Annotated in this window: 98 protein-coding genes, 1 pseudogene and 1 riboswitch (2 of these 100 only partly in view); of the genes and pseudogenes, 41 read left to right on the top strand and 58 right to left on the bottom strand. The window is 71.8% G+C overall.

Going from position 1 to position 114,056, the window contains the following annotated elements:
• The 4 genes from C1N80_RS00950 to C1N80_RS15920 all read left to right on the top strand — a co-directional run.
• Window positions 1-1,248: the 3' portion of a DHA2 family efflux MFS transporter permease subunit gene (locus tag C1N80_RS00950; protein WP_137769048.1), read on the top strand. It extends 327 nt beyond the left edge of the window; 1,248 of the gene's 1,575 nt are visible here — the last part of the coding sequence; the start codon falls outside the window, past its left edge; the stop codon is at window positions 1,246-1,248.
• A 113-nt stretch (window positions 1,249-1,361) separates the two neighbouring features.
• Window positions 1,362-2,930: a CotH kinase family protein gene (locus C1N80_RS00945; RefSeq protein ID WP_137769047.1), complete on the top strand. Its 1,569-nt coding sequence runs from the start codon at window positions 1,362-1,364 to the stop codon at window positions 2,928-2,930.
• A gap of 152 nt (window positions 2,931-3,082) precedes the next feature.
• Window positions 3,083-3,424 carry a hypothetical protein gene (locus tag C1N80_RS00940; protein WP_137769046.1) on the top strand — a complete coding sequence of 114 codons (342 nt, stop codon included), beginning with the start codon at window positions 3,083-3,085 and terminating at the stop codon, window positions 3,422-3,424.
• 13 nt (window positions 3,425-3,437) lie between these two features.
• Window positions 3,438-4,148 (top strand): response regulator transcription factor, encoded by a 711-nt coding sequence (locus tag C1N80_RS15920; protein WP_305038364.1) that lies wholly within the window; start codon window positions 3,438-3,440, stop codon window positions 4,146-4,148.
• 6 nt (window positions 4,149-4,154) lie between these two features.
• On the opposite strand, the gene C1N80_RS00930 is transcribed toward C1N80_RS15920, so the two are convergent.
• Window positions 4,155-4,850, bottom strand: a complete 696-nt coding sequence (locus C1N80_RS00930; RefSeq protein WP_137769045.1) for a DUF1275 family protein — start codon at window positions 4,848-4,850, stop codon at window positions 4,155-4,157.
• A gap of 100 nt (window positions 4,851-4,950) precedes the next feature.
• Here C1N80_RS00930 and C1N80_RS00925 point away from each other — a divergent pair, with 100 nt between their 5' ends.
• The 6 genes from C1N80_RS00925 to C1N80_RS00900 all read left to right on the top strand — a co-directional run bounded on the left by C1N80_RS00925 (window position 4,951) and on the right by C1N80_RS00900 (window position 11,728).
• Window positions 4,951-6,045 (top strand): acetamidase/formamidase family protein, encoded by a 1,095-nt coding sequence (locus C1N80_RS00925; RefSeq protein WP_137769044.1) that lies wholly within the window; start codon window positions 4,951-4,953, stop codon window positions 6,043-6,045.
• Window positions 6,042-7,661, top strand: a complete 1,620-nt coding sequence (locus tag C1N80_RS00920) for an AtzH-like domain-containing protein (protein WP_137769043.1) — start codon at window positions 6,042-6,044, stop codon at window positions 7,659-7,661. The genes C1N80_RS00925 and C1N80_RS00920 overlap by 4 nt, the downstream gene beginning before the upstream one ends.
• Window positions 7,658-8,158, top strand: a complete 501-nt coding sequence (locus tag C1N80_RS00915) for a 2-oxo-4-hydroxy-4-carboxy-5-ureidoimidazoline decarboxylase (RefSeq protein ID WP_137769042.1) — start codon at window positions 7,658-7,660, stop codon at window positions 8,156-8,158. The genes C1N80_RS00920 and C1N80_RS00915 overlap by 4 nt, the downstream gene beginning before the upstream one ends.
• Window positions 8,159-8,325: 167 nt before the next feature.
• A complete protein-coding gene (locus tag C1N80_RS00910; protein WP_240811185.1) occupies window positions 8,326-9,570 on the top strand; it encodes an alanine--glyoxylate aminotransferase family protein in 1,245 nt (414 codons plus the stop codon).
• Window positions 9,567-10,853, top strand: a complete 1,287-nt coding sequence (locus C1N80_RS00905; RefSeq protein ID WP_137769041.1) for an allantoate amidohydrolase — start codon at window positions 9,567-9,569, stop codon at window positions 10,851-10,853. The genes C1N80_RS00910 and C1N80_RS00905 overlap by 4 nt, the downstream gene beginning before the upstream one ends.
• Complete coding sequence (locus C1N80_RS00900; RefSeq protein WP_137769040.1) at window positions 10,850-11,728, top strand: MurR/RpiR family transcriptional regulator; 879 nt, start codon at window positions 10,850-10,852, stop codon at window positions 11,726-11,728. Before C1N80_RS00905 ends, C1N80_RS00900 begins: the two co-directional genes overlap by 4 nt.
• Window positions 11,729-11,815: 87 nt before the next feature.
• On the opposite strand, the gene C1N80_RS00895 is transcribed toward C1N80_RS00900, so the two are convergent.
• Window positions 11,816-12,898 (bottom strand): ABC transporter substrate-binding protein, encoded by a 1,083-nt coding sequence (locus C1N80_RS00895; protein ID WP_137769039.1) that lies wholly within the window; start codon window positions 12,896-12,898, stop codon window positions 11,816-11,818.
• Between the two features lie 276 nt (window positions 12,899-13,174).
• On the opposite strand from C1N80_RS00895, the gene uraH reads away from it, so the two are divergent.
• The 5 genes from uraH to C1N80_RS00870 are packed head-to-tail and all read left to right on the top strand — an operon-like array spanning window position 13,175 to window position 19,922.
• Complete coding sequence (gene uraH, locus C1N80_RS00890) at window positions 13,175-13,480, top strand: hydroxyisourate hydrolase (RefSeq protein ID WP_240811184.1); 306 nt, start codon at window positions 13,175-13,177, stop codon at window positions 13,478-13,480.
• Between the two features lies 1 nt (window position 13,481).
• Window positions 13,482-14,420, top strand: a complete 939-nt coding sequence (pucL, locus tag C1N80_RS00885) for a factor-independent urate hydroxylase (protein WP_137769037.1) — start codon at window positions 13,482-13,484, stop codon at window positions 14,418-14,420.
• Between the two features lie 11 nt (window positions 14,421-14,431).
• Complete coding sequence (allB, locus tag C1N80_RS00880) at window positions 14,432-15,871, top strand: allantoinase AllB (protein WP_137769036.1); 1,440 nt, start codon at window positions 14,432-14,434, stop codon at window positions 15,869-15,871.
• A complete protein-coding gene (locus C1N80_RS00875; protein WP_137769035.1) occupies window positions 15,868-17,043 on the top strand; it encodes an XdhC family protein in 1,176 nt (391 codons plus the stop codon). Before allB ends, C1N80_RS00875 begins: the two co-directional genes overlap by 4 nt.
• A complete protein-coding gene (locus tag C1N80_RS00870; protein WP_137769034.1) occupies window positions 17,040-19,922 on the top strand; it encodes a molybdopterin cofactor-binding domain-containing protein in 2,883 nt (960 codons plus the stop codon). The genes C1N80_RS00875 and C1N80_RS00870 overlap by 4 nt, the downstream gene beginning before the upstream one ends.
• Here C1N80_RS00870 and C1N80_RS00865 read toward each other — a convergent pair.
• Window positions 19,909-20,574: a nucleoside deaminase gene (locus C1N80_RS00865; RefSeq protein ID WP_137769033.1), complete on the bottom strand. Its 666-nt coding sequence runs from the start codon at window positions 20,572-20,574 to the stop codon at window positions 19,909-19,911. The two genes, C1N80_RS00870 and C1N80_RS00865, sit on opposite strands and share 14 nt — an antisense overlap.
• A gap of 248 nt (window positions 20,575-20,822) precedes the next feature.
• Here C1N80_RS00865 and C1N80_RS00860 point away from each other — a divergent pair, with 248 nt between their 5' ends.
• From C1N80_RS00860 to C1N80_RS00835, 6 genes are all read left to right on the top strand, one after another.
• On the top strand, window positions 20,823-21,917 hold the full coding sequence (locus C1N80_RS00860) for an ABC transporter substrate-binding protein (protein WP_137769032.1): 1,095 nt from the start codon (window positions 20,823-20,825) through the stop codon (window positions 21,915-21,917).
• Window positions 21,918-21,942: 25 nt separating this feature from the next.
• On the top strand, window positions 21,943-22,767 hold the full coding sequence (locus C1N80_RS00855; protein ID WP_137769031.1) for an ABC transporter ATP-binding protein: 825 nt from the start codon (window positions 21,943-21,945) through the stop codon (window positions 22,765-22,767).
• Window positions 22,768-22,811: 44 nt separating this feature from the next.
• Complete coding sequence (locus C1N80_RS00850; RefSeq protein WP_137769030.1) at window positions 22,812-23,711, top strand: ABC transporter permease; 900 nt, start codon at window positions 22,812-22,814, stop codon at window positions 23,709-23,711.
• On the top strand, window positions 23,708-24,499 hold the full coding sequence (locus C1N80_RS00845; protein ID WP_137769029.1) for an ABC transporter permease: 792 nt from the start codon (window positions 23,708-23,710) through the stop codon (window positions 24,497-24,499). Before C1N80_RS00850 ends, C1N80_RS00845 begins: the two co-directional genes overlap by 4 nt.
• Before the next feature lie 5 nt (window positions 24,500-24,504).
• The gene (locus C1N80_RS00840) at window positions 24,505-25,440 is read left to right on the top strand and encodes an FAD binding domain-containing protein (protein ID WP_137769028.1); all 936 of its coding nucleotides are present in this window, start codon (window positions 24,505-24,507) and stop codon (window positions 25,438-25,440) included.
• A gap of 75 nt (window positions 25,441-25,515) precedes the next feature.
• Window positions 25,516-26,895: an 8-oxoguanine deaminase gene (locus tag C1N80_RS00835; protein WP_137769027.1), complete on the top strand. Its 1,380-nt coding sequence runs from the start codon at window positions 25,516-25,518 to the stop codon at window positions 26,893-26,895.
• On the opposite strand, the gene C1N80_RS00830 is transcribed toward C1N80_RS00835, so the two are convergent.
• The 3 genes from C1N80_RS00830 to thiC all read right to left on the bottom strand — a co-directional run bounded on the left by C1N80_RS00830 (window position 26,843) and on the right by thiC (window position 30,980).
• Window positions 26,843-27,826 (bottom strand): hypothetical protein, encoded by a 984-nt coding sequence (locus C1N80_RS00830; protein WP_137769026.1) that lies wholly within the window; start codon window positions 27,824-27,826, stop codon window positions 26,843-26,845. The genes C1N80_RS00835 and C1N80_RS00830 overlap by 53 nt on opposite strands.
• 79 nt (window positions 27,827-27,905) lie before the next feature.
• Window positions 27,906-29,159: an MFS transporter gene (locus C1N80_RS00825; RefSeq protein ID WP_240811183.1), complete on the bottom strand. Its 1,254-nt coding sequence runs from the start codon at window positions 29,157-29,159 to the stop codon at window positions 27,906-27,908.
• 69 nt (window positions 29,160-29,228) lie between these two features.
• Window positions 29,229-30,980 (bottom strand): phosphomethylpyrimidine synthase ThiC, encoded by a 1,752-nt coding sequence (gene thiC / locus C1N80_RS00820; protein ID WP_137769025.1) that lies wholly within the window; start codon window positions 30,978-30,980, stop codon window positions 29,229-29,231.
• Window positions 30,978-31,091, bottom strand: a riboswitch (TPP riboswitch). It overlaps the preceding gene by 3 nt.
• 198 nt (window positions 31,092-31,289) lie before the next feature.
• On the opposite strand from thiC, the gene C1N80_RS00815 reads away from it, so the two are divergent.
• Window positions 31,290-31,961 carry a hypothetical protein gene (locus C1N80_RS00815; RefSeq protein WP_137769024.1) on the top strand — a complete coding sequence of 224 codons (672 nt, stop codon included), beginning with the start codon at window positions 31,290-31,292 and terminating at the stop codon, window positions 31,959-31,961.
• Window positions 31,962-31,973: 12 nt separating this feature from the next.
• Here the strand turns inward: C1N80_RS00815 and C1N80_RS00810 are convergent, their stop codons facing one another.
• From C1N80_RS00810 to C1N80_RS00770, 9 genes are all read right to left on the bottom strand, one after another.
• A complete protein-coding gene (locus C1N80_RS00810) occupies window positions 31,974-33,137 on the bottom strand; it encodes an MFS transporter (protein ID WP_137769023.1) in 1,164 nt (387 codons plus the stop codon).
• Between the two features lie 19 nt (window positions 33,138-33,156).
• The gene (locus tag C1N80_RS00805) at window positions 33,157-34,461 is read right to left on the bottom strand and encodes a hypothetical protein (protein WP_137769022.1); all 1,305 of its coding nucleotides are present in this window, start codon (window positions 34,459-34,461) and stop codon (window positions 33,157-33,159) included.
• Complete coding sequence (locus tag C1N80_RS00800) at window positions 34,454-35,491, bottom strand: ABC transporter substrate-binding protein (protein ID WP_137769021.1); 1,038 nt, start codon at window positions 35,489-35,491, stop codon at window positions 34,454-34,456. The genes C1N80_RS00805 and C1N80_RS00800 overlap by 8 nt, the downstream gene beginning before the upstream one ends.
• A gap of 24 nt (window positions 35,492-35,515) precedes the next feature.
• On the bottom strand, window positions 35,516-36,742 hold the full coding sequence (locus C1N80_RS00795; RefSeq protein WP_137769020.1) for a glycoside hydrolase family 1 protein: 1,227 nt from the start codon (window positions 36,740-36,742) through the stop codon (window positions 35,516-35,518).
• Window positions 36,739-38,478, bottom strand: coding sequence for an ABC transporter ATP-binding protein (locus tag C1N80_RS00790; RefSeq protein WP_137769019.1), 1,740 nt, complete (start codon window positions 38,476-38,478; stop codon window positions 36,739-36,741). The genes C1N80_RS00795 and C1N80_RS00790 overlap by 4 nt, the downstream gene beginning before the upstream one ends.
• Window positions 38,475-39,350, bottom strand: a complete 876-nt coding sequence (locus tag C1N80_RS00785) for an ABC transporter permease (protein ID WP_240811182.1) — start codon at window positions 39,348-39,350, stop codon at window positions 38,475-38,477. The genes C1N80_RS00790 and C1N80_RS00785 overlap by 4 nt, the downstream gene beginning before the upstream one ends.
• A 5-nt stretch (window positions 39,351-39,355) precedes the next feature.
• Complete coding sequence (locus tag C1N80_RS00780) at window positions 39,356-40,336, bottom strand: ABC transporter permease (protein ID WP_137769017.1); 981 nt, start codon at window positions 40,334-40,336, stop codon at window positions 39,356-39,358.
• Entirely contained in the window at window positions 40,333-42,039 is a 1,707-nt protein-coding gene (locus tag C1N80_RS00775; RefSeq protein ID WP_240811181.1) for an ABC transporter substrate-binding protein, read from the bottom strand. The genes C1N80_RS00780 and C1N80_RS00775 overlap by 4 nt, the downstream gene beginning before the upstream one ends.
• 265 nt (window positions 42,040-42,304) lie before the next feature.
• Window positions 42,305-43,534 carry a LacI family DNA-binding transcriptional regulator gene (locus tag C1N80_RS00770; protein ID WP_168197983.1) on the bottom strand — a complete coding sequence of 410 codons (1,230 nt, stop codon included), beginning with the start codon at window positions 43,532-43,534 and terminating at the stop codon, window positions 42,305-42,307.
• Window positions 43,535-43,802: 268 nt separating this feature from the next.
• Between C1N80_RS00770 and C1N80_RS00765 the strand changes: the two genes are divergently transcribed.
• Both C1N80_RS00765 and C1N80_RS00760 read left to right on the top strand, forming a co-directional pair.
• On the top strand, window positions 43,803-45,584 hold the full coding sequence (locus C1N80_RS00765) for a glycoside hydrolase family 2 protein (protein WP_137769015.1): 1,782 nt from the start codon (window positions 43,803-43,805) through the stop codon (window positions 45,582-45,584).
• Window positions 45,585-45,712: 128 nt separating this feature from the next.
• On the top strand, window positions 45,713-46,618 hold the full coding sequence (locus C1N80_RS00760; RefSeq protein WP_137769014.1) for a hypothetical protein: 906 nt from the start codon (window positions 45,713-45,715) through the stop codon (window positions 46,616-46,618).
• Between the two features lie 14 nt (window positions 46,619-46,632).
• On the opposite strand, the gene C1N80_RS00755 is transcribed toward C1N80_RS00760, so the two are convergent.
• The 7 genes from C1N80_RS00755 to C1N80_RS00725 form a co-directional block, all read right to left on the bottom strand.
• Complete coding sequence (locus tag C1N80_RS00755; protein WP_137769013.1) at window positions 46,633-47,628, bottom strand: glycoside hydrolase family 130 protein; 996 nt, start codon at window positions 47,626-47,628, stop codon at window positions 46,633-46,635.
• Window positions 47,629-47,685: 57 nt separating this feature from the next.
• Window positions 47,686-48,609 carry a carbohydrate ABC transporter permease gene (locus C1N80_RS00750; protein WP_137769012.1) on the bottom strand — a complete coding sequence of 308 codons (924 nt, stop codon included), beginning with the start codon at window positions 48,607-48,609 and terminating at the stop codon, window positions 47,686-47,688.
• A 1-nt stretch (window position 48,610) separates the two neighbouring features.
• Complete coding sequence (locus C1N80_RS00745) at window positions 48,611-49,546, bottom strand: carbohydrate ABC transporter permease (protein ID WP_137769011.1); 936 nt, start codon at window positions 49,544-49,546, stop codon at window positions 48,611-48,613.
• Window positions 49,543-50,844, bottom strand: a complete 1,302-nt coding sequence (locus tag C1N80_RS00740) for an extracellular solute-binding protein (protein WP_137769010.1) — start codon at window positions 50,842-50,844, stop codon at window positions 49,543-49,545. Before C1N80_RS00740 ends, C1N80_RS00745 begins: the two co-directional genes overlap by 4 nt.
• Before the next feature lie 135 nt (window positions 50,845-50,979).
• Window positions 50,980-52,014, bottom strand: coding sequence for a LacI family DNA-binding transcriptional regulator (locus C1N80_RS00735; protein ID WP_137769009.1), 1,035 nt, complete (start codon window positions 52,012-52,014; stop codon window positions 50,980-50,982).
• Window positions 52,015-52,204: 190 nt separating this feature from the next.
• Complete coding sequence (locus C1N80_RS00730) at window positions 52,205-52,675, bottom strand: hypothetical protein (protein ID WP_137769008.1); 471 nt, start codon at window positions 52,673-52,675, stop codon at window positions 52,205-52,207.
• 124 nt (window positions 52,676-52,799) lie between these two features.
• Window positions 52,800-53,702 carry an ArgP/LysG family DNA-binding transcriptional regulator gene (locus C1N80_RS00725; protein ID WP_137769007.1) on the bottom strand — a complete coding sequence of 301 codons (903 nt, stop codon included), beginning with the start codon at window positions 53,700-53,702 and terminating at the stop codon, window positions 52,800-52,802.
• 85 nt (window positions 53,703-53,787) lie between these two features.
• On the opposite strand from C1N80_RS00725, the gene C1N80_RS00720 reads away from it, so the two are divergent.
• A complete protein-coding gene (locus tag C1N80_RS00720; RefSeq protein WP_137769006.1) occupies window positions 53,788-54,393 on the top strand; it encodes a LysE/ArgO family amino acid transporter in 606 nt (201 codons plus the stop codon).
• 100 nt (window positions 54,394-54,493) lie between these two features.
• Window positions 54,494-55,150 carry a TetR/AcrR family transcriptional regulator gene (locus C1N80_RS00715; RefSeq protein WP_240811180.1) on the top strand — a complete coding sequence of 219 codons (657 nt, stop codon included), beginning with the start codon at window positions 54,494-54,496 and terminating at the stop codon, window positions 55,148-55,150.
• Between the two features lie 29 nt (window positions 55,151-55,179).
• Here C1N80_RS00715 and C1N80_RS00710 read toward each other — a convergent pair whose 3' ends face one another.
• Together C1N80_RS00710 and C1N80_RS15365 are read right to left on the bottom strand one after the other, a co-directional pair.
• Window positions 55,180-55,644 (bottom strand): flavodoxin domain-containing protein, encoded by a 465-nt coding sequence (locus C1N80_RS00710; protein WP_137769005.1) that lies wholly within the window; start codon window positions 55,642-55,644, stop codon window positions 55,180-55,182.
• 24 nt (window positions 55,645-55,668) lie between these two features.
• Window positions 55,669-56,880 carry an FAD-dependent oxidoreductase gene (locus C1N80_RS15365; protein ID WP_168197982.1) on the bottom strand — a complete coding sequence of 404 codons (1,212 nt, stop codon included), beginning with the start codon at window positions 56,878-56,880 and terminating at the stop codon, window positions 55,669-55,671.
• A 269-nt stretch (window positions 56,881-57,149) separates the two neighbouring features.
• Between C1N80_RS15365 and C1N80_RS00705 the strand changes: the two genes are divergently transcribed.
• From C1N80_RS00705 to C1N80_RS00690, 4 genes are all read left to right on the top strand, one after another.
• Window positions 57,150-58,463, top strand: a complete 1,314-nt coding sequence (locus C1N80_RS00705) for an MFS transporter (protein ID WP_205750657.1) — start codon at window positions 57,150-57,152, stop codon at window positions 58,461-58,463.
• An 82-nt stretch (window positions 58,464-58,545) separates the two neighbouring features.
• On the top strand, window positions 58,546-59,904 hold the full coding sequence (locus tag C1N80_RS00700; RefSeq protein WP_137769004.1) for a cytochrome P450: 1,359 nt from the start codon (window positions 58,546-58,548) through the stop codon (window positions 59,902-59,904).
• Between the two features lie 95 nt (window positions 59,905-59,999).
• Window positions 60,000-61,319, top strand: a complete 1,320-nt coding sequence (locus tag C1N80_RS00695; RefSeq protein ID WP_137769003.1) for an MFS transporter — start codon at window positions 60,000-60,002, stop codon at window positions 61,317-61,319.
• Between the two features lie 162 nt (window positions 61,320-61,481).
• Window positions 61,482-61,799 carry a hypothetical protein gene (locus tag C1N80_RS00690; protein WP_137769002.1) on the top strand — a complete coding sequence of 106 codons (318 nt, stop codon included), beginning with the start codon at window positions 61,482-61,484 and terminating at the stop codon, window positions 61,797-61,799.
• A gap of 445 nt (window positions 61,800-62,244) precedes the next feature.
• On the opposite strand, the gene C1N80_RS00685 is transcribed toward C1N80_RS00690, so the two are convergent.
• From C1N80_RS00685 to C1N80_RS00660, 6 genes are all read right to left on the bottom strand, one after another.
• Window positions 62,245-62,760 (bottom strand): hypothetical protein, encoded by a 516-nt coding sequence (locus C1N80_RS00685; protein WP_137769001.1) that lies wholly within the window; start codon window positions 62,758-62,760, stop codon window positions 62,245-62,247.
• Between the two features lie 121 nt (window positions 62,761-62,881).
• On the bottom strand, window positions 62,882-64,612 hold the full coding sequence (locus C1N80_RS00680; protein ID WP_137769000.1) for a helicase: 1,731 nt from the start codon (window positions 64,610-64,612) through the stop codon (window positions 62,882-62,884).
• 199 nt (window positions 64,613-64,811) lie between these two features.
• On the bottom strand, window positions 64,812-65,018 hold the full coding sequence (locus tag C1N80_RS00675) for a hypothetical protein (protein ID WP_137768999.1): 207 nt from the start codon (window positions 65,016-65,018) through the stop codon (window positions 64,812-64,814).
• Window positions 65,019-65,141: 123 nt separating this feature from the next.
• Complete coding sequence (locus tag C1N80_RS00670) at window positions 65,142-66,038, bottom strand: SDR family oxidoreductase (protein WP_137771588.1); 897 nt, start codon at window positions 66,036-66,038, stop codon at window positions 65,142-65,144.
• A 45-nt stretch (window positions 66,039-66,083) separates the two neighbouring features.
• Complete coding sequence (locus tag C1N80_RS00665) at window positions 66,084-67,268, bottom strand: zinc-dependent alcohol dehydrogenase (RefSeq protein ID WP_137768998.1); 1,185 nt, start codon at window positions 67,266-67,268, stop codon at window positions 66,084-66,086.
• 113 nt (window positions 67,269-67,381) lie between these two features.
• On the bottom strand, window positions 67,382-68,302 hold the full coding sequence (locus C1N80_RS00660; protein ID WP_137768997.1) for a Ku protein: 921 nt from the start codon (window positions 68,300-68,302) through the stop codon (window positions 67,382-67,384).
• A gap of 97 nt (window positions 68,303-68,399) precedes the next feature.
• On the opposite strand from C1N80_RS00660, the gene C1N80_RS00655 reads away from it, so the two are divergent.
• A complete protein-coding gene (locus tag C1N80_RS00655; RefSeq protein WP_137768996.1) occupies window positions 68,400-70,913 on the top strand; it encodes an ATP-dependent DNA ligase in 2,514 nt (837 codons plus the stop codon).
• Between the two features lie 22 nt (window positions 70,914-70,935).
• On the opposite strand, the gene C1N80_RS00650 is transcribed toward C1N80_RS00655, so the two are convergent.
• The 14 genes from C1N80_RS00650 to C1N80_RS00585 all read right to left on the bottom strand — a co-directional run bounded on the left by C1N80_RS00650 (window position 70,936) and on the right by C1N80_RS00585 (window position 86,515).
• Window positions 70,936-71,352, bottom strand: coding sequence for a hypothetical protein (locus C1N80_RS00650; protein WP_137768995.1), 417 nt, complete (start codon window positions 71,350-71,352; stop codon window positions 70,936-70,938).
• A gap of 24 nt (window positions 71,353-71,376) precedes the next feature.
• On the bottom strand, window positions 71,377-72,510 hold the full coding sequence (locus C1N80_RS00645; protein ID WP_137768994.1) for an amidohydrolase: 1,134 nt from the start codon (window positions 72,508-72,510) through the stop codon (window positions 71,377-71,379).
• Complete coding sequence (locus tag C1N80_RS00640) at window positions 72,510-73,184, bottom strand: DUF1028 domain-containing protein (protein ID WP_137768993.1); 675 nt, start codon at window positions 73,182-73,184, stop codon at window positions 72,510-72,512. Before C1N80_RS00640 ends, C1N80_RS00645 begins: the two co-directional genes overlap by 1 nt.
• Window positions 73,181-73,624: a RidA family protein gene (locus C1N80_RS00635; RefSeq protein ID WP_137768992.1), complete on the bottom strand. Its 444-nt coding sequence runs from the start codon at window positions 73,622-73,624 to the stop codon at window positions 73,181-73,183. Before C1N80_RS00635 ends, C1N80_RS00640 begins: the two co-directional genes overlap by 4 nt.
• Window positions 73,621-74,949 carry an NAD(P)/FAD-dependent oxidoreductase gene (locus tag C1N80_RS00630; protein ID WP_137768991.1) on the bottom strand — a complete coding sequence of 443 codons (1,329 nt, stop codon included), beginning with the start codon at window positions 74,947-74,949 and terminating at the stop codon, window positions 73,621-73,623. Before C1N80_RS00630 ends, C1N80_RS00635 begins: the two co-directional genes overlap by 4 nt.
• 53 nt (window positions 74,950-75,002) lie before the next feature.
• On the bottom strand, window positions 75,003-76,397 hold the full coding sequence (locus C1N80_RS00625) for an MFS transporter (protein WP_137768990.1): 1,395 nt from the start codon (window positions 76,395-76,397) through the stop codon (window positions 75,003-75,005).
• Between the two features lie 214 nt (window positions 76,398-76,611).
• Window positions 76,612-77,562 carry a LysR family transcriptional regulator gene (locus C1N80_RS00620; RefSeq protein ID WP_205750656.1) on the bottom strand — a complete coding sequence of 317 codons (951 nt, stop codon included), beginning with the start codon at window positions 77,560-77,562 and terminating at the stop codon, window positions 76,612-76,614.
• A 124-nt stretch (window positions 77,563-77,686) separates the two neighbouring features.
• Window positions 77,687-78,421, bottom strand: a complete 735-nt coding sequence (locus C1N80_RS00615) for a DUF429 domain-containing protein (protein ID WP_168197981.1) — start codon at window positions 78,419-78,421, stop codon at window positions 77,687-77,689.
• A gap of 5 nt (window positions 78,422-78,426) precedes the next feature.
• Window positions 78,427-79,920 carry a C69 family dipeptidase gene (locus C1N80_RS00610; RefSeq protein WP_137768989.1) on the bottom strand — a complete coding sequence of 498 codons (1,494 nt, stop codon included), beginning with the start codon at window positions 79,918-79,920 and terminating at the stop codon, window positions 78,427-78,429.
• A 71-nt stretch (window positions 79,921-79,991) separates the two neighbouring features.
• The gene (locus C1N80_RS00605; RefSeq protein WP_137768988.1) at window positions 79,992-80,540 is read right to left on the bottom strand and encodes a VOC family protein; all 549 of its coding nucleotides are present in this window, start codon (window positions 80,538-80,540) and stop codon (window positions 79,992-79,994) included.
• A 281-nt stretch (window positions 80,541-80,821) separates the two neighbouring features.
• The gene (locus C1N80_RS00600; protein ID WP_137768987.1) at window positions 80,822-83,965 is read right to left on the bottom strand and encodes a DUF3427 domain-containing protein; all 3,144 of its coding nucleotides are present in this window, start codon (window positions 83,963-83,965) and stop codon (window positions 80,822-80,824) included.
• Window positions 83,962-84,396 carry a (deoxy)nucleoside triphosphate pyrophosphohydrolase gene (locus C1N80_RS00595; protein ID WP_240811179.1) on the bottom strand — a complete coding sequence of 145 codons (435 nt, stop codon included), beginning with the start codon at window positions 84,394-84,396 and terminating at the stop codon, window positions 83,962-83,964. Before C1N80_RS00595 ends, C1N80_RS00600 begins: the two co-directional genes overlap by 4 nt.
• A 90-nt stretch (window positions 84,397-84,486) precedes the next feature.
• Entirely contained in the window at window positions 84,487-86,208 is a 1,722-nt protein-coding gene (locus C1N80_RS00590) for a DUF2075 domain-containing protein (RefSeq protein WP_137768986.1), read from the bottom strand.
• The gene (locus tag C1N80_RS00585) at window positions 86,195-86,515 is read right to left on the bottom strand and encodes a nucleotide pyrophosphohydrolase (RefSeq protein ID WP_137768985.1); all 321 of its coding nucleotides are present in this window, start codon (window positions 86,513-86,515) and stop codon (window positions 86,195-86,197) included. The genes C1N80_RS00590 and C1N80_RS00585 overlap by 14 nt, the downstream gene beginning before the upstream one ends.
• 125 nt (window positions 86,516-86,640) lie before the next feature.
• On the opposite strand from C1N80_RS00585, the gene C1N80_RS00580 reads away from it, so the two are divergent.
• Window positions 86,641-87,918 carry an exonuclease domain-containing protein gene (locus C1N80_RS00580; RefSeq protein ID WP_137768984.1) on the top strand — a complete coding sequence of 426 codons (1,278 nt, stop codon included), beginning with the start codon at window positions 86,641-86,643 and terminating at the stop codon, window positions 87,916-87,918.
• Window positions 87,919-87,975: 57 nt separating this feature from the next.
• Here C1N80_RS00580 and C1N80_RS00575 read toward each other — a convergent pair whose 3' ends face one another.
• Genes C1N80_RS00575 through C1N80_RS00540 form a run of 8 tightly spaced genes read right to left on the bottom strand, consistent with a single transcriptional unit; the run spans window position 87,976 to window position 97,258 of the window.
• Complete coding sequence (locus C1N80_RS00575; RefSeq protein WP_137768983.1) at window positions 87,976-89,457, bottom strand: FGGY-family carbohydrate kinase; 1,482 nt, start codon at window positions 89,455-89,457, stop codon at window positions 87,976-87,978.
• A gap of 3 nt (window positions 89,458-89,460) precedes the next feature.
• A complete protein-coding gene (locus C1N80_RS00570) occupies window positions 89,461-90,264 on the bottom strand; it encodes a BtpA/SgcQ family protein (RefSeq protein WP_137768982.1) in 804 nt (267 codons plus the stop codon).
• 44 nt (window positions 90,265-90,308) lie between these two features.
• Window positions 90,309-91,091, bottom strand: coding sequence for a DeoR/GlpR family DNA-binding transcription regulator (locus C1N80_RS00565; RefSeq protein WP_137768981.1), 783 nt, complete (start codon window positions 91,089-91,091; stop codon window positions 90,309-90,311).
• Entirely contained in the window at window positions 91,078-92,433 is a 1,356-nt protein-coding gene (locus C1N80_RS00560) for an amidohydrolase family protein (RefSeq protein ID WP_137768980.1), read from the bottom strand. Before C1N80_RS00560 ends, C1N80_RS00565 begins: the two co-directional genes overlap by 14 nt.
• The gene (locus tag C1N80_RS00555) at window positions 92,430-93,980 is read right to left on the bottom strand and encodes an ABC transporter ATP-binding protein (protein ID WP_137768979.1); all 1,551 of its coding nucleotides are present in this window, start codon (window positions 93,978-93,980) and stop codon (window positions 92,430-92,432) included. Before C1N80_RS00555 ends, C1N80_RS00560 begins: the two co-directional genes overlap by 4 nt.
• A gap of 2 nt (window positions 93,981-93,982) precedes the next feature.
• Window positions 93,983-95,068: a BMP family ABC transporter substrate-binding protein gene (locus tag C1N80_RS00550; protein ID WP_137768978.1), complete on the bottom strand. Its 1,086-nt coding sequence runs from the start codon at window positions 95,066-95,068 to the stop codon at window positions 93,983-93,985.
• Window positions 95,069-95,123: 55 nt separating this feature from the next.
• Window positions 95,124-96,140 carry an ABC transporter permease gene (locus C1N80_RS00545; RefSeq protein WP_137768977.1) on the bottom strand — a complete coding sequence of 339 codons (1,017 nt, stop codon included), beginning with the start codon at window positions 96,138-96,140 and terminating at the stop codon, window positions 95,124-95,126.
• Complete coding sequence (locus C1N80_RS00540; RefSeq protein WP_137768976.1) at window positions 96,140-97,258, bottom strand: ABC transporter permease; 1,119 nt, start codon at window positions 97,256-97,258, stop codon at window positions 96,140-96,142. Before C1N80_RS00540 ends, C1N80_RS00545 begins: the two co-directional genes overlap by 1 nt.
• A 231-nt stretch (window positions 97,259-97,489) precedes the next feature.
• Here C1N80_RS00540 and C1N80_RS00535 point away from each other — a divergent pair, with 231 nt between their 5' ends.
• The 6 genes from C1N80_RS00535 to C1N80_RS00510 all read left to right on the top strand — a co-directional run bounded on the left by C1N80_RS00535 (window position 97,490) and on the right by C1N80_RS00510 (window position 105,344).
• Complete coding sequence (locus C1N80_RS00535) at window positions 97,490-98,122, top strand: hypothetical protein (protein WP_137768975.1); 633 nt, start codon at window positions 97,490-97,492, stop codon at window positions 98,120-98,122.
• 197 nt (window positions 98,123-98,319) lie between these two features.
• The gene (locus tag C1N80_RS00530; protein ID WP_137768974.1) at window positions 98,320-99,387 is read left to right on the top strand and encodes a VCBS repeat-containing protein; all 1,068 of its coding nucleotides are present in this window, start codon (window positions 98,320-98,322) and stop codon (window positions 99,385-99,387) included.
• A 297-nt stretch (window positions 99,388-99,684) separates the two neighbouring features.
• Window positions 99,685-100,956: an Ltp family lipoprotein gene (locus C1N80_RS00525; RefSeq protein ID WP_137768973.1), complete on the top strand. Its 1,272-nt coding sequence runs from the start codon at window positions 99,685-99,687 to the stop codon at window positions 100,954-100,956.
• A gap of 150 nt (window positions 100,957-101,106) precedes the next feature.
• Window positions 101,107-101,484, top strand: a complete 378-nt coding sequence (locus C1N80_RS00520) for a PH domain-containing protein (protein ID WP_137768972.1) — start codon at window positions 101,107-101,109, stop codon at window positions 101,482-101,484.
• A gap of 139 nt (window positions 101,485-101,623) precedes the next feature.
• Window positions 101,624-104,200, top strand: coding sequence for an AAA family ATPase (locus C1N80_RS00515; RefSeq protein WP_137768971.1), 2,577 nt, complete (start codon window positions 101,624-101,626; stop codon window positions 104,198-104,200).
• Entirely contained in the window at window positions 104,178-105,344 is a 1,167-nt protein-coding gene (locus tag C1N80_RS00510; RefSeq protein ID WP_137768970.1) for an McrC family protein, read from the top strand. Before C1N80_RS00515 ends, C1N80_RS00510 begins: the two co-directional genes overlap by 23 nt.
• 55 nt (window positions 105,345-105,399) lie before the next feature.
• Here the strand turns inward: C1N80_RS00510 and C1N80_RS00505 are convergent, their stop codons facing one another.
• Complete coding sequence (locus C1N80_RS00505; RefSeq protein ID WP_137768969.1) at window positions 105,400-106,590, bottom strand: PD-(D/E)XK nuclease family protein; 1,191 nt, start codon at window positions 106,588-106,590, stop codon at window positions 105,400-105,402.
• Between the two features lie 254 nt (window positions 106,591-106,844).
• On the opposite strand from C1N80_RS00505, the gene C1N80_RS00500 reads away from it, so the two are divergent.
• On the top strand, window positions 106,845-107,852 hold the full coding sequence (locus tag C1N80_RS00500) for a hypothetical protein (protein WP_137768968.1): 1,008 nt from the start codon (window positions 106,845-106,847) through the stop codon (window positions 107,850-107,852).
• A gap of 39 nt (window positions 107,853-107,891) precedes the next feature.
• Here the strand turns inward: C1N80_RS00500 and C1N80_RS00495 are convergent, their stop codons facing one another.
• Complete coding sequence (locus C1N80_RS00495) at window positions 107,892-108,560, bottom strand: YitT family protein (protein WP_137768967.1); 669 nt, start codon at window positions 108,558-108,560, stop codon at window positions 107,892-107,894.
• 373 nt (window positions 108,561-108,933) lie between these two features.
• Window positions 108,934-109,155, bottom strand: a complete 222-nt coding sequence (locus C1N80_RS00490) for a hypothetical protein (protein WP_137768966.1) — start codon at window positions 109,153-109,155, stop codon at window positions 108,934-108,936.
• Window positions 109,156-109,584: 429 nt separating this feature from the next.
• On the opposite strand from C1N80_RS00490, the pseudogene C1N80_RS15970 reads away from it, so the two are divergent.
• Window positions 109,585-109,674, top strand: a pseudogene (locus C1N80_RS15970) (hypothetical protein); the annotation flags it as partial.
• A gap of 101 nt (window positions 109,675-109,775) precedes the next feature.
• Here C1N80_RS15970 and C1N80_RS00485 read toward each other — a convergent pair.
• The 3 genes from C1N80_RS00485 to C1N80_RS00475 form a co-directional block, all read right to left on the bottom strand.
• On the bottom strand, window positions 109,776-111,950 hold the full coding sequence (locus C1N80_RS00485) for a family 78 glycoside hydrolase catalytic domain (RefSeq protein ID WP_168197980.1): 2,175 nt from the start codon (window positions 111,948-111,950) through the stop codon (window positions 109,776-109,778).
• 122 nt (window positions 111,951-112,072) lie between these two features.
• A complete protein-coding gene (locus C1N80_RS00480) occupies window positions 112,073-112,594 on the bottom strand; it encodes a PKD domain-containing protein (protein ID WP_240811178.1) in 522 nt (173 codons plus the stop codon).
• Window positions 112,595-113,141: 547 nt separating this feature from the next.
• A complete protein-coding gene (locus C1N80_RS00475) occupies window positions 113,142-113,795 on the bottom strand; it encodes a DUF6318 family protein (protein ID WP_137768964.1) in 654 nt (217 codons plus the stop codon).
• Window positions 113,796-113,970: 175 nt separating this feature from the next.
• Between C1N80_RS00475 and C1N80_RS00470 the strand changes: the two genes are divergently transcribed.
• Window positions 113,971-114,056, top strand: partial view of an FGGY family carbohydrate kinase gene (locus tag C1N80_RS00470; protein ID WP_137768963.1) — the 5' end (the start) only. It continues 1,408 nt past the right edge of the window; the window shows 86 of its 1,494 coding nt (coding positions 1-86); the start codon lies at window positions 113,971-113,973; its stop codon lies beyond the right edge, outside the window.

Here is a 114,056-nt window from a genome sequence, read left to right as displayed (position 1 = left end):
GCCGGCAGCGTCGAGATGCTCATCCTCGCCCGCGTGGTGCAGGGCCTCGGCGCCGGCATGATGACCCCGCAGACGATGTCCATGATCACCCGCATGTTCGCCCCCAAGGACCGCCCCCAGGCGATGGCGCTGTGGGGCGCCACCGCGGGCGTCGCGACCCTCGTCGGCCCGCTCGCGGGAGGCCTGCTCGTCGACGGCCCCGGCTGGGAGTGGATCTTCTTCGTCAACGTGCCCGTCGGGATCATCGGCCTGCTGCTCGCCGCCCGCAACGTGCCCCGCTTCTCCCGCCGCGCCCACTCCTTCGACTGGCTCGGCGTGGTGCTCTCCGCCGCGGGCCTGTTCATGCTGGTCTTCGGGATCCAGGAGGGGGACACCTACGACTGGGGCACCATCACCGACTCGCTCGTCATCGCGGGCGTCGACACCCACCTGCCGATCTCCGTGCCCGGGCTGATCATCGCGGGCGCCGTCGTCATGGTCGCCTTCGTCGTGTGGCAGGCCGTGAACCGCCGCGAGCCGCTCGTGCCGCTGCGCCTGTTCCGCGACCGCAACTTCTCCGTCGCCAACATCGCGATCGCGATGATGGGCGCGACCGTGCTCACCCTGTCCATCCCGATCACCCTGTACTTCCAGCAGGTGCTCGGCATGGACCCGACGCAGGCCGCGCTCATGACCGTGCCGATGGCGCTCGTCTCCGGCGCGCTCGCCCCGTTCGTGGGCCGCTGGATGAACCGCGTGAACCCGCGCTGGCTCGCCGTGGGCGGCTTCGCCTCGCTCGCCGCGGGCCTCGGCTGGCTCGCCCTGATCATGGAGCCGGACACCGCGATCTGGCTGCTCCTGCTGCCCTTCGTGCTCGTGGGCCTCGGCAACGCCCTCATCTGGGGCCCGCTGTCGATGACCGCGACCCGCAACCTGCCGCCGTCGCTCGCGGGCGCCGGCTCCGGCGTCTACAACGAGACCCGGCAGATCGGCTCCGTGCTGGGCTCCGCCGCGATCGCGACCCTCATGAGCACCCGTATCGCGGACCGCATCGGCGAGGTCACCGGCGGCGCCGGCGGCCAGGGCGGCGCGGGGGCCACGGCCGAGGGCGCGCAGACGGGCTCCCTGCCCGAGTTCCTCCATGCCCCCTTCGCGCAGGCGATGGCGGACTCCCTGCTGCTGCCCGTGCTGCTCTCCCTCGTGGGCGTCGTCGCCGCGCTGTGCATCGGCAGGCCCGTCGAGACCGGGGCCTGGGAGCAGGATGAGTAGGGCCGCTCCCTGAGCCCCGCCCCCCGCCGGCCGCTCCCCTGAGGCGGCGCCGCACAGGGGATGCACAGGTGGGGCAGGCGGGACCCCTACCCGGCGTCCCTACCGTCGTCACCATGACGACATCGCTCCGACGCACCACGCCCGCCTTCCTGTCCACACCGTCCCGGCGAGGATTCCTCGCGCTCGGCGGGGCGGCCGGAGTGGTGCTCACGGCCGTGGCCTGCACCCGGTCCTCGGCCGACGACACGGCACTGGACGGCGACGTCGTCACCGGCGCCGTCGACGGAGATTTCTGGGACATGTCGACCGTCCACACGATGAGCGTCGCCCTGGACGAGGACGCCTACGACGAGATGATCGCTGCCTACCAGGACGACCAGACGAAGAACTGGATCGAGGCGGACGTCGAGATCGACGGCAGCGTGTTCGAGAAGGCGGGCATCAAGCTCAAGGGCAACTCCAGCCTCCGCAGCCTCGCGGGTGGCGGCGCGGGAGGGGGCGGGATGGGCGGCGGTGCCCCGGGCGGGGGCGGCGACCAGGCGTCCGACGGGGGCGGTGACCAGGCCTCCGACGGGGGAGGCGACGGCATGGGCGCGGCCGGGGGCGACACCGAGGGTGACGGCACGATCTCCGCCGACGATCCGACCGGTCTGCCGTGGGTGATCCGACTGGACAAGTACACCGATGGCCAGAGCTTCTCGGGCCGCACCGAGTTCGTGGTGCGCGGCAGCAACACGGAGACCTCGTTGAACGAGGCCGTCGCCCTGGACGTGCTCTCCGAGGCCGGCGTCCCCGCGGAGAAGTACGCCTTCACCCGGTTCAGCGTGAACGGCGCCGACGCGAAGCTCCGCCTGGTGCTCGACCTCCCGGACGACGACCTCTGGAACGCCGACGCCTTCGACTCCACCGGGGCGACCTTCAAGGCGGACTCGGGCGGCGACTACACCTACCGCGGGGACACGGAGGAGGACTACACCGACGTCTTCGATGCGAAGTTCGTGGGCGACGATTTGACCGACGAGGAGTCCTTCGCCGCGCTGGGCAGCTTCCTGCAGTTCATCAACGAGTCCGAGGACGACGAGTTCGCCTCGGACCTGGGCAGCCGCCTGGACGTGGACGGCTTCGCGACGTACCTCGCGGTCCAGGAGCTCGTGCAGAACTCCGACGACATCGACGGCCCCGGCAACAACTCCTACCTGCACTACGACCCCTCCGCCGAGAGGTGGGAGGTCGTGGCCTGGGACCAGAACCTGTCCTTCGGCGGGATGGGCGGCGGTGGAGGCCGGGGCGGTGGAGGCCAGGGCGGCGGGGGCCAGGGCGGCGGGGGCGACATGGCGAGCGATGCCGGCGGCGACGAGGCGACCGGCGGCATGCCGGGCGGGGTCCCGGACGGCGCGCAGGCCCCCGGCCGGGACGGCGACACGGACGCACAGGGCGGCGGCGGTGGCGGTGGCATGGGCGGGAGCAACATCCTCTCCGAGCGGTTCCTCGCGGAATCCACGTTCGCCGATCTCTACGAGGAGACCCTCGCCTCGGTCGAGGAGGCCGTCTACACCTCGGGAACCGCGAGCGACCGACTGGAGACGCTGATCGCTCTGCTGAAGGCCGAGGCGAGCGACCTCGTGGACTCCGCCGACGTCGACTCCGACGGCGAGGCCATCAGCGCCGTGATCGAGAGCTGACCCGTCCCGCCCGGCGCGTGCGGGGCTCCTCCTCGCCGCCGGGTCCCGGCGACGGGCGAGGAGTCGAGGGCGAGGGCGCTCAGCCACGCCGGGTGCTGGCGCACGGGCTTCTGGGCGCTCTGCACCAGCTGTTGCAGACGGGGAGGGCGCTGGTGCCCAACGCGGTCGCCGCCCTGCTGCACACGCCGCTCCGCGCGGTGTTCGCGGCGGTCCTCGCCTCGCTCGGTCGCACGGCGCTCACGGACGACGTCTCCGCGACCCTCGTGATCATGGGGGGCGGCATGGCCTTCTCCGTGCCGCCGCAGCTCGTGGGGGGAGAGGACTCGCTCGTGCTGGACGACGCCGGGATGACCACTCCCGTCCTCCTCTCGCGCCGCGAGAACGACGGTCACGAAAAGGTCTCGACGCCTCCTGGACCTGTCCTTGGCACGATCGTTGCAGTGAAGTGGAGGCCATCTCGGGGACCGACGGCGCGCCCCTCCCTCCCACAGTGAAAGGGGTCTCCCGGTGAGCCGTTCCATGTCCTCCGCACTGCGCGTCCTGCACATCTCGCCCGCCCGCCCGGCGCTGCGGCGACCGGCTCTCGGCGCCCTCGCGATGCTCCCGCACACGGTGCATTACTGCGGAATGGACCTCCCGGACCTCCGCCGCGCCCCGGAGTGCGACGTCGCCGTCTTCGACGCGACCGCGGACCTCACCTGGGCGCCGCACATGGCGATGCGGCTCGAGTCGTCGGGGCTCGCGCTGCCGATGGTGCTCGTGATGGCGGAATCCGGGCTTGCGGCCGCGAACCGGGACTGGGGCGCCGCGGACTACCTGCTGCCCTCCGCCGGGGCCGCGGAGGTCGACGCCCGGCTGCGGCTCGCGCTCCGCAACGTCCCCGCGGAGGAGCCGACACCTGCGCTTCTCTCCGCGGGTGGCCTGCTGATCGACGAGTCGAGCTTCACCGCCTCCGTGCACGGCATGCCCCTCGAGCTGACGTTCAAGGAGTTCGAGCTGCTGAAGTACCTCGTCGCGCACCCGGGCCGGGTGTTCACCCGTGCCCAGCTGCTGCAGGAGGTGTGGGGCTACGACTACTTCGGCGGCACCCGCACCGTGGACGTGCACGTGCGCCGGCTGCGGGCGAAGCTCGGTGAGAGCCTCGACTCCGCGATCCACACGGTGCGCAACGTCGGCTACCGCTTCGACGTCGTGGAGCCCGCGCTGCAGACCGCCTGAGGCGGCTCAGCCCCGGCAGCGGGCGTGGCCGATCGCGGCGACCGCCGCGCAGATCAGCCCGGCCACGAGCAGCCCCGCCCCGGCGTGCACGCGCAGCAGGGCGGCGCCCACGGCCGCTCCCGCGAGCATGAGCAGCACGGCGAGCAGGCGCCGCGGCCACAGCGCGCCGCTGCCGCCGGCGAGCGGGGAGTCCATGGCGAGGCCCGTGATCGTCGAGGTGATGACCACGGTCGTCACGTCCTTGACCCCGATCGCGCGGGCCGTCGCGGCCTGCGCACCCATCGCGAGGCCCAGCGCGCCGGTGATCACCAGCAGCGCCGGCTCCGGCGCCCCGTCCCACAGCAGCAGCACCGCGCCGATGGCGACGACGAGCCCGGCGACCCCGCCGAGCAGGGCGGTCGTCACCGCGCTCCAGGCGCCCGTGCGGCCGCCGAGCGCGCGCCCCGCGAGCACCGCCCCGAGCACGAAGCCGCCGAGCGCGATCAGCGGCCCCGCCACGGGGAGGTCGTCCGCCCCGGTGAGGGCCATCCCGAGGATCACCACGTTGCCGGTCATGTTCGCGGTGAACACCCGGTCCAGGCCCAGGTAGCCGATCGCGTCGACGATCCCGGTGGTGAAGGTGAGCGCGAGCATGAGGCGCAGGAGGGCGGGCCCCGTGTCCCGGGCGGGGGAGACGGCGGCGGCGGTGGAGGTCTCGGTCATGCCCCGGACGCTATCGACCTCGCGAAACCCGGGCGGCACGGGCGTGTAACAAGCACGTAAAAGCACGTCCCTAGGGTGAGCGTCGACCCGAGGAGGACCCATGCGGACACCCATCCTGCGCCCCGGCGAGGACCTGCCGGACGGCATCGCCTATCTCCCCGCGGAGGAGACCACGAGCCTGTGGGGCCGGTTGCCCTGCGCCGCGGACTCCCCGGTGCTGCGCCTGCGCAGCGGGGACGAGGCGGTCCTGGACACGGTGAGCCACGAGGGCATCCTCGAGGACCAGGGCCGGGACCCGCGCCGCTTCTTCGCCGCGCACGGCGTCGACGTCGAGCAGGTGCTCCCGGATGCGGTCGCGATCGCCGCCGGGCACCCGGACCGCGACCCCGGCCGCGACGGCCCGCACGTGGTCACCGGGCCGATCCACGTGGACGGCGCCCTCCCCGGCGACCTGCTGCGGATCACCGTGGTGGACCATGCGCTGCGCGTCCCCTACGGCGTGGTCTCCAACCGCCACGGACGCGGCGCGCTGCCGGGGGAGTACCCGCGAGGCGCGGGTGCGGTGAGCGTCTTCGCCGGGGTCGAGGAGGGGGCCGACGGCGCCCTGCTCGGCACCATGGCCCCGCGCGAGGGGGCCGAGCGCACGATCCGCTTCCCGCTGCGCCCCTTCCTCGGGATCATGGGCGTCGCCGTCGCAGAGGTGGAGCGGCCGCACTCGGTGCCGCCCGGACGCCACGGCGGCAACATCGACATCAACCTGCTCACCGCCGGCTCCTCCCTCTACCTGCCGGTGCAGGTCGAGGGTGCCCTCGCCTACGTGGGCGACCCGCACTTCGCGCAGGGGGACGGGGAGGTCGCGCTGACGGCGATGGAGGCGAGCCTGCGCAGCCGCCTGCGCTTCGAGGTCATCGCCCGGGAGGACGCGCTCGAGCGGTTCGGGGAGCTCGCCGGGCCGCTCGCCGAGACCTCCCGGTACCTGGTGCCCACCGGCATGGACGAGGACCTCGACGTGGCCGTCCAGGAGTGCGTGCGGGCGGCGATCGCCCTGCTCGGGGCCCGCTGGGGGCTCGATCCCGAGCACGCCTACGCCTACCTCAGCGCCGCCACGGACTTCGACATCTCGCAGGTGGTGGACGTGGTCAAGGGCGTCCACGCCCGCATCCGGGTCGAGGACCTCGCGGGGGTGGGCCGATGAGCGCCGACGGCGGCTCGGGACCGGTCGCCGCGGAGGCCCGGCCGGTGCCCCACGGCCCGGATGTCCCCGGGCTCATGGACGCCTTCTGGGCCTACGAGACGGCCCTCATGGCCGACGACCTCCCGACCCTCGACGCGCTCTTCGCCCCCGGCCCGGACACCCTCCGCGGCGACGCGGCGGGTCTGCTCGTGGGGCACGAGGCGATCAGCTCCTTCCGCGGCGGGCGCGGCGGCGCCCCGGCCCGGCGCATCGTCCGCGTCGAGGTGCGCGCGCTCGGCGAGCGGCACGCCGTCGTCGTCGCGATCACGGAGCTGCTGCGCGGGGGCCGCGGCCAGCAGACCCAGGTGTGGGAGCGCGGCGAGGGCGGCTGGAAGGTCGCCGTCGCGCACGTGGCGGTCGCGGCGCCGGCGCTGGACCGTCGGATCTGGCGGGTGGTGGGCACCCCGCTCGTTCCGGCCACCACGGAGGGCGGCCCGCTCACGGGGGAGACCGTCGCGGTCAAGGACCTGTTCGCCGTCGCCGGCCAGCGGATCGGCGCCGGGAACCCCGCCCGGCTCGCGGAGGCCTCCCCGGAGCCCCGCCACGCCGCCGCGGTCGAGGCGCTGCTGGGCGCGGGCGCCGCCGTCACCGGGATCGCCGCGACCGACGAGCTCGCCTACAGCCTCGCCGGCACCAGCACGCACTACGGCACCCCGCCGAACCCCCGCGCCCCGCACCGCATCAGCGGCGGCTCGTCCTCCGGCTCCGCGAGCGCCGTCTCCCTCGGGCACGCGAGCCTGGGCCTCGGTACGGACACGGGCGGCTCGATCCGCGTCCCCGCCGCCTACCAGGGGCTGTGGGGGATCCGCACCACCCACGGCGCCGTCCCCCGCGACGGGCTGCTGCCGCTCGCGCCGAGCTTCGACACCGTGGGCCTGCTCGCGCGCACCCCCGGGCCGCTCGCCCGTGCCGCCGACGTGCTGCTGCACGACGTCGACGGCGCCGCGGCCGGGACGGGGAGGGCCGGAATGCTCGCCGGCGCCGCCCTGCGCACCGTGCCCGGTCTCGTGGAGCTCGCCGACGGCGACGTCGCCGAGGCGATCGACGCGGCACTGCGCCGCTGGGCCGGGAGCCGGCGCATGGAGCGCGCCGCCGCGATCGACGAGGCGGCCCACACCGCATGGCTGGGCGCCTTCCGGACGATCCAGGCGCGCGAGGCGTGGCAGGCGCACGGCGACTGGGTCCGCGTCCATGAGGGCGACCTCGGCCCGGACGTCGCCGCCCGCTTCCGCACCGCCCGCACCGTCACCGCGGAGCAGGAGCGCCGTGCCCGCGAGGTGCGCGCCGTCGCCGCGGAGGAGGTGCGCGGGCGGCTCGGCGGCGGCGTGCTCGTGGTGCCGGCGGCCTCCTCGGTGGCGCCGCTGCTGCGGGACTCCGCGGCCGGCGGCCCCCTCATCGAGGCCCAGCGCGAGCGGACCCTGCGCCTGACCTGCCTCGCGGGCCTCGCCGGCCTGCCCGCCGTCACCGTCCCGCTGCGCACCGCCGCGGGCCTGCCCACCGGTGTCACCCTGGTGGGGCCCGCCGGCTCCGACGTGGAGCTGATCCACCTCGCCGCCGCCCTCGAGGAGACCCCATGAGCCCGAGCAGCCTCACCCTCGCGCAGTTCAACACGGCGCCCGCCGCGGACCTCGAGGATCCGCTGCGCGCCTGCGCCCCGATCGACCGCTGGACCGGGGCGATCCTCGCCGGGCGCCCCTACGCGGACGTCGAGCAGCTGCGGGGCACGGCCTCCGCGCTCGCCGGGGAGTGGACCGCCGCGGAGGTCCGCGGCGCGCTCGCGCACCATCCGCGGATCGGGGAGCGGGCGCAGGGGCTCGCGGCGGTGGAGGCCGCGCACTCGCGCGCCGAGCAGGCCGGGGTCGAGGACCCCGGCGCCTGGGTCGCCGCGAACGCCCGCTACGAGGGGCGCTTCGGCACCGTGTTCCTCATCCGCGCCGCGGGCCGCTCGCAGGCGGAGATGCTCGCGGAGCTCGAGCGGCGCCTGGCGCTCGACGAGGAGCAGGAGCGGAGCGAGCGCGCGGAGCAGCTGCGGCAGATCGCCCTGCTGCGCCTCGAGGCCCTCGTCCCCGCCTGAGCGGCGGGGCTGGAACGGTCATTCCGCCCGCGTCCCGCGGCCGGGACCGGCGCATCACGCCTGCGCAGGGCAATCTTCGCGGGACGGAACCGTGGACGAAACACGCGTGAAACGTCTGTTTCGTTGACTGGGGCGGAACACCGGCACCACCGCAGAACGGAACCCCGATGAGCATCCCTGCGATCACCCCGCCCCAGCGGCTCCTGATGGGGCCCGGCCCGATCAGCGCGGACCCCCGCGTCCTGCGGGCGATGTCCGCCGGCCTCGTGGGCCAGTTCGATCCCGCGATGACCACCTGGATGACGCAGACCATGGAGCTGTACCGCGAGGTGCTGCGCACCCGCAACGAGGCGACCCTCCTCGTCGACGGCACCTCCCGGGCCGGTATCGAGGCCGCCCTGGTCTCCCTGCTCGAGCCCGGCGACCGGGTGCTCGTGCCGATCATGGGCCGCTTCGGGCACCTCCTCGTGGAGATCGCCGAGCGCTGCGGGGCCGAGGTCCACACGATCACCACCGACTGGGGCACCGTGTTCACCCCCGAGCAGATCGAGGAGGCCGTCGGCCGCGTCGGTCCCCGCCTCGTGGCCCTCGTGCAGGGCGACACCTCCACCACCATGAACCAGCCGCTCGAGGGCCTCGGCGAGATCTGCGCCCGCCACGACGCGCTGCTGTACGTCGACGTCACCGCGTCCCTGGGCGGCAACACCTTCGCGATGGACGAGTGGGGCGTGGACGCCGCCACCGCGGGCCTGCAGAAGTGCCTCGCGGGCCCGTCGGGCAGCGCCCCCCTCTCGCTCTCCCCGCGCGCCCGCGAGGTCGTGCTCTCGCGCCGCCACGTCGAGGCCGGCATCGCGGACGGCACCGCCGGCCGCGGCACGCGCATCCGCTCGAACTACTTCGACCTCGCGATGGTCCTCGACTACTGGGGCGAGGCGCGGCTGAACCACCACACCGAGGCCACGAGCATGCTCTACGCGGCCCACGAGTGCGCCCGGCTGCTCGTCGAGGAGGGCATGGACGCCGCCGTCGCCCGGCACCGCCTGCACGGGCGGGCCATGGCCGCGGGCGCGCAGGGGCTGGGGCTGCGGCTGTTCGGCGACCAGGAGCACCGGATGAACAACGTCCTCGCCGTGCACATCCCCGAGGGGGTCGACGGTGACGCCGCCCGCACCGCCCTGCTCGAGGACTACGGCATCGAGATCGGCACGAGCTTCGGCCCCCTGCACGGGAAGGTCTGGCGCATCGGGACCATGGGCTACAACGCCCGGAAGGACGCGGTGCTGCTCACCCTCGCCGCGCTCGAGCAGGTGCTGCGCGCCGGCGGCGTGCCGGTCATCGGCGGCGGGGGCGTGGGCGCCGCGCAGGAGGTCTACGCGGACGCGGCCGGCGCCGCGACGGAGGCCGCCCGATGACCCGCCTCGCCCCCTCCGCCGAGGCGCTCGAGGCGGCCCGCCGGATCATGGCGGACTGCGACCGGATCGCCGCGATCTCCGCCCGCGAGGACGGCATCGAGCGCACGTACCTCACCCCCGAGCACGCCCGCCACGACGCGCTCGCCGCCGAGCTCGTCACCACGGCGGGCATGCGCACCTGGCAGGACGCCGCCGGCAACCGGCGGGGCCGGCTCGAGGGGAGCCGCCCCGGGCTGCCCGCCCTGCTGCTCGCCTCCCACCTCGACACGGTGCCCGACGCCGGCCGCTACGACGGCATCCTCGGCGTGCTGCTCGCCGTGGAGGCCGTCTCCCGGCTCCGCGACCGCGCCCACGAGCTGCCCTTCGCCCTCGAGGTCGCCGCCTTCGCGGACGAGGAGGGCACCCGCTTCGGGGCGACGCTCCTGGGGTCCCGCGCGCTCGCCGGGACCTGGGAACCGGGATGGCTCGCCCTGGCCGACGCCGAGGGCACCACGATGGAGCAGGCCTTCCAGGACTTCGGCCTCGACCCCGGGCGGGTGGGCGAGGCGGCCCTGCGCCCCGAGGATCTCGCCGGGTATCTCGAGGTGCACATCGAGCAGGGCCCGTACCTCGAGCAGGCGGATCGGGCGCTCGGCGTGGTCACGTCGATCGCGGGCGCCCGCCGCTTCGCCCTCACCGTCACCGGCGAGGCCCGCCACGCGGGCGGCACCCCCTACGAGCGCCGCCGCGACGCGCTGATCGGGGCGAGCCGGGCGGTGCTCGACATCGAGCAGATCGCCCGTGAGCACGGGGCGATCGCGACGGTGGGCCGCCTGGAGACCTTCCCCGGCGGCGTCAACGTCGTCCCCGGACGCGTGGAGATGTCCCTGGACCTGAGGGCGGAGACCGATGCGCTGCGCGACGAGGTCCTCGACCTCGTCCTCGAGCGGATCCGCGGCTTCTGCGCGGGGCGCCGCCTCGAGCTCACGGTCGAGCAGATCCATGCGGCGCCCGCCGTGCGCTGCGCCCCGCGGCTCATGGACGCGGTGCGCACGGGGATCCGGGCGACCGGGGACCCGGAGCCGCCGGAGCTGTTCTCGCGCGCCGGGCACGACGCGATGGCCCTCGCCGCGATCACCGACGTGGGCATGCTGTTCGTGCGCTGCGCCGACGGCATCAGCCACCACCCCGACGAGTCCGTCACGACGGAGGACGTCGCCCTCGCGCTCGAGGCGCTCGAGGCGGCGGTGCTCGAGGTCGCGCGGTCCGGGACCGGGGCGCCCGAGGGAGGGGACCGGCGATGAGCGCCGGGACCGGGACCTCCGTCCTCACCGGGCCCCGGATCGACGCCCGCATCGACGCGCGCTACGGCGAGCTCACGCCGCAGGAGAGGCGGATCTCCGACTTCCTCCTCGAGCACCTGGGCGACCTCGCCGTGTTCAGCGCGGCGGACATCAGCCGCGAGACCGGCGTCTCCAAGGCCACCGTGAGCCGCCTGTTCCGCAAGCTCGACTTCGCGGACTTCCGCGAGGTCAAGGAGCACACACGGGCCATGCGGCAGTCGGGCACCCCGCTCGCCGCGCCGTCCCGCACGGGCGCGGGGGGACTGCGCCCGGGCATCGAGGGCCACGTCCGCACGGAGCGGCTGAACCACGACCGGCTGCTCACCGTGCTCGGCGGGGGAGCGCTCGGGACGGGCACGGAGCTGCTCGCCGGCGCCCGCCGGGTGCTCGTCGTGGGCCTGCGCAACAGCTACCCCGTCGCCCTGCACCTGCACCAGCAGCTGATCCAGGCGCGGGACGGGGTGCGCCTCGCGCCGCAGCCCGGGCAGGCGGTGGGGGAGGAGATCGCCGGGATCGGGGAGGAGGACGTCGTCGTGCTCATCGGGTTCCGCCGTCGGCCGGCCGTGTTCCCGGCCCTCGCCGCGGCGATCGAGCGCTCGCCGGCGCGCTGCCTGCTCATCGGCGACGGCACCGCCCGGCCCTACGCTGTCGGAGCGGACTGCTGGATCGAGTGCCCGATCGACTCCGACGGCGCCTTCGACAGCTACTCGACGGCCATGTCCCTCGTCGCGCTGCTCGCCGACGGCATGCTCAACCTCCTGGGGAGCGACGGCGCGCGCCGCATCCGCGGGATCACCGCCGCCTACGACGAGCTCGGGGAGCTCGAGCAGCGCTGAGGGGCCCGCCGAGGACGGGTGGGGGAACCGCGACGGGCGGGGAGGGCGTCGACCCTCCCCGCCCGTCGTCCCTCGGGCGCCGACCGCTCAGCGCAGGTCGGGGTTCTCCTCGTAGACCTCCTCGAGCAGCGAGGTGTCGAAGTAGTCCTCGAGGGTGAGGTCGAATCCGGCGGTGACGAGCGCGTCGACGTTCTTCTGCATGAGGTCCTGGGACATGGTCAGCAGCCCGTTCGCATCGGTCTCGTCGGTGCTGACGAGGTCCACCTGGGCCTTCGCCTGGCGCGTCTCCTTCTCCATGTCCAGGCCCAGGTCCTTGCCGAAGTCCTCGACGGCGAGCCGCGCCCCCTCCTCGGGGTCCTCGACGGCGTCGGACCAGCCGCGGATCAGGGCGACCAGCACGGCCTTGAGCTCCTCCCGCTTCGTCTCGATGCTCTCCTGGGTCACGACGAGGCTCTCGGCCATGAACGGCAGCCCGTTGTCCGCGAGCGGCAGGTTCACGACGTCCTTCCCGTCCAGCTCGAGGGTGATCGCCTCATTGGTGAGGTAGCCGAAGAAGCCGTCGACCTCGCCGTTGACGAGGGGCTGCGGGTCGTACTGCACAGGCACGATCTCGAGGGCGGAGGCCTCGATGCCGTTCGCGGCGAGGAAGCCGTCGAAGAGCGTCTCGTTGACGCCGGCCTGCACGCCGATCCGCTTCCCGGCGAGGTCCGCGAGGGTCGTGATCGGGGTCGCGTCGCCGAGCGAGATGATCGTGAAGGGGTTCTTCTGGTAGGTGGTGCCGATGATCTTCAGCGGCGCCTCGTCGTCCTTGATCAGCGGGGCGACGCCGAGCGGGGAGGACGTGCCGATGAGGGCGGAGCCGGAGAGCACCATAGTCTCGGTGGAGGTGCCGCTGGGGCCGCCGGCGATGAGGTTCACCGAGGAGAACCCGGCCTTCTCGAAGTACCCGCGGTCCACCGCGAGGTACTCGCCGGCGAACTCGGCGTTCTTGATCCACGAGAGATTCAGGTCCAGGGAGCCGTAGTCCCCGGAGCCGCCGTCGGAGGCGCCGGAGGCGGCGTCCGAGGAGCCGCCGCAGGCGGCGAGGGCGAGCGCTCCGATCGACGCGGCGGCGGCGCCGAGGGCGGTGCGCCGGGAGGGGCGAGGGACAGGGGCGGGAGTGGTCTCCATGAGGATCGCCTTCTTCGCGTGGGTGGGCCGCGGGGCCGCGGGCGGGTGTGGGGCCCGAGGTTAGGGATCGTGTGTTTCAAGAGGGGCCGCGGCCTGTTTCGCCGCGGTTACATCTGCAGGGGGAGCCCCTGAAACACACGTTTTACACGGGGGAAACCGTGGTGCCGCACCCGCTTCCTAGCGTGGGAGGACCGGACGCGGACCGGGCCCGCAGGGCCCGCGCCGCGTCGTCGCCGTCGGATCCAGGAGGTCGTCATCAGCCACGTCACCACCCACGTGCTGGACTCCGGCACCGGACGGCCCGCCGCCGGCGTGGCCGTCTCCCTGCGGGGCCCGGACGGCGGCGAGATCGCCTCCGCCGCGACCGACGCCGACGGCCGGATCGGGGACCTGGGCCCCGACCGCCTCCCCGCGGGCACCGCCTCCCTCCGCTTCGACACCGGCGCCTACTTCGCCGCCCGCGGCCAGGAGACCTTCTACCCGGAGGTCGTGGTCGCCTTCCGCATCGACGAGGAGCAGGGGCACCTGCACGTGCCGCTGCTCCTGAGCCCCTTCGCCTACTCCACCTACCGAGGCAGCTGAGATGACCGAGACCACCGCCCCCGCCACGACCACCGCCCCCGCCGCGACCGGCATCTCCCTGGGCGCCAACCAGTACGGGAAGGCCGGTGTGCGCCTGGTCCACGTGGACCGCTCCACGCCGCGCCACGTCCTCACCGATCTCACCGTGACCTCGATGCTCCGCGGCGACTTCGAGGACTGCTACCGCACCGGGGACAACGCCCGCGTGATCGCGACGGACACCCAGAAGAACACCGTCTACGCCTTCGCCAAGAAGCACGGCGTGGCCGGGCCCGAGCAGTTCCTGGGCCTGCTCGCGGACCACTTCATGGGCCAGGGCAGCTGGCTCACCGGCGGCCGCTGGGAGGCGGAGGCGCACGGCTGGGAGCGCATCGAGGTGGACGGCGCCGGCCACGACCACGCCTTCGTCCGCACGGGCCCCGAGGTGCGCACCGCGGCGGTGACCGTCCAGGACGGCGAGCGGCACGTGGTGGGCGGGATCAAGGACCTCGTGGTGCTGAAGTCCACCGGCAGCGAGTTCCACGGCTTCCCGCGCGACGCCTACACGACCCTCCCGGAGACCACGGACCGCATCCTCGCCACCGAGGTCACGGCCCGCTGGCGCTTCCGGGACCCGGAGGCGGACCCCGACGCGACCTTCGCGGCGGTGCGCGCCCTGCTGCTCGAGACCTTCGCGACCACCCACTCGCTGTCCCTCCAGCAGAGCCTCTTCGCGATCGGCGAGGCCGTGCTCGGCGCCCGCCCGGAGCTCGCCGAGATCCGCATGGTCATGCCCAACAAGCACCACTACCTCGTGGACCTCTCCCCGTTCGAGCTCGGCAACGACAACGAGGTGTTCGTCGCCGGCGACCGCCCCTACGGCCTCATGCAGGCGGCGGTGGTCCGTGACGGGGAGCCCGAGGCGCCTGCCGCCTGGGAGTGGCTCGGCGGGTTCTGCTGAGGGCCCCGGCGATGCCCGACCGCGCGCTCCCGGGCCCCGCGGCGCCCCCGGCCCTCCCGCGCACGATCCGCACGGTCCGCGCGGCGGAGGTGCTGCTCGAGGGGGAGCTCGTCCCCGCCGTGCTGCACCTCGACGGCGGGCGGATCCGCCGCATCGAGCGTCTCGACGGCGCCGACGCGACCGTCGCGACCGGCGGGGCCGTCGGCCCGTCGGCCCCGCCCGGCGAGGAGCTGCGCGTCCCCGACGGGGTCCGGGTGCTCCCCGGGAACGTCGACACCCACGTGCACATCAACGAGCCCGGCCGCACCGAGTGGGAGGGCTTCGCGACCGCCACGACCGCCGCGGCCCTCGGCGGTGTGACCACCCTCGTGGACATGCCGCTGAACAGCGTCCCGCCCACGGTGGACCTGCCCGCGCTGCGCGTGAAGCAGGCCGCTGCCCGGGACGCGCTGCGCGTGGACCTGGGCTTCTGGGGAGGCATCGTCCCCGGGAACACCGGCGCTCTCGAGGGCCTGTGGGACGCCGGGGTGCGGGGCTTCAAGTGCTTCCTGCTGCCCTCAGGCGTGGACGAGTTCCCGCCCGTGGACGCGCGGCAGCTGCGGGAGGCCATGCGTGAGGTCGCCCGCTTCGACGGGCTGGTCATCGTGCACGCGGAGGACGCCCGCACGATCGCGCAGGCCCCCGCCGTCCCCTCCGCCTCCTACGCCGACTTCGTGGCCTCCCGTCCCGACGCCGCGGAGGTCACCGCGATCGCCGGTCTGATCGAGGCGATCCGGGAGACGGGCGCCCGCACGCACCTGCTGCACCTCTCGAGCGCCCGCGCGCTGGACCTCATCGCCTCCGCCCGCACGGAGGGCCTGCCGCTCACGGTGGAGACCTGCCCGCACTACCTGTGCTTCGACGCGGCGACCATCCCGGACGCCGCCCCGGAGTACAAGTGCTGCCCGCCGATCCGCGACAGCGGCAACCGCGACGCCCTCTGGCAGGGTCTGCAGGAGGGCCTCATCGACACGGTCGTCACCGACCACTCGCCCTCCACCGCGGAGGAGAAGCGCCGCGGCGCCCCGGACCTCCAACAGGCCTGGGGAGGGATCTCCGGCCTGCAGGCCGGCTTCACCGCGGTCGCCGCGCACGCGCAGGAGCGGGGGGTGGGCATCGCGCAGGTGAGCCGCTGGATGGCGACCGCCACCGCGGACCTCGTGGGCCTGCCCGCGAAGGGCCGGATCGCCGAGGGCGCTGACGCCGACCTCGTGCTCCACGACCCGCGCCGCGCGCGCACGCTGCGCGCCGCCGAGCTCGCCCACCGCAACCCGATCTCCGCCTACGACGGCATGGCCCTGCACGGCGAGGTCACGACCACGATCCTGCGCGGCGCCGTGATCGCGCAGGGCGGGCGGGTCGCCGTCCCGCAGGGGCGCTTCCTCACCGGGCGGGGCGGGGCCCCGGCATGAGCCCCGGACCTGGCCTCGCCGCCGCGGGGGAGGAGTGGCTCGCCGCCGGCCGCCCCTTCGCGCTCGCGACCCTGATCGCCGCCGAGGGCTCCGCCCCGCGCCCCGTGGGCACCTCGATGCTCGTCGCCGAGGGCGGGATCGTGCGCGGCTCCCTCTCCGGGGGCTGCGTCGAGGCGGACGTCGTCGGGACGGCGCTCGAGGTGATCGCGGAGGGACGGCCGCACCGCCGCCGCTACGGCTACTCCGACCACACCGCCTGGGAGGTGGGCCTCATGTGCGGCGGCAGCATCGAGGTGCTCGTCCAGCCCGTCCGCGACCGGGCCGAGGCCGCGGGGCTCGCCGCCCTGCTCGACGAGGCTCCCGCGGCCGTGCTGTGGCGCACCGACGCCCGCGGGCGGAGGGCGGCCCTCCCGCTGCCCGCCGCGGACGATCCCGTCGCCTGGCGCGCCCCGCTCGCCGCGCTGCTCGCGGAGGAGCCGGGCACGGGGAGCGGGGGAGCGTCCGGGGCCGACGGGATTCCCCTGCGCCGGCTCGCCGCCCGGGTCGCCGAGGGCGTCGCCGCCGGACGCACCGGTCTGCTCGGGGGCGACGAGCTCTGCGCGACGGGGCTGCCCGAGCTGTTCCTCTCCGTGCACCGTCCCGCCCCGCGGCTGGTCGTCGCGGGCACCACCGACCACGCCGCGGCGCTCGTCGAGCAGGGGCGGCTGCTGGGCTACGACACGACCGTCTGCGACCCCCGCGCCACCTTCCTCACCCCCGAGCGCTTCCCCGCCGCGCACCGCATCGAGGTGCAGTGGCCCCACCGCTACCTCGCCGCGGAGCACGCCGCCGGCCGCCTGGACCACCGGAGCGTGGTCTGCAGCCTCGGCCACGACCCGAAGGTCGACGACCCGCTGCTCGCGCTCGCCCTCACGCTGCCCCTCGCCTACGTGGGCGCCATGGGCTCCCGCCGCACCCACGCGGAGCGGATGCGACGCCTCGCCGAGCGGGGCACGACCCCCGCCGACCTCGACCGCCTGCACTCGCCGATCGGCCTCGACCTCGGCGGCTCGACCCCCGCGGAGTTCGCGCTCTCCGTCATGGCGGAGGTGGTCGCCGTGCGCGGCGGCCGCGCCGCCCCGCAGCCCCTCCGCTCCACGACCGGCCCGCTCCACGGGAGGATCCCCGCATGACCAGCCACCCCGTCGTCCCCGACCCGGCCGTCGTGGACGGCGCACCCGCCCCGACCCCGCCCCGCCCCGGGCAGTGCCTGCGCACCTACCTGCGGGACCTGGGCCGGCTCGGGGTGAAGAAGGGCTGTGACGGCGGGGACTGCGGCGCGTGCACCGTGCACCTGGACGGCCGCCCCGTGCACAGCTGCGTCGTCCCCGCCGTGCGCGCCGCGGGCCGCGAGGTCACGACGATCAACGGCCTCGCGGCGACCGCCGCCGATGATCGGGCGACGTCCGGGACCGAGGCGCCCGTCGAGCACCCGGTGCAGACGGCGTTCCGCTGTGCGCAGGGCTTCCAGTGCGGGTTCTGCACCTCCGGCATGATCATGACCGCCGCCGCGCTCACCGAGGGCGACCGGGCGGACCTCCCCCGCTCGCTCAAGGGCAACCTCTGCCGCTGCACGGGCTACGGCTCGATCCGCGAGGCCCTCGCGGGCGTCACCCGGGTCGAGGAGGGCGCCGCGGCCGGCGGCAGCCTGGGCGCCCCCGCCGCCCGCCGGGTCGTCACCGGCACCGAGCCCTACACGCTCGACGTCGAACCCGGCTCCCTCCCCGGGCTGCTGCACATGAAGCTCCTGCGCTCCCCGCACGCCCACGCCCGGATCCGCTCGATCGACACCACCGCCGCGCTCGCCGTGCCCGGGGTGCACACGGTGCTCACCCACGAGGATGCGCCGCGCACCCTCTTCTCGACCGGGCAGCACGAGCACCTCGCCGACGATCCCCTGGACACGCGGATCCTCGACGACACCGTCCGCTTCGTCGGGCAGCGCGTCGCCGCGGTGCTCGCGGACTCGGTCGCCGCCGCGGAGGCGGGCGTGCGCGCCCTCGTCGTGGACTACGCGCCGCTGCCCGCGGTGACCGACCCGGAGCTGGCCCGCACCGGCCCCGCCCTCCACGGGGAGAAGGGGGAGGGCTCCGGCATCGCCGACCCCGCCACGAACCTCGTCGCGGAGCTGCACTCGCGGGTGGGCGACCTCGAGGAGGGCCTCGCCCGCGCCGCCGTCGTCACCGACCGCGTGTACCGCACCCAGCGGGTCCAGCACGTGAGCCTCGAGACGCACGCCGCGATCGCCTCCCTCGACGAGGACGGCACGCTCGTGGTGCGCAGCAGCACCCAGGTGCCCTATCTCGCCAAGCGCACCCTGCAGCGGCTGCTGGACCTGCCCGAGGAGCGGGTGCGGGTGATCGCCCCGCGCGTGGGCGGCGGGTTCGGCGGCAAGCAGGAGGTGTTCACCGAGGACCTCGTCGCCCTCGCGACCCTGCGCACGGGACGTCCCGTGCAGCTCGAGCACACGCGCAGCGAGCAGTTCACCTCGACCTCGGTGCGCCACCCCATGCGGATCCGGGTGCGGGCCGGCGCGGACGCCGACGGCCGCCTCACGGCCCTGCACCTGAGCCTGCTCTCGGACACGGGCGCCTACGGCAACCACGGCCCCGGCACGATGTACCACGGCACGGGGGAGTGCCTGGCCGTCTACCGCTGCCCCGCGAAGGCGGTGGACGCCGAGGTGGTCTACACGAACACGGTGCCCTCGGGCGCGTTCCGCGGCTACGGCCTCAGCCAGACGGCCTTCGCGGTGGAGTCCGCGATGGACGAGCTCGCCCGCGCCCTGGACCTCGACCCGATCGCGTTCCGGCGCCTCAACGTGATCCGTGAGGGGGACCCGATGATCTCGACCTCCCCGGTCCCCGCGGCGGACGTCGAGTACGGCAGCTACGGCCTGGACCAGTGCCTGGACCTCGTCGAGGAGGCGCTCGCCTCTCCTGTCGACAGAGCCGGCACGGCCGACGGGGGCGCGGACGGGCCGGGCCCGGAGTGGGCCTGCGGCACCGGGGTGGCGCTGTCGATGCTGGACACGGTGCCCCCGCGCGGGCACTTCTCCCACAGCCGGGTCCTGCTCGACCGCGACGGCACCCTCGAGGTGCGCGTGGGCACGGCCGAGTTCGGCAACGGCACCACGACGGTGCACGTGCAGCTCGCGGCCGCCGCGCTCGGCTGCGCGCCGGAGCGGATCCGGATCCGGCAGTCGGACACGGCTCTCGTCGGCCACGACACCGGCGCCTACGGCTCCGCCGGCACGGTCGTGGCGGGGAAGGCGACGCTGCACGCGGCGCAGGCCCTGCTGCGCGTGCTCGCCGCCGAGGCGGACGCCGTGCTCGCCGGCGAGGGCGCGACGGGCGGGACCGCGGGCCCGGAGCCCGTGGAGGGCGGCGCGGCGGGCCCGGACCCCGCGACGGGCGACTGGGCGGGGGAGACCGCGGGGCTGCGCCATCGACCGAGCGGCCGGTTCGTCACCTGGGCGGAGCTCGCCGCCTCCGCGGGCGCCGCGGGCCGCACGCTCGAGGCGGAGGCGCACTGGGACGGCTCGCCCCGCTCGGTCGCCTTCAACGTGCACGGCGTGCGCGTCGCGGTGCACCGGGCCACCGGCGAGCTGCGGATCCTGCGCAGCGTGCAGGCGGCGGACGCCGGCTTCGTCGTCAACCCCCTGCAGTGCCGCGGCCAGGTGCAGGGCGGGGCCGCGCAGGCGCTCGGGGCGGCGCTGTACGAGGAGGTCGTCGTCGACGACGCCGGCCGTGTGCGCACCGACATCCTGCGGCAGTACCACGTGCCCACCCTCGCGGACGTCCCGCCCACCGAGGTGCTCTTCGCGAGCACGAGCGACCGCCTGGGACCGCTCGGCGCGAAGTCCATGAGCGAGAGCCCGTACACGGCCGTCGCGCCCGCCCTCGCCAACGCGGTGCGGGACGCGATCGGCGTGCGCATGACCACGCTGCCGCTGGGCCGCGACCGCCTCTACCTCGCCATGCGCGAGGCGGGGGTGCTCAGCCCGCGTTGAGGCCGGTGCCGCGGGCGTTGTAGACCGTGGCGCCGCCGCGGGAGACGAGGGCGCGGTACTCGCGGAACACCGCGATCGCCTCGTCGCGCAGCACGTCCACCTCGACCCCGATGCCGCGCTCGCGGAAGCGGCCCGCCCAGTCCTCGGGCATGGGGCCCTCGTCGAAGCCCGTGAGCTCCTCGACCTCCGGGCCCTCGCCCGCGATCACCAGGCGCCGCACGCCGGACCACATCGTCGCGCCGTAGCACATGACGCACGGGCGCCAGTTGACCCACAGCTCGAGCGCGGGGGAGCCCTCCGCCCCCAGGTCCCAGCCGCCCCGCCGCTCCTGCGCGAGGGACAGGGTCGTGACCTCGGCGTGCATCGAGGAGAGCCCCGAGTCGAGCACCCGGTTCACCCCGGCGGCGACGATCTCCCCGCTCGCGGGGTCCCGCACGAGCGCGGAGAACGGCCCGCCGCCGCCCTCGTGCATGTTCCGCGAGGCGAGGCGGTTCAGCAGGCGCATGAGCGTCACCCGCGCCTCCGGTCCGTCGCCGGCGGGCGCCGCACCGAGCGCGGCGACCTCCTCCTCGACCCAGTCGGGGATCTGCACGCCGAAGGAGGCGGCGCGCGCGGTCCGGCGCTGCGGGTCCTGATGATCCTGTCGTTCCACGGCTCTGCCTCCCGGCGTTCTCGACACGTCCCCGGGGGAGCCTCCCGGGCGCGACCAGGCTAGGGACGGGAGATGTCCGGGATGTTTCCCGCGTCGGGGCCCCGGCAGGGGTTTACGCGGCGGAAACAGGAGCGCACCCCTGGCGAAACAGCCGTTCCATAGCGTGGGCCGCGCCGGACGACGCTCCTCGACGGCGGTCGCCCCGACCGCCCCGTCGGCCGCCCGGCCCCCTCGACGAAAGGGCCCCGATGCTCCCGCTCAGCACCCCGACCCACGCTGCCGCCGGCCGCGCCACGGGCCGACTCCTCACGGGGCGTCGCACCCTCCTGGCCGGGTCCGTCGCCGCCTCCGCGCTCGCCCTCGCCGGCTGCTCCCGCGGGACCGCCGCGGCCGCCGGCGAGGACCTCGGCGCCCTCACGGTCAACCAGAACTGGATCCGCACCACCGAGTTCGCCGGCGAGTACTTCGCGGACTCCCGCGGCTACTACGTCGAGGCCGGCTTCTCCGACGTCACGCTCGTGCCCGGCGGCCCCAGCGGCACCTCCTCCGAGGCGATGGTGCTCTCCGACTCCGCCCTCGTCGGCATGACGACGCCGCTCGCCGCGGGCTCCATGGTCGCGGAGGAGGAGGCGCCGCTCGTGCTCATCGGCGCGAAGTTCCAGCGCAACCCCTTCACCATCTACTCCACCGCGCAGAACCCGATCTCCTCCCCGGCGGATCTCGTGGGGAAGCGGATCGGCGTCGCGACCGGCACCAACGAGGTGCTCTTCTCCTCGCTCCTGCAGGTGCACGGCATCGACCCGGCCGACGTCGAGAAGGTCACCGTGCAGTTCGACCCGCAGCCCCTCATGAACGGCGAGGTCGACGGCCAGATCGGCACCCTCACCAACGAGGCCGTCACCGTGGCCCTCGCCGGGATCGACGTCGTGAACCTCCCCTTCGCCGAGAACGGCCTGCCCTTCGTCTCCGGGGCGTTCGTGACGACCCGGGAGAACATCGAGGAGCACCGCGCGGAGCTCCTCGCCTTCCTCACCGCGGAGGTCCGCGGCTGGAAGGACGCCCTCGCCGACCCCGAGGAGTCCGCCCGCCTCGCCTACGAGGTCTACGGCAAGGACCAGGGCCTGGACCCGGAGAAGGAGACGCGACAGGCGAGGGCGCAGAACGAGCTCGTCGTCAGCGACGAGACCGCCGCCTCCGGCCTGCTCACGATCTCCGACGAGCTCGCGCAGAAGAACGTCGAGCTGCTCGCGCTCGCCGGGCACGAGGTCGACGCCTCCACCTTCTTCGACCCCACCCTCCTGCAGGACGTCTTCGAGGCGCAGCCCGATCTCGCGTCCGCCTGACACCGCACTCCCCGGAAGGCCCACCATGAGCACGCCGATCGACCCCCGTCCCACCGCCGGCACGACCGCGCCCCGCCCCGGCGCGACCGGCATCGACCTCTCCGGGCTGAGCAAGACCTACGGCTCCGGCCGCCGCGCGGTCACCGCCTTCCAGGACACCGACCTCGCGACCGAGCGCGGCTCCTTCCTCTCCCTGCTGGGCCCCTCGGGCTGCGGGAAGTCCACGATCCTGCGGATCCTCGCGGGGCTCGAGACGCCGACGGCCGGCACCGCCATGGTCGACGGCCTGAGCCCCGAGCAGCTGCGGGCGAGCGCCCGCCTCGGGATCGCCTTCCAGGACTCCGCGCTGCTGCCCTGGCGCAGCGTCCGCGCGAACATCCGCCTCGCCCTCGAGGTCGCGGGGAAGCTCGAGAACGAGCCCTACATCGACGACCTCATCGACCTCGTGGGCCTGCGCGGCTTCGAGCGCGCGAAGCCCGGTCAGCTCTCCGGCGGCATGCGCCAGCGGGTCTCGATCGCGCGGGCGCTCGTCGTCCGGCCCGAGGTGCTGCTGCTGGACGAGCCGTTCGGCGCCCTCGACGACATGACCCGGCAGCGCCTGAACCTCGAGCTGCTGCGGATCTGGACGGAGAAGCCGGCGACCACCCTCATGGTCACCCACGGCATCTCCGAGGCCGTGTTCCTCTCCGACCAGGTCGCCGTGATGAGCGCCCGGCCCGGGCGCATCGTCGAGGTCTTCGACGTGGACCTGCCGCGGCCGCGCACCCCGGAGATGATGCGCACCCCGGAGTTCCACGCCCTGTGCGACCACGCCTCCGAGGTCCTCTTCGGCGCCCCCGCGGCCGCCTGAGCGCCGGCCCGACGGATGACGGACGACGGAAGGACACGGACCCCATGACGACCACGACCCCCGCGACGCCGGCCCCGCCCGCGTCGCCCGCCGGCCCCGCGGAGGGCCGCCGCTCCCGCCGCGCGGGACGCACCGCCGACCGCCGGCCCCTGCCGCGCTGGGCGATCGGCGCGATCGGCGTCCTCGCGACCCTCGCCGTGTGGTGGATCCTCGCGGCGACCCTGCTCTCCGGGGTGGGTGCGGCCGGAGGCGGCGCGATCCCCACGCCCGGGGCGATCCTCGCCCAGCTCGTCGCCGACGGACCGGTCTACTACGCCCGCAACGCCTCGGTCACCCTCGCCGAGGCCGGACTCGGCTACCTCGGCGGGAATGCGCTCGCGCTGCTGCTCGCCGGGCTCGTCATGGTGGTGCCCGCCCTCGAGCGGGTCATCACCCAGCTGGGCGTCGTCAGCTACTGCCTGCCGCTCGTCGCGATCGGCCCGATCGTCTTCATCGTGCTGGGCCCGCCGGAGAGCGGCGCCCCCTCGGGGACCGCCGTGGTGCTCGCGGGGCTCTCGGTCTTCTTCACGACCCTCGTCGGCTCGATCATGGGCCTGCGGGCGGCGGACCGCTCCGCCCTCGACGTCGTCACCGTCTACGGCGGCACCCGCCTCACCCAGCTGCGGAAGGTGCAGATCGTCGCCGCGCTGCCCGGCGTGCTCACCTCGCTGCGGATCGCGGCGCCCGGCGCGCTGCTGGGAGCGGTGCTCGGCGAGTACGTGGGCGGCGTGGACCGGGGCCTCGGCCCGGCGATGGTCAACGCCCAGCAGTCCCTCGAGATCGAGCGGGTGTGGGGCGTGGCGATCGTCTGCGGTCTCCTCGCCGGCGCCGCCTTCGCCCTGCTCGCGCTCGTGGCGCGCGTCGTCACCCCCTGGTCCACCGGCACGGAAGGAGGACGGTCATGACCGTCCAGGCCCTCAAGGACGTCTCCCGCTCCACGCTCGGGGTCCTCGTCTCGCTCGCCGTCGTCGTCGCCGTCTGGGCGGCCGGTCTGCGCGTGCTGGACGTCTCGAGCTTCATCGGCAAGGGACCGCTGGACGTGTGGGCGTACCTCGCGCTCGACGAGGACGCCGCCGAGCACCGCGCCGCCGCTCTCGGCAACCTCCAGCACACCCTCGCCGACGCCGCTCTCGGCTTCGTGTGCGGCCTCGCCGTGGCGCTCGTCGTCGCCGCCCTGTTCACCCTCGTGCGCGGGGTCGAGGACGCGCTCATGCCGCTGGCCATGCTGCTGCGCTCGGTGCCGCTGGTCGCGATGGCGCCGATCCTCATCCTGGTGTTCGGCCGCGGGACCGCGACCGTGGGCGCCATGGGCGGGATCGTGGTGCTCTTCCCGGCGCTGGTCACGCTCGTGCTGGGTCTGCGCTCCGCCTCCCCGGCGATGCTCGACGTGGTGGGCGTGTTCGGCGGCAGCCGCCTCGCGGCCTTCCGGAAGGTGGCGCTGCCCGCGTCGCTGCCGGCCTTCTTCACGGCGCTGCGGATCTCGATCCCCGGAGCCCTGACCGGAGCCCTGCTCGCGGAGTGGCTCGCGACGGGCCAGGGCATCGGCTACCAGATCGTCTCCGACGTCTCCCGCGCCCGCTACGAGTCCGTGTGGGCGTCCGTGGTGGTCGTGACCCTCGCGTCGCTGCTGCTGTACGGGATCGTCTCCGCCCTCGAGCGGCTCGTGCTGCGCCGCATGGGCACGGCGGCCTGAGCGCGATGGACCTCGGCACCGTCGAGCAGGTCCTCGCGACCACGGACCCGGACGAGTTCACCGACGGCGACGCCTGGCTCGCGGGCGGCACCGTCCTGTTCTCCTACGGCAGCTCGACCCTCCGCCGGCTCCTGGACCTGAGCCGGTCCGGATGGGAGCCCTGGACGGTGCGGGAGGACGGCCTCGAGATCGCCGCGACCTGCACGATCGCCGAGCTGTACGCGCTGCCGGGGAGCGAGGCGCCCTACGCGCTGCTGCGGCCCGGCACCGCGCACCAGCCGCGGCGACCCGGCTTCCCCTCCGCGGGGCGCTGGCCCGCGACGGCGCTGATCCGCCCCTGCTGCGACGCCTTCGTCGCCTCCTTCAAGATCTGGAACACGTCCACCGTCGGCGGGAACGTGGCGACCGCGCTCCCGGCGGGGCCCATGACCTCGCTGCTGACGGGGCTCGACGCGACGGCGACGCTGTGGGGCCGCGGCGGCGCCCGGCGCACGCTGCCCGTCGCCGCGCTCGTGGTGGGGGACGGCCGCACCGCGCTCGCTCCCGGCGAGCTGATCCGCTCCTTCCACGTCCCGGCCGCGTCGCTCGCCTCCCGCATCGCGTTCCGGCGGCTGTCGCTGTCGAACCTGGGCCGCTCGGGCGTGCTGCTGATCGGCCGCGACCTCGGGGACGGGTCCCTGCGGCTCACGGTCACCGCCGCGACCGTGCGTCCCGTGCAGCTCACGGTGCCGCTCGGCGCGAGCGGGGAGCAGGTCGGGGCGCTCGTCGAGGCCGCGGTCCCGCCGGGGCTGTTCCACGACGACGTGCACGGCCATCCCGCCTGGCGCCACGACATGACCCTGCTGCTCGCCCGCGAGATCACCGCGGAGCTCTCCGCCCCGCCCGTCGCGCCGCGAGAGGCCCGGCACCCGCTCGAGGGGCCCGGCGGTCACCTGCGCTGAGTCGTCGGCCCGTGTGCCGCGCGCATCGCGCGCGCCGTCCCGGCGACTCCACCACCCCGTCCCAGGAGGATCATCATGAGCCCGACCCCCGTCCCCGCCCCCTGCGACACCCTCGTGCACGGCGCGCACCTCGTCGTCGACCGCGATCTCGAGATCCCCGGCGGCTGGATCGCCCTGCGGGACGGCCGGGTCGCGGCGGTGGGCGGACCCGCGGACCCGCTGCCGGCCGCCGCCGCGCGCATCGACGCCGGCGGCCGGCTCGTCACGCCAGGGCTGATCAACACGCACCACCACATGTACCAGAACCTCACGCGCGCCTACGCGCCCGCGATCAACGGAAGCCTCTTCGACTGGCTCACCGCGCTGTACCCGGTGTGGGCGCAGCTGGACGTGGACGACGTCGAGGTCTCCACCTACGTCGCGATCGTCGAGCTGCTCATGGGCGGCTGCACCACGAGCTCCGACCACCTGTACGTCCACCCCCGCCCCGGCTTCCTCGACGCGCAGGTGCGGGCGGCACGCACGCTCGGCTTCCGCTTCGTCGCGACCCGCGGCTCCATGACACGCTCCGTCGAGGACGGCGGTCTGCCCCCGGCCTCCGTCGTCCAGGACCACGACACGATCATGGCGGACGCCGAGGCCGCGATCGCCGCGCACCACGACCCCGCACCCGGCGCCATGACGCGCGTCGCCCTCGCCCCCTGCTCCCCGTTCTCCGTCTCCGAGCGGATCATGGTCTCCTCCGCGGAGCTCTCCGAGCGCACCGGCGTGCGCCTGCACACCCACCTCGCGGAGGACCACGACGAGGACGACTACTGCGCCGAGGTCTACGGCTGCCGCCCGGTCGAGTACCTCGAGCGGGTGGGCTGGGCGGGGGAGCGCACCTGGCTCGCTCACTTCATCTACCCCTCCGAGGAGGAGGTCGCCCGCCTGGGCCGTGCCGGGGTGGGCGCCACCCAGTGCCCGAGCTCGAACATGATGATCGGCCACGGCACCATGGACGCGCTGCGCTGGCGGGAGCTCGGGCTGACGGTGGGGCTCGGCTGCGACGGCTCCGCCTCCACGGACAGCGCCTCGATGTGGATGGAGACCCGCAACGCGCTGCTGCTGGGGCGGCTGCGCAACGGCCCGGCCTCGATGCGGGCCCGCGACGCGCTGGACCTCGCGACCCGCGGCAGCGCCGCCTGCCTGGGCTGGGAGGACGAGATCGGCCACCTGAGGCCCGGGGCCTGCGCGGACCTCGTCGTGTGGGAGACGCACCCGGTCGCGCTCGCCGGGGCGCTCACCGATCCGGTCGAGGGGTGGCTGCGCACGGGCCCCGCCCGTGCCTGGCACACACTCGTCGCGGGACGGGTGCTCGTGCGGGACGGGGAGCCCGTCGCCCCCGCCCTCGCGGAGGTCCTCACCGCCCACCGGCGTGCCGCCGAGCGGCTGCAGGCCGCGGCGCTGGGATGAGCGGGAGCGTCAGTAGATCCCGTCGTGCGTGGGGGTGAAGACCTTCGCCTCGCTCGACCAGAGGCCCGTGCCGCAGGAGATCGGCGTGCGGATGTACCCGGAGGTCGTCGAGAACCGGGTCGTGGTGACGGAGGGCGCGACCTCCCAGCGGATGTTCGGGCTGCACCCGTCGCCGTTCGCGTACCACTGCTGCACTTTCGCGGCGTCGTGCGCGTAGGCGCTCGCGCACTCGGCCGAGGAGGCGCCGGTGACCTCCCCCCCACTGCGGGGCGGCCATGCCGAGCGGCACGAGCCGCACCGCGTCCGTGAGGCGCCCGGAGGAGGTGCGGCCGTCCGCCCACGAGATCTGCAGGTCGATGTCCTCACCGGCGTTCACCGAGCACGCGCTCACCACGTTCCAGCGGGCCGAGTGGACGGTCCGGGAGGCGCCCGCGACGGTCTCCGACCCCACGGCCTCCCAGGTGCTCTCCGTCTTCACGCCCGAGGTGCGCACGCCGGGCCGGCTGAGCGGGCTGAGGTAGCCGTCGCTGTTGGTCGCGGTGATGCTGCGCTGGAGCGTGGTCGCCCCGCCGGGGTTCCGGTCCGGGCCGGAGAGGTTGACGATGTCGACGCTGAAGGCGAGCGGGTAGGCGGTCGTGTCGATCGCGCAGAGGTTCTGGTTGCGCACGTTGATGTTCGCGTTCTGGAGGTAGCCGTTCACGCCGCCGGGGCCGTCGTACCAGATCGTGAAGGTGGGGCGCGTGGTGCCGGCGCAGCCGTCGTACGCGGAGACCTCCTGCTGGCGGGCCGCGAACAGCGCATCGATCGCGGCGGTCGAGGGGCAGGCGGCGCTCGCCGCGACGGCGGGTGCGGCCGTGGCGGCGAGGGCGGTGGGGAGGGTCCAGGCGGCGCCGCGCACAAGGGCGCGACGGGACAGCGGGGTGGTGCTCATGGGGCTCGTCCTGTGCGGTGAGCGAGGTCTCCTGTCGAGCCTGTCCCGAGATATCGGGCGGCACCCCCGCGGGACTGACTCAGCAGGCCATCGGCACCGGGGCGTCCTCAGCCACGGTCGCCGCGACGGAGCGGCGGTGCACCCACAGCGACGCGCCCGCGATCCCGAGGCCCAGCACCGCGAGGACCACGCCGGTCCACGCCGGGGCGAGCAGGCCCCAGCCCGCCGCGAGCACCGCCGCGCCGAGCGCCGCCCCGAGCGAGTTGCCGATGTTCAGCGCGGAGTGGTGCAGGGCCGCGGCGAGCGAGGGGGCGTCCGGGGAGGCGTCGAGCAGGAACAGCTGCAGCGACGGGCCCATGAGCTGCGAGGTCACCGCGATCGCGAACAGCAGAGCCATCCCCGCGATCGCGTGCTGGGCGACCAGGGCGAAGATTGCGAGCGTGATCGCCATGCCCACGAGGCCCAGGAGGATCGTCCCGTAGATGCTGCGATCCGCGAGCCGGCCCGCGATCACATTGCCCACCGTCATGCCCACGCCGAACACGAACAGCGCGATCGGCACGGCGCGCTCGCCGAGGCCCATCACACCCGGCACGATCTCGCCCACGTAGCTGTACACCGCGAACATGCCGCCGAAACCGATCGCGCCGATCCCGAGCCCGAACCACACCTGGCCGCGGCGCAGCGCTCCCAGCTCCCCGCGGATCGAGCCGGTGCCCGTGGAGCCCTCCGGCTCCGGCACCAGGCGCCAGATCGCGAGGGTCGACGCCGCCGCGAGCACCACCACGATCACGTACGCCGAGCGCCAGCCCACCGACTGCCCGAGCGCCGTCGACGCCGGCACGCCGAGCATCGTCGCGATCGTCAGGCCCAGCATCACGAGGGACACCGAGCGGGCGCGCCGCCCCGGCGGGGACAGGCGCGAGGCGACGAGCGCCGAGACCCCGAAGAACGCGCCGTGCGGCAGCCCCGCCACGAAGCGGGCGAGGGCGAGCACGGTGAAGCTCGGGGCGATCGCCGAGGCCAGGTTCCCGAGGCCGATCAGCGCGATGAGCACCACCAGCAGCCTCGCCCGCGGCACCCGCACCGCGGCGATCGTCACGAGCGGCGCCCCGATCACCACGCCCAGCGCGTAGAGCGTGATGAGCATGCCCGCCTGCGGCACGCTCACCTCGAGCGAGCGCGCGATCTGCGGCAGCAGGCCCATCGACGCGAACTCGGTGGTGCCGATCGCGAAGGCGCCGAGCGCCATCGCGAGGATGACCAGCCGCAGCCGGCCTGGGGGCAGGGGAGCGGGGGCCGCAGGCGGCAGGGTGGGGGTCGAGGTGCTCAACGGGGACTCCAGCGCGGGGTGGTTCAGGGCATCGCTGCCGACGCTGGCACCGGTGAGGACCCCTGGATCCTACGGGCGGGCGGGCACCGATGGGGAGGGCAGGTACACCGTGCCGCCCTGCTCGCGGAACTCCCGGGACTTCGCCTCCATGCCCTCGAGCGCGATCCGCTCCTGGGCGCCGGCGTCACCGTAGGTGTCGCGGATGTCCTGCGAGATCCGCATCGAGCAGAACTTCGGTCCGCACATCGAGCAGAAGTGCGCCGTCTTCGCGGGCTCTGCCGGGAGCGTCTCGTCGTGGTACTGCTCGGCGAGCTGCGGGTCCAGGGACAGGCCGAACTGGTCCCGCCAGCGGAACTCGAATCGGGCCCTGGAGAGCGCGTCGTCGCGGTCCCGGGCGCCGGGGTGGCCCTTGGCGACGTCCGCCGCGTGGGCGGCGATCTTGTACGTGATCACGCCGGTCTTCACGTCGTCGCGGTCGGGGAGGCCCAGGTGCTCCTTGGGCGTCACGTAGCAGAGCATCGCCGTGCCGTACCGGGCGATCTCGGTGGCGCCGATCGCGGAGGTGATGTGGTCGTACGCGGGGGCGATGTCCGTGACGAGCGGGCCCAGCGTGTAGAACGGCGCGCCGTGGCACAGCTCCTGCTGGCGCTCCACGTTCTCCCGCACGAGGTGCAGCGGCACGTGCCCGGGTCCCTCGACCATGACCTGCACGTCGTGCTCCCAGGCGCGGGCGGTGAGCTCCGCGAGCGTGTCGAGCTCCGCGAACTGGGCGGCGTCGTTCGCATCGGCGAGGGAGCCGGGGCGCAGCCCGTCGCCCAGCGAGAAGGAGACGTCGTAGCGGGCGAAGATCGCGCACAGCTCGTCGAAGTGCTCGTAGAGGAAGTTCTCCCGGTGCCGGGCCAGGCACCAGCCGGCCAGGATGGAGCCACCGCGCGAGACGATCCCCGTGACCCGATTCGCCGTCAGCGGCACGTAGCGCAGCAGCACCCCGGCGTGGATCGTCATGTAGTCCACGCCCTGCTCGCACTGCTCGATCACGGTGTCCCGGAAGATCTCCCAGGTCAGGGCGTTCGCATCCCCGTTCACCTTCTCGAGCGCCTGGTAGATGGGGACCGTGCCGATCGGCACGGGGGAGTTGCGCAGGATCCACTCGCGGGTGGTGTGGATGTCCTCCCCGGTGGAGAGGTCCATGACGGTGTCCGCGCCCCAGCGGGTCGCCCACTCGAGCTTCGCGACCTCCTCCGCGATCGACGAGGTCACCGCCGAGTTGCCGATGTTCGCGTTGACCTTCACGAGGAACGCGCGGCCGATGATCATCGGCTCCGCCTCGGGATGGTTCACGTTCGCGGGGATGATCGCGCGGCCCGCGGCGAGCTCGCTGCGCACGAGCTCCACGTCGCAGCCCTCGCGCAGCGCCACGTACCGCATCTCCGCGGTGATCTCCCCGCGGCGGGCGTAGTGCATCTGCGTGACCCGTCGGCCCTCGAGGCCGCGCAGCGGCTCCCTCCGCGCGCCCCGCCACTCCGCGCTCGCCTCCCCGCGGCGCACGGCGCTGCGGCCGTCGTCCTCGAGGCTCCGGCTGCGACCCGTGTAGGCCTCCACGTCGCCGCGGCCGCGGATCCAGTCCTCGCGCAGCGGCGCGAGGCCCTCCTCCGGCGCGCAGCCGGGGCCCGCGGTGCGGTAGACGGTCACGGGCGGGTTCTCCGCGCCGCTCGGGGCGGGGTCCTGGGTGATCCGGGTGACGGGCACGCGGATGCCGTGCTCGGGATCCTCGAGGTGGTCGAGGGTGTGGGTGGGGTAGTTCTCAGGGCGTGCGGACATGCAGTCGCTCTCCTTCTTCCTTCGCCGGCATGACCCGGGCAGGTTCGGTCGGTACTCGGACCGCGACAGTCCGATCTCAGCCCGTTGCGACGGGCACCCGAGGGATCGGCGAGCACCGTACCCCAGGAGCGAGGACGCCGGCGGTGCGGTCCGGCCGCAGGTCCGACGGGCCCGTCGGATCGCGAGGGGCCAGTCGGATCGCGATAGACCGACAGGCCGACGGGCCGACGGGCCTGCCGGATCGGCGGTGATCGGCGACCGCTCCGCCTACAGTGGGCGCCTGCCCCCGCGGGACCACCAGGAGTGACGATGACCCAGCCCCAGCCCGGCCTCCCCGCGCCCCGGCCCGCCGTGCCCGGCGCCCCTCCGGGCTTCCCCGGGCCGCAGTTCGGCGCGCCTGTCGCCACGCCGGACCGCCACGAGCGGAGGGACGGAGCCCGCTACGGCATGGCCCTCGTCGCGACCGTGATCGGCTCCTACCTGCTCACGCAGTGGTCCCCGGTGGGGTTCGTCGGCTTCGACGACCCGCTGCTGAAGCTCCAGGGCATCGTCCAGCTCGGGATCGGCCTGCTCGTGCTCGCGGGCGGTCTCGCGCTCGCGCCCACCGCCCTGTGGCGGGCGGCGCTCGCCGTGCTGGTGGTCGTCGTGCCCGTCCTGCTCGGGACGGTCCTCGTGATCTCGTACCTCCGGGGCGACCTGGACCTGCCGCAGCCCTTCCCGCGGATGCTGGACCTCTCGATCCTCGGCCCGGCCGTGGGGCTGCTGGGCTGGCTGATCGTGCGGGGCCGCAGCCCCGTGACGTACGTGCTCGTGCTGGGCTTCCTGCTGATCCTCCCCGCGCAGTGGATGGTCGTGTACCACGGCATCCCGAGCCCCGTGCTGTGGGGCGTCGAGCTCGTGCTCGCCGCGGTGATCGGGATCGCCGCGGCGTGGCTCGCGGCGCTCGGGTCGCGGTGGCTGCCGGGGGCCGTGCGGCGGTGACGCGGCCTCGCGTCAGGCGGCGCGGGCGCCGGCGCGCACGAGGGGGATGCACAGCAGGCAGAGGCCCACGCTCACCGCCGCCCAGAGCAGGAAGGCGAGGGAATCCCCGGCGGAATCCGCCGTGAGCAGCAGGACGGGGCGCAGCCCGACCATCATGAGGCCGTTCGCGGCGGAGGCGATCGAGAGCACGGTCGCCCGCCAGCGCGGGCCCACGGACTCGATGATCCAGATGTCCGTGATCGTCTTGCCCATGCCGAAGGCCGCTGTGCCCGCCGGGATCGCGACGAGCATCGTCGCCCACCCGGAGTCGAGGTGGATGGTGAGAGCGGTCAGCAGGTAGCTGCCCGCCATCAGCGCCACGGAGAGCACGACCCATCGGCCGCGATGGGCCGCGGCGATGCGGCTCCCCAGCCACCCCCCGGCCGCGGCCGAGAGGGCGATGGCGCCATAGGCGATGCTGATCCCGAAGGCGCTGAAACCCAGGCCGAGGCCGACGGGCTGGAACACGATGCGGATCGAGACCCCGGCCGTCAGGATGATCGCCGCGAGCAGGATGCCGGACCTCACCGCGGGATGCCGGAGCGCGTCACGGAGGGACTGAGCGGTGACGTGGAGGTGGTGCTGCGCGCTCCGGGACACATCGGGGATCGACAGCGCGAGGGGGAGCGCGATCAGCGCCAGCCCTGCCGTGACGAGATACGGCAGCGGGGCCCAGATCTCCAGCAGCAGTCCGGCCGTGACCAGGGAGATCACCCCCGCGATGCCGCCCGCCAGCCGCGTCCGTCCCAGGTAGCGCGCGGGGGAGAAGCGGCCGGGGAGCTGATCGGCGAGCTCCCACGCGTAGGTCGTGTCCACCCCGGAGGCGAGCGCCCAGAGGACGCCCCACAGCGCCCAGATCGCGAACATGACCCAGAAGCTGGGCGCCAGACCGATCCCGGCGAAGACCACGGAGGTCAGCGCGCACGTCGCGATGAGTGCGCGTTTGCGGCCGATGGCGTCGACCACGCGACCCAGGGGGATCTCGGCGAGGACGACGACCGCGTTGAACACCGCGTCCACGGCGGCCGCCTCGAGCGGCGAGAACCCCTGGTCCAGCAGGAAGATCATCCAGGTGGGGAACCAGAACTGGACGTCGAGGAGGACGCGGACGCCCAGCAGTCGGGTCAGCGGTCCCATGGCGGGCCCTCGCGACCGATCACGAGATGCTCTGCCGTCGCTTCCAGATGAACACCACGACGAGCACGATCGAGAGCAGAAGACTCACGATGAGGATCGCGTCCATCGACTGCGAGGACACCCAGGAGGTGATCGATCCGCTGCCGAGGTCGAACACCGACTGGGACGGATCCTGGCCGGCGTCACGGCCGAACTGCACGAGGGCGATGGCGGTGGCCAGCACCGAGGTCACGCCGATGCTCATGAGGATGATGTCGGTGAAGATCGAGGAGCGGGCGGCACGCTCCTCCGCGAGCACCTCGAGCCGCTGCTGGCAGATGTCGACCTTCTCGCGCACCGGGGTCTCCAGGAGCTCCGTGTAGTCCCAGCCGCCGAGGAAGCGCTGCATCTCCGCATGGGTCTGGCGGCTGACCTGCTGGCGGATGTCCGTCATGAGCATCAGCTGCTCCTGCGCCTGATTCATCGCGGCCTGCAGCGCCGTCCGGAGGCTCCCCACGGAGATGTCCTTGTGGTCCGCCATGGACCACGCGAGGATCTCGCGCAGGGTCTGGTCGATCCAGTGCATCGCCGACCAGCAGAACTGTGCCTTCTTCAGCGCGTTCCAGCTGAGCTCGACCTCTGCTCCGCGATCGGGCCGGTAGACGTGGTTGAGCCAGCGGGCGAGCAGCGGGCGCTCCCCGCTGATCACCTCCTCGATCGCCTCGCGGTGGAAGCTATCGATCTCCGAGACCCAGCGACGGGCGAGATCGTGGCTGCTCGGATCCGCCGGGTCCAGGGCGAGTGATCGGGTGACCCACAGCGGCTCACCGACCGGGACCTGCTCGAGCATGAGGAGGTCGGCATGATCCGGGACCGCGGCGAGGATGCTCTCGAGCGCCGCGTACTCCAGCTCGGCGCAGAGACGGGTGAGGTCGCGGCCGGCGTCCTGGACGGCCTGTTCCCAGTGCTCGGCATCGTCCCAGTGCTCGGCCGTCGCGGTGGCCGCCACCTCGAGCCGTCCCTCGACGAGCAGCACGCCGTGGTCGTAGAGCGTCCAGCCCAGCTCGGCGACCTCGAGGTCGGGGAAGGCGGGGACGTCGGCCGCGGTGAGCGTCCCGGTGACGACCTCGAGCGGGCGGTGGAGGACGTCGGCCGCTGCCTTCGACCACCCGATGCGTGCAAGGTCGTCCGTCGAGGATGCCCGGGGGAAGCTCCACGGGCGATCCGAGGCGCGATCGGCGACGCGATCCCAGAACGTGCGATAGCGGGCGGGCTCGCGATCCAGGATGCCCGGGGACGAGGTGAAGCCCACCCGGATCGGAGCCATCCAGCGGAACTCATGCATGGTCGATCTCCATGTCGTCGAGGCGAGCGGAGAGCAGGCGCCCCCGGTACGGGCCATCGAGGATCTTGACCTCGACGAGCGTCTCCCGGTCCGGGGATCCTTCGGGCCAGCCGAGCACGGAGCCGGTGGTCCCGGAGGGAGTGGAGCCGACGGCCGCACCCTTGTCGTCGAACAGGTCCACGGCGCCGCCGCTCGCGCCGGTGAGGATCACCTGCTGCGAGGTGTCCTCGAGGGAGGCCACGAGCTCCTCGTAGTCGGCTGTCCCGCGCAGCTCGGCCAGAGCGGCGTTGAACTCCTGCTGGGTCTCGCGGCCCTCTGGCGTGTCCTTCATCAGGAGGTGCAGGCCCTGGGTCGAGGAGGTGAGGTCGCTGGCGGGCTGCACCTCGCCGTAGAGCGAGGCGTCGTCGGCGAACTCGGCGCTCTCGAGCACTGCCTGGCCGGCGACGGATCCCTCGGCGACGACGTCGACCTCGCCGTCCTTGAGGGCCGTGAACGCCGCGAGGGAGGAGGGGTAGTCGGTGAACGTGGCGCCGGAGTCCTCGAGCTGTTCCCAGTACTGGTAGCCCGCGATGCGCGCGACCTTCACCCCTGTCAGGTCGCTGCGATGCGACAGCGAGTCCAGGGCCTCCCCCTTCTTCCCGATCAAGGTGTAGCGGAACTCCAGGAGCGGGTCGCTGTACAGGGCGAACGAGGCCCGGGATTCGGAGACGACGACGGGGGCCATGCCGATCGTCGCACCGCTGGTGACCTCCTTCTCGGCGGTCGGCCAGTTGCTGTAGACGAACTCGGGCGTGTACCCGGCGCGGCCGAACACCTCGGTGAGGAGCTGGGCGACCGGACCGGAGTCGGGGAGGTCCGGGGAGATGTAGGGCAGCCACTCGGAGGTGGAGATCTGCAGGGGCTGCGATCGCTCCGGCGGGTTGGTGCGGACGACCGCGAACACCAGCGCGAGCGCGATGACGACCAGGCAGGCGAGGACGGGGACGGCCCAGGGCAGGCCGCGGCGGCGGCTCACCGGGGTCTTGATCACGCTCGCACTGTAGCAATCAGGGGATCAGCGGGCTGTGGGGCCGCCTCCGCCCTCGAGGGGGAGCGCGTTGTCGCGGGCGATGCCGCCGTACCAGCGGGCGCTCGGCTTCACCGTCCGTTCGAAGGTCTCGGGGTCCCAGCTGACGAGCCCGAAGGTGGGCCGGTAGCCGCTCGCCCACTCGTAGTTGTCCAGCAGCGACCAGTACTGGAAGCCGCGCACGTCGATGCCGTCGGCGATCGCGCGGTGGATGCCCTCGAGGGAGCCCTGGACGTAGTCGCGGCGGCGGGTGTCGTCCCCGGTGGCGATGCCGTTCTCGGTGACCATGAGCGGCACGTGGCCGCTGAGCTCCCAGGCGCTGCGCAGCCCGAGCTCCGCGGCCTCGGGGAAGAACTCCCAGCCGGTCAGCGTGGTCTCCACGCCCTCCTCGACGGGCAGCGGGCCCCCGGGCCCGATGAAGGTGCGGGTGTACGCCTGGACGCCGAGGAAGTCGTCGCCCCGCGCGTTCTCGAGGTACCAGAAGTCCCGCGGGTAGCCGTACTCCTGGAGCATCTCCTCGCTGCCCGGCTCGCCGGTCGCGTGGAAGGCCTGGGTGGCGACCGTCCAGCCGGAGAGGATCTCGGGCCGGCGCGCGAGCACGGCCCGGGACGCGCGGTGCGCGGCGAGGAGCTGATCGGCGACCTGCAGGTCCGGGGCGGGCAGGCCGTGGGCGACGAGGTTCTCCGCCTTCTCGCCGCCCGCGAGCATCGCGGCGATGTTGGGCTCGTTGATCGTGCACACGTAGCGCACGCCGTCGAGGATCGGCAGCACGGTCTCCGTGTAGCGGGCGAAGAGCGCGGGGGCGTCGTCGGCGCGCCAGAAGCCGTCCCGCTCGAACCAGCGCGGCACCGTGAAGTGCATGAGCGTGACGACGGGCTCGACGTCGTGCGCGAGGCACGCCTCGATCATGCGCCGGTAGTGCGCGAGCTCGGCGCGGGAGACGAACCCGCGCTCGGGCTCGATGCGCGCCCACTCGAAGCTGAAGCGGTAGGTGTTCAGCCCGAGCTCCGCGAGGATCCGGATGTCCTCCTCGAAGCGGTGGTAGCTGTCCGCGGCGTCGCCGCTCGGCTCGACGACCGGGGAGTCGGGGCGGTGCTCCATCTCCCACCAGTTCGCGTTCACGTTGTTGCCCTCGATCTGGTGGGCGGCGGTCGCGGCGCCCCACAGGAAACCGTCGGGGAAGGTCAGTGCGGTCGCGGTGGATGCTGTGGTCACGGGAGGTCTCCTCGGTCGGGTCGGGCGCCGTGCACACGCGCCGGGTCGGGGATCGCGTCGAGCAGACGGATCGTGTACTCGTCCTGCGGATGCCGCATGACCTCGGCGGTGGGGCCGGACTCGACGACGCGGCCATCGTGCAGGACGAGGATGTCGTCGGTGATCAGCCGGGCGCTGAGCAGGTCGTGCGTGATGTAGAGCAGGGACATGCCGGTGCGCTCGCGCAGGTCGCGCAGCAGGGCCAGCACCCCGGCGCGCAGGGACACGTCGAGCATCGAGACGGGCTCGTCGGCGATGATCACCTGCGGATCCGCGGCGAGCGCCCGTGCGATGACCACGCGCTGCCGCTGCCCGCCGGAGAGCTGGTGGGGCAGCTTCGCGGCGAACTGCGCGGCGGGGGTGAGGCCCACCGTCTCGAGCAGCTCGTGCAGACGCTTCCGCAGGGCGTTGCCCCGCAGGTCCGTGAGGTTCGTCAGCGCCCGGGTGAGCGTGTACTCGACGGTGCTGAGCGGGTTCAGCGCCGCGTACGGGTCCTGGAAGACCATCTGCACGCTCCGGCGCAGGTCCCGCAGCTCCTTGCGGCGCAGGCTCCCCACCTCCGCGTCGCCGACGTGGATCGTGCCGGCGGTGGGCTTCTCGACGCCCGTGATGAGCTTCGCGAGCGTCGACTTCCCGCTGCCGGACTGGCCGACGAGCGCGGTCGCCCCGCCGGCGGCGAGGGTGAAGCTGACGTCGTCGACGGCGAGCACGGGCTGCGCCCCGCGACGCGGTGCGCCGAAGGACTTGCTGACGCCCTGGACCCGCAGCTCGAGCCCACCGCCTGCGGCGGGGGAGGAGGAGGCCGACGGGGCCGACGTCGCGGTCCCGGCGACCGGGGCCTCGAGGCCGGGGAGCGCGACGTGCTCCGCACGCGGATCCGCGAAGTGGCTCAGCAGCATGCGGGTGTACTCGTGCTGCGGGCGGCGCAGGATGTCCTCGCTCGGGGCGTCCTCGACGACCCGGCCGTCGTGCATCACCATCACGCGGTGCGCGGACTCGAGCACCACGCCCAGGTCATGGCTGATGAGGATGGCCGTGAAGCCCTCCTGCGCCTGCAGCTCGCGGATCGTGTCCATCACCGCGTGCTGGACGAGGACGTCGAGCGCGGTGGTGGGCTCGTCGAACACCATCAGCTGCGGCTCGAGGGAGAGCGCGAGCGCGATCGTCACGCGCTGGCGCATGCCGCCGGAGAGCTCGAAGGGATAGCGGTCCAGGACCTCCGGTCCCAGCGACACGCGGCCCACGAGCTCCGCGGCGCGGTCGTCCCGATCGCCGGGGGCGACGTGCCGGTGGGCGGCGAAGATGTCGTGGAAGTGCTTCCGGATCGTGCGCACGGGGCTGAGCGTGTTCATGCCCGCCTGCAGCACCATGGCGAAGCCGCCCTGGCGCTGGGTGCGCAGCTCCTCCGCGCTCATCGAGGCGATGTCGACGTCTCCGAACAGGATGCTGCCGGACTCGATGCGGGCAGGAGGCTTCGAGAGCGCGGTGAGCGCGAACCCGAGCGTGGACTTCCCGGAGCCGGACTCGCCCACGAGGCCCACGAACTCGCCGCGGCCCACCTCGAAGGAGACCTCGCGGACGGCCCGGGTGGCGGGAGCCCCGACCGGCTCGTAGACGACGGAGAGGTCCTGGACCCGCAGCAGCGGCTCCTCCGCCCCGGGGGTGGACGGGGTGGTGCGGTGCGTGGCGGTGCTCATCGGCCGGTGCTCCCTTCCCTCAGACGGGGATTGCTGATCCCGTCGATGCCGAAGTTGATGAGGGTCAGCGAGGTGGCGAGCAGGGCGATGCACAGGCCGGGCGCGAACAGCAGCGCCCACTGGCCGGTGAGGAGCGCGTTGGAGTTCTGCGCCCAATAGATCATCGTCCCCCAGCTGATGACGGTGGAGTCGCCGAGACCCAGGTACTCCAGGCCCGCCTCGGCGAGGATCGCGGCGGTCGCCGAGCCGAAGAACCCGCCCGCGATGAGCGAGGTCATGTTCGGCAGGATCTCGCGGAAGACGATCCGCGGCGCGCGCTCGCCGGAGAACCGCGCGGCCTCCACGAAGTCGCGCCCGCGCAGGGTCCGGGTCTGGCTGCGCAGCACGCGCGCGCCCCAGGCCCAGCCGGTGATCGCGATGACCGCGACGATCACGGAGATGCCGCCGTTGCTGAGGTACGTGGCGACCACGATCATCAGCGGCAGGCCCGGGATCACCAGGAACATGTTGACGACGAAGTTGATGACGTCGCCGAGCCAACCGCGCACGTAGCCCCAGCTGAGGCCCACGAGCACGGAGATCACGGTGGCGATGCCGCCGGCGCCGAAGCCCACGAGCAGGGAGATGCGGGAGCCGAAGATCAGCTGGCTCAGCACGTCCTCGCCGGCGGCGGTGGTGCCCAGCCAGTGCGCGGCGGAGGCGCCCTGGTTGCGCTCGAAGCCGTTGTCCTCGGGGCCGTAGGGCGCGACGAGCGGGGCGAGCACCGCGAGCACGACGAACAGCCCGAGGATGATCAGGCCGATCCGTGCCTTGCGGTTGCCCCAGACGGTGCGGATCGAGGCGGTGAAGGTGGTGGTCAGGGCAGTGCTCATCGCGCTCATCGCCTCGTCCTCGGGTCGAGAATGCCGTACATGATGTCCACGAGCAGGTTCGCGACCAGGACGCTCACGGTGATCATCAGGAAGATCGCCTGCATCAGCGGGTAGTCCTGGCCGGTGACGGCGTTGAACAGCAGGAAGCCGATGCCCGGGTAGCCGAAGACCTGCTCGACGAGCACGGAGCCGCCGACCACGCCGCCGAGCGCCATGCCGAAGCCCGTGAGGTTCGGGAGGATCGCGTTGCGCGCCGCGTACTTCAGGGCGACGGTGCGACCGGGGATGCCGTTGGCCTCCGCGAAGGTCACGTGGTCCTCGCCGAGGGTCGTGATCATCGCGTTGCGCATGCCGATGATCCAGCCGCCGAGGGAGGTGACCAGCATCGTCGTCGCGGGGAGCGCCGCGTGGTAGAGCGCGTCCTCGATGAACGCCCAGCTGAACCCGGGGACCGTGGTCGCCGAGTAGGCGCCGAAGGTGGGGAACAGGTGGCCGACGTAGCCGAGGAAGAACAGCAGCAGCAGGGCGGTCCAGAAGTAGGGGAAGGTCCCCAGGAAGCTGCCGCCCACGGCGGGCAGGGCGTCCATCCAGGTGCCCCGCTTCCAGGCGGCGAGCACGCCCAGCAGGGTGCCGATCACGAACGCCGCGATCGTCACGAGCCCCACGAGGATGAGCGTGTAGGGCAGGGCCTGGAGGACCAGGCCCGTCACGGGCTCGGGGTAGAAGGCGTAGGAGACGCCGAAGTCGAGCGTGACGACCTGGTGGAGGTAGTCGAGGTACTGCTGGAGCAGGTTGCCGTCGGGCACGCCGAGCTGCGCCTCGACGGCCTTGCGGGTCTGTTCGGTGACGGGGCCGTTCTGCGCGAGCTTCGCGAGGGCGGCGTCCGCCGGGGAGCCGGGCATCATGCGCGGCAGCAGGAAGTTTAGGGTGATCGCCGCCCAGAGGGTCAGCAGGAACCACCCCGCGCGCTGGAGCATGTACCTCATGAGGCGCCTCCGTTCCGGACGCGGCGCACCCGGGTGAGGACGCGCAGCGGAGAGGACTGGTAGGTCTGCAGGGGCGCGTAGGGGTCCTCCGCGCTGGGCCAGCCGGTGAAGCGGCCGTCGTTGTACAGGCCCCAGAGGCCGCCGTAGTAGAGGGCGATGACGGGGAGGTCGTCGTAGAAGATCTTCTCGAGCTGCTGCAGGATGCGGGCCTGCTCGTCCTCGTCGACGCTCGCGCGGTAGTCGCCGATGAGCTGGTCGACCTCGTCGTTGCGGTAGCGGATCCGGTTGTTCTGGCTCGCCTCGCCGACGGGCGCGTAGTACTCGCCCCACAGGAGGTTGGAGTAGCCCTGGAAGGCGTCGGACCCGTTGGAGGAGCCCATCGCGACGGCGAAGTCGCCGCTGGTCAGGTTCGCCTCGTAGGCCGCGGGCTGCGGCGTCTCGATGGTCGCCTCGATGCCCACGCCGCGCAGCTGGCGCTGGACCTCCTGGGCCGCGCGCAGCCAGTCGGTGTAGCCGTTCGCGGTCGTGATGGCGAAGGTGAAGGGCTCGCCGTCGGCCGTGCGCAGGGTCGTGCCGTCGTGCTGGAAGCCGGCCTTCTCGAAGGCGGCGATCGCGGCGTCGGCGTCCCGGGCGATGATGCCGCGGTCCGGGATCTCCGGGTTCAGGAGGTCCTCCTGGTTGGGCAGGAGCAGGCCGGACTGGCTGGCCTCGTCCATGTAGCCCTCCGCGGCGACCTCGCCCACCTGCTTGCCGTCGAGCGCGAGGGACAGGCCGCGCCGCACGTCGAGGTCGTCGAAGGGGGCGACGTCGTGGTTGAGGTGGAGGCCGATGATGCCGCCCGGCGGGAACCAGTACCTGTTGTGCGGGTTCGCGGCCATCCAGGTGTTCTCGACGTCGCTCATGTAGGCGTACGCCCAGTCGTAGCCCTTCGTGACCAGGTCCATCTCCTCGCTCGCGGCGGGGTAGACGAGGTGCTCGACGTCGATCTGGTCCGCCTGCCAGTAGCCCGCGTAGCGGTCGAGCGTGTACTGGAGGGAGGTGAAGTTGCCGAGCTGGAACGGGCCGGAGCCGACGGGCTCCTCGTTGCGCCAGGTCGAGGGGTCCTCGACGTCGGCCCAGATGTGCTCGGGGACGATGAGCATCGCGCCGATGACGGGCAGGGCGGGGGAGTCCGGGGCGAGCAGCGTGATCTCGATGGTGGAGTCCGTCGTCTCGACGGTGTCGACGCGGCTCCAGACGCCGCCGGTGTCGTTGGCGGGGTGCTCCTTGAGCATCCGGAAGGTGTAGTCCACGTCCCCGGTGGTGAGCGGGGTGCCGTCGTGCCAGGTGGCGCCGCTGCGCAGCGTCAGCACGATCTTCTGCGGGTCCGGCTGCTCCCAGCTCTCGGCGAGCCACGGCACGAGCGTGCCGTCCAGGGGGTTGATCCAGATCAGGGGCTCGTAGACGATCGCGGCGGCCTTGCGGGCGTTCGCGTTGAAGGGGTTGAAGTTCGCGGTGAACGTGGGCGTGCCCTTGTCCCCGGCGATCAGCAGGGTGTCGTCACCGATCGTGGGATCGGGCTTGCTGGTGATCTGCAGGCTGCAGCCGCTCGCGAGGAGCCCGGCCGCGAGCGCGGTGCCGCCCAGGAGGGTGCGGCGGCGCAGCGGCGCCGCGTGGTCGAGGGTTCCCGGCAGGCCCGGCCGGGGTGGTGGTGTGGAAGCCACGGGGTGTCACGTCCTCACGCCGTCGTACGAACATGCCGCCGGTCGGCGGCCGAGGCGCCGGTGTCGCGGGCTCCCGGGATCGGGGTCCGGCGCACGGCGCCCGACGAGTGTATGCGCTTACATCGAGAGCGCAACTCAGGGAACCGAGGCGTGGACGAGACGTATCGACGACGAGGTCGCGCGCCGGGGGAGCGTTCACGCGACGGGCCTGCGGATCCTGCGGAACGGGCAGGGCTCACCGGTGTGAGGTCCGGCGCTGCTGGGCTCAGCGGTGCGGGCCGCAGCTGTGGCGCAGCAGCACGTCCACCGGCAGCAGGAGCTCCGTCGCCGGCGCTCCTGGATCGGCGATGCGGCGCAGCAGCAGCTCCACCGCCCGCACGCCCAGGTCGAGCATCGGCTGGCGCACCGTGGTGAGCGCGGGCGTGCTCCACCGCGACTCGTCGATGCCGTCGAAGCCCGTCACCACGCAGGTGCCGGGCACGTCCACCCCGCCCTCGCGCAGCGCGGCGAGCGCGCCCAGGGCGCTCTGGTCGTTCGCGGCGATCACCGCGGCGGGGGTGTCCTGCTCGAGGTGAGCGGCGACGGCGTCATGTCCGCCCTGCCAGGTGAAGTCGCCGAGGAGCTCGGTCCAGGCGGTGCCGTCCCGGCCGGTACCGCCGTCGCCGCCGGCGCCGTCCCCGCCGATCGCGTCCCGGAACCCCGCGGCGCGGCCGGCGGCGTCGGGGGAGTCGGGCGGGCCGGCGAGGTAGAGCACCGGCCCCGGCGGCTTCACAGTCAGCACGTGCTCCACGAGCGCGCGCATGCCGCCCCGGTTGTCCACCCGCACGGCGTCGGCCGTGGTGCCGATGGCGCCCCGGGGCCCCACCCCGTCCACGGTGCCGTCGGTTACGTCGGCCCCCTCGGCTCTGTCTGCTCCCTCGCCGCCGCCGTCGGCCCCGTCGCCGTCGGCCGTGCTGTGCCCCGCCACCAGCACGAGCGGCGTGCGGCCGATGCTCGTGCGCAGCAGCTCGTCCGGCACGGTGCGGGAGACGGCGGCGAGTCCGTCGACCCGCCCTGCGAGGTCGTGCATGACCACCTCGCGGCCCATGTCCCGGCCGGCGGCGACCATGAGTGCGTAGCCCTCGCGCCAGGCGGCGGCCTCGGCCCCGCGCACGAGCTGCTCGAAGTAACGGTTGCGGAACGGATCCGCGGCCGAGCCGTCCCGGTCGTCGATGAAGGCGACCTCGCCGGTGGCGGAGCGGGCGTCCTCCCGGTCGCTCGTGGTGGGCAGGTCGTGGCCCGGGATGAGCAGGCCGAGCACGCCGGTGCGGCGACCCGCGAGACCGCGCGCGCTCGCATTGGGGACGTAGCCCAGCTGCTGCACCGCGGCCATCACGCGCTCGCGGGTCGCGGCGGCGACCTTGTCCGGCCGCCGCAGCACGCGGGAGACCGTCGCGATCGAGACCTCGGCCTGGCGCGCGACGTCGTAGACGGTCGGGGACTTGCTCTCGGGCACGCCGGGCATCGCCTTTCGCTGAGGAGCCGCACGGGGGAGGGGCACGGGTCGGGCTAGGGCACCGTACCTGACCCTGCGCCCGCGGGTCCCGGGTCGAGCGGTCCGGTCGCGATCCGGTCGCGGGCCGGGCCGTCGCTGGGGGCCGGATGTGGTCCCGTCGCTCCCGGGCGGATCCGCCGCCCGCCGTGCAGGTCCCGTCCAGCGCTTCGGAGGTGTGACCGCTACGCTGGAGCGACCGTCGATTCCCACGTGCTAAGGATGCTCCGCCATGACGACGCCCGCCGCCGCCCATCCCCGCCCCACCCTGCGCCGCGAGGCCTGGACGGACCTCGACGGCGCGTGGGGCTTCGCCCATGACGACGAGGACCGCGGCCTCGCCGAGCGCTGGTACGCCCCCGAGGCCGCGGGCCGCTTCGACCGCGAGATCACCGTGCCCTTCGTGCCGGAGAGCGAGGCCTCCGGCATCCACGACACGGCCTTCCACCCCGTGCTCTGGTACCGCCGCACGATCACCGCCGCCCCGCAGCCCGGGCACCGCACCCTCCTCCACCTCGGCGCGGTCGACCACGAGGCGGACGTCTGGGTCGACGGCCACCACGTGGGCCGCCACGTCGGCGGGCAGACGACCTTCACCCTCGACCTCACCGACCTGCTCGATGCGGGGGAGGAGCACGTGCTCGTGGTGCGCGCGCTCGACGACCCGCTCGACCCCGAGCAGCCGCGCGGCAAGCAGGACTGGCGCGAGGAGCCGCACGGCATCTGGTATCACCGCTCCACCGGCATCTGGCGCTCCGTGTGGCTCGAGGAGGTCGCCGAGCAGCACGTCACCGCCGTGCACAGCACCTTCGACATGCCGCGCGCCCGCGTCGAGCTGAGCGTGCGCCTCGCCCGCCGCCCCGCCCCGGGCACGACCGTGCGGGCGTCGCTCCGCGCGGGGGAGGAGACGCTCGGGAGCGTCGAGGTGAGCGCGCACGAGACCCGCGTCGAGCTCGTGGTCGACGTGCCCGCCGTGCGCAACACGCAGGACCGCGACCGCCTGCTGTGGAGCCCCGAGCATCCGGCGCTCGTGGACGTGGACCTGCAGGTGCTCGAGGGCGGCAAGGTGCGCGACGAAGCCGCGAGTTACCTGGGCCTGCGCACCACGGGGATCGACCGCGGGCACTTCCTGCTCAACGGCGAGCCGTACTACGTGCGCTCCGTGCTCGAGCAGGGCTACTGGCCCACCTCCCACCTCACCGCGCCCAGCGAGGACGCCCGGCGCCGCGAGGTGGAGCTCATCAAGGAGCTCGGCTTCAACGCCGCCCGCATCCACCAGAAGGTCGAGGACCCGCGGTTCCTGCGCTGGGCGGACGAGCTGGGCCTGCTGATCTGGGGCGAGACTGCGAACGCCTATGCCTACAGCCCTCGCGCGGCGTCCCTGATCACCGCGGAGTGGTCGGAGATCGTGGAACAGTGCCGGCCGCACCCGAGCGTCGTCACCTGGGTGCCCGTCAACGAGTCCTGGGGCGTGCGCGATCTCGCCGGCTCGCTCCCGCAGCGCCAGCTCACCATCGCCCTGACCGCGCTCACGAAGGCCCTGGACCCGAGCCGGCCCGTCGTCTCCAACGACGGGTACGAGCTCATGGGCGGGGACGTCATCGCCCTGCACGACTACACGACGGACGCCGACGCCCTGCGCCGCTCCTGGGCGAGCGCGGACTCCGCCTCCGCGCTGATCGCCGGCCGCGGCCCGCAGCGTCGCCGACCGATCGACGACGCCGCCGTGGACGTCCACGAGGGCGCCCCGGTCATGGTCACCGAGTTCGGCGGCATCGCCTACGCCGCCCAGGGCACCTGGGGCTACGCGACGGTCTCGTCGCCGGAGGAGTACCGGGAGAAGGTCGCCTCGCTCTTCGATGCGCTCCATGCGAGCGAGGTCGTCACCGGGTTCTGCTACACCCAGCTCACCGACACCCTGCAGGAGGCGAACGGCCTCGCCGACGCCGACCGCAACCCGAAGCTCGACCCGGCCGTGATCAGGGCGTTCGTGATGGGTCGCCAGGAGGGCTGAGAAGAGCGGGCCGGGGCCCACCGAGCCGCGGGGCCCCGGGCCCCGCGGTCGTTCCTCCCCAGCGGGGCGGGGTCCACAACTCTCGGTGCCCGCTGGCCCGCCGGTGCGGGCGGGACGAGGGTCTGGGCATGACACTCATCGACCACTCCGACGGCGCCCCCGCCGCCGACGCCCCCCGTCCCGCCCCGCGCCCCTGGTTCCTGGGTGACGTGCCGGTCCCCGAGGCCGTCGACCCCGACGACCCCGAGGGGCGGGCGCTCCTGCGCAGTCAGCTCCCCGCCTTCGACTGGCCCGGTCACCTGCAGGACCTGCTCGACTTCGTGGGGGAGGGGCGCCGCGTCACCCGCACCGGCACCTTCTACGTCGCGGACGTCCGTGCCTACCGCCGCGGCGGCAGGTGCCCGGCCCGTCGCCGCGACCGCTGGAGCACCTGGGACCCCGCGCCGGGGCTCGACGAGCGGGCCCGGATGCTGCGGGGCCTCGGCTGGGTGGAGATCGTCGACCACGTCCTGCAGCCCACCGCCCTCTGCCCCGACCGGGAGGCGCTCCGCGACGCGGCCGGGACGGCCATGCTCCAGGCGATGCGGGACGGACTCGCCGCGATCCTCGCCCAGCGCCTGCAGCGCCAGGGCCACGACCTGTGGCTGCGCGCCGAGGACTCCCCGCGCGAGCCCCTCACCGAGGCGCTGCTCCTCGCCACCCGGCCCGAGGGGCTGCTGCTGCCGTGGGCGCCGATGGACGGCGACCTCGACCACTGCCGCCAGGTGTGTGAGTACCTCGCCGGGCTGCTCCAGCACCCCGCCATCCGCTCCGTGCCGCTGGATCCGTACACGGGGCACCCCCACCCGGCCGCGCTGCGGGAGCTCGCGCACCTCGGCGCGGTCCTCGAGGACCTCGTGCGCTGGGGCGTGCTCAGCGCGGAGGGCGGCGACCCCGAGCTCGAGCGCTCCGTGCGGGCCGGCATCGCCACCCGCTACCGGGCGCCGCTCGTGCTGCGCGCCGCGATCGCGGAGGTCGAGGCGGGGATGTGGTGAGAGGCGGTGCGCCGTCAGCCGTCGGCCTGCAGGCCCGTGCCGAAGGGCACCGCGGGATCTGCGATGGCGACGGCGAGGGTCGTGTCCGACTGCCCGTAGTAGGCGAACCACCTGTCGCGGAACTTCACGAGCCCCTCGACGAAGGTGACGTTGGAGACCAGGCCGTGGGTGTCCTCGTAGGTCTGCGGGCGCAGCCACGGATCCTGCAGGCGGGCGAGGACCTTGGTGGGCTCGGCGGGGTCGATCGCGATCTGGCCGCAGCGGTAGTCGACCTCGACGGTGCCGTCCTCGTGGACGGTGCGGGTCGCGCCGTTGGTGAGCATGACGAGCAGCCCGTTGTCCGTGAGCACGGGGGAGGTGCCGATCTCCACGAGCGCCTCGTCGAAGGTGCCGGGCGTGGGCGAGTACATCGGCTCGCGGTCGCTCGTCCCGGGCGTCCAGTGGATCAGGTCATCGCTGGTCGCCCAGTAGATCGATCCCTCACCGAAGTACATCCACCACTTCCCCTGGATCTGCCGGGGGACGATGACGCCGGCCTTGGACCAGGTGCGCCCGCGCGGGTTCGTCGTGGTCGCGAAGGTGTCGAAGTCCTCGAAGAGCGGGCCGTGCTTGGTCCAGGAGCGCAGGTCGGTTGAGGTGGCGAGGCACAGCTGGGCGCTCGTGCGGTCCCAGCCGGTGTAGGTGAGGTAGTAGGTGCCCTCGATGTACGCGATCCGCGGGTCCTCGCAGCCGAACCGCTCGTAGTCGTGCTCGGGGGAGAGGATCGGGGCGTCCTCCCGCTCGAAGGTGACGCCGTCGTCGGAGAACGCGATGCCGATGTGGGACACGATGTCCTCCGCATGGGCGCGGTAGAGCAGCACCACCCGGTCGTCGACGACGAGCGCGGCCGGGTTGTAGAGGTTCGCGGACTCCCACGAGTCGCCCTTGGGGCGCAGGATCGGGTTGCTCTCGTGGGGGACGAACGGGCCGAGGGGGAAGCTGGCGCCGCCGAAGAGGGACACGGTGGACATGGTTCTCCTAGGGGTAGGGCGTCGAGGATGGATCGGTGGTGCGGGTGGGCGGGGGCGTCAGCCCTTGATGCCGGAGCTGACGTCGGAGGCGCGGAAGAACCGCTGGAAGACGACGAACAGCAGCACCACGGGGAAGGCGAGGGTCGCGGCCCCGGCGAGGATCGCGCCGTTGGGGTTCGCGGCCGTCTGGGCGACGTTGGAGATGTAGTTCGCGAGCGCCACGGCGAGCGGCTGCATCGTCGCCTGCTTCGTGATGAGGAAGGGCCAGAGGAACTCGTTCCAGGGACCGATGAAGGTGATCAGAGCGACCGTCGCGATCGCGGGCTTCACGAGCGGCACCGCGATCGAGAACAGGATCCGCAGCTCGGAGGCGCCGTCGATCCGCGCCGCCTCGAACAGCGACTCCGGCAGGGACAGGAAGAACTGCCTGAAGATGAACACGGCCGTCGTGTTGATGAGGAACGGCAGGATCATCCCCAGATAGGTGTCCCCCAGTCCGTAGGTGCGGGTGACCTGCACGTACAGCGGGATCATGAGGAGCTGGAAGGGGATCGCCTGGACGCCCAGCATGATCGCGAAGAGTGCGCCCCGGCCGCGCCAGCGCAGCCGAGAGAGCGCGTAGCCGGCGAGCAGACCGAAGGTCAGCGTCCCCGCGAGCACACCGAGGGTGAATATCAGCGAGTTCAGCAGGGACCGCAGCAGGCTCACCCTGGAGTTGATCTCGGTGAAGTTCTGCGTGGTCCAGCCGCCGGTGGGGAACAGGTCCGCCGGGGAGGAGGTGGGGTTCTCCTGGAACGCGCCCACGGCCATGAACCAGAACGGGAACACGAAGGCGAGGGCCACGAGCGCGAGCACCGCGTACAGGGCGATCCGCGAACGGCGGGCGCCGGAGCGGGCCTGCGCGGCCGACGGCTCGGCAACCTCGGCCACCGCTCCCGACCTGGCGTCGACGGGACCGTCGGATGTCTTCTGGCCGGGCATGTCAGTCCTCCTTCCCGGCGCGGGCGGCGAGCATCGAGAGCAGTCCGATCCCGATCACGAGGAGCACTCCGATCGCGGAGGCCACATCGGGGTTCGTCTGCTGGATGCCCTTCTGGTAGATCAGCAGCACCGGGCTCGTGGAGGCGCCGTCAGGCCCGCCGCCGTTGGTGAGCAGGTACGGCTCGGTGAAGAGATTCGCGCCGGTGATGATCGCGAGGATCAACACCAGGGCGGTCACGGAGCGCACCCCGGGCACGGTCACATGGCGGAACCGGGCGATGGCGCCGGCGCCGTCCATCGACGCGGACTCGTAGAGCTCCTTCGGGATGTTCTGCAGGGCCGCGAGGTACAGCAGGATGTAGAAGCCCAGCTGCTTCCACGTCACGTACAGCGCGATCGACGGCATGGCGAGGCTGCTGTTGACCAGCCACGACGGGTCCGGGGCGAGGGGGCCCAGGATCGTGTTGACGAGCCCGTCGGAGGAGAACAGCAGCATCCACACGCCGATCAGCGAGACGCTCGCGGTGACGTAGGGGACGTAGAACGCGACCCGGAACACCGAGGCGAAGCGCACCACGCGGTTCAGGGCGCTCGCGAGCACGAGCGAGAGGATCGCGGTGAGCGGCACGTTGATCACGAGGAAGACGGCGATGTTCACGAACGACTGCCGCACCTGCGGGTCCGTCACCGCGGTCACGTAGTTCTCGAACCCCACGAAAGGGTGCTCCACGACCGCCGTGGGGGCGGTGAAGAAGTAGTCGTGGAAGGAGATCCAGACGGCCTGCAGCAGCGGCCAGGCCATCACCGCGGCGAGGAACAGGACGTACGGCGCGGCGAGCAGCAGGCCCAGAGGCTGCGGGCCGAGCTTCCCACCCAGCGGCAGCCGGGAGCGGGAGGCGGGCCGACGGGCGGGCGTGGGGGTGGTCGCGGTGCTCATTCGGCGACGAGCTGGTCGATCTTCTCCGCCGCGGCCTGCAGGGCGGACTCCACGTCGGACTTCGCGAAGATGACGGAGGAGGAGTACTGGTCACGGAAGGCCTGCCACACCTCGATCGAGTTGGGCACGTTGGGGACGTCGACCACCCGGGAGGCCTGATCGGCGAAGTCCGCGTACTCCGGGTGATCCGTGAAGTAGTCCGCGTAGGTGGTCACCAGGTCGGTGCGCAGCGGCATCTGCCCGCTCGTCTCGAGGAAGGCGCCGTCCTGCTCCTCGGAGGTCGCGAACTTCAGGAAGTCCCAGGCGGTCGCCTGGTTCTTCGAGGTGGTGAACATCGAGACGTTCTTGGAGTCCGCGTAGGTCGTGATCTCGGAGGGGTCCTTCGCCTCCGCGGTGGGGACGGGCATCAGGCCCAGCGCGAAGGAGTCCTTGTAGGAGGCGATCGCCCAGGGGCCCGCGGCCTGCATCGCCGTCGCCTGCTTCGCCATCGCGTCGTCGGTGGAGGCCTCCTGCGGGGCGAGGCCCTCGGAGTAGATCTGCGCCCAGAAGTTCGCGACGGCGAGGCCGTCCTCGTCGGCGAAGGTGGCCTTGCCGTCCTCGACGAGCTGGGTGCCGCCGGTCTGGGCGAGGTAGAGCGGGTAGAAGTCGAACCAGCTCTGGAAGAACTCGCTCGTGGGCGCGGGCCAGATCGCGGACTTCGCGGCGCCGGACTCGACGATCTTCCGGCAACCGGCGAGGAACCCCTCGAAGGTGTCCATGCCGGGCTTCTCCGGATCGAGGCCGGCCTTCTCGAAGAGGTCCTTGTTGTACATGACCATGACGGGGTTCGACTTCCACGGCAGCAGGTAGTACTTGCCGTCCGCGTCGGCGAAGCCCTTCGCGACGTCCGCGCCGGTGCGCTCCTCGATGTAGCTCGCGCCGTCCTCGAACGTGGAGAGGTCCACGAGGCCGCCCTGCTGCACCCAGGCGGGAGCGGCGGCGGTGGAGATGTTGAAGATGAGGTCGGGGGTGGTGCCCGCGGTGATCGCGGCGGTGATGGCCTCCTCGGAGCTCTGCCCGGCGGGGATCTCCTGGGCGGTGACCTGCTCGTCGGCGTGGTCCTTGTTCCAGGCCTCGACGGCGGCCTTGCCCCAGGCGAGCTCCTGCTCGTTGTTGGACAGCCAGATCGTCACGGGGCCGCGGGAGGACTGAGCCTCGGCCCCGCCACCGCCGCCACCGTTGCCGCAGGCGGCGAGGGCGGTGGCGGCGATCGGGGTGGCGAGCGCGGCGGTGGCGAAGGTGCGGCGGGAGAGGGTCATCGTGGGCTCCAGACGTGCGACGGTGCGGTGCTGAAATAGAGGTGCTGAACAGGGATGATTCTGTCCGGCGGGATACGGCTGAGGTGGTCGGTGCGGTGCGGTGCGGTGCGGTGCGGTGCGGAAAGTGCAGTGGGGTCAGCGTCGCGGGGCGGCGATGCTCCCGCGGGGGACGACGACGGTGTGGTCCGCGAGGACGGCGCCGGGCTCCTCACCGTCGAGCGCGGCGAGCAGGGTGCGCACGGCGATCTCGCCGCGCTGCACGGCCCCGGTGCTCACCGTGGTGAGGGCGGGGGAGAGATGGGCGGAGAGCTCGGAGTCGTCGTAGCCGGAGATCGACAGCTCCTCCGGCACGCGGATACCGCGGCTGTGCGCGAGGGAGAGGCCGGAGATCGCCATCGTGTCGTTCGCGTAGACGATCGCGGTGGGCGGCTCGGCGAGGTCGAGCAGCTGCGCGGTCGCGTCACGGCCGGAGGCCGCGGTGAAGGCGCCCTCCACGACGAGCGAGCCGTCCAGCCCGTGCTCGGCCATCGCGGCGGTGAACGTCTCGCGGCGGATGCGGGCGTGGATGTAAGGGGAGGGCCCGGCGACGTGCGCGATCCGGGTGTGCCCGGCCTCGGCCATGAGTCGCACGATCTCGGCGATCGCGGGGGAGTCGTCGGAGTAGACGGTGGGCAGTCCACCGGTCTCGCCGTCGGTGGGCTCCTCCGCGCTGAGCACCACGGCGGGCAGGCCCAGGCGCCGGACCAGGGCGAAGCGCGGATCCTCCTGGCGCACGTCGAGCAGGATCGCGCCGTCGGCCCGGCCGGCGGCGAGCCGCTCGTAGACGCCCTGCTCGGCCACACGGGTGGTGACGGCGTGGAGCATCAGGCCCATGTCGTGCTCGGCGAGCACGCGCTCGCAGCCGGAGATGAACTTCGAGAAGAACGCGTCCGTCGCGAGGACCTCCGGGTCACGGGCGACGACCAGGCCGATCGCGCCGGTGCGGGAGGTGGCGAGGGCGCGGGCGCGGTGGCTCGCGGTCCACTGCAGCTCCTCGGCGGCGGCGAAGATCCGCTGCCGGGTCTCCTCGGAGACCGGGCGCTTGCCGGAGTAGGCGAGGGAGACGGTCGCCTTGGTGACGCCGGCGCGCTCGGCGACGTCACCGATGGTGGCCTTGCGATGCTGCGTCATCGCGGCACCTCCTCCTCGTGGGTGTTCCCGGAGGGGCCGACGGGCGCAAACCGGTTTGACGAGACGACATCAAACCGGTTTGCAGAGAGTGTGTCAAGAGGCGACGGTCAGGAAGGTTGGCGCCCGGGGGAGACCGCGGCCGCGGACGCCGCAGGGCGTGCGGGCGCTGCGGAGGAGAGAACGGTGCTGGTCAGCGACCGGTGCGGCGGACGGCCGCGTGGACCACGGGCTCCGCCTCCTGGCCGACCACGACGACGAAGGCGGTGGAGCCCTCGACCCCCTCGGCCAGGCGATCGCCCTTCTTCTGCACACCCTCGCCGAGTCGCTCGACCGCCACGGCGAGGTCATCCTTGTACGCCATCGACTCGATGCCGCCGGGGAAGCTCGCCTCGACCCATGCCTCGATCTGCTCGGCACTGCCGGAGAAGGTGACGACCTTGCTCCACGCCTCGTCGTCCTTGAGGACCCCGTCCTCGACCGTCGCCTCGGTCGGCGGGGCGCCGTCGGACGCCCCGGCCCCCGGTGCCGCGAGCCCCGCGGCCTCGAGGATCCCCGCGGCGTCGGCCGGGGCGGCGTCCTCCCCCGGTGCGCCGTCGCAGCCGGCGAGGAGCAGGGCGGGGAGCGCGGCGGCGGTGAGCAGGAGGGCGCTGCGACGGTTCACGAGGTCGACGGTAGCCCGGTGGTGCAGGGCGGCGCCGCGGAGCACGGCCCGATGTGGACGGAGCCGACGGGGGCGTCCTGCCTCCGGTCGGCTCCCGGATCTCACCGACTCCCGACCACCCGGCTCAGCCCTGGGCCAGCTCGTCCCGCGCCGTGCGCAGCACCGCCTCGGTGAGCGCGTCGAGCAGGGCCGACGGCGCCTTCGCGACCTGCCAGAACAGGGGAGTGGTGACGGGCTCCCCGCCGAGGTCCACGAGGTCGCCGCTCGTGAGCAGGGGCTCCGCCTGCATGGTCAGCAGCATCGCCCAGCCGAGGCCCTCGACGACGGCGTCCGCGAGCTCATGGGTGGAGGGCACGAGGTGCCGCGGCGCGAGGGCCGGGTCCACGCCGCGGGCGCGCAGCCAGCCGGCCTGGAGGTCGTCGGAGCCGTCGTAGTCGATGCGCGGGGCGCGGGCGAGCACCTCGGGCGTCACGGCGGCGCCGCCGTCGGCCCCGGCCCAGCGCCGGATCCAGACGGGAGCGGCGACGGCCCGGTAGACGAGGCTCCCGAGCGGCAGGGAGCGGTAGCCGGGCGGGGCCACGGGCGCGGAGGTGACGGCGGCGAGGGCCGCGCCGCTCGTGAGCAGTCGCGCGGTGACGTCCTGGTCCTCGCGCTGCAGCTCGAGCTGCGCGTCGTGCTCGCGGGTGAAGGCGGCGAGCGCGGGGACGAACCAGGTGGCGAGCGAGTCGGAGCTGACGGCGATCCCGATGCGCGGGTGCTCGCCCTGCGCGTCGAGGCCCAGCTCCGCGAGGGCCTCGTCCTCCATGAGCGCCTGCGCGCGGGCGAGGCGCACCACCACCTCGCCGGGCGCGGTGAGCCGCACGGGCTTCGCGCGCACGAGCAGCCGCTGCCCCACGGACCGCTCGAGCTGCTTCACCCGCTGGCTCACGGCCGACGGCGTCATGTGCTGGCGGCGGGCGGCGGCCTCGAGGGTGCCCTCCTCTGCGACGATCCGCAGGGTCCGGGCGAGGGACGGGTCGATCGACATGGGCCGAGCCTAAATGAAGTGCTGCTTCAGGAGGGTGAGGAATCCTCGCTGGTGCTTCAGATCGAGTGGCCCTAGCGTCGAGCAGATGACCCCCGCGCTCCACGGCTTCCTCTCCGGCCTCTCCCTCATCCTCGCCATCGGCTCCCAGAACGTCTTCGTGCTGCGCCAGGGCATCCGACGTGAGCACGTGCTCGCCGTGGTGCTCGTCTGCATCGTCTCCGACGCGGTGCTCATCAGCGCCGGCGCGGGCGGCCTCGGCGCCCTCGTGTGCGCCGCACCGGAGGTCGTCGTCGTGGCCCGCTGGGCCGGGGTCGTGTTCCTGCTCGCCTACGCCGCCCTCGCCGCCCGCCGTGCGATCCGCGGTGGGGAGTCGATGCAGATCGAGGCGGGCGGGGGCCACCGCGGCGCCCTCGCCCCCGTGCTCGCGACGACCCTGGCGCTGACCTGGCTGAACCCGCACGTCTACCTCGACACCGTGCTCCTGCTCGGCTCGATCGCCGCGACCCACGGCGGGCAGGCGTGGCTCTTCGCGATCGGCGCCGTGGCCGGCAGCACCGTCTGGTTCACGGCGCTCGGCGTGGGCGCGCGGCGCCTGGGCCGGCTGTTCTCGAGCCCGCGCTCGTGGCGGGTGCTCGACGGGGTCGTCGCCGTGACGATGGTCGTGGTCGCGGGGATGCTCGCGGCCGGCTGACCGCCGTCGTTCCCGACCGCCGGTAGACTCGGAGCGGCCCGAACACGCGTTCGTTCGGGTCGCACAGAACTCCACCGATCTCGACGAACAGGGAACCTGCGTGACGGCGACGACCCCGCGAGCACAGAAGGACGTCAGGCGCCACTCCGCGCGAGCGGCGCTCGAGGAGCACCTGGCCACGCAGGACTGGTCCCGGCAGTCCGCCTCCCGCGCGCGGATCCTCGACGCCTTTCTCTCGCTCGCCACGACCCGCGGATTCGACGCCGTGACCATGCGAATGATCGGCCGTGAGGTCGAGGTGAAGGCGCCGAGCCTCTACGCGCACTTCCCCGGCGGCAAGGACGAGATCGTCGCAGAGTCCCTGCGCTGGCACTTCCATCGCTTCGGCACGGCGCTGCTCGAGGTCGTCGACGACGACCAGGACGCGGACGCGTTCTGGGACGCGATGGTCCGCCTCCACTTCACCCGCCAGACGAACCTGCCCGAGAGCAACCTCTGGGACATCCTCGTGCAGATCGACCGCATGTCTGCGATCTTCCCCGAGGCTCTGCGCGAGGAGGTCCGCTTCTCGACCGGCCTGCACGAGGCGCTCTACCTCGCCGCCGCGACGGACCTTGGTGTGGAGGAGCCGGAGCGCGCCGTGCGCCAGGTCGTCGCGCTGCTCGAGGCCTCCACCCGCTGGGCGGAGCCCGATGCGGCGCCCGAGGCCGAGGCCGGGCGCGCCGTGGCCGTGTCCCGACTGCTCCTCGGGGTCTGAGCTCCGGCGACGGCGCGCTCCGAGCCGCGTCAGACGATGGCCGAGGAGAGCACCGCGTCGAGCGCCTGGCCGGCCCAGACGACGCCCGCCTCCGCTGGGTCGGTCCCGGTGAGGGCGTCGTGCTTGACGTTGTCCCCCATGACGATGGCCCCCGCGCTCGCGAGCGCGGCCGTGAGGGTGTCGATCCCGCGGGCGTAGTGCTCGTAGCTCGAGTCGCCCAGGCCGAAGCCGAAGACGTGCAGGCCGCCGAGGTCCGGCTGGGAGGCCAGTAGGGCCTCGTGGAACGGCTGCGCGGAGGCGGGGAGCTCGCCCTCCTCGTAGGTGGAGCTGATGAGGAAGACGAACTGGCCGGGCTCGAGGGTGGCGGGGTCGACGTCGGAGAGTTCCTCCGGCTCGACCTCGAAGCCGCGCTCGACGAGCAGGGCCGCGACGTCGTCGGCGACCATCTCCGCGTTGCCGGATTCCGTGCCGTACAGGACGCGTGCAGTGAACATGATGTCTCCTTCGGTGGGTGGGGATCAGGCGGTGCGGACGTCGAGCTGGGGGAGGACGGCGCCCGAGGTGGCCAGGGCGCTGCGGATCTCGGACTCGGAGGTGAGCTTCCGGCGGCAGCGGTGGGCCCCGGCGCGCTCGCGCTCGATCCGGTCCAGCGACTGCCAGTCCTCGAAGCAGGTCCATCCGCGGGCGAGGGCGGCGGCGGGCGAGGGGAGGTCCCGCGGCAGGCGGTCGTCGCTCGCGAGCAGCGCGACGATCCGCGCGGCGGCGTCCTTCGCAGCGATCCGGTTCTGGGCGAGGTTGCCGAGCGCCCCGGTGGAGCTGCCGCCGGCGCGGACGACGACGGGCAGCACGCGCTCCGTCTCCTCGATGAGGTCGTCGACGGCGGAGACGAAGCCGAGCGCGGTGATCAGCGCGTCGCCGCGGAAGGTGGAGCCCGTGGTGGTGCGGACGACGGTGCTCCCGCCCTCCGCCTCGACGGCCGCGAGGGGCTGGTCGAAGCGGATGTCGATGCGGACCCGGGCGGAGGGGTCTCCCGCGACGACCTCGCCGTCGATCGTGACGTGCACGCTCGACAGCGCGCACAGCTCCGTCATCATCGCCTCGTCCCAGCGCGCCGCGCTCCGGGCCCCGCGGCCCAGCACCGTGACGCTGCGGACCGCGCCGAGGGCGAGGCGGTCGCGGGCGTCGTCGACGATGTCGGAGCCGGCGAGCTCCGCGTCGGTCTTCGCGACCAGGCGCAGCAGGTCCACGGCGACGTTCCCGGTGCCGGTGACGACGAGGTCCTCGCCGAGCGCGCCGAGGGGGTCGCCGGCGAGGCGGGGGTCGCCGTTGAGCAGGCGCAGGATCCGCCCGGCGCCGATGACCCGGGCTGCCGGGTCGATCGGCACCGCGGGCATCCGGTCCCGCTCGAGGCCCGTCGCGAGGACGACGCCGTCGAAGGCGGCGAGGTCCTGCGGCATGAGGTGCTCGCCGAGCCGGACCCCGCCGACGAAGCGCACGCCGCCGGCGGTGAAGACCCGGTCGTACTGGCGGGACACGCTCTTCATGCCCTGGTGGTCCGGGGCGATGCCGTTGCGCAGGAGACCGTATGGGAGCGGGCTGGCGTCGAGGACCGTGATCTCTGCCGTCGGCATCATCTTGCGCAGGGCCTGGGCGGTGTAGCACCCGGTCGGTCCGGCACCGATGATCGCGACGCGGTGCGGCGGTGCCGTGGGAGCGGTGGTGGCTGTCATCGGGGACTCCTTCCTAACGTTCGTTAGTCCCACGCTAGCGGCCCTGTGTTTCGGGCGGGTTACGGGGTCGACGCAGCTCGGCGCCCCCGGAGGATTTACCTCCCGGGGCCTCGCTCGAAACATGACTGCAACATGGCGTCCTTAGGCTAACGAGCGTTAGTTCAGCTCTCCACCGCGGCATCCCCTCCGGTCATCGGCGGTGACGCCCCGCTCCTCGGGCATCGGCGCTCCGGATCACGGATGCCGCACGACTGAGACGAGGAACCCCGATGTCGAACACGCCCGCCATGTCGAAGATCAGAATCCCCAAGAAGCAGGTCTCCCGCAGGATGAGATGGTCACGATGGGCGACCTTCTTCGCCTTCGCCCAGATGGGCGCCGTGATGCTCATGTGGTCCACGAGCACGTCCTCCCTCCGGGCCGAGCAGGGCTGGGAGGGGGCCGCAGGCGACGCGACCTTCGGATCCCTCGCCCTCGCGATCGGCATCGGCAACGCGATCGGCTGCGCCGTCTCCGGCCCGCTCGTCGACCGCTTCGGAGCCCGCCGCGTCGCGATCCCTTCGCTCGTGCTCTACCCGCTGCTGTACCTGCCGCTCTCGCTGCTGGGCTCGATGGTGGGCCTGCTCGCCACGGGCATCCTCATCGGTGCGGCGCGCGGCTCCGTCGACGTCGTCGCCAACGTCAACGGCGTGCAGGTGGAGCGGCACTACGGCCGCCCCATCATGTCGATGTTCCATGCCGCCTACCCCGCGAGCGGCTTCGTCTTCGGCTTCGTGGGCAGCGCGTTCGCCCAGCACTTCACCGAGAGCCCGCTCGTGCCCTATCTCGTGATCGGCGTGACGATGTCCGTGCTCGGGCTCCTGTTCGGTCGGCTCTACCTGAGCCCCGAGGAGCACCTCGCCCCGGTCGAGCTCGCCGCCGCCGACGGCGCCGACGCCCGCGGCGGCCTGCGGGCCCCTGCGGCCGCGGCCCTCGCGGTCATGATCGGCTTCGGCGTCCTCGCCTTCGTCTCCTACCTCGCCGAGAGCGCGACCTTCGACTGGGGTCAGGAGTTCGTGCGCCGCACGCTCGAGACCACCCCGGGCGTGGCCGCGCTCGCCGTGACCGTGTTCTCCGGTGCGCAGTTCGCCGGCCGCGTGCTGGGCGACGCCCTGAGCGCCCGGTTCGGGCAGCGCGCGGTCATGGCGGCGAGCGGCGTGATCGGCGCGATCGGCGCGACGCTCATGCTCACCGCAGCGGTCCCGGCGCAGGCGCTCATCGGCTTCGGCTTCGTGGGCCTCGGCGTCTCGTGCATCGTCCCGCTCATGCTCTCGGCGGCCGGTCGCCTGGACCCGGAGAACTCCGGTCGCAACATCGGCCTCGTGAACTCGATCGGCGTCGCCGGGATGTTCGTGGGACCCGCCGGGATCACGCTCCTCGTGAGCGAGCTGGGCATCGCATGGATGCCGCTGCTCCCGCTCGTGCTGCTCATCGCGATCGCGATCGCCGGCCCGATCCTCATCGCCGCGGCGCCGTCGTTCCGCTCGGCGGGCGAGGAGCCTGCTCGCGAGGAGCCCGCGGCGGAGGTCGGCGCCCTGCGTTGACATGCCGGAAACATTTCCCGGCTACGCTCACCTAACGAGCGTTAGTAAGTCTTCAGTCCCTGACGAGACAAGGAACGGAACCATGACCGAGAACCTTCTGGACGATACGCCGGCCACCGACGTCGACATCCTCACCGCGACGCCCGCCGCCGTGCCCGCCGAGGAGCGGATCCGCGCCGCCGCGCAGGCCGAGTACGTCGGGATGCGCGAGCGCGACGACTCGGCCCACGAGATCCGCGGCCTCAGCGCCGTCTCCGACGGCCCCGCCGAGGGCGAGCTGTTCCAGTGGAACGACAAGGAGTTCCAGCGCAACCCGTACCCCTACTACGCGCGGGCCCGCCGGACCTCGCCCGTGCACTACGCCGGCGACCAGACCTACGTCGTCACCCGCTACGACGACGTCATGTCGAGCTTCAAGCTCCCGATCATGAGCATCAAGTTCCCCGGGCACCTCGAGCACAACCCCTTCGAGTCGGCCTTCGACGAAACGGTGCTGAGCATGGACCCGCCGGAGCACGCGCGCAGTCGCCGGCTCTTCAGTCGCTGGTTCACCCCGAAGCTCATCAAGCAGTGGGTCCAGTTCACCGAGGAGGCCCTCGACGACATCCTCGGCTCCTACGAGCGAGGCACCGTCATGGACGGGCACTTCACCCTCGGCGTCGAGCCCACCCACCGCACGATGGCTCGTGTGCTCGGCCTCGAGGCGGGCACCGCGGAGCCGCTGTTCTGGGCGCTCTGGGACGGCATGCTCATCCAGGCCACGGACCCACTGCCCGGCACCTGGGAGCGGTCCCAGGCCGGCGTGGACTACATGTTCGCCCGCACCGAGGCCCTCCTGAAGGAGAAGGTCGCCGACCCCGGGACCGGCCTGGCCGACGAACTCATCGCGACCCACCAGCGCGGGGAGATCACCTGGAACGAGGTCGTCCAGAACACCGTCAACTTCTACATGTCCGGCGCCCCGAACCCCGCCTACCTCATCGGCTCGGCGCTCGAGGTGTTCGCCCAGCACCCCGAGGTGATGGCCGCGTTCCGCGACCGTCCCGAGACGCGGGCAAGAATCGTCGAGGAGGTCGCGCGTCTGAACCCGGTCGAGCTCCTGCTCACCCGCTTCCCGACCGAGGATGTGACGATCGGTGGCGTGGAGATCCCCGCCGGCTCGTGCATCAAGTTCCCGATCGGCGCGGTCAACCGCGACCCGGACGTGTTCGAGAACCCGGACGCCTTCGACTTCGACCGGCCGCTCGAGGCGAGTCGTCACCTCACCTTCGGCCTCGGCACCCACAGCTGCGCGGGCCAGATGATCGCCCGCGCCGAGGCGCAGGCGATCTTGGGTCGCGTCGCGGAGAACTACGAGGCGGTCACCATCGCCGAGGAGCCCGTGCGCGTCATCACCGACCGGCTCGTCGCCTACAAGTCGCAGCCGATCATCCTGCACTGATCGCCGACCGTCCCTGCCCCGCGGGGCGGCCGCCCACCCGGCGGCCGCCCCGTCCGCATGCCCATCACCCAGGCTCCGGCCGGAGAAGAGCCCCGATGCCCACCGCCCCCGCGCCCCCGAGCACGCGGACCCGCCCCCTGCTGTTGCTGGTCGCCGTCCTGAGCGGTGTCATCGTGCTGCCGCTGTCCGTCGCCGGCACCTCCGTGCTGCTGCCGGGGATCGCCCGGGACCTCGGGGCGGCGCCGGTCCTGCTGCAGGGGGTCGTCAACGGGTTCAACGTGAGCTTCGCGCTCTCGACGCTCGCCTGGGGCCTGGCCGCGGACAGGGTCGGGTTGCGCCGCATCTTCCTCGTCAACGTCCTGGTCCTCGCGGCTGGAGCCGTGGCGAGCGCCCTCGCGCCCGGCCTCGTGGTCCTCGACGTGATGCGCGTGGTCGCCGGGGCGGGGGCGGGCGCGATCCAGGTCGCCGCGGCGTCGCTGCTCAGCACCGCGTTCACGGGCGCCGCGCGGGCGCGGGCCTTCGCGCTGCTCGGCACTGTCCTGGGCGTGGGGCTCGCCTTCGGCCCTACGGTCTCCGGCCTCGTCGCGGACCAGGTGGGATGGCGCGGGGTCTTCCTGCTCCCGCTCCTGCCGCTCGCGGTCGTCCTCGTCCTGCGCCGGCACCTGCCCTCCGCCGCAGCGGCTTCGGACGTCGATCGGGCGGCGTCGTCGGCCGCAGGGCCGTCGGCCCCACCGGGACGGAGCGAGCTGCGCGACCCGCGCTTCCTCGCCCTCTGCGTGGTCACCGTGATCCAGTCCGTCGGCTTCATCGCGATGCTCACCTACATGCCGACGGCGCTCAGCGCGGTCCGGCGGCTCGACGAGGGGAGCTCGGGCCTCGTCATGCTCGTCATGACCGCTCCGGTGCTCGTGCTCCCGGCCCTCGCCGCGCGGGTCATGGCGCGGCGGGCCCGGATCACGGCGTTCACGGTGGTCCACGTGTCCCTGGCGTGCGTCGTGCTCGGCAACGTCGTGCTGCTCGGCGCGATGCGGCCGGGTGGCGGCCTCGTCCCCCTGCTCGTCGGGATGGTGCTGGTCGGCGCCTCGTTCGGGCTGCCGCTGGGTCTGGTGGACGGGGAGGCGCTGGCCTGTGCGGAGCCGTCCCGACAGGGGTGGGCCGCGGGCGTGCTGAACGCCGTGCGGATCAGCTCCGAGGCCGCGGCCGTCGCGCTGTACGGCACGCTCCTCGCCGCGGCGGTGCATGCGGCGGGGGACGACGACGGCGCGGCGGCACGGGTCGCGACCGGTGCGGGGGAGCACCCCGGGTGGTACGCCGAGGCGTTCCGCGAGCTCCAGATCGGCGTCGTCGCGGTGATCGTGCTGCTGAGCGTGCTGACCGTGGTGCTGCACCTGCGCTCGCGCGCCGAGCGGCCGTGATCGGGTCCCTCCTGGCCCCGGTCGTCGTCGCCGGGATGCTCGCCGCCGGTTGATCTGCCGGATTCCGCCTGCTCCCGGTACTGTGGAAGAGCCGGTCGCAGCCGCCCGGCGGGTGCGCCCGGCCAGCGGCGCGCTCCCGATCTCGATCCGTGGGGACTGAAGTTGGAACAGATCACCGTCGCCGGACATCCCGAGCCCGTGCCCGCCTCCGAGGTGGCCGCGCGGCTTCTCCGGCAGCGCTTGGACTCCGTGCGCGACGAGCGCGGCGACGCCGCTGCGGACAAGCTCGAGAAGCTCGTCGGCGCCCGGATCGGCACCCTCCTCGCGAACGGCACGCCCAGCATCGACGTCGCGACGATGCGCGCGATCGTCGACTACGTGGAGCTCCCCGCGGAGGACGAGGCGGAGCCGACGGGCCTCGGGAAGACCATCCGCGGTATCAAGGACAAGCTGGCCCAGCGGGGCGGCCCCGCGCGCTGACGCCGCGGTCCTGACGGGCGATCGCCGAGGGGCGCCGTTCAGGGGGTGTCATGCGGGGCGCCGGCCCGCGGTGGGCTGCGCAGGGGTGCTCCGGGGGTCAAGGGTGTGCTCGGCGTCAGGGGTGTGCCCGGGATCGTTGTTTTCTCGGAGTCAGGGTTGCGCCCGGAGCGCGACCCTCGTGGGGTGCGCCGCTCCGGCATCGTGAGCGTGGGACGGCGAGGGCCTCCCGTGAAAACGCGCGTCATCATGTACATGATGTGAGGCGTTTTTGGGGGAGGCCCTGGCAGGGCCGACGGAGGCGCGGCGGGGGATGTCGAGGCGCTCGGCCGGCCGAGGCCGGTGGAGCGTGCCGCTGAACTCGGCCGTCGAGGTGCCGGCGGGCGACGTCGGTGAGATCCGCCGTCGCGGGGTCGGCGGACGGGGCCGGTGAAACCCCCGCGCGGGGTCAGCGGGCGGTGTCGACGAGGTGGTCGTGGCCCGTGCCGTCGGAGATGTCCACGCCGATGGTGAGCTCGTCGCCCGTCTCGGTGTTCACGTAGCTCACATGGACGTCGCCGGCCGCGCCCTCGGCGCCAATGCGCTGCCAGTGCTTGGCGGCGCCCTCGTGGGCGATGATCGCGCGGCGGGCGTCGGCCGTCGTGTACCTCGCGAGGTCGATGTCGTCGCGGGCGCCGAACGCGCGGATCGTGCGATCGGCGTAGCCGACGGGGGTGATCGCGGTGGCGGTGCTCGCGGTGGTGGCGGTGGCCGTGGCAGCGGCGGCCGTGCTCGGGGCGGCGGCGCTCCGGCTCGCGGCGGGCGCGGCAGCCGGGTCGAGGGCGAGGGCCGACGGGGCGACGACGGTCCCGGCCCGGCCGATGGCGGCGACGGCGGCGAGATGACGGATGCGGATGCGGGTCTTGGACGATCGGTCCTTCCTCAGTGCCCCGGACCCGTCGGCGCACGCAGCAGCACCCCCCACGTCCGCCAGTCGCTCGAAGCGTCCATGGCTTCCGTTGACCTACTCTTTGCCCTTTCGTGACCATGTGTCAAGGAGCGGGCGGACGTTGATCGGGACACGCAGGCCCGGTCGCTGGTCGACCTCAGGCGCTGCCCTCGGTGAGGCTCGCCGAGGGCAGCCAGTCCGCGCCGAGCAGCTGGGCGACGTCCTCGAGGCTCTCGGTGTCCCCACCCACGGTGTCCGAGGCCGCGGCGATCCGCTCCACCATTACCTTGCTGACCTGCTCCTCGACGGTGCCCTGCGCGTAGGCGATGTGCCAGGGGGAGACCTGGTGGTCGCGGTGCGTGCGGCCGGTGACCTGCCGCCCCGCGATGCCGGAGAACCGCGCCTGGTGGAACACGCCCACGCGCGGATCGGTGCTCGCCCTCTCCCCGCGGGGCAGCGTCTCCCCGGCGTGCAGGCTGATCGAGGCGACCGTCGTGAACACGCAGACGCTCGCCTCGCCCCGCTGGAAGCGCAGCCGCTCCGCCTCGACGTCGAAGCGGTCCCGGCCGTAGATCGGGGCGACCTCGAGGCCCGCGTCCCGCAGCCGGTCCGCGATCGGATCCGCGGCCGTCGTCACGAACTCGACCGAGCACGCCACCTGCCGTCCCGCCTCGACCTGCTGGCCGATCCACGCGACGGTCGAGTCCACACGGATCAGGCCCGCCTTCTGCCGGAACCGCAGCAGCGCCGCCCGCCCCTTCGCCGTGTTCCGGCCGCGCCGAGCCACGTCCATCTCACGGCAGAACTCGCCCCACTCCGCCTCGTAGGCGGAGCGCTCCGCGGGCGTGAGCGTCACCGGCATACCGGAGATCGGCACCGGCCCCCAGGGCGCCGCGCGGTGCAGCATCGCCGTCGGCCGGGCGTCGGCGAGCCAGCCGCGCACCCGGGCGAGGTCCTCCGCGCGACGGGTCGCGTCGGCCGTCCACGTCGCCCCGTAGCGGCCCTTCTCCAGCGCGATGCCGTGCCGCTCGAGCGCATCGGCGAAATCCGCCGCCGGCTGCTTCACCGAGGTCCACTCCTTCATGGTCTCCCCGTGCACCTGCGCGTAGGCGGGGGCGAGGTAGGGCAGCTCGAGCGGCGTGTGGCCGGGCGTCGCCGTCGTGACGATGACGAACGGCGCCTTCTCGTGCGCGACGCCGTGCCCCGAGATCCTCGCCCACAGCTTCCAGCGCTTCGTCGTGGTGCGGCGCAGGGCGTGCGCCTCGTCGGCGATGATCACGTCCCAGTCGTATCCGGCGACCTTCTCCAGCCGGTCCCAGGTGATCACCACCCACTCCAGGCCGCTGTCGCCGAGCGCCGTGATCGTGCGGCACCAGTGGCCGATGGTGATCGCCGCCGGACGGTCCGCGACGACGAGCACCCGCTCCGCGCCCCACAGGTCGCCCACCGCGCTCGCGCCGAGCACCGCGGAGATCGTCTTGCCGACGCCCGGCTCGTCCGCCAGCAGGAACTGCCGCCCGCCCGCCGCGGCGCGCTCCGCCATCGCATCGGCCGCCTCGTACTGGTTCAGCCGCGGCTCGAAGTCCTCCTCCGGCTCCGGCATCGGCGCGGGGGAGTCGGGGTTGAGCTGGTTCTCGAGGAAGCGGCCCAGGGTGTGCGGGCCCGGTGCATAGGGCGCGAGGTGCGCGGGCAGGGTGCGGCCCACGTGCAGGTGCATCTTCACCGCGGGATGCCAGGTGGCGCCCTCGACCTGCGTGCCGTAGGGGACGTCGAGCACCCACAGGCGCTCGCCGGGGCCCGCGAAGGGCAGCGGCCGGGTCGAGGAGCTCGATCCCCCGCGACGGGAGGACCGACGGCGGCGGGTGCTGGAACGGCGGGAAGGAGGCACCGTGCGAGGTTACCCGGGCACGCTCCCTCGACTGCGAGCGCCTCTCTGACCCCGCATCCGGGAGACCGCATGGCCTTCGCGCACCACACCACCGCCCGGCGGCGCCGGGCATGAGCGCCCGGCGCCGCCGGATGGTCAGCATCGGGGAGCTGGACCGCGCGAAGGTCTGGGTCCCTATCCGGCGAGGCGTGGGGACAGCTCAGTGGCCGTAGCCGCCGCTCTCGCCGGCATCGGTGTCCTGTGCTTCGGCGGGCCCGTCGTGCTGGGCGGCTTCGGCCTCGGAGAGACGCTTGGTCTCCTCGTCCACCGGATCGGCGGTGCCGTGCTCATCGCGGTGGGCTGTGCCCTGGTCCTCCGGGACGGGGCGGGTGTCGTCATCGGGGTGATGCATGGGGGTGCTGGTCATGGTGATCCTCCTGTGGTGGGTTCGTCATGGGCCTGCGAGCCCTCGTCGCGGCCGGATCCGCAGTGAGCGAGCGAGCCCGCCCGCGTCCTCGACGTGCGAAGAGAACCGTGTCGCCCGGCGTGCTCAGGGGCTCGGGGTTCCCCCGTTTACATGGAGCGTCTCGCCGATGACGTAGCTGGACTCCGGCGAGGTGAGGAAGACGTAGGCGGGCGCGAGCTCGGTGGGCTGTCCGGCCCGGCCCAGGGGGGTGCTCTTCCCGAAGTCGGGAAGTGCGTCCTTGGGCTGGCCGTCAGAGACCTGCAGAGGGGTCCAGATGGGTCCGGGGGCGACGGCGTTGACCCGGATCCCCCGAGGTGCGAGCTGCTGCCCGAGGCCCTTGGTGAAGTTGTTGATCGCCGCCTTGGTCGAGGCGTAGTCGAGAAGATGAGGTGAGGGGTTGTAGGCCTGGATCGAGGTCGAGTTGACGATCGTCGATCCCGGTTCCAGGTGTCGCAGCGCCGCTTTCGAGACCCGGTAGATCGCCCGGATGTTCACGTCGAAGGTCGACGTCCACTGCTCGTCGTCGAGATCCTCGACGTGCTCGACCGAGATCTGTCGGCCCGCGTTGTTCACGAGTGCGTCGAGGCCGCCGAGCCCGGCGGCCGCCTCGTCGACCACCGCTCGGCAGTACTCGGGGTCCGCGAGGTCGCCGGGCAGCCGGAGAGCCGTGCGGCCGCTCTCCTCGATGACACGACTGATGTACTGCGCGTCCTCCTCTTCCGCAGGCAGGTAGGACAGGGCGACGTCAGCACCTTCGCGGGCGAAGGCGATGGCGACCGCTGCCCCGATGCCGGAGTCCGCCCCCGTGATCAGCGCACGCCGGCCCTCGAGACGTCCCGTACCGCGGTAGGAGTGCTCCCCGCGATCGGTCTGGGGCACGAGCGCCGCATCGAGGCCCGGCTCGGGCTGGTCCTGCTCCGGAGGAGTGATCGCGGGGAAGCGCTCGACCGGGTTCTGGAAGGTCAGCTGGTCTGATGTCATGGTCATTGCTCTCTTCGACGATTCCTGTGGGTCCACGAGCGGTGGTCAGCGACGGCTGGGCTCCAGCACGACCTTGATGCAGCCGTCGTGCTTCTTCTGGAACAGCGCGTACGCAGCAGATGCCTCCTCGAGCGGCAGGCGATGGGTGACGAGGTCCGTCACTCCCAGCGGATCAGCGGCGTCCTCCACGAGGGGGAGGAGGTCCTCGGTCCACGAGCGGACGTTGCACTGGCCCATCCGGAACTGGATCTGCTTGTCGAACATCGTCAGCAGAGGCATCGGGCTCGCGGTGCCCCCGTACACGCCGCTGAGCGACACCGTCCCGCCGCGGCGCACCAGCTCGATGCTCGTATGCAGCGCCGCGAGACGGTCCACCCCGACGGTCTCCATCGCCTTGCGTCCCGCCGCCTTCGGCAGGTGGCCCACGATCTGGTGTGCGGTACGTGCGATCGGGCTGCCATGGGCCTCCATCCCGACGGCGTCGACCACGGCGTCCGGCCCTCGTCCCGCGGTGGCCTCCTTGATGGCCTCGATCCCCTCCGGGCCTTCATCGAAGACCTCCACCCCGTGCCGCGCCGCCATGGCGCGGCGTTCGGGGACAGGGTCGATGGCGAACACGCGGTACCCGCGGTGCACTCCGATCCGCGCGGCGAACTGTCCCACGGGGCCGAGGCCGAGAACGGCGAGCGTCCCTCCCTCGGGCACATCGGCGTACATCACCCCCTGCCAGGCGGTGGGCAGGATGTCGCTGAGGAAGAGATACCGCTCGTCGGGGAGGTCGGCGCCGACGGTGATCAGGCCGTAATCCGCATGGGGAACCCTCAGGTACTCGGCCTGGCCGCCGGGGACCTGCCCGTAGAGCTTCGAGAACCCGAACAGGGCTGCGCCCATTCCCTGGTCGGTGACCTGAGTGGTCTCGCACTGCGACTGGAGCCCGCGGGTGCACATCCAGCACTCCCCGCACGAGATGTTGAACGGCACGACGACGCGATCGCCGGGGCGCACGCGCGTCACTCCCGGGCCGACCTGCTCGACGATCCCCATCGCCTCGTGCCCGAGGACGTCGCCCGCCGTCATGTAGGGGCCGAGAACCTCGTACAGGTGCAGATCCGAACCGCAGATCGCGGTCGACGTGATCCTGACGATCGCATCGCCCGGCGCCTGGAGCACAGGATCAGGAACGTCCTCGACGCTCACGTCGCCGGGCTTCTGCCATGTCACTGCTCTCACGGGTGATACCTCCTGGTCGGCGTTTGCCCAACGTAGCGGGGATCACTCGGGGGAGCCAGGGGTGCGCCCTACCGGTCGGTACCGCAGCTCCGCGGGGGTCTCTCCGGCGTGGCCTAACCGGATCTCTTCGAGGAGCGGGAGGTCGTCGACGAGCCCTTCTTCCTCGACGAGCTCTTCTTCCTCGACGAGCTCTTCTTGGTCGTCGAGCTCTTCTTGGTCGTCGCGGAACCCTTCCTCTCCGTCGCACCCCGCCGCTTCTGCACGCTCCGCTCGAGGGCATCCATCAGGCTGATGACCTTCCCGTCACCCCCGCCCTCGCCCTTCGAGGTGTCCTTGCCGAAGGTCGCTTCGGTGTCGACGGAGTCCCCCTCCTCGAGCTTGGCGTCGACCAGCTCGCGCAGCTGCTCCTGGTACTCGTCGGTGAACTGCTCCGGGTCGAAGTCGCCGCTGAACTGCTCGACCAATGCGGCGGACATCTTCCGCTCCTTCGCGCTGATCGTGGTCCTCGACGGGCCGAAGTCGACGTCCTTGAGGTCAGCGGGCCAGCGGAGGGTCTGCAGGGCGAGCAGGTCCTCGTGCACCCGCAGCACCCCCAGGCGGGTCTTGGAGCGCAGGGTGAAGGTGACGACGGCCGTGCGCTCGGTGTCCTCGAGGGTGCGGCGCAGCAGCACGTACGCCTTCGAGGAGCGGCCCACGGGCTCGAGGAAGTAGGAGGTCCCCAGCAGGATGGGGTCCACCTGGTCCCCGGGGACGAACTGGACGACGTCGATCTCGTCGTTGTCCTCAGCCGGCAGGTCCGCGAGCTCCTCGTCGGTGAGCACGACGGTCTTGTCCCCGTCGTCGTAGGCCTTGTCGATGTGCTCGTAGTCGATCTCGCGCCCGCAGACCTCGCAGGTGCGCTGGTACCGGATGCGCCCCTGGTCCTCGTCGTGGACCTGGTGGAAGGACAGGTCGTGCGACCGGGTCGCCCCGTAGAGCTTCACCGGCACGTTGACGAGGCCGAACGTGATCTCACCGCTCCATATCGCGCGCATGCCCCATGGCATCACGACTGCCGTCGCTTGGCCAGTGCCCGGACCCGGGACGTGGCGGGCCCGTGACGGATCGCGGGAGGAGGGGCACAGTGGTTACATGGCTACCGGTGAGCAGAAGGTCGAGGTCGACGGCCGCACGCTGAGGGTCTCGCACCTCGAGAAGGTCTACTACCCCTCCACGGGCACCACCAAGGGCGAGGTGCTGGACTACTACCGGCGCGTCGCCGGGGTGATGATCCCGCAGGCCGCCCGCCGCCCCGCCACCCGCAAGCGCTGGGTCGACGGCGTGGGCACCGCCGAGCATCCCGGGAAGGCCTTCTTCCGCAAGGACCTCGAGGACCACGCCCCGGACTGGGTGCCGCGCGCGGACATCGAGCACCGGGACGGCACCTCGACCTACCCCCTGGTCGACGAGCCGGCCGTGCTCGTGTGGCTCGCCCAGCTGGCATCCCTCGAGATCCACACCCCGCAGTGGCGCTTCGACGCGGACCTCGCACCGTCTGGCCCCGACCGGCTCGTGCTGGACCTCGACCCGGGCGAGGGTGCGGGGTTGGCGGACTGCGCCCGTGTGGCCGGCTGGTGCCGCGAGATCCTCGACGGCATGGGGATGGCGTCCTTCCCGGTCACCTCCGGCTCCAAGGGCATCCACCTCTACGCACCCCTGGACGGCACCGCCGCGGCCCAGGAGATCGCCCAGGTGGCCCACGAGCTGGCCCGGTCCCTCGAGGAGGACCACCCCGACGAGGTCATCAGCGACATGAAGAGATCGAGGCGCGCGGGCAAGGTGCTCGTGGACTGGTCCCAGAACAACGGCCACAAGACCACCGTGTGCCCGTACTCGCTGCGGGGGCGCCTGCGGCCCACGGTCGCCGCGCCCCGCAGCTGGGAGGAGATCGAGGACCCGGAGCTCGAGCAGCTGGAGCTCGAGGAGGTCCTGCGGCGCGTCGAGGACGGCGTCGATCCGATCTCCGGCCTGGGACTGGCCGGCGACGGCTCGCACGCCGACGAGGATCGTGGCACGCGGGACCGCCTGGAGGTCTACCGCTCCAAGCGCGACGCCGCTCGGACTCCCGAGCCCGTCCCCGAGCACGGGCCGGGCACCGAGGCCGCGCAGCACGCGCTCGATGCGGAGGAGCCGATGTTCGTGATCCAGGAGCATCACGCCTCGAGCCTGCACTGGGACGTGCGCCTCGAGCACGACGGCGTGCTGGTCTCCTGGGCCGTGCCCAAGGGGCCGCCGCTGGATGTGGACGTGAACCGCCTGGCCGTGCGGACGGAGGACCATCCGCTCGAGTACGGCACCTTCGAGGGCAGCATCCCGAAGGACGAGTACGGCGGCGGCGACGTCACCATCTGGGACACCGGCTCCGTCGAGATCGAGAAATGGCGCGAGGGGAAGGAGATCATCGCCGTCTGCCACGGCCGTGAGGACGGCGGGCTCGGCGGGGTGCCGCGCCGCTACGCGTTCGTACACACCGGCGGCATGGGCGGGAAGCGAGCGAGCCGGGCGGCGAAGGAGAAGGCCCGCGCCCACTGGCTGATGCACCTCATGAAGGACCAGCCCGAAGCCGAACCCGCCCGCGCCAAGTCCGCCGATCCGGCATCCGACGAGGGGGCCGATGCGGAGACGATGGGGGAGCCGATCTCCCCGATGCTCGCCACCCTGGGCAGCCGCGAGGACATCCGCGACCAGGACGACTGGGCCTTCGAGATGAAGTGGGACGGCGTGCGCGTCATCGCGACCGTCACGGCCGGCGCCGTGCGCCTCACCAGCCGCACCGGCAGGGACCTGACCGCCACCTTCCCCGAGCTCGCCGAGCTGGAGGACGCGATCGACCCGCAGGTCCTCACGGCCGGCGAGACCGTGCTCGACGGGGAGATCGTCGCGCTCGACGACCGCGACCGGCCGTCCTTCCCCCGCCTCCAGCGGCGGCTGGGACTGAGCCGTCCGCGGGACGTCGAGCGGGCCCGCCAGGACGTGGAGGTCCATGTGATGCTGTTCGACCTGCTCGTGCGCGGCGGGGACTCGCTGCTGCGCACCCCGTACCGCGAGCGCCGGGACGCCCTGTTCGACGTGGTCGCGCCGAGCGGGCACGTGCAGCTGCCGCACGCGGACCACGGCGACGTCGACCATGCGATCGCGCTCTCGAAGGAGCTGCAGCTCGAAGGTGTCATGGCGAAGAGGGAGACGAGCGTGTACCGGCCCGGCAAGCGCAGCCGCACCTGGATCAAGATCAAGAACGCCCGGCACCAGGAGGTGGTCGTCATCGGCTGGCGGCACGGGAAGGGCGGCCGCGCGGGGGGCATCGGCTCCCTGCTGCTGGCCGTCCCCGACTCGGACGGCGAGCTGCGCTACGCCGGACGCGTGGGCACCGGATTCAGCGATCGCGACCTCGAGCAGATCGCCGCCACGCTCTCCTCCCGCACCCGGAAGACGCCCCCGGTCGATGACGTGCCCTCCGCGGACCGTCGCGACGCCGAGTGGGTGCGCGCGGACCTCGTGGCCGAGGTCCAGCACACCGAGCGCACGGCCGACGGCCGCCTCCGCCACCCCGTCTGGCGCGGGTGGCGGCAGGACAAGGCGGCGAACGAGGTGCGCTGGGAGGAGTGAGACGGGGCGTGCGGCCCACGCCTCAGCTGGGGGTGAACTCGTACTGCGCGGAGAAGCCGTCGATCTGCGGATCGGAGGTGACCTTGAGGTAGATCCAGGTGTCCTCATCGTCCCGCTTGAGCTCCAGCGGCAGGTCCTCGACCACCACGGGCTCCTCCGGGGTGAGGGGGTACTCCTGGGAGGAGTCCGCTCCTTCGATGAGCAGCGTTCCGCTGCCCGACTCGATCGTGAACGTGCCGCTGATCCGGGCGTTCTCGTCCCAGTTGTCGCCCTCGAGCTGGGTGGACCACTGGCCGTCCGAGGTCTCGAAGGTGACGGTGCAGGAGGTGGTCTCGTCCTTCCCGCTGCAGTGTTCCTTCACGTGCTCCGTGCAGCTGCTGAGCAGCAGTGTGCCCAGCAGCAGCGTGATGATCCCCGTGTGCGTCCTCGTCGCCCCCATGGGGACGAGGGTAGCGGGGACGGGTCAGCGGGAGAGCAGCTCGACGACGGTCTGCGCGAGCAGCACCGCCCCGTCCCGCACGGCCCGGTCCGCGGCGGGCGTGGCGGCGGCGTCGGCGAACTCGGGCTGATGGTTCACCGCAGGCAGGGAGTCGATGCCGAGGTAGGGGTGGATCGCGCGGACGTGCTGGGACACGTTGCCCATGTCCGTCGAGGCGGTCGCCATACCGCGGGGGCCGTCCTCGGCGAGGTCCATGTCCCGCCCCTGGTCGGCCGCGAGGCGGGTGAAGATCCTGGCGAGCTCGAGGTCGTTGCGGAACTCGGCGTAGCGGGGGCTCGTCTCCGTGAGCTCCCACGTGCAGCCCGTCGCGGTCGCCCCGGCCTCGAAGCAGGTGCGCACCCGCTCGAAGGCCACGTCGAGCTCGTCCAGCGTGTCCGCGCGGACGTACCAGGAGCCGCGGGCGCTGCCGGGGATCGCGTTCGGTGCGGTGCCCGCCTCCTGGACGATGCCGTGGACGCGGATCGTGTCGGGGAGCTGCTGGCGCAGCAGCCCGATGGCGACCTGGGCGACGGTGAAGGCGTCGGCGGCGTTGACGCCGAGGTGCGGGTAGGCACCGGCGTGGGAGGCCATGCCCTGGTACTCCACGTCAAAATGCGCCACGGCGCGCGGCCGGGCGAGGACGGCGTCGGCCGGCCCGGGATGGATCATCAGCGCGGCCTCGAGGCCGTCGAAGACTCCGGCCTCGAGCAGGGGGATCTTGCCGCCGCCGCCCTCCTCGGCGGGCGCGCCGATCACGCGGATCCTCAGGTCGAGCTCGCTCGCGACGGCCTGCAGGGCGTGCGCGGCACCGAGCGCGGCGGCGGCGATGACGTTGTGGCCGCAGGCGTGGCCGAGCCCCGGGAGGGCGTCGTACTCGGCGACGACGCCGACCGTCCGCGAGCCCGTGCCGTGCTCGGCGACGAACGCCGTGGGCAGACCGGCCGCGCTCCGCTCCACGCCGAAGCCCCAGGCTTCCAGGCGCTCGGAGAGGAAGGCGGCGGAGGCGTGCTCGGTCCACGCGGTCTCCGGGTGCGCGTGGAGGTGGTGGCTGATCCCCACGAGCTCCTCCCGCCGGGCCTCGACGTCGTCCTCGACCGTGCGGAGCAGCGCCGCCGTCATCACTCGTCCCCCGGCACGCCGTATGACGGGGCCGCGGTCGGGTCGAGCGCGCGGACGCGGTAGTCCGCCTTCTGCGGCAGCCACAGCTCGAGCAGCCGGGCGATCTCGCCGAGGGGGTTCTCGGCGTCGTCCACGCGCAGGTCCGTGGTCCGCCAGGGCACGTCGTCGACGACGGCGAGACCGGCGGAGCGGATCGGCCCGGCCTCGCCGCCCGCCTCGACGGCGGCGCGGAACGCAGCGAGCAGGCGACGCTCGAGCTCCTCGCCGGCGCTCGCCTCGAAAGCGGCGACCATCGCGGGGATCACGGCCTCGTCGGCCAGCAGGTTGCCGGCGGCGACGCACTGGTCGCCGGTGGCACTCGCGCGCGTGCCCAGGGCGTTCTCGCCGGAGTGCTCGGCGGTCCTGCCCTGCGCGTCGACGACGGTGAGCTGCCGATAGGCGGGGTGCTGCTCGTCCTCGAGCACGGCGGTCAGCGCCGCGCTCGCCGGGAGCCCGGCCTCGAGACGGTCCAGGACGGCCGGGCCCAGGGCGGGGTTGGTGACGTTCTGGGAGGCGACGGCGCCGACGCCGGCGCGCAGGTGCAGGCAGCGTGAGGCGACGGCGGGGCTGGACGAGCTGACCACCATGCCGAGGGCGCCGGTGCGGGCGTCGCGGGCGACGATCGAGAAGGTCATGCGCTCGCCACCTCGTGGTCGTCCTTCGGGTCGCTGATCACGGCGGTCGCGTCGATCTCGACGAGCCACTCGGGGCGGGCGAGGGCCTCGACGACGAGGCCGGTGGAGACGGGGTGCACGCCCTTCAGCCAGCGTCCCATCACCCGGTACACCGTCTCCCGGTAACGGATGTCGGTGAGGTAGACGGTCACCTTGACGACGTCCGCGAGGCGGCTGCCGGCCTCGCGCAGGAGCATGTCGATGTTCGCCATGGCCTTCTCCGCCTGGGCCTCCACGTCGCCGATGCCGACGGACTCGCGGGTCTCGAGGTCCTGGCCGATCTGCCCGCGGAGGTAGACGACGCCGCCGGCGACCACGGCCTGGCACAGGTCGTTGTCGAGGTTCTGCTCGGGGTAGGTGTCCTTCGTGTTGAAGGGGCGGATGCGCGTGTGCGTGGTCATCGGGAGATCTCCTCCAGGAGCTGCTGAGCGGGACGGGACGGGGCCTGTGAGGGCGGTGAGGTCTGCGCCGAGGGCGCGTACTGCGCGTACCGGCGGCGGGTGGCGATGTGATCGGCGACGTGCATCGCGTCGTGCCAGGTGCCCCAGATGAAGCTGGAACCGCGACGCGACAGCCAGGGCAGGCCCAGGAAGTAGATGCCGGACTCCGTGGAGACGCCGCGCAGGTGCGCGGGCCGGCCGGCCCCGTCGAAGGCATCGACCCGGAGCCAGCTGAAGTCCTGGACGTAGCCGGTGGCCCAGATGATCGAGGTGATGCCCGCTGCGCGCGGATCGAGCGAGCGCACCGGGTCGGTGACGCAGTCCGGCAGGGGGCCGAGCTCGTGCAGCTCGTGCTCCTCGGGAAGATCGAGCCCGTTCGCCTCGACGTAGGCGTCGGCCTCCGCCAGGAGCTCGAGGAGGTTGGCGTCGCCGGCGGTGATGTTGCGCTGCAGGTCGTCCGCGAAGCGGAGCGCGCCGCCCGCCGACGCCTCGGTGCGTCCCACGAGCGTGATGCCGGCGGCGGCGAGCTCGCGGAAGTCGATGGTGTGGCCGCCGCGGGCGCCGCTCACCGCGATGGTGACATGATCCGAGTCCGGTGCGGTGGCGTCCCACTTGCCGAGCACTCCCAGCCACCAGACGAAGTCGCGGCCACGGTAGCTGCGCGGCGGGCGGTCGTGGGGGCCCACGGAGAGGTGCACCTGTCGCCCGGCCGCGCGGAGCTCCTCGGCGATCTGGGCGCCGGAGGATCCGGCACCCACCACGAGCACGCCCCCGTCGGGGAGCTGGTCGGGGTTGCGGTACTCCGCGGAGTGGATCTGATGCGGGACGAGGTCCCCACCGATGATGCGGGGGAAGACGGGCACCTGGAACGGACCGGTCGCCGCGATCACGTTGCCCGCGGCGATGGTGCCCTCGCTCGTCTCCACGAGGAACCCGGAGGCGCCCTCCCGCCTCGACACCGAGAGCACCTCGACGCCGGTGCGGACGGGGGCGTCGACGCTGCGGGCGAAGGCGCCGAAGTAGTCGGCCATCTGGTCCTTGGTGGCGAACTCGTCGGGGCCGATGCCGGGGATCTCCATGTCGGGGAAGCGGTCGTGCCAGGCGGGGCCGTTGGCGACGAGGGAGTCCCAGCGGCCGTGCCGCCAGCGGTCGGCGACGTCGGCCTTCTCGAGGACGAGGTGGGGGATGCCGAGGCGGGTGAGGTGGGCGCTCGCGGCGATGCCGGACTGCCCGGCGCCGACGACCACGACCTCGGTGGTCTCGGTGGGGTGGGGTGAGGCGAGCATGGTGCTGACCTTCCTGGTGGGGGAGTGCGGTGGGGGCGGTCCGTCGTCGGGACTCAGACGAGCGGCGCCGCGGGCGGGGACGGGGGGACCGTCACGGCCGCCGGCGCGGGGGCGGTCGCGGCGGGGCCGAGGTCCTCGTCCTTCATGAGGTCGATGCCGCGGGACTCGCGGATCGTGGCGACCGTGATGATGCCGACCACGCCGACGGCCGCAAGGAAGTAGCCGGGCATCATCGTGCTGCCGGTCGTGTCGATGAGCCAGGTCAGCACGTACGGGGCCGTGCCGGCGAAGAGCGCCGCGGTGAGCGCGTAGGCGATGGAGAGGCCTGTCTGCCGGGTACGGGTGGGGAACAGCTCGACGACGGTCACGGCGTGCGTGCCGAGGATGATCGCGAGGATCAGCGCGAGCCCCATGGTCGAGGTGAGCGCGGCCCAGGTGGTGCCGACGCGCATCAGGGCGAACAGCGGCACCGAGAGGACCGTGAGCGCGATCGCGGCGGTGAACAGCACCGGCCGGCGGCCCACACGGTCCGAGGCGGCGCCGGCGAGCGGGACGACGACGAGCGCGAGCGCGGAGCCGAGGGTGGACAGGAGCGCGGCGCGGCCGGCGTCGAAGCCGAGGTTCACCTCCTGGTAGGTCAGCAGGTAGACCAGCACGACGTAGAAGGTCACGTTCATGAAGATCTCCATGCCGCAGGTCTTGAGGAACTCGCGCCAGTTGGAGCGGAACACCTCGCGCACGGGGGAGGAGGAGACGGTCTCGAGCTCCTGCAGGGCACGGAATTCGGGGGTGTCCTCGATGCGTCGGCGGATGTAGAACCCGATGAGGCCCAGCGGAACGGTGACGAGGAACGGGATGCGCCAGGCCCAGCCGGTGATCTGGTCGCCGGTGAACACGGTCTCGAGGACGAGCACGATGAAGGAGGCGAGCAGGAAGCCGAGCAGGCTGCCGAACTCGAGCCAGCTGCAGCCGAACCCGCGGCGGTGCGCGGGGGAGAACTCGCCGAGGAACGCGGCGGCGCTGCCGAACTCGCCGCCGGCGGCGAGGCCCTGCACCACGCGGGTGGCGATGAGCAGGATCGGCGCGAGGATGCCGATGGTCGCGTAGCCGGGGAGGACGCCGAGCACGAGCGTGGATAGGGCCATCGAGAGGATGACGACCGTGAGGGTCGTGGTGCGGCCGAGCTTGTCGCCGAGGCGGCCGAAGACGACCGCGCCGATCGGGCGGACCAGGAACGAGATCGCGAAGACCCCGAAGGTGGCGAGCAGGCCGGCGGGCCTGCTGGCGTCGGGGAAGAAGACGGCGGAGATCGTGGTCGCCATGTAGGCGTAGACCGCCCAGTCGAACCAGTGGACGAGCACGCCGATCGAGCCGGCAATGGTGCTGGTGCGGACGGCGCGGCGGTCCACCTGGGCGCTGCGGGGGTCCGGGACGGCGGGGGCGGTCATGGTGAATCCCCTCCTCGGGGGTGATGGGTCCGACCAGAATCGGGACCGCCGAGGATTCGTGCAAATAGTGGAATGCGGGGAAGTTCTTCTGTTCTCGAGATATAGCCAGGCGTTTTTCGCCGTGATCAAAGCGTGATGAGCGGTCTCATCAGTCGCGGTCCGCGCTCGCCCCGGGGCTGCCGGGAGCCTGGGGAGAGGGCGACGGATCGGCCGTTCACACAGGTGAAGTGGGTGAACTGGGCTCCTCGGATGCTGTGCTGCCGGCGATCACCGCACGGCACGCCTCCGCGAAGGCGCGCGCCCGGCGCGTGGGCAGTGCGCCGTCGTCATTCCACGCCAGCACGATGTCGAGAGAACGCGTCTGCTCGATGATCGGAATGTGGTAAAGGCTCCCGCCGGAATAAGTCGATTCGATCTTCGGCTGCTGGTTCAGCAGCGTGAAGCCGTGCCCCATGGCGACCATCGCCCGCACCGCCTCGTAGCTCTCGAAGCGGTAGCGGACCGTCGGTTGGAGCCCGTGATCGGTGAAGGTCCGCAGGAAGTAGTCGCGGCTGAGCGGAAGGTCCAGCAGCACCAGCGGCTCGGTGGCGAGCTCGGCGAGACTCACCGCCTCGCGCCCCGCGAGCGGATGGTCCTGGGCGACCGCCGCGTACAGCGGCACCTGAGCGAGCGTCTCGAGACGCACCGTTGCGTCCAGCCCGAGGTCGTACGTCAGCGCCACCTCGATCCGATGCGCGGCGAGGGCGGGGGCGACCTCGTCCGCCGTCAGCTCGGTGACGTCCACGTGCAGCCCCGGCGCCCGCTCGCCCAGGTCCCGGACGAGGGTGGGGAGGAAGAACGGCGCCAGGGTGCGGAAGCAGCCGACGCTGACCCGCCCGCTGAGGGACTCGGAGTGCACGGACGCGACGGCGTCGTCGAGCTCCGCGAGGATCTGCCGGGCACGCTGGAGGAAGTCCTCGCCCGCGGCGGTCAGCTGGAGGCCCTTGGCGCGCTGGCGGATCAGCAGCCGCACCCCCAGCTGCTGCTCGAGATGCGAGATCGCCGTCGAGATAGCGGACTGCGCGATGAACAGCTCCTCCGCGGCAGCCGTCATGCTGCCGCGCTCCGCGGACTCCACGAAGTAGGCCAGCTGGGTGAGCGAGATGTCCCGTCGCCTGATCGTCATGCATGCTCCTGGCGCGAACGAGATGGCAGTGGGCGGATCGCGCATCCGCTGGTGGGTCATTCTCCTCGCGTTCCGCGGAGGTGCTGCGCCCGGCCGCCCGACGGTCGCGGGACCCGAGGGAAGATCAAGTCGGCGTCGGCAGCCAGATCCACCCCTCGTCCGCCGCGGCAGCGGTGAGCTCGACAGGCGGAGAGACGGCCCGGCCGTGGAACACCTCGCGCGCGACGACTGCGGCGATCACCGCGTCCAGCGCATCATCGGTGGTTGCGCACAGCCCCTCGTGTCCGGCCCAGTCGAGCCACGGCCAGAGCGCGCCGAGCGCTTCCACGAGCTCGCCGCGCACCTGTGCTCCCGTGGCCTTCTTGTAGCGCACGGCCCCGAAACCCCACGCGGCCAGAGCAGCGCCCGGGTAGACCTCGCAGGTCACGCCCGTGCCGTCGAGCGGGGTGGGAATGCCCTGCTCGCGCAGCCGCGCCGCGATGACCGTCCAGCGGATCGCCGGGTACGCGATCTTGTCCGCGGCGACGCTGAGCGGCGTCTTGCCGACCAGGCGGCGCACCTCGAGATCGGTCCTCCGATAGAGCACGTCACGGCGCCAGCCCGGACCGGTGTCCCCGGGGACGGCCAGGTCGCCGGAATGGTGCCCGCCGACGAGGTCGACGAACTGCCGAGGCCAGCCGAAGGGGACATCGACCCCGGCTTTCGCTGAGGGGACCACGGCAGCGAGCACGTCGTCGTCGCTCGCCCCCACACGAACGTCATCGATACGGACCGCCTCCCCGTCCTCGTAGAGCGTGGCGAGGCCGGTCCGGCGGGGATCCGCCGCGAGGTCGACGCCGACGAACAGGCGCGTCGCCACCGCGTTCAGCCGTCCGACCGCGAGAACCGGTTCGTCATGTGATTGCTCGCGGTGAACAGAACCTCGCCGAGCAGCGCGTCGGTCGCCGTGCGGATCTTCTCGGCGACGGCCGTGTTCGCCGCGGCGAGCAGCGCCGGCACGGCCGACGGCTCGTCGGCCCCGGCGGCCTCCTGGTCCGCGGCGTGCACGGCGGCGTGGCCGAGCGCGAGGGTGCGCTGCTGGTAGCGCTCGATCGCGGGGATCACCTCGTGGAAGTGGGCATCCGCAAGGGCGGCGATCATGCGGGAGGCCCAGTAGAAGCTGTCCGTGCTCACGGTCGCCTCGGTGGTCCTCAGGTACGCGGGCGCCTCCTCGACGTTCGTGAACATCGGGATCAGAGTGTTGAAGGGGTTCGAGGCGTAGGCGACCCACTGCAGCGCACGATGCGACTCCGGCAGGTCCGAGCGGATCTGCAGGATCGCGAGGGCGTTGTGCCGGTTGATGCCGACGGGCCGGAACGCGCGACGCTCGGCGTCGGTGCCGCGGAAGGAGTACGGGTCGAACACGGTGCCCTGGTAGTGGGAGCTGAGCACGTCCTTCACGTCGTCCACGGTGAGCAGCCGCTCGGGGCGCCGGCTCCACGGCAGGCGGTCCGAGTCCGGGCTCGCACCGGGACGGCCGGCGTCCCAGTCCTCGGCCCGCGGGTTCAGGGTGCGCTGCATGAACCAGGCACGGGGCGTGTTGTAGACGTGGTCGGCGTCGCTGTGGGAGCCGAACGCCTCGCGGGGGTTGAACACCGACGGCGCCGCATCCTCCGCATCGCGCTGCGTGAGGTCCAGGCGGTGCTCGGCGAGGAACGCGCGCAGGTCCGGGCTCGCGAGGTGGTCGCGGCCGGGGCCCCCGGCGTCGGCCAGGTCGAAGGAGTCGATGCCCAGCTGGTTCGGCATCGTCACGTAGTGGTCCTCCGGCACGCGCCGCGCGATCCAGTGGTGCCCGCCCACCGTCTCGAGCCACCAGATGTCGTGCTCGTCGCTGAACGCCACCCCGTTCATCTCGTAGGTGCCGTGCTCGGCGAGCAGCGCGCCGAGGCGCTCCACGCCCTCGCGCGCGGTGCGGATGTAGGGCAGGACGAGGGTCACGAAGTCCTCCTCGCCGAACCCGCCCGGTGTCCCCGTCGCCGGGTCGTGTGCGACGAGCGGATCCGCGCCGAGCACCCGGGGATTGCTCGTGATCGTCTCCGTGGCGCTCATGGCGACGTTCGCGGCGTTGATCCCGGCACAGGCCCAGACCCCCTCGTCCGGAAGGGCATTCGGGATCGCGGTGTACCGCAGGGGATCGCCGGGCAGCTCGATCGTGCGCTTGCCGATCACCGAGGTATAGGTGCGCGGCTGATCGGCCGGCTGCACCACGACGACCTTCTTCGGGTCGAAGGTGCCATTGCCGGAGTCCTCGTTCCGAGCGACGATCGGCGACCCGTCGGCGCTCGCGTTGCGGCCGACGAGCAGGGTGGTGCAGGGCATGGGCGAGGGCTCCTGGTGCGAGGGGAGGGTCCTGCCACTCTACGACCGGGCGCGGAGAGGGCCGGCCGCGGTCAGCGCGGGGAGGGCATCCAGACCTCGGCCTGCGAGTCCTCGTCGTAGTAGTGGCCGGAGGGGATGGTCTGCAGCTCGATGAGCATCCCCCACGGCGCCTTCACGTAGACGCTGCCGTTGCCCGGCGAGTCCTCGTGGCGGCTGTTGCCGTGCACCTCGGACAGGGCCGTGCCGCCGGCCGCGACGAGCCGGGCGAGGCTGCCCTCGATGTCGTCGCAGTACAGCGAGATGTGGTTCAGGCCGAAGTCGGCGAGGCCCGACGCCGCCCGCTGCTCCCCGCTGATCTCGAACACCTCCAGGCCCGGCCCCTCGCCGATGACGATCATTCGCTGGCGGTGGATCGCCGCCCCGGAGGGCAGTCCGAGCTGTCGCTCGACCTCCTCGCCCTCGCGCGGCTCGTCCTCGGGCGTGAGGCCGTCGTAGGCGACCTTCGCGCCAAGCCCGTCGACGAAGAACGTGGTGGCGGCGTCGAGATCGGGGACCGTCACCCCGATGTGCTGGATGCCGCGGGGCAGCGGGCCAGGGGTGGGAGCGGGGGACTCGGGCATGGGGGTGTCCTCTCTCGGGTGATGCGCGGTGCTTGCGTCTACGGCCAACGTACTCGCGCAGGCAGGGGCGGCCGACGTCCCCTGTTCCGGCGCCGCGTCGGCGACCCACAGCCAGACTCGGCGCATGGCAGACCTCGACGCATTCCCGCACCACGTCTTCGACGCCCTCGGCAGGGCGCGACTCCGGGGTAGACGGCGCTGTTCACCGATGCCTCGGGGAAGTTCGTGATCGAGGAGGACTGACGTCCACCCTCACTGCGTGCGGCCGACGGGGCTGCGGCCTACACGGCCGCCTTTGCCTCCAAGAACAGATCCATCGGCATCTCCCGATCGAGCTTCCAGACGATCTGCATCGGCTTCGACCCTGTCGCTTGCTGGAACTGGAGCGTTCCGAGGCACGTGTACGGCTCCGTGCCGAGGTCACCGGTCTTCGCACGGCGCACGAAGAGGATGACGTCGGAGCCACGGGAGGCGTGATTGATGTAGCGCTGACCGGTGGCGCTGTGGGTGCCGGTGGTGCTTTGCGATTCCCAGTGGAAGTGGTCCTGGTTGATCGCGTAGTCGCGATACATCGTGGTGGGGGAGTAGTCGGTCTCTGACTTCTTGAGCGTGACGAGGAGGGCGTCCGCCTGGAGGGTGGGGAGCCACTTCACGCCCTCGCGGATGGCGCCCGGCGTCCCGGTGTCTCGCGTTCCGAGGCCCAGCCCAGCAAGTAGCTCTTCGCGCGAGTAGGTGGCGTGGGAGCGCAGCGGCGTTGCCGAGGCGCGGCCACCGAGGGGCTCTGGGCGCACACGGCCCACTTGGGCTTTGTACTCCAGCAGGTTCAGGAGTTCCCGCACGACGGGCGGTCGTGAGCGCAGCTCTTCCAAGCCGGCGCGTACGCCCCGTGTGCCGGTCGGCCAGATCGAGAAATAGAGCATCGCGGCATACAGGTTCGTGTCGACGTCAGCGGGAAGCTCGGGCGCGTCGAGGAGCGAACGGTAGGCGGCGATCCGGTCGGCGTCGTCCACGTGTGTGAGCGTCCTGACGCGCCGGAGCAAGACGTCATCCTCGACGGACAGTTCCCCCTGCACCTCAGCGTTGGGGAAGGCCCAGTCCACGAGCGCCGACCACGACGATGCCCGCTGGCTCCCACCGAACGTACGCGTTGGCGGGGCGTAGACATCTGCGAGGGAACGCTCAGCGGTCTCGAGATACGTGCCGAGGTTGTAGTCCTCCGGGGCGACATCCTCGGGCAGATGCTGGCGCACATCCGCGACGAGGTCCTTGGTGGAGAGCTTGAGCTGCTTCTTCACGTTGCTCAGCACGATGTCCTGGGCGACCGCATCAAAGACGATCTGGCAGCCGGGCGGAAGGAAGGGGAATCCCTCGTCGATGTTGCGTTGGAGCTGGTTCCGGGAGAGTCCGGTCAGCGCGCGGTACTTCAGATCAAAGCGGAAGGCCTCGTTCTGTAGGCCCACAAAGTCGAGCACGGTGAGCACGGACTTGCCCTCCGCGCGGCGCAGGCCGCGGCCCAGTTGCTGCAGGAAGATCGTGGAGGACTGCGTGGGTCGCAGCATGAGGACCGTGTCGATCATGGGGATGTCGAGGCCTTCGTTGAACAGGTCGACTGCGAACAGGCAGGTCACGTCGCCGTTGCGCAGGCTTTCCAGACCACGTCGTCGTTCCTCAGGGTGTGATTCCCCGGAGAGGGCGAGCGCCGGGAGGCCCGCGTCGTTGAACACCCGTGCCATGTAGCGCGCATGCTCCACGCTGACGCAGAACCCCAACGCGCGCATGCTCGGTGGATCGGTGACCTTGTCCTCGACAGCCGCGAGGATCTTCGCGGCGCGTGCGTCATTTCCGGTGAGGGCCCGCGCCAGTTGGCCGGTGTCATAGCGGCCGCGGGAGAAGCGCAGGGAGCGGAGGTCCACACCGTCGCCGATACCGAAGTAGTGGAAGGGCACCAGAAGATCGGCTTCGAGGGCGTCCCAGAGTCGGAGCTCGCTCGCGGCCCGGCCGTCAAAGAATGCCTGGGTGACGTTCACGCCGTCGGCCCGTTCGGGTGTCGCAGTGAGGCCGAGCAGCTCCGCCGGGGTGAAGTGGTCCAGCACGCGCCGGTAGGAGTTCGCATCGGCATGGTGGAACTCGTCGATCACGACGATGTCGAAGTGGGCAGGGTCCCATCGCTCGAGCTCCTGCGTACGCGCCATTGACTGGATCGACGCGAAGACGTGTGTCCCCTTCAGTGGGCGATGCCCATCCACCATGAGCTCGCCGAACGCCTCTTCCTTGAGGACGTCACGGTACGTGCGCAGTGACTGCTCGAGGATCTCCTTGCGGTGCGCGAGGAACAGGAGCCGCGGCTGCTGGTGCGCGGACGGACGTAACCGCTTGTAGTCCAGGGCAGCGACGACTGTCTTCCCGGTCCCCGTCGCAGCGATGACGAGGTTCTTATGCCGCCCACGAGTCTCGCGCTCGGACTGGAGATCGTCGAGGATCTCCTGTTGATGCGGGTAGGGGCGCACATCGAGGCTGCTGATACCGAACAGCGTGCTGCGGCCGCGGCCTCCGTTCTTGGCGAGGAGCGCGTCGAGGTACTCGGCGTCCGTGTCGGGATCGTAAGAGGCGAACTCTCTACTGTCCCAATAGGTGTCAAAGGTGGACGCGAACTTGTCGAGCAGTGTCGAGGTCACCTGGCGCGAGAGCTTCACGTTCCACTCGAGGCCGTCCACGAGCGCGGCACGGCTCATGTTCGAACTGCCGACGTAGGCCGTGGTGTATCCGCTGTGGCGGTGAAACATCCACGCCTTCGCATGGAGGTGCGTGGACTGCGCGTCGTAGTTGATCCGCACCTCGGAGCCCAGCGCGCGCACAAAGTAATCCAGCGCGCGGCGGTCCGTCGCCCCGATGTACGTAGTGGTGAGGACTCGGATCGGCACGCCGCGGTCGGCAGCAGCCTTGAGGGAAGCTTCGAGCACCCGGATCCCGCTCCACTGCACAAAGGCACACAGCAAGTCGATGCGATCGGCGCTTGCCATCTCCCGGCGCAGCTCCGAGCCGAGCTGCGGGTCATTGCGGGCGTTGGTCATGAGCGCCACGTCGCTGAGACGCGTCGCCGGCCGATCCAGCGGAACTGCGCCTGGCCGGGACACTTCCGTCAGCAGACGCGGCCCGGGCGAGACCTGTCCCTGCTGCCCCGCGAGTGGCAGCGCGTTCAGCACCGAGTTGGCAAGGTCAATGCGTTGCTCCGGCGAAGCCTCGCGGAGTGCTTGTTCGACGACGGTGCTGATGTGCTGCGTGAGGACGTGGGTGACCTCGGCCGCGTCCACGTCCGTCGTGGACGCGGTGAAGCCATTGGCCTCGGCGGTCGTGATGAGATCGGCGAGGCCGGTGGTGACGAGGAGTTCGTACAGGCCTGGGTCGAGTCGGTCGGCTGGGATCACTGCGCCTCACTCTCGTGATCGCGGAGGTCGCGGATCCTCTGCGGCAGCCCGCGGATGATGGGAACGTCGCCGGGCGCCCAGTCCCATTGGTCCAACTCCGTGAGGGGAATCCATTGCATCGCGTCGTGGTCAGTACTCGCGGCGGGTTCGGCTCCTGCGAGTGTTGCGAGGTAGCAGGAGAGCTCGATGGTCTTCTCGCCCACCGAAGCCACGCTGCGATCCACGATAGGGCCGACCACGACCGTCACGGACAGCTCCTCGTCGAGTTCGCGCGCGAGCGCCTGTTCCGGCGTCTCTCCCGGTTCCACCTTGCCGCCGGGGAACTCCCACAGCCCGCCAGCGCTCCGCTCGGGGTTGCGGCGGGCCGCGAAGACCATGTTTTCGCGCACGATGACGGCGCCGACGACGCGCACGATAGGGGTGGCGTTCACGGGGGCTCCTCCGCGGGTGGGCAATACGATCTGGACTCGACTTAATAGGTGTTCAGCTATTCAAAGGAGGAGTCTGTTTGTACCCTCGGTCTAAATTAGAATGGAGCGGATTCGAGTCCGCAATGATGGATCCGCGACGTACACATACGTCCCCCGCATCCCTCGCGTCAGCAGCACCCGGTAGACGTTGGTGATGTAGCGCAGCAGGTCCTCGTCGGAGGTGGTTCGGCCGCGCATGGTGTTGTTGGCCTTGCCCTTGGCGTCGAAGTAGTTCTTGCGGTCGGCGACGAGCTTGCCGGTGTCGAGATCGATGCGGAGGTCGCCGCCGATGATGACGCCGGCGTAGTTGAGGTCGTAGCCCTGGACGGTGTGGATCGAGCCGACCTCCTCGAGGGAGGTCTTCGAGGCGATCCAGTCGACGTCGGAGACGTTCCAGTCCAGGGCGACGCCGTCGAGCTCGATGTCGTGCAGTCCGCTCTTGCCTTTGCTGCGCCACTTCCAGGCGTAGCCGGCGACGAGCCGGGCGAGGCCGTGCTCGGCGTCGCGCTCCCGGATCCGCTGGTGCATCGCGCCGAGGTCGTCGAACAGCTCGAACTCGTAGTCGCCGAGGTCAGGCATTGACGTGGGTGGGTCGTCGGAGATCAGGGCGCGAGCGAACTCGAGATACTCCTTCCCGCCCTTCACCCGCATCTGGGTGTCCAGCGGATAGAGCCGCTTCTGCTCGCGGGTCTCGGCGAGGACCTTCTCGAACACCTCGGGCTCGATGTCGATCGGGCGGACGCTCTGGGCAGTGTCGAGCAGAAGGATCGTGTGGCGCGAGCGCTTGCGGATCCAGTCGAGCTGGTTGATCGAGAGGTCGTCCACCCCGAAGAGCCTGCGCGTCGTCTCCCCGTACCGCTTGGTGAGCGTGCCGTGGGCCTGGGCGCCGCGCTGGGTGAGGCGGTGGGCTTCGTCAACCACGATGACGTCGAAGTCCTCTTCCGCGTCGGCGACGTCGTACGGGGTGAGAACCTGGGTGGAGTTCAGCGCGGGCACCTTCCGGAACACCTTGCTGATGGACTTGCGGAGTGACTTCTGTGGGACGACGAGGCCGATCCGCAGTCCCTGGAACAGCTCGCGGTTCCCCTCGACGAAGAGGTCGGAGAACATCGAGTCACCCTCGACCTCGTCGGTGGGGTCGAAGACGGAGAGGTCCCGCATCAGCTTCATGAGGTAGATGCCGACGATCGTCTTCCCGGTGCCGGGATCACCCTGGATCGCGGCGATCGTGCGCACCTCGGGACGACGGAGGTCCTCGACGAGGCCCTCCATGATGTCGAGGACGGCGACGCCCTGCTCCGTGTTGAGCGCCTTGTACGGGGAGAGCTTGAAGAGGTCCGAGTTCTCGATCTCGGGGATCGACCGCTCGAAGTAGCCGCGCGAGCGGAGCTCGTCGAAGATCTCCTTGAAGGTGTCGTTGTACTCGCTGCGCTGGAAGTAGTCATGGTTGGTGATGCCCTCGTTGCGGTTCAGGACGTCGAACTTGCCGTCGCCGCCGAGCAGGCGGATCAGCAGTGACTCGAGATCCAGGCAGGCGGAGCCGTTGAAGCGCTCATCGAAGACGATCCGCACCTCCTTGAGGTGCTCCTTCTGCTTCGACTTGAGGTGCTGCCGCATCCGGCGGTCCGCACTGCCGGTCTCCCCGACGTAGATGTCGTGCCCGTCCTCGATGAGGTAGACGACGGGCCAATTGGTGAAGCGGGGGAGTCGTCCCCTCGTCTCCTCCACCGACTCCGGAGTGAAGCGGAGCTCCTCGATCTCAAAGGCGGTCATACTTCGTGCTCCGTCCCTTCGCCTTCTCGACGGGGTACTTCTGCCCGGTGCGTTCGAGCTTCGCGCGGACGATCTGCTCCGGGTCGAGGTCGAGCTTGTCCGCGAGGAGGAGTGCGTAGGTCAGCACGTCGGCGAGCTCCCCGGCCACCTCGTCGCGGTCGGCGTCGCCGTTCCACTGGTAGCACTCGAGCAGCTCGGCGGCCTCGATGGAGATCGACTTGGCGAGGTTCTCCGGGGAGTGGAACTGGCCCCAGTCGCGCTCGGCCATGAAGGATCGCAGGGTCTCGAGCAGGTCTTCGCCGGTCATGGCTTCAACCTAGCAATCGTGTGGATGGCCAGGGCTGAGGATCGAAGCCGATCGCTCGAGCCGTTCGCCGTCCACCAACGACCTCGCGAGAACAGAATGTCGCATGTGGGCGGTATCGTCCGGCCATGCACATCGCCCCTGGGCAGGGCCTCAACGCGACCGCCATCGACTTCGAGACGGCGAACTCGGTTCACGCATCCGCTTGCGCGGTGGGGCTGGCGAAGATCCGCGATGGAGGCATCGTTGAGACCGCCTCGTGGCTGATCGCGCCCCCTGAAGGTCTGGACCATTTCGCGCCTCGGAACGTGGCCATCCACGGCATCACCGCGAAGGAGGTAGACGGTGCGCCTTCCTGGGCGAAGGTTCTCCCCGAAGTGCTGAGCTTCGCCGGCGGTGATCCGTTCGTCGCGCACAATGCGTCCTTCGATCGCTCGGTGTTCCGGAAGGCGAGCGTCGCGTTCGACCTCGAGGTCCCGGACACGGTCTGGTATGACACGTTGCCGATCGCTCGTCGACTGTTGACGCTCGGTTCGTACTCCTTGCCTTTCGTCGCCAACGCACTGGATCTTCCGGACCTCACCCATCACGAGGCCGAGGCCGACGCAGTCCAAGCCGCCCGGATCCTCCTCGCCCTCGCCGGCCGGTCGGGGGTCGACTCGATCGCGGAACTCGCTAACCCATCGGGCATCCATTCGGTCCCGACGAGGCCAGGATCGCTCTCACGTCCTGTCGGCGACGGTTCACGGGCTGCTGGGGACTTCTCCTCGCTGGCGGCGACGGACGTGCTGGCGGGGGAGAGCGTCGTCTTCACTGGCACCCTGTCTCTACACACCCGTGCCGAGGCCCATGCACTGGTTGAGCACTACGGTGGCACCTGGCAGAAGAGCGTGACAAAGGCGACCACCATCTTCGTCAGCGGGGATCTCGACCCTCGCACCTTCAGACCCGGCGCCGAGTTCAGCCGCAAGCTGCAGAAGGCGATGGACCTCGCCGAGAAGGGGCAGCCGCTCGAGATCCTGACCGAACAGGATCTGATCGACCGGCTCGACATCGGCCAAGAAGCGCTGGAAGCGGCGACGCGTGAGCAGCGTGCCGTGGGCAGGACGGGGTGGTTGCCCCTGCATGTCGTCGAGCAAGCCAGGGCGCTCACAGGTGAAGATCTCAATTACTCCACGTGGCTCCGTCAGGCGCTGCGTCGCCCGGCCGGACACCCGGGCGCCGGCGACCAGTGTCTGCGCTGCGAGGGGGCGATCGGCCCGGACGTCTACTGGATGTTCCGGGAACGGTGGATGTGTTCGCCGGAGTGCAACGACGGGCTGAAGCGTGCTGCGAAGAAGGCATGGTCGGATCAAGGGATCGATCGACCTTCGGCACCGAGCTATGCCGCGAGCTGGGCGCGATGAGACGTCGGAAGCCCTGACGTCGTCGTCCTGAACACCGATGAGCCCGAGGGTGTCCATTCACCGTCGCGCGAGCGCCCGCATCGTCGCCCCGGAGACCTCGGCGAGCTCGCGCCACAGGCCGTAGGCCTCGTCGTATCGAGGGACCAGATCCGGATCCGGGTCGATGGTGTCCCCGCGGCGCACCAGCGCGAGCGGCTCCGACCAGTCCTCGAAGACGCCGGCCTCCTGGCCCGCCGCGAAGGCCGCGCCGAGCGAGGCCCCGGGATGGTCCACCACCGTGTCGAGCGGAGTGCCCAGCACGGAGGCATGGATCTGCTTCCACAGCAGCGAGGTCGCGCCGCCGTTGGTGACGGTGGCGTGCTCGAGCCGTACGCCCCGCTCCCGCAGCACCTCCGCGTTGTGGCGGAAGCCGAAGGCGATCCCCTCGAGCGCCGCCCGGTAGAGGTCCACCGCGTCATGGCCCAGGTGCATGCCGGCGAAGATGCCGCGCAGATCAGGGTCGTTGATCGGTGTCTTCTCGCCCAGGAAGTACGGGAGGCACAGCACCTCGGCGGCGGTGCGGCGTGAAGCCTCCTCGTCCATCTGTGCGAGGCCCTCGATGCGGAGCGTGGATTGCACCCATCGGACGAGGCTCCCGCTGGTCGCCATGCACCCGTTGGGCAGCCACAGCCCGGGCAGCGGGTGCTCGTCGAGGAAGAAGCGCGCATCGGCCACGGGCTCCTGGGAGACGGCGAGGATGTCCCCGGCGCCGCCCAGCTTCACCAGCCAGTCGCCGAGGTCGCCGAGGCCTGCGCTGTACGCGGAGAGCACGTGGTCGGCGCCGCCCACGACCAGCGGCGTCCCGACGGCGATGCCGGTGCGACCCGCCGCCGCGGCATCGAGCTCGCCGACGATCGTCCCCGAGCTCCGCACCGGCACGAGGCGCTCCGAGAGCCCGGGCACCGCCTTGGTGACCGTGGCGTGCTCCTCGCCCCGGACGGTGAACAGACCGGACTCGAGCGCCCAGTTCCCCTCCACGTGCACGGCGGCGCCGAGGTGCGTGAGCAGCCAGTCGTAGGAGCCGAGGATCGCCGCGGAGCGCCTCCACGCCTCCGGCTCGTGCCGGGAGAGCCATAGCGCTTTCGGCGCGACGGACTGCTGGCTGAGCACCGAACCGGTCGCGGCGAGCAGCGCCTCCTGGTCGATCCCCGCCGCGAGCTCGCGCACCTCGGCATGGGCCCGGGCGTCGTTCTGCAGGATCGCCGGTCGCAAGGGGGAACCTTCGGCGTCGACGAGGAGCACTGCCGGTACCATTCCGGTGGTCGCGATGCCGGCGATGGATCGGCTCCCGGCGGCCCCGGCGAGCTCGGACAGCGCGGAGTCGACGTTCTCGGCCCACTGACGCGGATCCGCCTCCGCCCAGCCCGGCTGCGGGGACATCAGCCGATTGCTGCGATTCGTCTGCGCGATCATGCCGCGCTCCGGGTCCACCAGGATCGCCTTCACCCCGGTGGTGCCGATGTCGATTCCGATCAGCAGGCCGGGTGTCTCCGCACGCATCGATCAGCCCTTGGCGGCGTCGACGAAGCGACGGGCACGATCGGCGTCCACCGGGTTCCAGGTGCCGCCGTCCACCTTCAGTGACGAGCCCACGATGCAGCCGTCCGCCACGGTGAGCATCTCCGCGATCGTCTCCGCACGAGCACCCGTGTTCAGCAGCACCGGGATCTCCTCCGGCACCACCTCGCGCACCTCGCGCAGCACCGCCGGATCCGGTCCCGCCCCCGCCATCGGCCCCGAGACGAGGATGCCGTCAGGCAAGGAGGAGACGACGGTCGAACGCGCGATCTGCGCGAAGCTGCGTGTGCCGATCGGGGAGGCGAATTCGGGGGAGATGTTCATGAGGATCGCCGTGTCACCGGCGTCCAGCCGCCGTCGCTCCCGCAGCGTCTCGGCCGCGTCGGTGTTCCACAGGCCCATGTCGGACTCCCACACCCCTGTGACGACCTCCCGCAGGAAGCTCGCCCCGGTCGCGACGGCGGTCGCGAGCGCGATCCGCGGGTCCCACAGGTAGTCCACCCCGAACGGGATCGACGTGGGCCGGCACTCGGTGACGACGCGCGCCATCACCGCGGAGGCCTCCGGGCCGGCGTGCAGCTGGTACGGGCGGTCGTTCTCGTTGCAGAACATCACCGCGTCGAACCCGGCGTCCACCAGCAGGTCCACGTCCTTCTGGACGTGCTCGACGAGCGCGTCCACGCCGCCGGCTGCGTCGTAGAGCGGGGTGCCGGGCAGCGCCGGCACGTGCGCCATGGCGATGAGGGGCTTGTCGACCGTGGGGAAGACGGCGCGGAAGAGGGAGGTCATGTGTGCTCCTGAGTTCGGTGAGGGAGAGGGAGATGGGTACGGCGTCAGTGCGGGGTGCCGGGGACGGTGACGACCTCGGTCCCGGCGGACTGCGCTTCCAGGACCACCACGTGATCGCTCGGCGCGTCGGTGACGAGGACGTCGACCGCGGAGAGCGGGGCGATGGTGACGAGGTGGACGCGGCCGAGCTTCGCGGAGTCCGCGCCGACGATCACGCGGCGCGCCCCCTCGACGGCGGCCCGCTTCACCGCAGCCTCCTCGGGGTGGTACTCGGTGAGTCCGCGGCGCGGGTCCACGCCGGCGACTCCCGCCACGTAGGTGTCGCAGTTGTACCGGGAGACGAGCTTCTCGGCATCGGGCCCGATGAGGCTCAGCTCCTCCGGGCGCACCACGCCTCCGGCGAGGACCACGGTGGTGCCGGGCTCGTCGGCCAGGATCGTGGCGACCTTGATGGAGGGGGTCACGACTGTCAGCCCCAGACCGCGGCCGCGCACGGCCTCGGCGACCGAGGCGACGGTCGAGCCGCTGTCGAGCAGGACCACCTCGCCGGGGGCCAGCATCGAGGCGATGGCGGCACCGATGTCTCGCTTCGTGCCTGCGGCGCGGATCTCCCGCGCCCCGTAGGACGGCTCGAACGCCGCTCCGCCGGTCACCGCGATCGCCCCGCCGGTGACCCTGCGGACCACGCCCGCCTGCTCCAGCGCCTCGATGTCGCGCCGAATGGTCATGGCGCTGACCTGCAGCTCCTCGGCCAGTGTCGCGAACTGCACCTCGCCGTCACGGATCACCCGCTCCTCGATAGCGCTGCGCCGATCACTCACGTCCATGTGAGCCTCCTTCTGCCGCGGCCATCCTGGCCGTGAGAGTGTCGAAATCCCTCTGCTGCTGAGCGCGGGCGGCCTCGGCATCGACCGTGAGCAGCTCGCCGCCGCGCATCAGCCACCGGCCGGCGACCATCGAGGCGGTGACCGACGCCCCGCTCGCACCGTAGACCAGCGCCGACTCGAGGCTCTGTGCACCCACGGGCCCCCGGGGCAGCTGCGCGAGCGGGAGCGCGATGAGGTCCGCGACGCCGCCGGGGGCGAGGGTGCCGTCCGCCGGGCCGCCGCCGAGGGCGCAATGCCCGCCGGTGGTCGCGATCGCGAGGATCTCCCGCGGGGTCACCTGGTTCGGGACGCGGGAGGTGAACGCGGCGAGCTTCCCGAGCGTGCGCATCTCCTCGAAGAGATCGGCGTTCGTGTTGTTGCAGGGGTTGTCGGTGCCGAGGGCGACGTTCACCCCGGCGTCCAGGGCGGCGCGCACCGGCGCGGCGGGCACCCCGGACTGCATCGCGACCGACGGCACCACGGCCATGGCCGCGCGAGTCCCCGCGAGGAGCGGCAGCTCCGCGGGATCCACCGTCGTGCAGTGGGCGAGGATCGTGGGGACCTCGAGCATGCCCATGGCGATGAGCTGCCGGATCGACGTGGTGCCGTGGTGCTCGGCGCAGTAGGCGTCCTCCTCGCCGGAGGTGGAGTAGTGGACGTGGAGGCCCACCCCGAGCCGGGCGGCGGTGTCCCGGGCGGCGATCATCGCCTCCGGCTGGTTGTCCACGAAGTAGGCGTGGGGTCCCAGCCAGCCGCGGACCACCTCGGATTCGCCCTGCATCGATTCCGCGAACCGCGTGGCGGCGGAGAGCTCGCGGGCTCGGGCGTCGTCGTCGCCGAGCTCGACGATGCCCCAGGCGAGGGCCGCCCGCAGGCCGGAGGCGATCACAGCGGGGGCGATCCGGTCCGCGAAGAAGTACTGGTCCGCAAAGGTGGTGATCCCGTGTCGGATGAAGTCGGCGCAGCTCACGGACGTGGAGGCGGGGACCAGCTCCTCGGTCAGGTGCGCCTCCGCCCGGCGCAGCACCGCGAGGAAGCCCTCCATGGTCAGCAGCGAGTGCCCTTCGCCGATCCCGCGCATCAGCGACATCGGCGTGTGGGCGTGGGCGTTGACGAGCCCCGGCATGACCACGACTGCACCGAGGTCCACGACGTCGGGTCCGGCCGGCCGGGCCCCGTGGAGCGGCCCGGCACCGGCGATCCTGCCGTCCTCGATCTCGACGACGCCCGGGGTGTGAACGTCCCCGGTCCCCGTCCAGACGACGTCCGCGACCACGAGCCGCGTTCCCTCCAGCCCGCTCATGCGGCCTCCTCCCCGGCGGCCATCAGCCGTCCGATCCGTTCCCTGTCGATCTGGTCGTGCGCGAAAGGGCCGATGACTCGGCCCTGGTACATGACAGCGATGCGATGCGAGAGGGCGAGCACCTCGTCGAGCTCGGTCGAGACGAGGAGGACCCCCACCCCTGCCTCGCACGCCTGCAGCAGCGTCCGGTGCACGAACTCGATCGAGCCGACGTCCAGCCCGCGCGTCGGCTGGTTGGCCAGCACCACCGCCGGATCGCCGGCGAGCTCCCGGCCGATCACGATCTTCTGCAGGTTCCCTCCGGAGAGCGTGCGGACCGCGCGGGTGGGGGCGGAGCCGCGCACCTCGTAGTCCTCGATGAGCCGGCGGGCGAAGGCACGCCGCTCGCGCCGTCGGACGACTCCCCGCCGGGCGAACCGGGGGGAGCGGAAAGCCGTCGCCGCCGCGTTCTCCTCGAGGCTCGCCTGCAGGTTCAGGCCCACGGCCATGCGGTCCGCCGCGATGTGGGCGAGCCCTGCCCGACGGATCGCGGCGGGGGTGGCGCCGGTGATGTCGCGCCCCTGGAGGTGTACAGTGCCCGCCTCGACCGGGGTGAGCCCGGCGATGGCCTCGATGAGCTCGTCCTGCCCGTTGCCGCTCACGCCGGCGATCCCGAGCACCTCGCCCTTCCGCAGCGAGAGGCTCGCCTCGCCCGTCCCGCCATGCCCCGGAAGGCGGACGCCCTCGAGGTCGAGCACCGTGCCCTGCGGCGAGGCGTCGGAGCTCATGCGTGGCTGCTCCACCTCCCGACCCACCATGAGGCGGGCGAGCTCCGCCTGGTCGGCCTCTCCGCGCTGGAGCGTGGTGACGATCTCGCCGCGGCGCATGACGATGATCCGATCGGCGATCGCCTGCACCTCCGGGAGCTTGTGCGAGATGAATAGGATGCTCCGCCCGGTGGCGGCGAGGTCGTGGACCAGGACGAGCAGCTCCTCCGCCTCGGGTGGGGTGAGCACCGCCGTCGGCTCGTCGAAGATGAGGGTGCGGGCCTCCGCGGCGAGGGCTTTGAGGATCTCCACCCGCTGCTGGGCGCCGATCGGCAGGTCCCCGGCACGGCGGGAGACGTCGATCGACAGCCCGCTGCGGGCCGCGAGGGTACCCACGAACGCGCGGGCGGCGCGGTCGTCGTAGAGCCCGCGCCCCACCGGCTCGCGCCCCAGCAGGACGTTCTGCGCCACGGTGAAGCTCGGCACCAGCTCGAAGTGCTGGTGGACCATGCCCAGCCCGGCCGCGATCGCGTCCTGAGGGTTGGTGATCGTGCGGGGGGAGCCGTCCACGAGGATCTCGCCCGCGTCCGGCTCGTGGATCCCGAAAAGCAGGTTCATCAGAGTGCTCTTCCCGGTGCCGTTCTCCCCGATGATCGCGACGATCTCTCCGGGCTGCACCGCGAACGAGACGTCGGCGACGGCGAGCACGCCCGTGGAGGCGAAGTACTTCCGCAGGCCGCGGAGCTCGAGCCGGGGAGTGTCCGGCGGCGGCGCGTCGACGGGGGTCCGTGCTGATCGCATGATCAGCCGGCCAGACCGAGGTTGGAGCAGGCCGCCGAGGAGGGGTCGTTGAGCGCGTCGCAGACCTCCAGGTCGCCGTCGAGGATCTTCTTCCTGAGGGCGTCGACGTCCTTCTCGGTCTCCGGCAGCTTCGCCGTCATCGCCTCGGGGCCTTCGTCCGCGAAGACGGTGGAGCCGTCGTCCCAGGAGAGCCCGCTGACGCCGTCGGCCATCCCCGCTGCGACGAACCCGGATGTGAACTCGTCCTTCTTCGCGGACTCGATGAGGTTGAAGGTCGAGGTGTCGACCCGCTTCATCACCGAGGTGATGACCGTGCCCGGGGCGTCGGCATCCTGGTCCGAGTCGACGCCGATCGCGTAGGCGCCCTGCTGCTTGGCCGCCGTGAGGACTCCCTGCCCGGAGAGGCCGGCGACGCCGTAGATGATGTCGGCGCCTCCCTGGTACAGGGAGAGTGCAGCCTCCTGGCCGACGGCCGGGTCGGAGAACTCCCCGTTGAGGTAGCTCGGGGTGACGGTGCACTCGGGGCAGGCCTCCAGGACGCCCTGCTTGAAGCCGTAGTAGAACTGGTTCAGCCCGGGGTTGTCGATGCCGAGCACCGCCCCGACCTTGTGGGTCTCGGTCATCGACCCGGCGATGTATCCGCCGAGGAAGCTCGCCTCGTGCATGTCGATGGAGAAGGCCTGCACATTGTCCGGGAGATCCTCGGTGAGGATGTCGCTCGGGACGCCGAACAGCTGATCTGGGTTCTCCGTGGCGACGGCGAGCAGCGAGTCCGGGTCCAGGCCCGGGGCCAAGATGATGTCCGGGTGCGTCGCCACGGTCGAGCGCAGCACGCTCTCCTGCTGGGAGACGGACTCCGCCTCGACGACGCGGCCGGTGACGCCGAGCTCCTTCTCCGCCCGCTTCGTGCCGGCGATCGCGGAGTCGATGAAGCCGCCGTCGCCGGCGGCACCGGGGGTGACGAGGGCATAGGTGAAGGAGTCGTCCGAGGACCCTGAGGCCCCCTGGCTCCCTCCGCAGCCGGCGAGGGAGAGCATGGCGACGAGTGCGAGGGCGCCGGTGGCGCGGGCGAGGCGGGGACGGGACATGGTTTCCTCCGGTGGTGCGGTTCGGGCGACGGGGTGGTGGGCGAGACGGTCGGGGTCAGGGCGGGCCGGTGCGGGTGGTCGCTGCCGAGGCGGGCTCGACCTCGGTGGTCGACACGGCCTCGTCGACGGGGACGGGCGCCCGGCGCCTGCTCAGAGGGATCCGTGAGCTGCTCCTCCACAGCTGGAGGAACCGGCCGCGCGAGCGGGCGCGCAGACCCACCAGCACGAGGGCCACGAAGGCCGCGCCCTGGGGGAGGAACTGGGTCAGGCTCGCGGGCACGTCGAACTGCTGGAGCCGGATGCTCGCGGCGCTCGCCAGGCCGAACACGCCTGCGGCGGGGATCAGGAGGCCGGGTCGGTTCAGGGCGAGGAGCGCCGCGGTGATGCCGATCCAGCCGCGATCGGCGCTCATGTTCCGGGTGAACATCCCGAGATCGCCGACGGAGAGGAACGACCCGCCGAGGCCGGCGATGGCGCCGGCGACGATGAGCGCGAGCACTTGGGTACGGGCCACGGGCAGACCGGAGCTCGCCGCCGCCCCCGGGGCCTCGCCCACGGCGAGCAGGTGCCGACCGGCCCGCGTGCGGAACCAGAGGGCGAGCAGCCCCACGAGGAGGAACGCGGCGTAGACGAGGACGTTCCAGCGGTTCAGGAGGTGCCCGACGAACGGGAGATCGCCGAGCAGCGGGACGGTGATCGGGGTGAGCGTGGAGACGTCGGGCTTGTAGGTGCCCACACCGCCGAGGAACGAGCGCATGAGGAACACCGTGAGCTGCAGGACGAGGATGTTCAGGCCGATCGCGAGGACCACCAGGTCGACCTCGAAGCGGTGGGCGAGCGCCATGATCGCGCCGATCAGCGCCCCGGAGAGACTCGCCGCGAGCACCCCTGCGAGAGGGCTGCCAGTCCACGCGGCGACGAGGATCCCGGTGAACGAGCCGAGCAGCACCTTCGACTCGATCGCGAGGTTGAGGATCCCGGCGCGGGCCGAGATCAGCGAGGCGATCGCGGCGAAGAGGATCGGGGTGGTCATGCGGATCCCCGAGTTGAGGAAGTCGGCGACGACGTTCATCAGGCGTGCACCTCCGCCTGCTCGGTGGAGGGGCGGGTCCCGGCGTCGAGACGCCGGTTCGTGCGTCGCCGCTCGCGAGCCCGTTCGATGCGCTTCTGCAGGGGAGCCTGGATCGCGACGAGCACGATCATCAGGGCGAGGACGGTCGACCCGATCTCACGCGGGACCCCGAGCATGATCTGCAGGCCGTTCACCGCGCCCACCGTGATGCCGGCGTACAGGATGCCGACGACGCCGGCGCCGATCGCCGTGGTGCCGCCGAGGATCGCGGCGGTCAGGCCGGTGAGCCCGGTGCCGTCGCTGAAGCCCTCGATCACGCGGTAGTTCGCACCGAGCACCTGCACGCCCCCGCCGAGCCCGGCGAGCGCCCCGCCGATCAGACCGGCGCGAAGGACGGCCGACGTGGCTGACATCCCTGCGTACCGGGCGAAGGCGGTGGCCTCGCCACTCATCCGCTGCTCGTAGCCGAACGTCGTGCGGGACAGGTAGAACCACACGCCGATGCAGGCGATCACCGCGAGGACGAAGGCGAGGCCGAATTTGGTGGAGGGGTCGAAGACGGGAAGCTTGGCGGTGTCCGCGATCGTCCTCGTGTAACCCACCGTCGAGGCCTCGGCGCGAAGCGGGTAGTTCACCAGGTAGTTGAGCAGCAGGCCCGCCATCGTGTTGAGGATGATCGAGATGATCAGCTCGTTCACGCCGAGGAACAGCTTGAGGATCGCGGGCACCACGCCCCACGCGGCGCCCACAGCCGCGGCGGCGAGGAGGCACAGTGCGGGGTGGATGCCCGTCGGCGCGGAGGCCGCGGAGCCGACGACGGCGGCGGCCAGGCCGCCGAGCGCGTACTGGCCCTCCTGGCCGATGCTGAAGAGACCGCTGCGCAGGTTCACCACAGCGCCGAGGGCGCAGAACATGATCGGGGCGCCCAGGGCCAGGGTCCCGCCGAGATTGCAGTACCGCGGGTCGCAGGCGAATCCGGCCGTCGCGACTGTCGTCGCCGCGTCCCACGGGGAGACCCCGAGCGCCGAGACCAGGGCGCCGCCCACGATCAACGCCGCCAGAACCGCGCCGACGGGGAGCCCGCCGCGGAGCAACGTCCGCTCGACCCGTTCCTGCATCGCTCGTCCTCTCGTCACGCTCGACGGTCGGGGATCCGGCCGTACGTCGAGCTTGGAGGACGGGTGTTACAGAGTCACACTCTTGATGTTTCAGATCTGTTACTAGTTCACAGGACTGAGAAGGGTGACAGCTGTGGATGATGCCTTCTGCCGTGCATCGGATGATCAGGGACTGATGCGCGGGTAGGTGTCACATGATCTGTGGCGCTGGGCGGGAGTGGAGACGCGACCGTGGAGCTGTTCCTCCGTGACGTGGCGACGATCCCCGAGCAGTACTTCGCGTTGCGCCACGGCGAGATTCTGCGCGACGGGCTCGGCGCTGTGCACCTCGTGGCGACGCTGTTCGTCGACACCCCTAGAGGGGATGGCCGAGATCAGCTTGAAGCCCCTGGTGTCGCCTCCAATGTCGTGAAATGGAACCCGCGGCTGGCGGATGATCTCGAGACGTTCGCGGAAATCGAAGCAGCAGATCTGGACGAGCGCGTGGTGGATGCTGTGCGAGAACGTGGCCTCGCCGACCGAACGCAGCGCATCGCCCGAGATCTCGCGCGCACAGGACCCGTCCTCCGCTCCCGGGCCGATGCCGAAGCTCTTGCTCCTGGGGAGCTCGCTACGCGTATCGCGTGCGGAGAGCATGGCGACGCGCGGGTCGCCGAGATCGTTGAGATCCTGATCGGCGGCTCCGCATATATGCCAGGCCCTGCTCCTGAAGCCTTCGCCAGGCGTGCGGTCGTATCGTCCTCGGTGAGTACTCGACATCTGATCGAGGCGGCGTTCGCGGAGGAGCCTCGGGGGTCGGACGTCATGGTCTACGAGCTGGGGATCGTCCTGTGGGAGCTGGCCAAAGGGGCTGAGTCGGCATGAGCGACGAGGATGTCGGAGCAGATGGGTGACGGGACCGAGGTATCGCGCCGTGGTCCGCCGTTATCGAATCGTTCTTTACGCCCGCCTGATCCGGTCTTGAGAGGTCTGCCCCGTCTCTTACGCTTCGCCTGAAACGCTGGCAAGAGTGTCGGCGCTGAGCGGACCGGCGGAAAGCCGGCCAGAACGGAGCGTCAACGGTGGTCGATGTGAAGCGCGGAGCGATGCGGGCATGGGGTGCGATGCTCGCGATCGCCGTGGTCGTCGGAGCGGGTATGGCGGCGCAGGCGCCGGCCCTCGCCGAAGGCCGCGAGGTGGGGGGCTCGGGCTCGCAGTACTACCTCAACGACTCGTGGTCCTCGACGGCGAACCATGAGTTCAACTACGGCAAGACGAGTGACCGCGTCTACACCGGCGACTGGAACGGCGACGGCAAGGACTCCCTCGCCGTGCGCCGCGGCAGCACCTATTACTTCGCCAATTCCCTGGGCGGCAGCGCGAGCACCGTCGTGAACTACGGGAAGTCGACGGACACCGTGCTCGTCGGCGACTGGGACGGCGACGGCAAGGACACCCTCGCCGTGCGGCGCGGGCAGACGTACTACATCTCGAACAAGCTCGCCGGCGGCAGCGCGAGCACTGTCCTGAACTACGGCCGGGCGACGGACACAGTCCTGGTCGGCGACTGGGACGGCGACGGCAAGGACACCCTCGCCGTGCGCCGCGGGCAGACCTACTACTTCTCCAACTCGCTCACCGGCGGCAAGGCCAGCTCCGTCATCAACTACGGCAAGGCGAGCGACAAGGTCCTCGTGGGCGACTGGAACGCCGACCGCAAGGACACGCTCGCGGTGCGCCGCGGCAACGTCTACTACATCTCCAACAAGCTCTCCGGCGGCTCCGCGTCGATCGTCCAGGCCTACGGCCGCACCTCGGACACGACCCTCGTGGGCGACTGGAACGGTGACCGCAAGGACACGCTCGGCGTGCGCCGCGGCGCTGCGGCGAGCACCCCGGCCCCCAGCAAGCCGGCCCCCAGCAAGCCGGCGCCGAGCAAGCCGAGTCCGACGCCGAGCAAGCCGACCAGCACGAAGCCGTCGGGCAAGAACTGCCCCTCGTCGGCGCCGATCAAGGGCAACAACAGCAGCTCGGGCGAGAAGATCTACCACGTGCCCAGCGGCGCGTTCTACGCCCGCACCACCCCGGAGAAGTGTTTCTCCACGGAGTCGGCGGCGAAGGCCGCGGGCTACCGCGCCTCGAAGCGCTGAGGCGCGTGCCCCCCGGGGAAGTGATGCTCTCGGGGCTGCGGAGATGATCCGCGCTGAGGCGGCCGGCTGACGCCGGGCGCCTCAGCCCTCCCCGCGCGGCGCCGACCGTCGGGTCGGACGTCATCCTCCAGGGACCTGCTGGTCAGCTCGCGATTCGCCGTTACCGAACCGTGCTCCGCAATCGCCCATTCCGGACTCGCCTGACTCGCTCCTCCTCGTACGCTTCGCCTGGAACGTCGGCACTGGAGCCGGCGCGGAGCGGACCGGCGTAGCGCCGGCCAGATCGGAGTGTCAGCAGTGGGCACAGTGAAGCGCGGAGCGGTGCGGGCGTGGGGTGCGCTGCTCGCCACCGCAGCGGTGGTCGGCACGGGCATGGCGGTGCAGGCGCCGGCGCTCGCGGACGGCCGCGAGGTGGGTGGCTCGGGCTCGGCGTACTTCCTCAACGACTCGTGGTCCTCGACGGCGAACCACGACTTCAACTACGGCAAGACGAGCGACCGCGTCTACTCCGGCGACTGGAACGGCGACGGCAAGGACTCCCTCGCCGTGCGGCGCGGGCAGACGTACTACTTCTCCAACTCGCTCGGCGGCAGCGCGAGCACCGTCGTCAACTACGGCAAGGCGAGCGACACCGTGCTCGTGGGGGACTGGAACGGCGACGGGAAGGACACGCTCGCGGTGCGCCGCGGGCAGACGTACTACGTCACCAACAGCCTCTCCGGCGGCAAGGCCAGCAACGTCTTCAACTACGGTCGCGCCGGGGACACCGTCCTCGTGGGCGACTGGAACGGCGACGGGAAGGACACGCTCGCGGTGCGCCGCGGGCAGACGTACTACTTCTCCAACTCGCTCACCGGCGGCAAGGCCAGCTCCGTCATCAACTACGGCAAGGCGAGCGACAAGGTCCTCGTGGGCGACTGGAACGCCGACGCCAAGGACACGCTCGCGGTGCGCCGCGGCAACATCTACTACATCTCCAACCGCCTCAGCGGCGGCGCCGCCGCGATCGTCCAGGCCTACGGCCGCGCCACCGACACCACTCTCGCCGGTGACTGGAACGGCGACCGCAAGGACACGCTCGGCGTGCGGCGCGTCGCGGAGGCCTCGGGGCCGACGGCCGCGCAGCGCACCGCGATCGCCGCCGCCCGCGACTACCTCGCCGACGGCTACTACTCCCGCAGCGGCCTGATCAGCGAGCTCGAGTACGCCGGGACCAAGGCAGCCGACGCCGAGTACGCCGTCGACCACCTCGCGAGCAAGGGCGAGGTCGACTGGGACGAGCAGGCGCTGGAGACCGCTTACTTCTACCTCGAGGGCATGGCGTTCTCGCGGGACATGCTCCGCGACTTCCTCCGGCAGGACGGCTTCACCGTCTCCCAGGCAGAGTCCGCGCTGACCTACCTCGAGGACAGCGGCGAGATCGACTGGCGTGAGGAGGCCGTCGCGGCCGCGCACGAGTACTACGACGAGGACCCGAGCTGGACCCGCGACGAGCTCGTGGCCCAGCTCGTGGACGAGGGCTTCCCCGTCGACGACGCGAACTACGCGGCGGATCAGCTGGGGCTCTGAAGCGAGTTCCGGAAGGCGGGGCGAGGGGCGGTCGGCGCGCAGCCGGCCGCCCCTCGCCGCTGCGGATGGTTTGTCTTCTCTGGCCGTTACAGTCTGGTCGGACGCGCCGAAACCAGCGCGCGGAACTGCAGGAGAGAGAAGGAACTGTCGATGGACGCATCGGTAGCATCGATCACATCGTGGAACTTCGTCGCGGAGTGCCCGATCCCGGAGGACGTCACCGAGCTGCTCGTGCCCGGGGAGCAGGCCGTGGCGGCCTACAAGACCTTCCGTGATTCGGCGATCTTCACCACGCAGCGCCTGATCGTCCGCGATGCGCAGGGCATCCGAGGGAAGAAGGTCGGGATCTACTCCCTCCCGTACTCGGCGATCAACATGTGGTCCTCGGAGAACGCCGGGACGCTGGACCTGAGCGCCGAGATCGAGCTGTGGACCCGCGCCGGGAAGATCAAGATCTCCGTGGGCAAGCAGATCGACGTCCGCCGCCTCGACCACCTCATCGCGAACGCCGTCCTGCGTTCCGCATGAGCCACTCCTCTGCCCTCCGCTTCTGGGACGGGCCGAGGCCTCGACGTGGTGCAATCGCGGGGAACCACGGCGAACGAGAATGATGATCGCGAGCACAGCCGGATGCCCCGGTGATCCCGGCGCAGAAAGAGGAGATCTGATGAGCGTGACCTGGGGGATCCACAACGACCGGATCCCGGCCGCGGAGCTCGTCGCTGGAGGGTTCGTCTCGATGGGCTGGGACGAGATGGACGACCTGCAAGGCATTGGTAATGACCAGTCGGCGATCAAGTCGGCGCTCGCAGCGTGCCACCCCGAAGCGAATGCGGGGTCCATCGCGGCCTGGGCGGGGAACCTGCGCAGGTTCGCCTTCGAAGTGGCTGACGGGGACCTCGTGGTCGCCCCGAGTAGGCAGTCGTCGGTCTTCAACATCGGTCGTGTAGCAGGACCATACGAGTACCACGGTGACGTGCCAGAGCACCGTCACCGTCGGCCTGTCGAATGGCTCGTCCGTGATGCACCGAAGGACGCATTCTCGCAGGCGGCATTGAATGAGCTCGGATCCATCAGGACCCTGTTCAGGGTCAGAAAGAACGTGCAGGAGTTCCAGGACGCGGTGGAGTTCGGGGTTCCCGATGTCGCACGGGACTCGTCTACCAAGACGCGGCCGACCAATGAGCTCGTCCGCTACGGCCTGCTGCAGAGAACGGTGCTCGAGGTGCTCCGGGATCGTGGCGTCACGCGCCGCCGCGAGATCCTCGAGGAAGTGCCGAAGCGGATCCAGCTCACCGGCGCCGAGCTGAAGACGACGGGCAACGGCCGGAGCCGGTACGAGAGTGCCATCGTGTGGGGATCCGTCGACATGATCGCAGCGGGGTGGCTCGAGAAGCTGCCCGATGGCTGGAGCCTGACGGACACGGGGCGACAGGTCCTCGAGGAGACGCCGAGCACCGTGGACCTCTCGGAGCTCTCCCGGGCCGCTTACCAGCAGGCTCGTACCGCCAAGCGTGCCCGCACGGGGAGATTCACCACCGACCGGTATCCCCTGATCGACGAAGCCGTGAAGCTGATCGGCGAGGGGGAGTGGGTCACCTACAGCGATATCGCCACGGTCACCGGATCGAACCCCTCCGCCGTCAGCGAGTACGTCCACCAGGAGGCCCTGGGCCTGGAGGGCCACCATCGCGTCGTGCCCGCCGGCCGCGCGCCGAACCGCGACGACCTGCGCGAGGCTCTCGCGGCCGAGGGCGTGCAGTTCGATGACCATGGTCTCCCCGATCCCCAGAAGCAGGTCCGGCTCGAGGATTTGCGGGAGGAGATGGACCAGCGAGGCCTCCTCCCCACGGTGCCGCGTCGGGCATGGATGGTGCGCGGTAGCAGCGGGACCGGTCGCGACCTCGTGTCGGATTGGCTGGCGAGCGGCACCATCACTCTGGCGGCCACCAGCCTCCGAGCGGTGGCGCCTGGCATCGGCCGGGACCAGCTGAAGCAGTTCGTGGATGAGGACTATGCCCACGCCTCCTACGACCTCCGTGGAGAGAAGGTCGATGACTTCCACGCCTTCCTCACCCGCATGCAGGAGGGCCATCTGGTCGTGGCCGTCGACAGCAACCGGCTCTACATCGGCACGCTCACCGAACGCGTGGAGCAGCAGCCGGCGGCCGCCAGCGGTACCGTCCTGACGCGGGGTGTCTCCTGGGCGGACGCCGACGGCGTCGATCTCGGTGACATCCCTCCCGGGCTCCGTGCCCGGCTCAAGATCCAGCGGGACGTCGTCGATCTGACGCAGCAGCTCGAGACCCTCGAAGCGCTACTCGACGCCGAGGAGTCACAGCGCCCTGCCCCTGAGATCACGGAGCTCGAGCTGCCGGGAGCCACCCCGGAACTCGCACGCGCGCTGCACGTGCCGCAGGACTGGCTCCAGGAATGCGTCGACCTGCTCTCGGACAGGCCGCAGATGATCTTCTACGGGCCGCCCGGCACGGGGAAGACCTACCTCGCGCAGGCCATCGGCAAGCATCTCGCCGGGGACAACGTGCGTCTCGTGCAGTTCCACCCCGCGTACTCCTACGAGGACTTCTTCGAGGGGTACCGGCCGCAGCCCGACGGTGGATTCGCCCTCAAGCCGGGACCGCTGCGCAAGATCGTCTCCCAGGCCAAGGAGAACCCGAACGATCCGTACGTGCTGATCATCGACGAGATCAACCGCGGCAACCTCGCGAAGGTGTTCGGGGAGCTCTACTTCCTCCTCGAGTACCGCACGGAGAACGTCGAGCTGCTCTACGCCGACGAGGAGTTCAACCTGCCGGAGAACGTCTTCATCATCGGCACGATGAACACCGCTGATCGCTCCATCGCACTCGTGGACGCCGCGATGAGGCGACGCTTCTCCTTCCTTCCCCTGCACCCGTCCGAAACGCCGACCAGCGGGATCCTGCGCTCCTGGCTCGCCGCGACGGGCAGGCCCGGGCGCGTCGCAGATCTCCTCGACGAGCTGAACCGCAGGATCGAGGACCCGGACTTCAAGATCGGACCGTCCTACCTCATGCGGGATGCGGTGCACCGGGACGACGGCCTCGCGAGGGCATGGCGGACCACGATCCTGCCCCTGCTCGAAGAGCACCATTTCGGAGAGCTCGACGCCGCGTCCGTCGCAGCCCGCTACGGGCTCCCCGCGGTCGCCGGCGCAGTGGACGCGGTGGTGGAGCCGGTCGATGCGTCGCCTGGAACTGACTGAGGGCGCCCCCGCGCACGGCATCGAGCTCACGGAGGCCGAAGCGCGGGCGGTCGCCCTCTCCGAGATCGCCGAGCTGAACCGCGCCCCGGGGGAGACCGGGTGGCAGGTCGCTCCAGGCCGGAAGATCGGTGTCGTCCAGGTGGACGACCTCCAGATCAGCGTCACCCCGAAGATCCCCGTGGAGCGTCTGATCTTCCTCATGGGGTACGCGACCGCGCCTGCCTACTGGCGCGAGCACTCGGTTCAGCTCGACCCCGAGGAGAGCCTCCCCGAGGCGCTCGCGCATGCGTTCACCCGCCTGGCGCAGAGGGCGACGGAACAAGGCCTGCTCCAGGGCTACAGGACCGTGGACGACTCCCTGCAGGTACTTCGAGGGCGCATCCGCGTCTCCGAGCAGATCGGTCGCCGTCACGGCGCCGGGCTGCCGCTCGAGGTCACCTACGACGATTTCACCGTCGACGTCACCGAGAACCAGATCCTCCTCGCCGCCGTCACGAAGCTCCTCCGCATCCCCGGTCTGGACGCTCGCCGTCGCCCACCGCTCCAGCGCCTCCGCCTCCAGCTCGCCGGAGTCGCCGAGCTGCGCCGCGGGGAGGTGCTCCCTCGTTGGACCCCCTCGCGGTTGAACTCGCGATATGTCCCCGCGCTCCGCCTCGCCGAACGCATCCTCGCCGGGGAGTCCTTCGAGCAGCGGCGAGGAGAGCTGCACGTGAGCGGGTTCGTCCTCGACATGTGGAAGATCTACGAGGATTTCGTCGGCGTCGCCCTCCGTGAAGCACTGGCCTCGCGAGGGTCCGCCTCACTGCAGCATCGGATGCACCTCGACATCGCCCGGCGGGTCGACCTCCGACCCGACTTCCTCTGGACCTCGCACGAGGGACAGCAGATCGTCGTCGACGCCAAGTACAAGTCGGAGAAGCCCGCCGGGTACCCCCAGGCCGATCTCTACCAGCTCCTCGCGTACTGCACGGTGCTGGGCCTGCGCGAAGGCCACCTCGTCTATGCCAAGGGCAACGAGGTCGAGGTCGTGCACGAGATCCGGGGAGCGGACGTCGCGATCCACTGCCACACGCTGGACCTGGACCAGCCGCCGCACGCCCTCCTCGACCAGATCGCGTCGCTCGCCGCACGCCTCGCTGACTGAATGGCCGACGCCGGCCTTGGCCCGCGAAGAGCCCTCCGCTTCTTGACCTACCCGGTCATGACTCCGCGGCCACGGCCAGCACAGCGTCCCGCAGCCGCGTGTCGTCGGGGGAAAGCCCGGCCAGAGTCTCCGCCAGGCTCACCTCGGTCTGGATGATCGACTTGATGCCATCACCTTCGAGCCTGGCGTGCGTGACGAAGAGCTTGGAGTAGTCGGGCAGGCCGAGGGGGTCGGGCACCCGCTCCTGTTCCACGACGGCCGTCGGCCCGAACTCCAGGAAGATCGTGGGGTGGGTATCGGCCCGCTGCAGCTCGACACACCATTCCCACTTCCCCACGAAACGTGTGACGACACGCTCCACCGGGCCCTCGCCGATCCGAGCATTGACCTGTTCCATGAGCACCGCGCGCGCGTAGGTGCGCAAGGCCCCCTTCACATCGGCGAGGAGCTTCCGACTGTCCTCCAGCTGGCGGCGCGCGTGCTCGGCGACGAGGTCCGCGAACTCCTGTGAGGCGAGGTCTCGAGGGCGGTGGCCGTACCGGGCGGATTCGCCCGTCTCGCACATCGTCGTCAGGAAGGCGATCGTGTCCTCGGTGTTCACTGCAGCTGGTCCCTCCACGAAGTGCTCGAGCATCTGCCGGATGAAGAAGTCTTGGTCGGGGTGCCCTCTGCGCCAGGCAGGCATCCGATCGACGTGCGCCTGCAGATCGCTCAGCACCTCGCCGTAGGTGAGCACGACGGCGTTCTCCCAGCCGTCACGCAGGAGCTGCGTCTCGCGGCGTTGGCACAGCAGCACCACGGCCGCCGGCCGTTCGCCGCTCATACCGAGGGCGAGGTATCGGGCGAAGGAGTGACCGTGCCCGTCGGAGGTCCCGAAGTTCTCGATCACGATGGCGCCGTCCGGTCGGGAGAGGACGATGTCCGCGATGTCGTCGCCTATCGGGGACGGCAGCCCGTCGACTCCCGGAGACGCGACCTCCTGCGCCACTCGGTACCCGCTCGCCGGCAGGAGCCGCTCCGAGTTCAGCCCCGCGTTGACGTGTTCGAGCACGATCTTCTGGAAGGTGTCCCCGAGCTCATGACTTGCGTCTGGTTCCAGGAGCCAGGCGAAGACGTTGGAGAGCTGCTTCTCGTGCGTGCCGTGGTGCATCACCCGGAAAAGGTTGAACTGCTCGGCGAGGCTCCGCGACATCGAGGGCAGCAGCTTCCGGACGATGTCGCTCACGGTGTCGGGGCCGGCGGTCATGAGGTGATGTTATGCGGGGCAAGGGATGCGGCGCTGTCGTGCCGGTCCAACACGTAGACGGCCTTGAGCCCGTCCCCGTCCCCGCGGCCGGGGCTCGCGCCGAGCCGGAAGTGGGGACCGCTGGAAGGGGCCGTCCTTCAACACATGAACCCATGCCGGCCCAGGTGCCGCAGGGACGTACACAGGCGTCCACAATCCGATGACGGCGACGAAGACCGCTCATTAGGGTGGGGTGCATGAGCAAAGCACCCTCGATGTGTGGCCGGGCCCGCAGGCAGCTTCACCGCACCGCGCTGACGCTCGGCATCATCTTCCTCGTCGTCGCCGTCATCCTCTGCGCTCTGCCGCTCATCTTCGCGAACACCGCCAGCGGAGCGCTCACCGGCCTGGGAATGGTTGTCTTCGCGACCTCAGGGCTGTGGATCATCGGTCTGGTCCTGCTGATCGTCGGCGTGCTCGGTGAGCTCAAGGCGCGCCGCATCAACCGTGACGACTGGGCGACGGCGGTCTCGCTTGCCGCGCACGCGGATCAGCTGCTCGCACAGCCGCGCGCCAGCGCGTACTCCTCCGGGGCCGTGATCGAGCTCGACCCGCGGCGCGTGCTCGAGGTGGAGCGGCACTTCGATGAGAAGACCGCGGGCGAGGCGCGGGGCACGCTCATGCACCAGTTCAGCATGTTCGGCCAGTCGTTCGGCATCGGCTACGCCGCCGGCAACCGCACCTCCATCGGCGCGGCCGTGCACTCCGGCGCGATCAGCGGGATGTCCGACGTCCACCTCTCGCTGGACTCGACGACCCGGCACGACCTCATGGGCGACGCCCTGTTCGCTCTCTTCGAGACCGTGGACCGGAGCGGCTCCGCCGACACGCTCCGCGTCACGGCGCTGTCCAACGGCGCCGTGCACGAGTGGATCCATGCGCTCGTGACCCAGACGGCCCAGCGCTTCGGCATGGACACGCACTCCGGGGTGACGATCCAGTCCTACGCGGGGCCTCTCGCCTCCCACTTCGGTCCGGCCGACGTCTCCTACCTCTCGGACCGGCTCCACCTCGCCCTCGCGCAGGACAAGCGCGGCGAGCAGGCGCCGAGCATCCAGGTCGACGGGGTGCCCTCCGGTCGAGGCGCGATCGTCGCGACCAGCGCGCGGATCGGCGGGGCCGACGACCTGCGGATCTTCCCCACGGCCTTCCCGGCCATGTGGGGCCAGACCGTGGGCGGGGCGCTCGCCGCCGCCGTCCCGCCCAAGGAGATCGCCGGCTGAGTCAGTCGATCGGGCGGTGTCTCCGCGGAGGCGCCGCCCTCACGCCCGGTACCGCCCGGGCCGGTGGTTCAGCGCGAGCACCACGTTGAGCACCACGCCGCCCAGCGCCGAGAGCAGCACGCGGGGAACGTCGAGCACGAGCAGGGACAGCAGGATCACGGCGACGTCCATGGCCATCTGCACGTAGCCGGCGCGCAGCCCGGCCCGTTCCTGCAGGATCAGCGCGAGGATGTTGAAGCCGCCGAGGCTCGCGCCGTGCCGGAAGATGATGAGCAGACCGACGCCCACCAGCAGGTTCCCGCCGATCACGGCGTAGAGCAGCGGCACCTGCTCGAGCGGTAGGAAGCGCGGGTGGATGAGGCTGAACACGGAGATCAGCCCCACGCAGATCACCGTCTTCACCGTGAACACCCCGCCCTTCTTCCACAGCGCGAGCGCGAAGAACGGCAGGTTCACCAGCGCGAACAGCACCGAGAACGGCGTGGACAGCGCGTGCGTGAGCAGCAGCGCGAGGCCTGCGGTGCCGCCCGTGACCGCGCCCGCGGTCTGCAGCAGGTACAGGCCCAGCGAGGCGAGGAAGGTGCCGGTGAGCACGCCGAGCACGTCCTCGGTGGGGCGGTGCGGGATGACGGCGTCGATCGGCGGGGTGGTGGCGGCGGAGGAGTCGACGGGCGCGGAGTCCGCCGACGGGTGGGACGCAGAGGGCATGCCAGCACTGTAGGACCGGCGCCCCCGCCGTCGGCCCCGGATCGATCGAGGTGACGGCACCGTGACCGACGGGTCAGCCCGTCACCTGCGGCCGCACCGCGTCCTCGGTCGGCCCGAGCACGGGCCGCGCGCCCGTGCTGGTCGATGGAGCCTCGAGCCGCCTCGAGCCGCTGGTCGTGGGAGACCGGTATGACCGCAGCCTCGTGGTGCGTGGACGCCTGTTCGGGGCGAGGACCTGCCTGCGATCGGCGAGCCCATGGATCGCGTCGCGCCGTGGCGGGCCGAGCGGCTGGAGGCGAAGGATGACTTCCTCATCACCGACGGGGGCGCCGACGGGCTTCAACCTCAAGGACCCCGGCCACGGCGTCGCCTCCTACCGCCGTGGCTCCGCCGTGTACCGCCTGGGACCCGCGGCCTTCGAGCGGATCGACATCTCGCGGGTGCGGATCGTGCACCTCTCCGGCGTCGCCCTCGCGCTCTCCGCGAGCTCGTGCACGCCGCGATCCGTGCCGCCCACGCACCACAGGGCGATCGTGAGCTTCGACGTGAACCACCGGCCCGTCCACTGGTCCGGGCGCGAGGAGGCCGTGGCCACGATCCTCGCCGCAGCCGGGCAGGCGGACACCGTCCTCACAGGTCGCGACGAGGCCCGGGGACTCTGGCGCACCACCACCGCGGACGACGTGCAGGCGCTGCTCCCTCGCGGCCCACCTCGTCGTCAAGGACGCCGAGGTGGAGGCCGTGGAGTTCGCGGCCGACGGGGGCGCTGCCGATGAGCGCACCGCCGTGCGCGCCCCGCGGATCGAGGTCGTCGAGGCGGTGCCCGCCCGGCCGCCTTCCGCCGAAAGGGCATCCGCCGGTGCCGGCCCTGCACCTGTATTGATGGTGTGCTCGCGGAGCTCGGCGCCGCGGTCGGGCGCACCGGCGCGCGTGACGGGGCGGAAGCCCTTGCGATGGCCGAGCGCGTGATGCGCAGGCCGCACCCTCACCCTGCGCGGCGTAGCCACCGGGTGCGAGCGAGCCCGTGGCCACGATCGCGGCCAGCGCGCCTTCCTCCGGGAGAGCGGAGGAACCGGTCGCCGTCGGCGACGTCGTGGAGCTGGGCCTCTCGCATGCGTGCACGGCCTTCGGGAAGTGGCGGTTCGTGACGGTCGTCGATGACGGCGGCACGGCCGTCGAGGCTCTGGTCCGGGCATGGCGCCGTGGTCGGTGTCGTCACCTGTTCCTGTCGAAGGCGTGCGGTCCCGGCCCCAGTAGGTGCTCCTCGCCGTCCCAGCGCAGTCGGCAGCGCGTGCCCTCCGGCACGCTCACCCGCACGGCGCGGCCGGCGGCTTCCCCGCTGACGTCGATCTCGATGAGCCCGGCGATCGTCGGCACCGAGGCGCCGAGGTGCCCGATCTGCTCGGGGACCTGCGGCGCCACCGCGAACTCCGTGTAGCCGGGCGCGAGCGGGCGCAGGCCCAGCAGGTCCTCGACGACGAGGAACAGCGGGGAGGCGCCCCACGGGTGCGCGCAGGAGACGTTGGGCTTCACCTGCTCGTTCCAGGCCTCCATCGTCGCGCCCGCACCCGCCTCGATCATGCCGAGCCAGGAGCGGTCCCCGGCCCCGACGAGCAGGTCGAACGCGACGTCGGCGCGGCCGCCGAGCAGCAGCGCCCGCAGCAGGAACGGCGCCGCGTAGACGCTGACGGGCATGCCGAGCGGGGCCAGGTGCTCGGCGATCCGGGCAGTGCGGGCGGCATCCGCGACGCCGAGGGCCGAGGCGAAGGCGCCGGCGTGCGCGGCGGCGTGGGGGAGCGGGGCGCCGTCAGCGTCGAGCCCGTCGATGAAGGTGCCGGCCTCCTCGTCCCACAGCAGCGCGTTCATCGTCTCCCGCAGGCGGCGCGCGTGCTCCGCGTGCACGGGCGCATCCGGGTGGCCCAGCTGCTCGTCGATCCGCGCCATGGCCGAGAACGCCCCGTGCGCGACGGCGTTGACGGCCGTGTTCACGGGGCCGAACAGGTAGCCGTCCCGCTCCGACGGCGGCCAGTCCACGATGTCGTGGTCGGCCACGCTGGCGGACCCGTCGCTGCCGTGGAGCTTGCGGATCAGGCCCGTCGCCGGGTCGATCCAGTCCGTGGGCAGCAGGGCGGCGAGCTGGTCGCGCCGGGCGGCGAGGGCGCCGAGGTCACCGCCGCGCTCGGCGTGCTCCGCGGCGAGGAGCACCAGGTAGAACGGCCATTCGGTGGGCCAGGTGCGCCGCTGCAGCAGATAGTCCAGCGAGTAGCCGGCGAGCTCCTGCTCCGCGCTGAGCGCCGCGTTCGCCTTCGCCTGCAGGTAGGCATCCGCCTCGTAGGGCTCCCGCTCGCGGCTCCAGGAGTCCACGAGCAGCGGGCCGTTGGTCTGCACCATTGTGTGCTCGCACAGGTCCAGCACCTTCCGCAGCCGCGCATCGTTGGTGCGGAACCGGGTGCGCTCGCCGAGCGGATGCACGTGCCCGAGCGCCCGCACCGACTCCGCCGCCTCGGGCGGGAGGCCGTCGATCTCGAGGTACCGGAACACCCGCAGTCCCCACGTGCGGATCTGCGGCTCGTGCCCGTCGAGATCCCAGCGGTCCTCGTAATGGTTGCCGGTCGCCATGTGCGCGCGCACCCGGCCGTGCTCGTCGAGCAGCTCGCCGAAGCGGAGCGTCAGCTGCGCGGGCCTGCCGAGGCCCGGCAGGGACAGCCCGCCCACGTACGTCCCGCCGAAGTCGAAGCGCAGTGTCCCCGGGCCGACGGCGGCGATGTCCACCGGTGCGGCCTCGCAGGTCCTGACCGCCGCGGTGGGGTCCGGCGCGAGCGTCGTGAAGGGTTCCTTGGTGGTCGCCGCAGACCAGGCGCTGTCGTCGAAGCCGGGCTGATCGAAGCCCCACGGGTAGTCGCGGCCCACCAGATGCTCCTGCGGGGCGACGAAGTAGTGCGTGCCGATGCTGCCCGACGGACGGTACGCCCGGTCCCCGGCGAGGCCCGTCCACGGGGCCGACGGTGCCGCGACCTCCTCCGAGCCGTCGCGGTACCGGATCCGCAGCGCCACCTGGACCCGGCGGTCCTCCGGCGTCCACGCCACGACGCCGATCGCGTTGGCGCCCTCGACGAGGAGCGGCGTCGCGTCCCAGCTCGAGTACCGGTGCTCGTCAGCGATCGCGCGGACCGGGCCCTGACCCAGCTCAGCGCCGTTCATGCTCGCCCGGGCCACGAACTGCCGGCCCGGCTCCGGGGAGGACGCGGCCAGGTGCAGCGTCGCCTCCGCCACCGGACGGTCGATGTGGACCTCGCAGCGCAGGAACGCCCAGTCCGGCTCGGGGTCACCCTCGGCGACAGGTGCCGCCCAGATCGCAGGGCTGTGGCGCCAGAGGGCCGGGGTGCTCATGCTCGCGTGCTCCTTCGTCGCCGGCGGGCTCGTCATCGGGCGTGCCCCTGCGGCGAGCCTATGCGGCTCGGTCTACGTGCCGTCGAGGAGCGCCAGGGCCTGGGCTCAGCGAGGTATCGGAGTCAGACATTCCGGTGCGTGGCCTCGGGGTCCTGCGGTCCGTCGGTTGCGGAGGACCGCTCAGGCTTCCATGGGTCCTCGTTCTCGTCCGGAGCCTTGTCGCCGTCGACGAGTCGGGACTCAAGGGACTTGGAGTACACCTCGATCGGCTCGGACTCGACCTCGATCGTGCCCTCGATGGGTTGCCACTCGCCTCCGTTGACGGAGAACTCTCCGGTGAAAGTGGTGGTGAGGGTTACGTCGTACCAGCCCTCGTAGGCGTAGGTGGAGCTGATCTCCTCCGAGGGGTATGGCTTGCCCGGCTTCTCGGTGTCGATCGTGTTCCCGTCGCCGAGGTCCCAGTGGTAGCTCTGCGCGGTGGCGCGGACCGAGACCGGGGTATCGAGCAGGGCGGTGTCGAGGACCTGCGGCTCGGACTCCGCGTGCAGCACGTTGGGCATGCCGGCGGGCAGCCAGCCGTCGCTCGGACCGGCGTGAGCCACCGCAGGCTCGACGGGCAGCTTCGCAAAGTCCTCGCGGTTCACCGTGATGACGATGGGGGCTGCGGCGGGTTGTGCTGTGTTCGAGCCGACCTGCCCGCGCGCCTGGCACCCGTATCCGAGGAACTGGCGGTTGCCCGTCGCTCTCTCGACTCTTTCTCGAGCGACCGTCACCATGTCGGTTCCGGAGGTGCCTTGGTTAGCCCGCGCAGGATCTGCGACGAAATCGCCCGATGCGGTTGAGTAGTTCGTCCCACCCTGACACTGGCCAGAGGGAATGGAACAGTTCTGTCTGCCTCCGCCGAGGTCAGTGCAGTTGTACCCACCGCCGCCTTCTACTGCCTTTGAGGTGAAGTAGAAAGGGGGAGGCGTTTCGCTAGAGTGATCCGTACTGGCGGTGTGGTTCGAACCGCCACTTCCTGCTTCGCGTAAGCCATCAACGATGTCCTGGAGAGACTTTGATGACTTCCCGGCGTAACCATCTCCATCATTGTAGCCCTTCGGGCCGCCGGCGGTTAGAACCGTTGCCGCGAGAAGTATGGCTAGGAGTTTTGGCCAGACTCCAACTCTCGGGGACGCTTTTCTGCTTGGCTCATACATGCTCGCCACTAAGTGCCATTCCATCGATGACCCAATGATCATCGATCCATCGAGTCCCCCCTACTGCGGCGTAGGCGGTGAGCGGCTCCTTAGACCTGGATCCAGCATTGTCAACGTCAGGCTCGGTGTGTTCTGAGGCAGTGAATCCGTATGTGACCTCAATTGACTGGTCGTCTTGCTTTGCGGATTCAAGCCGAAGCTGCTCTAGGTCGGTTTGTGACCAGAAATTACCGTGGGCGCGTAGCTCTTCGACGTCGTCGATCAGGTCCTGGCAGGATTCGCAGCTGTCACTTGTCATGCTCTTCAGCGTGGTGGCGTCGCCTGTTTGGAATCCCCAGAACGCCGTGTCGAAGTAGTACTTGAACGCCTGTTCCGCGCCCTCGTCCGTGTGCTCATCCATCCCCGGGTAGTCGGCCGGGTCCGGGGCGGGGATGTCAGGCGCGGCCTCGGTGGTGCCGCCGTCGTCGGAGGCTCCACCTGTGCTGCCGCCGGCCCCGCCCCCGTCGGAGGCGCCGCCGTCGTCGCTGGCGCCGGTGGCGATGGTGGAGGGCGGGTCCGTGATGGTGCCGCCGGTGTCGTCGCCGCAGGCGGCGAGCCCGAGGACGAGCGCGGCGGCCGCGGAGGCGGTGAGGAGGCGGCGGGTCATGCGGGGCCTTTCGACGTGCAGCAGATTCCGCCCACCCAAGCAGACGGGCTCGCGCGGCGCCACGGACTCGGCGGGATTGTGGACAGCCGCGCCCAGGTTCGGTGCCCGGCGCGTCCGCTGCCCCGGCCCTGGGACGTCGCTCCGATCCCTCACCTGACCTGCTTACTCTGGCCTCATGATCGGCCTGCTCTGCCTCGACCTCGGCACCTCCTCGGCGAAGGCGGCGCTGATCGACCTGGACGGGCGCACCCTCGCCGCAGG

This window comes from Brachybacterium sp. SGAir0954, assembly GCF_005490785.1.
Lineage (GTDB): Bacteria > Actinomycetota > Actinomycetes > Actinomycetales > Dermabacteraceae > Brachybacterium > Brachybacterium rhamnosum.
The sequence above is the reverse complement of the archived record's forward strand: the minus strand, read 5'-3'. Positions and strand labels throughout refer to the sequence as shown.

Coding starts and splice junctions, on each gene's coding strand:
- C1N80_RS00610 (WP_137768989.1), bottom strand. CDS start 79,920: ATGCCCTGCACCACCCTGCTCGTCGGCCGCAACGCGAGCGCCGACGGG.
- C1N80_RS00590 (WP_137768986.1), bottom strand. CDS start 86,208: ATGACCGCCTTTGAGATCGAGGAGCTCCGCTTCACTCCGGAGTCGGTG.
- C1N80_RS00520 (WP_137768972.1), top strand. CDS start 101,107: ATGGACGCATCGGTAGCATCGATCACATCGTGGAACTTCGTCGCGGAG.
- C1N80_RS00895 (WP_137769039.1), bottom strand. CDS start 12,898: ATGGAGACCACTCCCGCCCCTGTCCCTCGCCCCTCCCGGCGCACCGCC.
- C1N80_RS00670 (WP_137771588.1), bottom strand. CDS start 66,038: ATGACATCAGACCAGCTGACCTTCCAGAACCCGGTCGAGCGCTTCCCC.
- C1N80_RS00505 (WP_137768969.1), bottom strand. CDS start 106,590: ATGACCGCCGGCCCCGACACCGTGAGCGACATCGTCCGGAAGCTGCTG.
- C1N80_RS00725 (WP_137769007.1), bottom strand. CDS start 53,702: ATGTCGATCGACCCGTCCCTCGCCCGGACCCTGCGGATCGTCGCAGAG.
- C1N80_RS00915 (WP_137769042.1), top strand. CDS start 7,658: ATGAGCCCGAGCAGCCTCACCCTCGCGCAGTTCAACACGGCGCCCGCC.
- C1N80_RS00930 (WP_137769045.1), bottom strand. CDS start 4,850: ATGACCGAGACCTCCACCGCCGCCGCCGTCTCCCCCGCCCGGGACACG.
- C1N80_RS00790 (WP_137769019.1), bottom strand. CDS start 38,478: ATGAGCACCGCCACGCACCGCACCACCCCGTCCACCCCCGGGGCGGAG.
- C1N80_RS00855 (WP_137769031.1), top strand. CDS start 21,943: ATGAGCACGCCGATCGACCCCCGTCCCACCGCCGGCACGACCGCGCCC.
- C1N80_RS00830 (WP_137769026.1), bottom strand. CDS start 27,826: ATGAGCACCACCCCGCTGTCCCGTCGCGCCCTTGTGCGCGGCGCCGCC.
- C1N80_RS00555 (WP_137768979.1), bottom strand. CDS start 93,980: ATGCGATCAGCACGGACCCCCGTCGACGCGCCGCCGCCGGACACTCCC.
- C1N80_RS00645 (WP_137768994.1), bottom strand. CDS start 72,510: ATGACGGCGGCGCTGCTCCGCACGGTCGAGGACGACGTCGAGGCCCGG.
- C1N80_RS00605 (WP_137768988.1), bottom strand. CDS start 80,540: ATGCCCGAGTCCCCCGCTCCCACCCCTGGCCCGCTGCCCCGCGGCATC.
- C1N80_RS00900 (WP_137769040.1), top strand. CDS start 10,850: ATGAGCGCCGGGACCGGGACCTCCGTCCTCACCGGGCCCCGGATCGAC.
- C1N80_RS00695 (WP_137769003.1), top strand. CDS start 60,000: ATGCCCACCGCCCCCGCGCCCCCGAGCACGCGGACCCGCCCCCTGCTG.
- allB (WP_137769036.1), top strand. CDS start 14,432: ATGCCCGACCGCGCGCTCCCGGGCCCCGCGGCGCCCCCGGCCCTCCCG.
- C1N80_RS00640 (WP_137768993.1), bottom strand. CDS start 73,184: ATGACCTTCTCGATCGTCGCCCGCGACGCCCGCACCGGCGCCCTCGGC.
- C1N80_RS00560 (WP_137768980.1), bottom strand. CDS start 92,433: ATGAGCGGGCTGGAGGGAACGCGGCTCGTGGTCGCGGACGTCGTCTGG.
- C1N80_RS00720 (WP_137769006.1), top strand. CDS start 53,788: ATGACCCCCGCGCTCCACGGCTTCCTCTCCGGCCTCTCCCTCATCCTC.
- C1N80_RS00850 (WP_137769030.1), top strand. CDS start 22,812: ATGACGACCACGACCCCCGCGACGCCGGCCCCGCCCGCGTCGCCCGCC.
- C1N80_RS00495 (WP_137768967.1), bottom strand. CDS start 108,560: ATGCCCTCTGCGTCCCACCCGTCGGCGGACTCCGCGCCCGTCGACTCC.
- C1N80_RS00500 (WP_137768968.1), top strand. CDS start 106,845: ATGTGTGGCCGGGCCCGCAGGCAGCTTCACCGCACCGCGCTGACGCTC.
- C1N80_RS00635 (WP_137768992.1), bottom strand. CDS start 73,624: ATGACCACGCACACGCGCATCCGCCCCTTCAACACGAAGGACACCTAC.
- C1N80_RS00755 (WP_137769013.1), bottom strand. CDS start 47,628: ATGTCCACCGTGTCCCTCTTCGGCGGCGCCAGCTTCCCCCTCGGCCCG.
- C1N80_RS00785 (WP_240811182.1), bottom strand. CDS start 39,350: ATGAGCACTGCCCTGACCACCACCTTCACCGCCTCGATCCGCACCGTC.
- C1N80_RS00700 (WP_137769004.1), top strand. CDS start 58,546: ATGACCGAGAACCTTCTGGACGATACGCCGGCCACCGACGTCGACATC.
- C1N80_RS00650 (WP_137768995.1), bottom strand. CDS start 71,352: ATGGGGGCGACGAGGACGCACACGGGGATCATCACGCTGCTGCTGGGC.
- C1N80_RS00765 (WP_137769015.1), top strand. CDS start 43,803: ATGACGACGCCCGCCGCCGCCCATCCCCGCCCCACCCTGCGCCGCGAG.
- C1N80_RS00710 (WP_137769005.1), bottom strand. CDS start 55,644: ATGTTCACTGCACGCGTCCTGTACGGCACGGAATCCGGCAACGCGGAG.
- C1N80_RS00810 (WP_137769023.1), bottom strand. CDS start 33,137: ATGGGACCGCTGACCCGACTGCTGGGCGTCCGCGTCCTCCTCGACGTC.
- C1N80_RS00905 (WP_137769041.1), top strand. CDS start 9,567: ATGACCCGCCTCGCCCCCTCCGCCGAGGCGCTCGAGGCGGCCCGCCGG.
- C1N80_RS00475 (WP_137768964.1), bottom strand. CDS start 113,795: ATGACCCGCCGCCTCCTCACCGCCTCCGCGGCCGCCGCGCTCGTCCTC.
- C1N80_RS00735 (WP_137769009.1), bottom strand. CDS start 52,014: ATGACGCAGCATCGCAAGGCCACCATCGGTGACGTCGCCGAGCGCGCC.
- C1N80_RS00575 (WP_137768983.1), bottom strand. CDS start 89,457: ATGCGTGCGGAGACACCCGGCCTGCTGATCGGAATCGACATCGGCACC.
- C1N80_RS00570 (WP_137768982.1), bottom strand. CDS start 90,264: ATGACCTCCCTCTTCCGCGCCGTCTTCCCCACGGTCGACAAGCCCCTC.
- C1N80_RS00675 (WP_137768999.1), bottom strand. CDS start 65,018: ATGACCAGCACCCCCATGCATCACCCCGATGACGACACCCGCCCCGTC.
- C1N80_RS00540 (WP_137768976.1), bottom strand. CDS start 97,258: ATGCAGGAACGGGTCGAGCGGACGTTGCTCCGCGGCGGGCTCCCCGTC.
- C1N80_RS00750 (WP_137769012.1), bottom strand. CDS start 48,609: ATGCCCGGCCAGAAGACATCCGACGGTCCCGTCGACGCCAGGTCGGGA.
- C1N80_RS00845 (WP_137769029.1), top strand. CDS start 23,708: ATGACCGTCCAGGCCCTCAAGGACGTCTCCCGCTCCACGCTCGGGGTC.
- C1N80_RS00920 (WP_137769043.1), top strand. CDS start 6,042: ATGAGCGCCGACGGCGGCTCGGGACCGGTCGCCGCGGAGGCCCGGCCG.
- C1N80_RS00875 (WP_137769035.1), top strand. CDS start 15,868: ATGAGCCCCGGACCTGGCCTCGCCGCCGCGGGGGAGGAGTGGCTCGCC.
- C1N80_RS00780 (WP_137769017.1), bottom strand. CDS start 40,336: ATGAGGTACATGCTCCAGCGCGCGGGGTGGTTCCTGCTGACCCTCTGG.
- C1N80_RS00565 (WP_137768981.1), bottom strand. CDS start 91,091: ATGGACGTGAGTGATCGGCGCAGCGCTATCGAGGAGCGGGTGATCCGT.
- C1N80_RS00705 (WP_205750657.1), top strand. CDS start 57,150: ATGTCGAACACGCCCGCCATGTCGAAGATCAGAATCCCCAAGAAGCAG.
- C1N80_RS00580 (WP_137768984.1), top strand. CDS start 86,641: ATGCACATCGCCCCTGGGCAGGGCCTCAACGCGACCGCCATCGACTTC.
- C1N80_RS00925 (WP_137769044.1), top strand. CDS start 4,951: ATGCGGACACCCATCCTGCGCCCCGGCGAGGACCTGCCGGACGGCATC.
- C1N80_RS00870 (WP_137769034.1), top strand. CDS start 17,040: ATGACCAGCCACCCCGTCGTCCCCGACCCGGCCGTCGTGGACGGCGCA.
- C1N80_RS00815 (WP_137769024.1), top strand. CDS start 31,290: ATGACCCAGCCCCAGCCCGGCCTCCCCGCGCCCCGGCCCGCCGTGCCC.
- C1N80_RS00485 (WP_168197980.1), bottom strand. CDS start 111,950: ATGAGCACCCCGGCCCTCTGGCGCCACAGCCCTGCGATCTGGGCGGCA.
- C1N80_RS00625 (WP_137768990.1), bottom strand. CDS start 76,397: ATGACCGCCCCCGCCGTCCCGGACCCCCGCAGCGCCCAGGTGGACCGC.
- pucL (WP_137769037.1), top strand. CDS start 13,482: ATGACCGAGACCACCGCCCCCGCCACGACCACCGCCCCCGCCGCGACC.
- C1N80_RS00550 (WP_137768978.1), bottom strand. CDS start 95,068: ATGTCCCGTCCCCGCCTCGCCCGCGCCACCGGCGCCCTCGCACTCGTC.
- C1N80_RS00945 (WP_137769047.1), top strand. CDS start 1,362: ATGACGACATCGCTCCGACGCACCACGCCCGCCTTCCTGTCCACACCG.
- C1N80_RS00515 (WP_137768971.1), top strand. CDS start 101,624: ATGAGCGTGACCTGGGGGATCCACAACGACCGGATCCCGGCCGCGGAG.
- C1N80_RS00860 (WP_137769032.1), top strand. CDS start 20,823: ATGCTCCCGCTCAGCACCCCGACCCACGCTGCCGCCGGCCGCGCCACG.
- C1N80_RS00840 (WP_137769028.1), top strand. CDS start 24,505: ATGGACCTCGGCACCGTCGAGCAGGTCCTCGCGACCACGGACCCGGAC.
- C1N80_RS00835 (WP_137769027.1), top strand. CDS start 25,516: ATGAGCCCGACCCCCGTCCCCGCCCCCTGCGACACCCTCGTGCACGGC.
- C1N80_RS15365 (WP_168197982.1), bottom strand. CDS start 56,880: ATGACAGCCACCACCGCTCCCACGGCACCGCCGCACCGCGTCGCGATC.
- C1N80_RS00630 (WP_137768991.1), bottom strand. CDS start 74,949: ATGCTCGCCTCACCCCACCCCACCGAGACCACCGAGGTCGTGGTCGTC.
- C1N80_RS00655 (WP_137768996.1), top strand. CDS start 68,400: ATGGCTACCGGTGAGCAGAAGGTCGAGGTCGACGGCCGCACGCTGAGG.
- C1N80_RS00585 (WP_137768985.1), bottom strand. CDS start 86,515: ATGACCGGCGAAGACCTGCTCGAGACCCTGCGATCCTTCATGGCCGAG.
- C1N80_RS00740 (WP_137769010.1), bottom strand. CDS start 50,844: ATGACCCTCTCCCGCCGCACCTTCGCCACCGCCGCGCTCGCCACCCCG.
- C1N80_RS00660 (WP_137768997.1), bottom strand. CDS start 68,302: ATGCGCGCGATATGGAGCGGTGAGATCACGTTCGGCCTCGTCAACGTG.
- C1N80_RS00910 (WP_240811185.1), top strand. CDS start 8,326: ATGAGCATCCCTGCGATCACCCCGCCCCAGCGGCTCCTGATGGGGCCC.
- C1N80_RS00620 (WP_205750656.1), bottom strand. CDS start 77,562: ATGACGATCAGGCGACGGGACATCTCGCTCACCCAGCTGGCCTACTTC.
- C1N80_RS00745 (WP_137769011.1), bottom strand. CDS start 49,546: ATGAGCACCGCGACCACCCCCACGCCCGCCCGTCGGCCCGCCTCCCGC.
- C1N80_RS00805 (WP_137769022.1), bottom strand. CDS start 34,461: ATGCATGAGTTCCGCTGGATGGCTCCGATCCGGGTGGGCTTCACCTCG.
- C1N80_RS00760 (WP_137769014.1), top strand. CDS start 45,713: ATGACACTCATCGACCACTCCGACGGCGCCCCCGCCGCCGACGCCCCC.
- C1N80_RS00510 (WP_137768970.1), top strand. CDS start 104,178: ATGCGTCGCCTGGAACTGACTGAGGGCGCCCCCGCGCACGGCATCGAG.
- C1N80_RS00545 (WP_137768977.1), bottom strand. CDS start 96,140: ATGAACGTCGTCGCCGACTTCCTCAACTCGGGGATCCGCATGACCACC.
- thiC (WP_137769025.1), bottom strand. CDS start 30,980: ATGTCCGCACGCCCTGAGAACTACCCCACCCACACCCTCGACCACCTC.